Source organism: Pannonibacter sp. CBAS1226 (assembly GCF_055685825.1).
In genome coordinates this window covers 54,449-167,931 of record NZ_JBVOUO010000004.1, presented here as the reverse complement: position 1 = coordinate 167,931, position 113,483 = coordinate 54,449, and the positions used below count along the sequence as shown (strand labels likewise).

The 113,483-nt window shown below is 63.3% G+C and carries 101 protein-coding genes, 1 tRNA gene, 3 pseudogenes and 2 riboswitches (1 of these 107 cut by a window edge); of the genes and pseudogenes, 56 read left to right on the top strand and 49 right to left on the bottom strand.

The window, feature by feature from the left end:
• The 5 genes from rpsA to AC0CMF_RS13395 form a co-directional block, all read left to right on the top strand.
• A protein-coding gene (gene rpsA, locus AC0CMF_RS13415) for a 30S ribosomal protein S1 (protein WP_026355521.1) crosses the window boundary here: on the top strand, nt 1–407 show its end. 1,291 nt of this gene lie to the left of the window's left edge; 407 of the gene's 1,698 nt are visible here — the last part of the coding sequence; the start codon falls outside the window, past its left edge; it ends in the stop codon at nt 405–407.
• Nucleotides 408–564: 157 nt separating this feature from the next.
• Nucleotides 565–999 (top strand): HIT domain-containing protein, encoded by a 435-nt coding sequence (locus AC0CMF_RS13410; RefSeq protein WP_374629799.1) that lies wholly within the window; start codon nt 565–567, stop codon nt 997–999.
• A 30-nt stretch (nt 1,000–1,029) separates the two neighbouring features.
• Nucleotides 1,030–1,986, top strand: a complete 957-nt coding sequence (nudC, locus tag AC0CMF_RS13405) for an NAD(+) diphosphatase (RefSeq protein WP_374629798.1) — start codon at nt 1,030–1,032, stop codon at nt 1,984–1,986.
• Nucleotides 1,983–2,573: a histidine phosphatase family protein gene (locus AC0CMF_RS13400; RefSeq protein WP_374629797.1), complete on the top strand. Its 591-nt coding sequence runs from the start codon at nt 1,983–1,985 to the stop codon at nt 2,571–2,573. The genes nudC and AC0CMF_RS13400 overlap by 4 nt, the downstream gene beginning before the upstream one ends.
• A gap of 100 nt (nt 2,574–2,673) precedes the next feature.
• Nucleotides 2,674–3,885, top strand: a complete 1,212-nt coding sequence (locus tag AC0CMF_RS13395) for a lytic murein transglycosylase (protein WP_374629796.1) — start codon at nt 2,674–2,676, stop codon at nt 3,883–3,885.
• A gap of 15 nt (nt 3,886–3,900) precedes the next feature.
• On the opposite strand, the gene AC0CMF_RS13390 is transcribed toward AC0CMF_RS13395, so the two are convergent.
• The 8 genes from AC0CMF_RS13390 to AC0CMF_RS13355 form a co-directional block, all read right to left on the bottom strand.
• The gene (locus AC0CMF_RS13390) at nt 3,901–5,955 is read right to left on the bottom strand and encodes a methyl-accepting chemotaxis protein (RefSeq protein ID WP_374629795.1); all 2,055 of its coding nucleotides are present in this window, start codon (nt 5,953–5,955) and stop codon (nt 3,901–3,903) included.
• 303 nt (nt 5,956–6,258) lie between these two features.
• A complete protein-coding gene (locus tag AC0CMF_RS13385; protein ID WP_374629794.1) occupies nt 6,259–7,890 on the bottom strand; it encodes an ABC transporter ATP-binding protein in 1,632 nt (543 codons plus the stop codon).
• A gap of 153 nt (nt 7,891–8,043) precedes the next feature.
• Nucleotides 8,044–8,283 carry a hypothetical protein gene (locus AC0CMF_RS13380; RefSeq protein WP_152967544.1) on the bottom strand — a complete coding sequence of 80 codons (240 nt, stop codon included), beginning with the start codon at nt 8,281–8,283 and terminating at the stop codon, nt 8,044–8,046.
• Nucleotides 8,284–8,309: 26 nt separating this feature from the next.
• Nucleotides 8,310–9,464 carry an ABC transporter permease gene (locus AC0CMF_RS13375; RefSeq protein ID WP_050473410.1) on the bottom strand — a complete coding sequence of 385 codons (1,155 nt, stop codon included), beginning with the start codon at nt 9,462–9,464 and terminating at the stop codon, nt 8,310–8,312.
• A gap of 3 nt (nt 9,465–9,467) precedes the next feature.
• Nucleotides 9,468–10,583, bottom strand: coding sequence for a microcin C ABC transporter permease YejB (locus tag AC0CMF_RS13370; protein ID WP_019963744.1), 1,116 nt, complete (start codon nt 10,581–10,583; stop codon nt 9,468–9,470).
• Between the two features lie 52 nt (nt 10,584–10,635).
• Complete coding sequence (locus AC0CMF_RS13365; protein WP_374629793.1) at nt 10,636–12,570, bottom strand: extracellular solute-binding protein; 1,935 nt, start codon at nt 12,568–12,570, stop codon at nt 10,636–10,638.
• Complete coding sequence (locus AC0CMF_RS13360; protein ID WP_374629792.1) at nt 12,567–14,447, bottom strand: ABC transporter substrate-binding protein; 1,881 nt, start codon at nt 14,445–14,447, stop codon at nt 12,567–12,569. The genes AC0CMF_RS13365 and AC0CMF_RS13360 overlap by 4 nt, the downstream gene beginning before the upstream one ends.
• Nucleotides 14,448–14,722: 275 nt before the next feature.
• Complete coding sequence (locus AC0CMF_RS13355) at nt 14,723–15,268, bottom strand: c-type cytochrome (protein ID WP_050473413.1); 546 nt, start codon at nt 15,266–15,268, stop codon at nt 14,723–14,725.
• A gap of 198 nt (nt 15,269–15,466) precedes the next feature.
• Here AC0CMF_RS13355 and AC0CMF_RS13350 point away from each other — a divergent pair, with 198 nt between their 5' ends.
• The 3 genes from AC0CMF_RS13350 to AC0CMF_RS13340 all read left to right on the top strand — a co-directional run bounded on the left by AC0CMF_RS13350 (nt 15,467) and on the right by AC0CMF_RS13340 (nt 18,228).
• Nucleotides 15,467–16,201 (top strand): 3-deoxy-manno-octulosonate cytidylyltransferase, encoded by a 735-nt coding sequence (locus AC0CMF_RS13350; protein ID WP_050473414.1) that lies wholly within the window; start codon nt 15,467–15,469, stop codon nt 16,199–16,201.
• 77 nt (nt 16,202–16,278) lie between these two features.
• Nucleotides 16,279–17,169 carry a prephenate dehydratase gene (locus tag AC0CMF_RS13345; RefSeq protein ID WP_050473415.1) on the top strand — a complete coding sequence of 297 codons (891 nt, stop codon included), beginning with the start codon at nt 16,279–16,281 and terminating at the stop codon, nt 17,167–17,169.
• 57 nt (nt 17,170–17,226) lie between these two features.
• Nucleotides 17,227–18,228: an adenosine kinase gene (locus tag AC0CMF_RS13340; protein WP_472481937.1), complete on the top strand. Its 1,002-nt coding sequence runs from the start codon at nt 17,227–17,229 to the stop codon at nt 18,226–18,228.
• A 167-nt stretch (nt 18,229–18,395) separates the two neighbouring features.
• On the opposite strand, the gene AC0CMF_RS13335 is transcribed toward AC0CMF_RS13340, so the two are convergent.
• The 4 genes and pseudogenes from AC0CMF_RS13335 to AC0CMF_RS13320 all read right to left on the bottom strand — a co-directional run bounded on the left by AC0CMF_RS13335 (nt 18,396) and on the right by AC0CMF_RS13320 (nt 22,592).
• On the bottom strand, nt 18,396–20,063 hold the full coding sequence (locus AC0CMF_RS13335) for a methyl-accepting chemotaxis protein (protein WP_472481935.1): 1,668 nt from the start codon (nt 20,061–20,063) through the stop codon (nt 18,396–18,398).
• 372 nt (nt 20,064–20,435) lie between these two features.
• Nucleotides 20,436–21,308 (bottom strand): amidohydrolase family protein, encoded by an 873-nt coding sequence (locus AC0CMF_RS13330; RefSeq protein WP_094462760.1) that lies wholly within the window; start codon nt 21,306–21,308, stop codon nt 20,436–20,438.
• Nucleotides 21,305–21,583 (bottom strand): annotated as a pseudogene (locus tag AC0CMF_RS13325) (MarR family winged helix-turn-helix transcriptional regulator); the annotation flags it as partial. The gene AC0CMF_RS13330 and the pseudogene AC0CMF_RS13325, both read right to left, overlap by 4 nt.
• 214 nt (nt 21,584–21,797) lie before the next feature.
• Complete coding sequence (locus tag AC0CMF_RS13320) at nt 21,798–22,592, bottom strand: crotonase/enoyl-CoA hydratase family protein (RefSeq protein WP_472481933.1); 795 nt, start codon at nt 22,590–22,592, stop codon at nt 21,798–21,800.
• A 135-nt stretch (nt 22,593–22,727) separates the two neighbouring features.
• On the opposite strand from AC0CMF_RS13320, the gene AC0CMF_RS13315 reads away from it, so the two are divergent.
• From AC0CMF_RS13315 to AC0CMF_RS13305, 3 genes are read left to right on the top strand one after another with little or no spacing between them, the layout of a single operon-like run.
• Nucleotides 22,728–24,581, top strand: coding sequence for a feruloyl-CoA synthase (locus AC0CMF_RS13315; RefSeq protein ID WP_472481931.1), 1,854 nt, complete (start codon nt 22,728–22,730; stop codon nt 24,579–24,581).
• The gene (locus AC0CMF_RS13310; RefSeq protein WP_472481929.1) at nt 24,578–25,339 is read left to right on the top strand and encodes an SDR family NAD(P)-dependent oxidoreductase; all 762 of its coding nucleotides are present in this window, start codon (nt 24,578–24,580) and stop codon (nt 25,337–25,339) included. Before AC0CMF_RS13315 ends, AC0CMF_RS13310 begins: the two co-directional genes overlap by 4 nt.
• A 5-nt stretch (nt 25,340–25,344) precedes the next feature.
• Nucleotides 25,345–26,910, top strand: a complete 1,566-nt coding sequence (locus AC0CMF_RS13305; protein WP_472481927.1) for an acyl-CoA dehydrogenase family protein — start codon at nt 25,345–25,347, stop codon at nt 26,908–26,910.
• Between the two features lie 139 nt (nt 26,911–27,049).
• Here the strand turns inward: AC0CMF_RS13305 and AC0CMF_RS13300 are convergent, their stop codons facing one another.
• The 16 genes and pseudogenes from AC0CMF_RS13300 to AC0CMF_RS13225 form a co-directional block, all read right to left on the bottom strand.
• Nucleotides 27,050–27,751: a helix-turn-helix domain-containing protein gene (locus AC0CMF_RS13300; protein ID WP_472481925.1), complete on the bottom strand. Its 702-nt coding sequence runs from the start codon at nt 27,749–27,751 to the stop codon at nt 27,050–27,052.
• Nucleotides 27,752–27,819: 68 nt separating this feature from the next.
• A complete protein-coding gene (locus tag AC0CMF_RS13295) occupies nt 27,820–28,218 on the bottom strand; it encodes a hypothetical protein (RefSeq protein ID WP_472481923.1) in 399 nt (132 codons plus the stop codon).
• An 88-nt stretch (nt 28,219–28,306) separates the two neighbouring features.
• Nucleotides 28,307–29,203, bottom strand: a complete 897-nt coding sequence (locus tag AC0CMF_RS13290) for a flagellin (RefSeq protein ID WP_472481921.1) — start codon at nt 29,201–29,203, stop codon at nt 28,307–28,309.
• Nucleotides 29,204–29,325: 122 nt separating this feature from the next.
• Complete coding sequence (gene flgK, locus AC0CMF_RS13285; RefSeq protein ID WP_472481919.1) at nt 29,326–30,693, bottom strand: flagellar hook-associated protein FlgK; 1,368 nt, start codon at nt 30,691–30,693, stop codon at nt 29,326–29,328.
• An 11-nt stretch (nt 30,694–30,704) separates the two neighbouring features.
• A complete protein-coding gene (locus AC0CMF_RS13280) occupies nt 30,705–31,160 on the bottom strand; it encodes a hypothetical protein (RefSeq protein WP_472481917.1) in 456 nt (151 codons plus the stop codon).
• 16 nt (nt 31,161–31,176) lie between these two features.
• The gene (locus tag AC0CMF_RS13275) at nt 31,177–31,452 is read right to left on the bottom strand and encodes a hypothetical protein (RefSeq protein ID WP_186391554.1); all 276 of its coding nucleotides are present in this window, start codon (nt 31,450–31,452) and stop codon (nt 31,177–31,179) included.
• Nucleotides 31,452–32,702 (bottom strand): flagellar hook protein FlgE, encoded by a 1,251-nt coding sequence (gene flgE / locus AC0CMF_RS13270; RefSeq protein WP_472481915.1) that lies wholly within the window; start codon nt 32,700–32,702, stop codon nt 31,452–31,454. The genes AC0CMF_RS13275 and flgE overlap by 1 nt, the downstream gene beginning before the upstream one ends.
• A gap of 15 nt (nt 32,703–32,717) precedes the next feature.
• Nucleotides 32,718–33,152 (bottom strand): flagellar hook assembly protein FlgD, encoded by a 435-nt coding sequence (locus AC0CMF_RS13265; RefSeq protein WP_472482042.1) that lies wholly within the window; start codon nt 33,150–33,152, stop codon nt 32,718–32,720.
• Nucleotides 33,153–33,164: 12 nt separating this feature from the next.
• Nucleotides 33,165–33,383: pseudogene (locus AC0CMF_RS13260) on the bottom strand (flagellar hook capping FlgD N-terminal domain-containing protein); the annotation flags it as partial.
• 503 nt (nt 33,384–33,886) lie between these two features.
• A complete protein-coding gene (locus AC0CMF_RS13255; protein ID WP_472481913.1) occupies nt 33,887–34,231 on the bottom strand; it encodes a hypothetical protein in 345 nt (114 codons plus the stop codon).
• A gap of 118 nt (nt 34,232–34,349) precedes the next feature.
• The gene (locus tag AC0CMF_RS13250) at nt 34,350–34,742 is read right to left on the bottom strand and encodes a flagellar export chaperone FliS (protein ID WP_050473437.1); all 393 of its coding nucleotides are present in this window, start codon (nt 34,740–34,742) and stop codon (nt 34,350–34,352) included.
• A 3-nt stretch (nt 34,743–34,745) separates the two neighbouring features.
• On the bottom strand, nt 34,746–36,428 hold the full coding sequence (gene fliD, locus AC0CMF_RS13245; protein WP_472481911.1) for a flagellar filament capping protein FliD: 1,683 nt from the start codon (nt 36,426–36,428) through the stop codon (nt 34,746–34,748).
• 98 nt (nt 36,429–36,526) lie between these two features.
• A complete protein-coding gene (locus AC0CMF_RS13240) occupies nt 36,527–37,279 on the bottom strand; it encodes a flagellin (protein ID WP_472482040.1) in 753 nt (250 codons plus the stop codon).
• A gap of 47 nt (nt 37,280–37,326) precedes the next feature.
• A pseudogene (locus AC0CMF_RS13235) lies at nt 37,327–37,756 on the bottom strand (flagellin); the annotation flags it as partial.
• A 136-nt stretch (nt 37,757–37,892) separates the two neighbouring features.
• Nucleotides 37,893–38,471 carry an RNA polymerase sigma factor gene (locus AC0CMF_RS13230; protein ID WP_244274513.1) on the bottom strand — a complete coding sequence of 193 codons (579 nt, stop codon included), beginning with the start codon at nt 38,469–38,471 and terminating at the stop codon, nt 37,893–37,895.
• A gap of 328 nt (nt 38,472–38,799) precedes the next feature.
• Nucleotides 38,800–39,375, bottom strand: coding sequence for a TetR/AcrR family transcriptional regulator (locus AC0CMF_RS13225; protein WP_472481909.1), 576 nt, complete (start codon nt 39,373–39,375; stop codon nt 38,800–38,802).
• A gap of 266 nt (nt 39,376–39,641) precedes the next feature.
• Here AC0CMF_RS13225 and AC0CMF_RS13220 point away from each other — a divergent pair, with 266 nt between their 5' ends.
• The 3 genes from AC0CMF_RS13220 to AC0CMF_RS13210 all read left to right on the top strand — a co-directional run bounded on the left by AC0CMF_RS13220 (nt 39,642) and on the right by AC0CMF_RS13210 (nt 44,426).
• Complete coding sequence (locus AC0CMF_RS13220; RefSeq protein WP_374629785.1) at nt 39,642–41,159, top strand: efflux transporter outer membrane subunit; 1,518 nt, start codon at nt 39,642–39,644, stop codon at nt 41,157–41,159.
• A 66-nt stretch (nt 41,160–41,225) separates the two neighbouring features.
• Nucleotides 41,226–42,449: an efflux RND transporter periplasmic adaptor subunit gene (locus AC0CMF_RS13215; RefSeq protein WP_374629784.1), complete on the top strand. Its 1,224-nt coding sequence runs from the start codon at nt 41,226–41,228 to the stop codon at nt 42,447–42,449.
• 12 nt (nt 42,450–42,461) lie between these two features.
• Nucleotides 42,462–44,426, top strand: coding sequence for a MacB family efflux pump subunit (locus tag AC0CMF_RS13210; RefSeq protein WP_374629783.1), 1,965 nt, complete (start codon nt 42,462–42,464; stop codon nt 44,424–44,426).
• Nucleotides 44,427–44,430: 4 nt separating this feature from the next.
• Here the strand turns inward: AC0CMF_RS13210 and AC0CMF_RS13205 are convergent, their stop codons facing one another.
• Nucleotides 44,431–45,087, bottom strand: coding sequence for an alpha-ketoglutarate-dependent dioxygenase AlkB family protein (locus AC0CMF_RS13205; protein ID WP_472481906.1), 657 nt, complete (start codon nt 45,085–45,087; stop codon nt 44,431–44,433).
• Between the two features lie 352 nt (nt 45,088–45,439).
• On the opposite strand from AC0CMF_RS13205, the gene dnaK reads away from it, so the two are divergent.
• From dnaK to nrdF, 39 genes are all read left to right on the top strand, one after another.
• Nucleotides 45,440–47,344 (top strand): molecular chaperone DnaK, encoded by a 1,905-nt coding sequence (dnaK, locus tag AC0CMF_RS13200; protein ID WP_050473450.1) that lies wholly within the window; start codon nt 45,440–45,442, stop codon nt 47,342–47,344.
• Nucleotides 47,345–47,586: 242 nt separating this feature from the next.
• Nucleotides 47,587–48,723 carry a molecular chaperone DnaJ gene (gene dnaJ / locus AC0CMF_RS13195; protein ID WP_050473452.1) on the top strand — a complete coding sequence of 379 codons (1,137 nt, stop codon included), beginning with the start codon at nt 47,587–47,589 and terminating at the stop codon, nt 48,721–48,723.
• Nucleotides 48,724–48,827: 104 nt separating this feature from the next.
• Complete coding sequence (locus AC0CMF_RS13190; protein WP_374630032.1) at nt 48,828–49,439, top strand: class I SAM-dependent methyltransferase; 612 nt, start codon at nt 48,828–48,830, stop codon at nt 49,437–49,439.
• A gap of 153 nt (nt 49,440–49,592) precedes the next feature.
• Nucleotides 49,593–50,174, top strand: a complete 582-nt coding sequence (locus AC0CMF_RS13185; RefSeq protein ID WP_374630031.1) for an NADPH-dependent FMN reductase — start codon at nt 49,593–49,595, stop codon at nt 50,172–50,174.
• 163 nt (nt 50,175–50,337) lie between these two features.
• On the top strand, nt 50,338–50,898 hold the full coding sequence (gene hslV, locus AC0CMF_RS13180; RefSeq protein WP_374630030.1) for an ATP-dependent protease subunit HslV: 561 nt from the start codon (nt 50,338–50,340) through the stop codon (nt 50,896–50,898).
• Between the two features lie 27 nt (nt 50,899–50,925).
• The gene (locus AC0CMF_RS13175; protein WP_374630029.1) at nt 50,926–52,017 is read left to right on the top strand and encodes a hypothetical protein; all 1,092 of its coding nucleotides are present in this window, start codon (nt 50,926–50,928) and stop codon (nt 52,015–52,017) included.
• Nucleotides 52,018–52,041: 24 nt separating this feature from the next.
• Entirely contained in the window at nt 52,042–53,346 is a 1,305-nt protein-coding gene (hslU, locus tag AC0CMF_RS13170; RefSeq protein WP_050473459.1) for an ATP-dependent protease ATPase subunit HslU, read from the top strand.
• A 93-nt stretch (nt 53,347–53,439) separates the two neighbouring features.
• Entirely contained in the window at nt 53,440–53,934 is a 495-nt protein-coding gene (locus AC0CMF_RS13165) for a universal stress protein (RefSeq protein ID WP_019963771.1), read from the top strand.
• A gap of 166 nt (nt 53,935–54,100) precedes the next feature.
• Entirely contained in the window at nt 54,101–54,664 is a 564-nt protein-coding gene (locus AC0CMF_RS13160) for a NifU family protein (RefSeq protein ID WP_050473461.1), read from the top strand.
• 146 nt (nt 54,665–54,810) lie between these two features.
• Complete coding sequence (gene tsaB, locus AC0CMF_RS13155) at nt 54,811–55,491, top strand: tRNA (adenosine(37)-N6)-threonylcarbamoyltransferase complex dimerization subunit type 1 TsaB (protein WP_058898250.1); 681 nt, start codon at nt 54,811–54,813, stop codon at nt 55,489–55,491.
• Complete coding sequence (gene rimI, locus AC0CMF_RS13150) at nt 55,488–55,976, top strand: ribosomal protein S18-alanine N-acetyltransferase (RefSeq protein WP_050473464.1); 489 nt, start codon at nt 55,488–55,490, stop codon at nt 55,974–55,976. The genes tsaB and rimI overlap by 4 nt, the downstream gene beginning before the upstream one ends.
• 41 nt (nt 55,977–56,017) lie before the next feature.
• Entirely contained in the window at nt 56,018–56,470 is a 453-nt protein-coding gene (locus AC0CMF_RS13145) for a Fur family transcriptional regulator (RefSeq protein ID WP_050473465.1), read from the top strand.
• Nucleotides 56,457–57,293 carry a lyso-ornithine lipid O-acyltransferase gene (gene olsA / locus AC0CMF_RS13140; RefSeq protein WP_058898249.1) on the top strand — a complete coding sequence of 279 codons (837 nt, stop codon included), beginning with the start codon at nt 56,457–56,459 and terminating at the stop codon, nt 57,291–57,293. The genes AC0CMF_RS13145 and olsA overlap by 14 nt, the downstream gene beginning before the upstream one ends.
• Before the next feature lie 309 nt (nt 57,294–57,602).
• Nucleotides 57,603–59,003, top strand: a complete 1,401-nt coding sequence (gene miaB / locus AC0CMF_RS13135) for a tRNA (N6-isopentenyl adenosine(37)-C2)-methylthiotransferase MiaB (RefSeq protein ID WP_167665887.1) — start codon at nt 57,603–57,605, stop codon at nt 59,001–59,003.
• 55 nt (nt 59,004–59,058) lie between these two features.
• Nucleotides 59,059–60,087, top strand: a complete 1,029-nt coding sequence (locus tag AC0CMF_RS13130) for a PhoH family protein (protein WP_050473467.1) — start codon at nt 59,059–59,061, stop codon at nt 60,085–60,087.
• Between the two features lie 5 nt (nt 60,088–60,092).
• Nucleotides 60,093–60,635, top strand: coding sequence for an rRNA maturation RNase YbeY (gene ybeY, locus AC0CMF_RS13125; RefSeq protein WP_082675879.1), 543 nt, complete (start codon nt 60,093–60,095; stop codon nt 60,633–60,635).
• Between the two features lie 41 nt (nt 60,636–60,676).
• The gene (locus tag AC0CMF_RS13120; protein ID WP_374630028.1) at nt 60,677–61,795 is read left to right on the top strand and encodes a transporter associated domain-containing protein; all 1,119 of its coding nucleotides are present in this window, start codon (nt 60,677–60,679) and stop codon (nt 61,793–61,795) included.
• A 151-nt stretch (nt 61,796–61,946) separates the two neighbouring features.
• On the top strand, nt 61,947–63,563 hold the full coding sequence (gene lnt / locus AC0CMF_RS13115; protein WP_472481900.1) for an apolipoprotein N-acyltransferase: 1,617 nt from the start codon (nt 61,947–61,949) through the stop codon (nt 63,561–63,563).
• A gap of 205 nt (nt 63,564–63,768) precedes the next feature.
• Nucleotides 63,769–64,176, top strand: a complete 408-nt coding sequence (locus tag AC0CMF_RS13110; RefSeq protein ID WP_019963782.1) for a helix-turn-helix domain-containing protein — start codon at nt 63,769–63,771, stop codon at nt 64,174–64,176.
• A 221-nt stretch (nt 64,177–64,397) separates the two neighbouring features.
• Nucleotides 64,398–65,570 (top strand): methionine adenosyltransferase, encoded by a 1,173-nt coding sequence (metK, locus tag AC0CMF_RS13105; protein WP_050473470.1) that lies wholly within the window; start codon nt 64,398–64,400, stop codon nt 65,568–65,570.
• 111 nt (nt 65,571–65,681) lie between these two features.
• Complete coding sequence (trmB, locus tag AC0CMF_RS13100; RefSeq protein WP_050473471.1) at nt 65,682–66,368, top strand: tRNA (guanosine(46)-N7)-methyltransferase TrmB; 687 nt, start codon at nt 65,682–65,684, stop codon at nt 66,366–66,368.
• A 230-nt stretch (nt 66,369–66,598) separates the two neighbouring features.
• Nucleotides 66,599–67,270 (top strand): ribosome maturation factor RimP, encoded by a 672-nt coding sequence (rimP, locus tag AC0CMF_RS13095; RefSeq protein WP_082205983.1) that lies wholly within the window; start codon nt 66,599–66,601, stop codon nt 67,268–67,270.
• Between the two features lie 68 nt (nt 67,271–67,338).
• Nucleotides 67,339–68,964 carry a transcription termination factor NusA gene (nusA, locus tag AC0CMF_RS13090; RefSeq protein WP_058898246.1) on the top strand — a complete coding sequence of 542 codons (1,626 nt, stop codon included), beginning with the start codon at nt 67,339–67,341 and terminating at the stop codon, nt 68,962–68,964.
• Nucleotides 68,965–69,105: 141 nt separating this feature from the next.
• On the top strand, nt 69,106–69,768 hold the full coding sequence (locus tag AC0CMF_RS13085) for an RNA-binding protein (protein ID WP_472481897.1): 663 nt from the start codon (nt 69,106–69,108) through the stop codon (nt 69,766–69,768).
• 8 nt (nt 69,769–69,776) lie between these two features.
• A complete protein-coding gene (infB, locus tag AC0CMF_RS13080; RefSeq protein WP_374630026.1) occupies nt 69,777–72,515 on the top strand; it encodes a translation initiation factor IF-2 in 2,739 nt (912 codons plus the stop codon).
• A 154-nt stretch (nt 72,516–72,669) separates the two neighbouring features.
• Nucleotides 72,670–73,098: a 30S ribosome-binding factor RbfA gene (gene rbfA, locus AC0CMF_RS13075; protein ID WP_374630025.1), complete on the top strand. Its 429-nt coding sequence runs from the start codon at nt 72,670–72,672 to the stop codon at nt 73,096–73,098.
• Between the two features lie 40 nt (nt 73,099–73,138).
• Entirely contained in the window at nt 73,139–74,074 is a 936-nt protein-coding gene (gene truB, locus AC0CMF_RS13070; RefSeq protein WP_374630024.1) for a tRNA pseudouridine(55) synthase TruB, read from the top strand.
• 219 nt (nt 74,075–74,293) lie between these two features.
• The gene (gene rpsO, locus AC0CMF_RS13065) at nt 74,294–74,563 is read left to right on the top strand and encodes a 30S ribosomal protein S15 (protein WP_050473478.1); all 270 of its coding nucleotides are present in this window, start codon (nt 74,294–74,296) and stop codon (nt 74,561–74,563) included.
• Nucleotides 74,564–74,791: 228 nt separating this feature from the next.
• Nucleotides 74,792–76,918, top strand: coding sequence for a polyribonucleotide nucleotidyltransferase (gene pnp, locus AC0CMF_RS13060; RefSeq protein ID WP_058898243.1), 2,127 nt, complete (start codon nt 74,792–74,794; stop codon nt 76,916–76,918).
• Between the two features lie 272 nt (nt 76,919–77,190).
• On the top strand, nt 77,191–77,994 hold the full coding sequence (dapB, locus tag AC0CMF_RS13055; RefSeq protein ID WP_058900563.1) for a 4-hydroxy-tetrahydrodipicolinate reductase: 804 nt from the start codon (nt 77,191–77,193) through the stop codon (nt 77,992–77,994).
• A 31-nt stretch (nt 77,995–78,025) separates the two neighbouring features.
• The gene (locus AC0CMF_RS13050) at nt 78,026–78,646 is read left to right on the top strand and encodes a 2,3-bisphosphoglycerate-dependent phosphoglycerate mutase (protein WP_019963794.1); all 621 of its coding nucleotides are present in this window, start codon (nt 78,026–78,028) and stop codon (nt 78,644–78,646) included.
• Nucleotides 78,647–78,740: 94 nt separating this feature from the next.
• A riboswitch (cobalamin riboswitch) is annotated at nt 78,741–78,986 on the top strand.
• 256 nt (nt 78,987–79,242) lie between these two features.
• Nucleotides 79,243–80,205, top strand: a complete 963-nt coding sequence (locus AC0CMF_RS13045; protein WP_374630034.1) for an ABC transporter substrate-binding protein — start codon at nt 79,243–79,245, stop codon at nt 80,203–80,205.
• Nucleotides 80,205–81,230 (top strand): FecCD family ABC transporter permease, encoded by a 1,026-nt coding sequence (locus AC0CMF_RS13040; protein ID WP_374630023.1) that lies wholly within the window; start codon nt 80,205–80,207, stop codon nt 81,228–81,230. The genes AC0CMF_RS13045 and AC0CMF_RS13040 overlap by 1 nt, the downstream gene beginning before the upstream one ends.
• Complete coding sequence (locus AC0CMF_RS13035; RefSeq protein ID WP_374630022.1) at nt 81,227–82,030, top strand: ABC transporter ATP-binding protein; 804 nt, start codon at nt 81,227–81,229, stop codon at nt 82,028–82,030. Before AC0CMF_RS13040 ends, AC0CMF_RS13035 begins: the two co-directional genes overlap by 4 nt.
• Nucleotides 82,027–82,488 carry a pseudoazurin gene (locus AC0CMF_RS13030; protein ID WP_374630021.1) on the top strand — a complete coding sequence of 154 codons (462 nt, stop codon included), beginning with the start codon at nt 82,027–82,029 and terminating at the stop codon, nt 82,486–82,488. The genes AC0CMF_RS13035 and AC0CMF_RS13030 overlap by 4 nt, the downstream gene beginning before the upstream one ends.
• A gap of 71 nt (nt 82,489–82,559) precedes the next feature.
• Nucleotides 82,560–82,774, top strand: a riboswitch (cobalamin riboswitch).
• 290 nt (nt 82,775–83,064) lie between these two features.
• Entirely contained in the window at nt 83,065–83,286 is a 222-nt protein-coding gene (gene nrdH, locus AC0CMF_RS13025; RefSeq protein ID WP_019963799.1) for a glutaredoxin-like protein NrdH, read from the top strand.
• A 22-nt stretch (nt 83,287–83,308) separates the two neighbouring features.
• Nucleotides 83,309–83,707 carry a class Ib ribonucleoside-diphosphate reductase assembly flavoprotein NrdI gene (gene nrdI / locus AC0CMF_RS13020; protein WP_094462737.1) on the top strand — a complete coding sequence of 133 codons (399 nt, stop codon included), beginning with the start codon at nt 83,309–83,311 and terminating at the stop codon, nt 83,705–83,707.
• Complete coding sequence (gene nrdE, locus AC0CMF_RS13015; protein ID WP_058900561.1) at nt 83,701–85,905, top strand: class 1b ribonucleoside-diphosphate reductase subunit alpha; 2,205 nt, start codon at nt 83,701–83,703, stop codon at nt 85,903–85,905. The genes nrdI and nrdE overlap by 7 nt, the downstream gene beginning before the upstream one ends.
• 130 nt (nt 85,906–86,035) lie before the next feature.
• Nucleotides 86,036–87,010 (top strand): class 1b ribonucleoside-diphosphate reductase subunit beta, encoded by a 975-nt coding sequence (gene nrdF, locus AC0CMF_RS13010; protein ID WP_058898239.1) that lies wholly within the window; start codon nt 86,036–86,038, stop codon nt 87,008–87,010.
• An 82-nt stretch (nt 87,011–87,092) separates the two neighbouring features.
• Here nrdF and cobM read toward each other — a convergent pair whose 3' ends face one another.
• The gene (gene cobM, locus AC0CMF_RS13005) at nt 87,093–87,857 is read right to left on the bottom strand and encodes a precorrin-4 C(11)-methyltransferase (protein WP_058898238.1); all 765 of its coding nucleotides are present in this window, start codon (nt 87,855–87,857) and stop codon (nt 87,093–87,095) included.
• Nucleotides 87,857–89,128 carry a bifunctional cobalt-precorrin-7 (C(5))-methyltransferase/cobalt-precorrin-6B (C(15))-methyltransferase gene (locus AC0CMF_RS13000; protein ID WP_058898237.1) on the bottom strand — a complete coding sequence of 424 codons (1,272 nt, stop codon included), beginning with the start codon at nt 89,126–89,128 and terminating at the stop codon, nt 87,857–87,859. The genes cobM and AC0CMF_RS13000 overlap by 1 nt, the downstream gene beginning before the upstream one ends.
• Here AC0CMF_RS13000 and AC0CMF_RS12995 point away from each other — a divergent pair.
• Nucleotides 89,127–89,891: a cobalt-precorrin-6A reductase gene (locus AC0CMF_RS12995; RefSeq protein ID WP_058898236.1), complete on the top strand. Its 765-nt coding sequence runs from the start codon at nt 89,127–89,129 to the stop codon at nt 89,889–89,891. The two genes, AC0CMF_RS13000 and AC0CMF_RS12995, sit on opposite strands and share 2 nt — an antisense overlap.
• On the opposite strand, the gene AC0CMF_RS12990 is transcribed toward AC0CMF_RS12995, so the two are convergent.
• The 9 genes from AC0CMF_RS12990 to AC0CMF_RS12950 form a co-directional block, all read right to left on the bottom strand.
• Nucleotides 89,855–90,619, bottom strand: coding sequence for a precorrin-3B C(17)-methyltransferase (locus AC0CMF_RS12990; RefSeq protein WP_374630020.1), 765 nt, complete (start codon nt 90,617–90,619; stop codon nt 89,855–89,857). The two genes, AC0CMF_RS12995 and AC0CMF_RS12990, sit on opposite strands and share 37 nt — an antisense overlap.
• Complete coding sequence (locus AC0CMF_RS12985; RefSeq protein ID WP_050473488.1) at nt 90,616–91,359, bottom strand: precorrin-2 C(20)-methyltransferase; 744 nt, start codon at nt 91,357–91,359, stop codon at nt 90,616–90,618. The genes AC0CMF_RS12990 and AC0CMF_RS12985 overlap by 4 nt, the downstream gene beginning before the upstream one ends.
• The gene (locus AC0CMF_RS12980) at nt 91,356–91,988 is read right to left on the bottom strand and encodes a precorrin-8X methylmutase (RefSeq protein ID WP_122519006.1); all 633 of its coding nucleotides are present in this window, start codon (nt 91,986–91,988) and stop codon (nt 91,356–91,358) included. Before AC0CMF_RS12980 ends, AC0CMF_RS12985 begins: the two co-directional genes overlap by 4 nt.
• A complete protein-coding gene (gene cobG / locus AC0CMF_RS12975; protein WP_374630019.1) occupies nt 91,985–93,358 on the bottom strand; it encodes a precorrin-3B synthase in 1,374 nt (457 codons plus the stop codon). The genes AC0CMF_RS12980 and cobG overlap by 4 nt, the downstream gene beginning before the upstream one ends.
• Nucleotides 93,355–94,167, bottom strand: coding sequence for a precorrin-6A synthase (deacetylating) (gene cobF / locus AC0CMF_RS12970; protein ID WP_472481889.1), 813 nt, complete (start codon nt 94,165–94,167; stop codon nt 93,355–93,357). The genes cobG and cobF overlap by 4 nt, the downstream gene beginning before the upstream one ends.
• 241 nt (nt 94,168–94,408) lie before the next feature.
• Nucleotides 94,409–96,058 (bottom strand): GMC family oxidoreductase, encoded by a 1,650-nt coding sequence (locus AC0CMF_RS12965; RefSeq protein WP_374630017.1) that lies wholly within the window; start codon nt 96,056–96,058, stop codon nt 94,409–94,411.
• A gap of 12 nt (nt 96,059–96,070) precedes the next feature.
• Nucleotides 96,071–97,510: an aldehyde dehydrogenase family protein gene (locus AC0CMF_RS12960; RefSeq protein WP_374630016.1), complete on the bottom strand. Its 1,440-nt coding sequence runs from the start codon at nt 97,508–97,510 to the stop codon at nt 96,071–96,073.
• A gap of 124 nt (nt 97,511–97,634) precedes the next feature.
• On the bottom strand, nt 97,635–98,567 hold the full coding sequence (locus tag AC0CMF_RS12955; protein ID WP_050473493.1) for a helix-turn-helix domain-containing protein: 933 nt from the start codon (nt 98,565–98,567) through the stop codon (nt 97,635–97,637).
• A gap of 194 nt (nt 98,568–98,761) precedes the next feature.
• On the bottom strand, nt 98,762–100,966 hold the full coding sequence (locus tag AC0CMF_RS12950) for an EAL domain-containing protein (protein ID WP_374630015.1): 2,205 nt from the start codon (nt 100,964–100,966) through the stop codon (nt 98,762–98,764).
• A gap of 411 nt (nt 100,967–101,377) precedes the next feature.
• Here AC0CMF_RS12950 and AC0CMF_RS12945 point away from each other — a divergent pair, with 411 nt between their 5' ends.
• Nucleotides 101,378–101,785, top strand: a complete 408-nt coding sequence (locus AC0CMF_RS12945) for a septal ring lytic transglycosylase RlpA family protein (protein WP_050473496.1) — start codon at nt 101,378–101,380, stop codon at nt 101,783–101,785.
• A 313-nt stretch (nt 101,786–102,098) separates the two neighbouring features.
• On the opposite strand, the gene AC0CMF_RS12940 is transcribed toward AC0CMF_RS12945, so the two are convergent.
• Nucleotides 102,099–103,730, bottom strand: a complete 1,632-nt coding sequence (locus AC0CMF_RS12940) for a cryptochrome/photolyase family protein (protein ID WP_374630014.1) — start codon at nt 103,728–103,730, stop codon at nt 102,099–102,101.
• Between the two features lie 569 nt (nt 103,731–104,299).
• Here AC0CMF_RS12940 and AC0CMF_RS12935 point away from each other — a divergent pair.
• A tRNA-Arg gene (locus tag AC0CMF_RS12935) sits at nt 104,300–104,376 on the top strand.
• Nucleotides 104,377–104,387: 11 nt separating this feature from the next.
• Here AC0CMF_RS12935 and AC0CMF_RS12930 read toward each other — a convergent pair.
• The 8 genes from AC0CMF_RS12930 to AC0CMF_RS12895 form a co-directional block, all read right to left on the bottom strand.
• Nucleotides 104,388–105,299, bottom strand: a complete 912-nt coding sequence (locus AC0CMF_RS12930) for a LysR family transcriptional regulator (protein ID WP_472481885.1) — start codon at nt 105,297–105,299, stop codon at nt 104,388–104,390.
• A gap of 101 nt (nt 105,300–105,400) precedes the next feature.
• Nucleotides 105,401–105,832, bottom strand: coding sequence for a DUF488 domain-containing protein (locus AC0CMF_RS12925; RefSeq protein WP_472481883.1), 432 nt, complete (start codon nt 105,830–105,832; stop codon nt 105,401–105,403).
• A gap of 165 nt (nt 105,833–105,997) precedes the next feature.
• Nucleotides 105,998–107,974, bottom strand: a complete 1,977-nt coding sequence (uvrB, locus tag AC0CMF_RS12920; RefSeq protein WP_472481881.1) for an excinuclease ABC subunit UvrB — start codon at nt 107,972–107,974, stop codon at nt 105,998–106,000.
• 154 nt (nt 107,975–108,128) lie between these two features.
• Nucleotides 108,129–109,451, bottom strand: a complete 1,323-nt coding sequence (locus AC0CMF_RS12915) for a DUF3422 domain-containing protein (RefSeq protein ID WP_472481880.1) — start codon at nt 109,449–109,451, stop codon at nt 108,129–108,131.
• Nucleotides 109,444–110,778, bottom strand: a complete 1,335-nt coding sequence (locus AC0CMF_RS12910; protein WP_472481879.1) for an NAD(P)/FAD-dependent oxidoreductase — start codon at nt 110,776–110,778, stop codon at nt 109,444–109,446. Before AC0CMF_RS12910 ends, AC0CMF_RS12915 begins: the two co-directional genes overlap by 8 nt.
• Nucleotides 110,779–110,798: 20 nt before the next feature.
• Complete coding sequence (gene fghA / locus AC0CMF_RS12905) at nt 110,799–111,629, bottom strand: S-formylglutathione hydrolase (RefSeq protein WP_472481878.1); 831 nt, start codon at nt 111,627–111,629, stop codon at nt 110,799–110,801.
• A 141-nt stretch (nt 111,630–111,770) separates the two neighbouring features.
• Nucleotides 111,771–112,169 carry a VOC family protein gene (locus AC0CMF_RS12900; protein WP_472481877.1) on the bottom strand — a complete coding sequence of 133 codons (399 nt, stop codon included), beginning with the start codon at nt 112,167–112,169 and terminating at the stop codon, nt 111,771–111,773.
• A gap of 51 nt (nt 112,170–112,220) precedes the next feature.
• Nucleotides 112,221–113,330, bottom strand: a complete 1,110-nt coding sequence (locus AC0CMF_RS12895) for an S-(hydroxymethyl)glutathione dehydrogenase/class III alcohol dehydrogenase (RefSeq protein WP_472481876.1) — start codon at nt 113,328–113,330, stop codon at nt 112,221–112,223.
• Nucleotides 113,331–113,483 lie beyond the last annotated feature (153 nt).

The window sequence follows — 113,483 nt, the reverse complement described above, 5'->3', positions numbered from 1 at the left end:
AGAAGGAGCGTATCTCGCTCGGCATCAAGCAGCTCGGCGGTGATCCGTTCGAAGCTGGCGCCGCTGGCGAACTGCGCAAGAACGCCATCGTCTCCTGTGAAGTCATCGAAGTGAAGGATGGCGGTCTGGAAGTGAAGGTTGCGGACAGCGATCTGACCTCCTTCGTCCGCCGCGCCGATCTGGCCCGCGACCGCGACGGCCAGCGCCCCGAGCGTTTCTCGGTTGGCGACAAGTTCGACGCCCGCATCACCCAGTTCGACAAGAAGACCCGCCGCATCTCCGTCTCCATCAAGGCGCTCGAAATCGCCGAGGAGAAGGAAGCCGTGGCACAGTACGGTTCTTCCGACACGGGTGCCTCGCTCGGCGACATCCTGAGCGCCGCTCTGAAGGCCCGCGACGAGGATTGATCCCCGTCCGGTCACCTGACCTGAAACTGGAACGCCCCGGCCAAAAGCCGGGGCGTTTCGTTTGTGCGGGGGGCCTCTCTCGCCAAGACGGAACGGCGCGTGTAGTCTGCCGCCTCTGCCCCGGATGCCGGGGCGCTGGAAGGACGCCGGGACGCTCATGATCCGCTTTGACCTCAATCCCCGCCTTGAAGGCGACAGCCTGCACGTGACCGATCTGCCGCTGTGCGCGGTGCGGCTGATGAAGGATGCCAATTACCCCTGGGTGCTGCTGGTGCCGCGCCACAGCGACCTGATCGAGATCATCGACCTTTCCGCAGACGACCGGCTGCAGCTGATGCGCGAGATTGCCCGTGTCAGCAAGGCTCTGCGCGCCATCACGGCCTGCGAAAAGCTGAATGTCGGCGCCCTTGGCAACATGGTCTCCCAGCTCCATCTGCACATCATTGCCAGATTCCACGAGGACCCGGCCTGGCCCGGCCCGGTGTGGGGTGCCGTTCCGGCAAAGCCCTATGAGCTGGGCGTGGCGGAAGATCTGATCAACCGTCTGCGCGCTGAACTGGACACTGGACAGAACACTGGGCCGGAAGCCTGAGCCGAAGCATTTCCGAGGGAGACTGAACCGATGGCATCTGACGCTGTGGCCCTGGCGAACACGCTGGCCGGCATGAGCTTTACCGTGAACCCGCTGGACCGCTGTTCGGAGCTGCGCGGCAAGACGGAGTGGCTCATCGAACAGATGACCCGGCCCGATGCCCGTTTCGTAGCCTCCACGGCAGGAAAGCTGGTGTTGACCCGTGACGGTGGCACGCCCTCGATCCGCCATGGCCGGGCGAGCGCCGACCGGCTGGGCTTTGATCCGGCGGAGGCCATCCTGCTTGGTCTGGAAGGGGATGAGCGCCGTCCGCTGTTCACCTTCGCCTGCACCGGCACGGACGAGGAACTGGAACAGCGGCCGGATCTCGAAGTCATCGATCTGCGCAGCCTGGCCGTCCGCGCCGATCTGCCGGAGGCCGATCTGGGCGCGCTGGCGCAGACGCGTGCACTTGTGCACTGGCACATGAGCCACCGTTTCTGCTCGCGCTGCGGCCAGAAAAGCGTGATGGCGGAGGCCGGTTACCGGCGCGACTGCCCGGCCTGCGGCGCCATGCATTTCCCGCGTACGGACCCGGTGGTGATCATGCTCATCACCCATCACGACAAGGTGCTGCTGGGCCGCCCGCCGCGCCTTGCCGAAGGCATCTTCACCGTTCTGGCCGGTTTCATGGAGCCGGGCGAGACCATTGAAGACGCGGTGCGGCGCGAGACTTACGAGGAATCGCGCATCCGTGTCGGTGATGTCTCCATCGTGCTGAACCAGCCATGGCCCTTCCCCGCCAACCTGATGCTGGGCTGCACGGGCGAGGCGCTGACGGATGAAATTGCCTTCGAGCAGGACGAGCTGGAGGCCTGCCGCTGGTGTGACCGGGCAGAAGTCCGCCAGATGATGGCCGGCACCCATCCGCTCGGCCACCGCACCCCGCCGCCGATTTCCATCGCCCATCCGCTGATCGCGGGCTGGCTGGCGGAGGAAAGCGCATGACGGAGAGCGGCCGTTTCTGCGTCTATCTCACCCATCCGGAAGTGCGGATAGATCCGGCCGTGCCCGTGCCGGAGTGGGGTCTTTCAGACACCGGGCGTCAACGCGCCGAACGGGCCGCAGCCCTTCCCTGGGCCGCCGGGATCCGCCATGTGGTGTCGAGCGGCGAGCGCAAGGCCATCGAAACGGCCGAACTCTTCGCCGCCGCCCGCGGGCTTTCCGTCACCATTGTCGAGGCCAGCCACGAGAATGACCGCTCCGCCACGGGTTTTCTGCCGCCGGCGGAGTTTGAAGACGTGGCCAACGCCTTTTTCGCAGAACCCGAGGTCAGCGTGCGCGGCTGGGAGCGGGCGATTGATGCCCAGACCCGGATCGTCGCGGCCGTCCGCTCTGTGCTTGCAGCAACTCCGGAGACAGACCCCGTGCTTTTCTGCGGCCATGGTGCCGTGGGCACGCTGCTGAAGTGCCACCTGCTCGGCCAGCCCATATCCCGCATCCATGACCAGCGCTCCGGCGGCAACTGGTATGCCTTTGACCCGCAGGATCTCGACCGGCGCAAGGCCTCAGGCCTCGGGTGGACCGCGCTCTGACGGGCATCCGTGATGCCCCGCTCTGGCCGTGTCTTGCGCGGTCTGGCCGAATCAGCGGCTTCGGGCGACACTGAAGCCCCTTGATCAAACCGGATTGCCCATGCGCCCCCTGCGACTTGCCGCCCTTGCCGCCAGCCTGATTGCCATCTGCGCCGCCCTCAGCCCGGTACAGGCAGCCTATGAGGCCGAGTTCCGCGCCTTCCTGGCCGGCAAGGTGGCGCCTGCCGCCCGCGCCGCCGGCGTGCCGCAGGCCGTGATCGACCGGGAACTCTCCGGCCTGACGCCGGATGAAAAGCTGCCCGGTCTCAGCCGCCCGGACCGGCCGGAAGCCCCGCCTGCCGTCAATTTCCAGGCCGAGTTCAAGGCCCCCGGCGGCTACTTCCAGGACAAGCAGTTCCGCGCATTGGCCGGCCCCGGCCGCAGCCTGATGCAGAAACATGGCGCCACCCTGAAAGCCGTGGAAGCGCGCTATGGCGTTCCGGCAAGGATCATCGTGGCGATCTGGGGCCGGGAGACCGGCTATGGCGCGGCGAAAATCCCGCATGACGGCCTGCGCGTGGTGGCGACGCGTGCCTTCATGGGCGAGCGCCGGGAGTTCTTTCTGGGTGAGACGGTGGCCGCGCTGCAGATCCTTGCCGATGGTCATATCACCCGCGCTGAACTGAAAAGCTCCTGGGGCGGGGCCATGGGCCAGCCGCAGTTCCTGCCCTCGTCCTTCCTGAAATATGCCGTCGATTTCGATGGCGACGGCCGCCGCGACATCTGGCGCTCCGTGCCCGATACGCTGGCCTCCATCGCCAATTATCTCAGCCAGCATGGCTGGGAGCGCGGCCGCGACTGGGGCTATGAGGTGGTCCTGCCGCCGTCCGTCTCCTGCTCCCGCGAGGGGCCGGACCAGCAGCAGGCGATCTCCCGCTTTGTCCGCGAGGGCGTCACCCGGGTGCGCGGGCGCGAGTTTCCCAAGGCCGAACTCGGCAAGCCCGCCAATATCCTGATGCCCGCCGGGCGCCATGGCCCGGCCTTTCTGGCAACCGGCAATTTCTATGTGCTGAAGGCCTATAACGAGAGCGACGTCTACGCCCTCTTCGTCGGACACCTCGCCGACCGCTACGGCCGCGACGAGGGCTTTGCCGCGAACTGGGACCCGACGCCGCACATGTCACGCGGCGCCGTGCGCGACCTGCAGCTGAAGATGCAGAAGGCAGGCTATGACGTGGGCAAGCCCGACGGCCTCATCGGCTTCAAGACCCGCCGCTCCCTCGGGCTGATGCAGGAAAAGGCCGGCCGCAGGGCGACATGCTGGCTGGAGTGAGAGAGGCGGCCTCCCTCACCCTGCCGCCTTACGTCCCTCGCTCGTCTCGTCGAGACGCTTGAGGAAGGCGATGCGGTTCATGACCTGAGCCGAGCCCTGCTGATGCATCTGGCTGATTTCGGTCAGATCGTGCAGCGAGCGCTCGATGTTGCCGGCCTGGGCGAAAACCTCATCCACCCGCAGGACGATGTGCTTGTAGCGTTCGCCCTCCCGGGCGAACTGATCACGGGTGGCATCGATGATCCCGCCCAGTTCCCCCAGAGACACTTCGATATCTCCAATGGCCTTCTGGGTGTGGCCGAGCGATGCCTTGGTGTCATTGGCAAGCTTCTTCACTTCCCCTGCCACCACGCTGAAGCCTTTGCCTGCTTCTCCCGCACGGGCCGCCTCGATGGTGGCGTTGAGGGCGAGAAGGTTGGTCTGGGCGGTGATATTGTCGATGATGCCCAGCACCTGGCGCAGGGAATTGAGCGATTCAGCCACGCTGCCGAACTTGCTGGCCAACTGCGCCGAGTTATCCTCCCCCGCACCCTCTGCGGACCCGCTGTCGCCCGCCATGGCACCGCGGATGTTGTTGATGACGTTGCCGACTTCCGACACCTCGGTCACGACATTCTCGATCCGGCTCGAGGCCCCCAGATAATGGGCGATATCATCCACCACCTGCGAGCGAAGCATGTTCAGCACCTGCACCTGATTGAGGCGGCGGCGGGTGAAATACTCGACAAAGCTGGCGTAGTGGATGGGGAAGTTGTCGATGAACTCGTCCTTCCAGGCAGTTCCGTCGTTTTCAAAAAAGACGAGAGCAACCAGCGTCTGGTTGATGTTGACGCCCAGAAGCTCGCCGAATGTCGAAAACCCTGCGACCGGCGCTGGCCAGAGCCCCGTGGCATTGCGCAGCTCCGGGCCATTGGACAGGCGCCGCAGAATGCAGTCATTCATCATCACCGCCACCGGCTTCGGCTTGCCGGACAGGAACTGGCCGATGTCCCGGCGAGTCTGCTCGATGAAGCCGGTTGCTTCCAGAAGGTAGAGAGCATCACCCGGCGCGATATCGCAGTAGAAGGTGATGATTTCGTTCTGAAGATCGATGCCGGAGATCGAGCGGACGAACACCTCACCGCCGATTTCAACGCCGCAGGTGCGGTTCTGCAGCGCCTTTTCCAGCCCGTCCGGACTGACACCGAGAGCATGCGACAGGGCGCTGACAAGGGAAATGGTCTGGCCTGAGGCCGGGTCCATCACCGCGCTCACCGTGCGCCGGTCCATGTCCGCATCCACAACGACAAAGCGGGTCTGCGTCTTGCGGAAATTGTGGCTGCGCATCACGCCGTAGCGGTAGGCTTCGGCGACCTTGATGAAGACGACGACAGCATGGTTCTCCAGCACGCGCTTTCCGTCAAAAAGCCGCGTGGTCTTGAAGTCCAGCGTGCCGCCGGCCGAGCCGCCGATGAAGCAGCAGGGAAACCGCCGGGTGCGGTAGACAGCTTCCATGAAGTAGTTTTCGGAAAGCGACAGGCCATCGATGAAGGTCAGCGCGAAGGCAGATCTGGCCTCCAGCGGGAAAGAGGGCCGCACGCTTTCCAGGCCTGACATGATGCGCTGAATCCGGTTCTCCCGGTCCATCGGCCTTTGTCCGCCGCGAAGGTCCTCGCTGTGCAGCGGCACGGCAAAGACCTCGGCCTTTTCCACGAGAGCACCGCCGAACACCTGCAGCACGACAGAGCGCCAGTTGCCCGAGGCACTGCAGTAAACGCCCTCGCCCGCTTCGGCGCACAATTCACCTGCGGTGGTGGTGCCGATGACCATGGCCCCTTCCGTAAGACGCTGCAGCCGGCTCATCACGGTCTGGAAATCCACATTCGGCGAGACATAGGCCAGCACCAGACGGGGCGCAGAGCCGTTGATGTGAAGATCTGCGGCAGCGAGGCCGGACAGGCTGTCATCCGTCCGGATGGTGCGCACGGGCGGGGCGGCGTGCTCCTCCTGCACAGCCGTTGCATCCGTCTTGGGCACGGACAGGTTCTGCTCTGCTGTTGCTGCCGCCGGCCTGCGCTTCATCCCGAACATGCAGTTCTCTCCCCCGAACTCAGACTTATTCCCAAAAGGAAACAGAGCCCAACTCTCAGGGACAGCGCATAACGAAACGTAAACTTGAGCCATCAACCCCGGCTAAAGGGAAGTATTTTGGTTCAGAAAACCTGAAGCCGGGAAGAAACCTCATAAAATTCCCTTGGGTAAATATAAATACCTAGGTCAAAATACTGATTCGCCTCAAGGTTCCGAGAGGCTGACGAATCAAGCCTTGAAGAGGCTCGGATGCCGCACGGGCTTGACCAAACCCCGATGAGCCAGGCTCATTGGAGCCCGGTATCACTCACTCACCACTCCTGCATCGGCCGTTTCCAGATTGAAGGCGGCGGACATGAGGGCGCGGGTGTAGCCTGAGGCCGGATTCGTAAAGACCTGCGTCGCCGGGCCTGCCTCCACCACCTTGCCATGACGCATGACGATGACGTCATTGGCCAGCGCCCGCACCACCTTGAGATCGTGCGAGATGAACAGATAGGCCAGGTCGCGCCGCTTCTGCAGATCACGCAGGAGATCCACCACCTGCGCCTGCACGCTCATGTCGAGGGCAGACGTCGGCTCGTCCAGCATGACGAACTTCGGCTCCAGCACGAGGGCACGGGCGATGGAGATCCGCTGGCGCTGACCGCCCGAGAATTCATGCGGGTAACGGAAACGGGAGGCAGCATCCAGCCCCACTTCCTCCAGCGCCTTGGCAACGATCCGGTCCCGCTCTGCCTCGCTCAGGCGCGGCTGATGCACCTGCAGTCCCTCGCCGACGATATCGGCGACGGACATGCGCGGACTGAGCGCGCCGAAGGGGTCCTGAAACACGATCTGCATGTCGCGCCGCAGCGGGCGCATGTCATCCCAGGACAGGCCGGAGATGGTCTTGTCCTTGAAACGGATGGCGCCCTGCGAGGAAATCATGCGCAGAATGGCAAGACCCAGTGTCGTCTTGCCGGAGCCGCTTTCGCCGACGATGCCCAGCGTCTGCCCCTCGCGCAGGGTGAGGTCAATGCCGTCCACCGCCTTCACGTGCCCCACGGTGCGGCGCAGCAGACCACGGCGGATGGGGAACCACACCTTCAGGTCCTTTGTTTCCACCACCACCGGGCGGCTCAGGTCCTCGGCGGGCGGCTCGCCCTTGGGCTCGGCAGCCAGCAGATGGCGGGTATAGGTGTGCTGGGGATTGCGGAACACCTCCTCCACCGGCCCCTGCTCGACAATCTCGCCCTTCGTCATGACGCAGACCCGGTCAGCGATCTTGCGCACGATGCCAAGGTCATGGGTGATGAACAGCATGGCCATGCCGCGCGCCGTCTGAAGGTCCTTCAGGAGCTTCAGGATCTGCGCCTGCACGGTCACGTCGAGCGCCGTGGTCGGCTCGTCGGCGATCAAGAGCTCCGGCTCGTTGGCCAGCGTCATGGCGATCATGACACGCTGGCGCTGGCCGCCGGAAAGCTGGTGCGGATAGGAGCCAAGCCGGGTTTCCGGCTCGGGAATGCCCACTTGCGTCAGCAGTTCCAGCACCCGCGCCCGTGCGGCCTTGCCGCCCATGCCGCGATGGACCTTGAGGATTTCCTCAATCTGCCGCTCCACCGTATGCAGCGGGTTGAGCGAGGTCATCGGCTCCTGGAAGATCATGGAAATGTCGTTGCCGCGAAGCTTGCGCATTTCCTCTTCGCTGGCCGACACAAGCTCCTTGCCCTTGAAATGGATCGTGCCGCCCGGATGGGACGCGGACGGATAGTTCAGAAGCTTGAGGATCGACATGGCCGTCACCGACTTGCCCGATCCGCTTTCCCCCACCAGCGCCAGCGTTTCGCCGGGCCGCAGATCGAAGCTCACCTTGTTGACCGCAAGACTGGTTGCCCCGCCTTGCGTGAAGGCGGTGCAGAGATCCTTGACGGAAAGAAGCGGCGTGTCGGTCATTGGGTCAGGCACCTTAGGTTCTCAACATCGTCAGAGCGGCCTCATCAAGGCCAAGCTTCTGCAATGGGGCAGGCGGCGTCAGGCGCCGGTCCAGAGACATGAAATATGTTGCATTGGCTGAAAGAGCCGCCGCCAGATGAAGCCTATCCGGCATCAGCTCTGCCGCCCCCATCCGTCACGCTCGGCATCAAGGGCCTCCAGAAGAGCCCTGGAAGACCGCCGAACCCCGGCAGGAACCTGCGCAAAAAGTGCCTCCAGACTATGGCCAGCCTGCTGATGCTCAAGACCTGGCCCTTCTACAGTCACCTGCACGCGCGTACCAGCAGGAAGGCCTGCGCGCAGGTCTTCTGGCAGGTTCTCGACCGGGTACCCTGTCTTGACGATCCTGTTCATGGCCAAGCTCCTTTGGCGCAAGTCTATCACACAAAACTCTTGCGCGGATCGAAGGCGTCGCGCACCGCCTCGCCGATGAAGATCAGCAGGCTGAGCATGAGCGAGATGACGAAGAAGCCGGTGATGGCGATCCAGGGGGCCTGAAGGTTGTTCTTGCCCTGCGCCAGCATTTCGCCCAGCGAGGCGGAACCGGGCGGCAGGCCGAAGCCGAGGAAATCCAGCGCCGTCAGCGTCGAGATCGAGCCGTTGAGAATGAAGGGCATGAAGGTCAGCGTCGCCACCATGGCGTTGGGCAGAAGGTGCCGCCACATGATCGTGCGGTTGGACACGCCGAGCGCACGGGCTGCGGCGATATATTCGAAGTTCCGCCCGCGCAGGAATTCCGCCCGTACGACGCCCACGAGCGACACCCATGAGAAGGCAAGCAGGATGAAGAACAAGGTCCAGAAGCCGGGTATCAGCACGGAGGAGATAATCAGGATGAGATAGAGCGTCGGGATGGCGCTCCAGATCTCGATGAAACGCTGGAACAGAAGATCCACCCAGCCGCCATAAAAGCCCTGCACCGCGCCCGCGCCGATGCCGATGCCGGAAGAGGCAATGGTGAGCACGAGACCGAAGATCACCGAAATGCGGAAACCGTAGACGAGGCGGGCGAGGATATCGCGGCCCTGATCATCGGTGCCGAGCCAGTTCCAGTTGCCCATGGTGCAGCCGGGATCTTCCGCACCCAGCGGATAGCGGGCACAGCGCTGCTCCTTGTCCATCATCCAGGAGGGCGGAGCCGGGGCCGGCACCGGAATGTCGCGGTTGACCGTCCGGTAGGAATAGCGCACCGGCGGCCAGATCATCCAGCCATTGGCGCTGATCTCGTCCTGAATGAAGGGGTCGCGGTAATCGGTGACGGCGAGAAAGCCGCCGAACTTCTCTTCCGGATAGTCGACCAGAACCGGTGCCAGCAGCTCGCCCTTGTAGGAGACGAGCACCGGCTTGTCGTTGACCAGAACCTCTGCAATGAGCGACAGGCCGAATAGCACGAGGAAGATCCAGAGCGACCAGTAGCCGCGCCGGTTGGCCCGGAAGTTGGCAAGGCGGCGCCGGTTGATCGGCGACAGGGAGAAGCGGCCGCGCGGGGCAGGCGCTGCCACGGGAGAGGCGGATGCCGTGCTGGTGCTGTCCATGGCTCAGACCTCCCGGCTTTCAAAGTCGATCCGGGGATCGATCCAGGTGTAGGTGAGATCGGAGAGGAGGTTCACCAGAAGCCCCATGAGCGAGAAGATGTAGAGCGTCGCAAAGACCACCGCATAGTCCCGGTTGATGACCGATTCAAAGCCGAGCAGCCCCAGACCATCGAGGGAGAAGATGGTTTCGATCAGCAGCGATCCGGCAAAGAAGGACGAGATGAAGGCGCCGGGGAAGCCCGCCACCACGATCAGCATGGCATTGCGGAACACATGGCCATAGAGCACCTGGCGCTCTGTCAGGCCCTTGGAACGGGCGGTGATCACGTATTGCTTGCGGATTTCGTCGAGGAACGAGTTCTTGGTGAGCAGGGTCGTCGTGGCAAAGGCGGAGAGCACCATGGCGGCCAGCGGCAGGGTCATGTGCCAGAAGTAATCCGCGATCTTGCCGAAGAGCGACAGTTGCTCCCAGTTGTCGGAGGTGAGGCCGCGCAAGGGGAACCAGTCATAGAAGGAGCCGCCTGCAAACAGCACGATCAGCAGCACGGCAAAGAGGAAGCTGGGGATCGCATAGGCGACGATGATCACCCCTGACGTCCAGATATCGAAGCGCGAGCCGTCCTTCACCGCCTTGCGGATGCCGAGCGGAATGGAAATCGTGTAGGAAATCAGCGTCATCCAGATGCCGAGCGACATGGAAACCGGCAGTTTTTCCTTGATCAGGTCGATGATGCGGATGTCGCGGAAGTAGCTCTCGCCGAAATCGAAGCGGGCATAATTCCACAGCATGGTGAGGAACCGCTCCAGCGGCGGCTTGTCGAAGCCGAACTGCGCCTCGAGCTGCTTGATAAAATCGGGATCCAGCCCCTGTGCACCGCGGTACTTGGAGCTGACGCTGTCGCCGGCGGTGGCCTGCGCCTGTCCGCCCGCTCCGCCGAAGTCGCCGCCGCCACCGCCGCTGATGCGCGATGTGGCCGAAACGTCGGTGCCCGAAAGCTGGGCAATGACCCGCTCCACCGGACCGCCGGGAGCAAACTGAATGATGACGAAATTGATCGCCATGATCCCCACAAGCGTCGGGATCATGAGGAGCAAGCGGCGGAGAATATAGGCGCCCATGTGTCTGGTCTTGTGCCCTTGTGCCGGAATGGATGCGAGGCGTCAGTGCCTCTCAGCCCCCCATGCCAATCTTCTTTGCCTTTTCGGTGTCAAACCACCAGGTCGATTCCACCGGAAACTCATAATACGGCGGCTCATCGGGATAGCCGAACACATCCCAGATTGCCACCGTGTGAACAGGCTTGAACCAGTGCGGCACCCAGTAATGCCCGGCCCGCAGAACCCGGTCGAGCGCCCGCGCGGCGATGTACATCTCCTCGCGGGTGGCTGCGCCGATGGCCTTTTCAAGCAGCGCATCGATGACCGGACTGCTGATACCGGCCAGATTGTAGCTGCCATTGGTCGTGGCGGCCCGGCTGCCCCAGAAATTGCGGACCGATTCGCCCAGCGTCGGCGACAGCGAAAACCGGCGGCTCGTCATCTCGAAGTCGAAGCTGTTCAGCCGCGACTCATACTGCGCCGGATCGACGATGCGTGATGTTGCTGCGATGCCGAGGCGGCGCAAGTTGGTGATGAAGGGCTGGACGACACGGTCAAAGCTGGAGGAATTGTCGAGGAATTCGATGGTGAAGGGCCTGCCATCCGCATCCAGCAGCGTGCCGCCATCCCGCTTCAGCCCGGCTTCGGCCAGAAGGCCGGCGGCACGGCGCAGCAGGTTGCGGTCATTGCCAGACGCATCGGAGACCGGCGCCACGACGGCTTCCTCAAAAACGGCTTCCGGCAGATCAGCGCGGAAAGGCTCCAGCAGCGCCAGTTCCTCCGCCGAAGGCGTGCCTTCGGCCATCATCTCCGTCTTCTGGAAGAAGGACTGGGTGCGGGTATAGGCGCCGTGGAAGAGGTTCTGGTTCGACCATTCGAAGTCGAAGGCAAAACCAATCGCCTCACGCACGCGCGGATCGGCAAATTTCGGCAGGCGGGTGTTGAAGAACCAGCCCTGTGCCCCGCTGGGCCGGTTGTCGGGAAATTCCTTCTTCACCACCCGGCCGTCCTGCACGGCTGGGAAGTTGTATTCGGTCGCCCAGGTTCTGGCGGTAAATTCCTCCTGGAAGGTCATCACGCCCTTCTTGAAGGCCTCGAAGGCCACCTGGCGCTCGCGGAAGAATTCAAGCCGGATCACGTCGAAATTGCCCTGCCCCACGTTGACGGGCAGATCCTTGGCCCACCACCCTTTGACCCGCTCATATTCGATGAAGCGGCCAACTTCGTAGCGGCCCACCTTGTAGGGGCCGGACGACAGGGGCGGGGTCAGCGTCGATTGGGTGAAGTCATAAGCCGTGTAGTAGCGCTTGGAGAAGACCGGCAGCCCGGCCACGATCAGCGGCAGCTGGCGGCTGTGATTGCCGGAGAGAATCACCTCCACCCGCGACACATCCAGTGCATTGGCGGTGGTAAACTCCTGCAGCATCTGGACGAGCAGCGGATGGCCCTTCTCCTTCAGCAGATTGAAGGAGAAAGCCACATCTTCCGCTGTCAGGCGCGATCCGTCGTGGAACACGGCTTCGGGCCGCAGATGGAAGACATAGCGGTTGCCGTCATCGAGAATCTCCACGCCCGACGCGAGCAAGCCATAGACCGCATCCGGCTCGTCCAGCGCCCGGGTCATCAGCGTGTCGAAGCACATTTCCATGCGCGGCGGCGCATCGCCCCTCAGAATGAAGGTATTGAAGGTATTGAAGGTCTGCGGGTTCTGGTTGAAGGCCCAGCTCGGCGCCGTGAAGACGAGCCGCCCGCCCTTCGGCGCCTCCCGGTTCACATAATCAAAGGCGGTGAAGTCCGGCGCATATTTCAGGTCACCGAAGACCGACAAGCCATGGCGCAGATCCGGCCTTGCCGCCGCTTCCGCTGCTGCAGTGGCCGCAGCATCAGCCGCCGCAGGACTTGTCCCTTGCGCCAAGGCTGACGCCCCCCAGGGCAGGACACCGAGCGCGGACGCCGAGGCGCCCAGCTTGAGGATGGAGCGGCGGGAAAGGGTGTCAGACCGGCTCATCGCGCGCCTCCCGTCTTGGCTGCCAGGCCGGCGTCATACCACCAGATCGTTGGGAACCCGTAGGTGAACTCCGGCATGTTGTCCGGATGGCCGAAGCGGTTCCAGCGGGCCGTTCGGTCCACGTCAGCGTAGAATTGCGGGATCACGTAGTGGTTCCAGAGCAGCACCCGGTCCAGCGCCCGTGTGGCGGCCACAAGCTCTTCGCGGTCCTTGGCGAAAATGACCCTGTCGATCAGCTTGTCGACGGCCGGGTTCCGGATGCCGGCGTAATTCTGCGAATTCTCGCGGTCAGCCGATTCCGAGCCCCACATGTTGCGCTGCTCGTTGCCCGGTGACAGGGACTGGCCCCAAACCAGCGTCGTCATCTCGAAATCGCGGCTGTTCACGCGGTTGATGTACTGGGGCATGTCAACGACCCGCAAGGTCATCGTGATGCCGATGTCCCGCAGATTCTGCTGATAGGGCAGCAGCGTGCGCTCCGCGCCCTGGTCGAAATAGAGCATCTCAAAGGAGAGCGGAGTGCCCTGTGCATCCACCATCCTGCCGTTCTGAAGGCTGTAGCCTGCCTCGCGCAGCAGTTTCACCGCCTCGCGCAGGTTGGCACGCGCCTTTTCAGAAGAGCCCCCGACCGGGTTGACATAGGGCGTGGTGAAGACCTCCGGCGGCACCTCATCGCGCACGGTTTCCAGAATCTCCAGCTCCTTGCCCTCGGGCAGGCCCTTGGCTTCCAGTTCATCGGTACCGGCGAAATAGGAGTTGATCCGCTTGTTCAGCCCGCCGGAGATGATGGTGTTGCTGGTTTCGAAGTCATAGGCGTAGTTCAGCGCCAGGCGGACGCGCGGATCCTGGAACTTCTTCAGCCGCAGGTTCGGCACGAAGGCCTGCATCCGGCCCGAACCGTGGTCGATGAACTCCTCTTTCACCACGCGGCCATCGCGCGCAGCCGGAAAGTCATAGTTCTTCAGCCAGGCGCTGGCGCTGTTCTCCAGGTGAAAGTCGTACTGGCCGCCCTTGAAAGCCTCGAAGGCAACCGTGCGGTCGAGGAAGGAAATGTAGCGGACTTCATCGAAATTGTTGGTACCTACCCGGATCGGCAGGTCTTCCCCCCAATAATCCTGGACGCGCTCATAAACGACTTCGCGGTTGGCGACGAAGCTCTTCATCCGGTAAGGACCCGAGGCAAGCGGCGGCTCCAGTGTGGTGCGGGAAATGTCGCGCTTGTTGCCTCGCGCGTCCGTGCCTTCCCACCAGTGTTTCGGCAAGACGAGGATCTGGCCGACCGTGTGCGGCAGTTCGCGGTTGCCGGCAGAGGCAAAGCTGAAGCGGATGACGCCGCCCGGCAGCTCCTCCACCTTGCTCACGTCCTTGTAGTAGAATTTCTGCTGCGGGCTGAGTTCGATCGCCTTTTCAAAGGACCAGATCACATCCTGCGCCGTGATGGGCGTGCCGTCCTGCCAGCGGGCCTTGGGGTTGAGCCGGTACTCGACCCAGGAATAATCGTCAGGATAGCGCATGGCTTCGGCAATGACGCCATACATCGAGCTGATGTCATACTCGTCGAGCGAGGATTCCATCAGGCTTTCGTAGATGAGACCAAGGCCCGGCGCGAGATTGCCGCGCGGGGCGAGCACGTTGAAATTGTCGAAGCCGCCGATGGAAGACAGTTTGACCGTACCGCCCTTGGGGGCATCCGGATTGACATAGTTGAAGTGGGTGGCATCCGCCCCGTAGCGCGGTTCACCGGTGAGTGCCGTGGCATGGCGCCATTGCGGCTCCTCTGCAGCCCTTGCCTGCCCCCCGCTCATTTGCCAGCAAGCCATGGTCATGACTGCCGCTGTCATCAATGCACGGAAGGAAGCCTTGCGGGCTAGCGTCATCAACTGTTCTCCTGTCCAGCGGTCCGCCGGCCAGCCGCCCATGATGGATACAGCCTGCCGCGGGCTCAAATCAGCCGCAACCGCCGCTATAGTAAAAGGCGATGTGCCGTGCCGTCACCGGGTAAAACGGGAGATGACAGAAATTTAACCGGCAGTGCCCGCCGGACACGGAAGCGCAAGTCCGGGGAACCGGAAATCCGCGCAAACAAAAACCGCGCAAACAAAAACCGCGCCCTGGGGGGACGCGGTTCCTGCGTTTTCTGTGCCGTGCAGCTTTACTGCGGCAGCGGAGCCGGATTGTCCGACAGGCTGTTCAGGTAAACCAGCATGGAAGCGCGCTCCTCTGCACGCTTGAGACCGGCAAAGCCCATGGCCGTGCCAGGCATGTGGCCGCGCGGGTTCTCGATGAAGGCATCCAGTTCTTCGATGGTCCAGGCGGTATGGGTTTCGCCATAGGCCTTCATCGCGGCGGAATAGGCAAAGCCCTCATGCGCACCCGGCGCACGGCCGACGATGTCCCACAGATCCGGACCGACCTTGTTCGGGCCGCCCTTTTCAAAGCTGTGGCAGGCAACGCACTTTCTGGCGGCCCTTTCGCCATCAGAAAGCGATGCAGCGGCCAGCAACTGCGGCAGCGGAACAGCTTCCGCGGCAGCCGGTGCAGCCGCACCTTCACCTGCCTCTGCCACCTCGATTTCGTACCCAGGCTTCTCCGGCACCTTGGTCTCAAAAATCACATCAGAGACGATGCCCACGCCCATCGTCAGAAGAAGCACCATCAAAACCGCTCCCGCGGCCTTGTTCAGCTCGAAGGAATCCATCAGGTCTGGCTCCAGATTAACGCGTCCATGGCCCGCACCCCCAGAGGCGGAACCATAATCTGCTCCATGAATTTGGGCTGGAAACTACAAATTTTTTGACGCCGCTGTCCATAGGTATAAAAGTCCCGGCACAAGGAAATTGGGCCTTCTACGCATTAAGACGCAGAAGTGGGGGCCCGGCAGCACCCGGAGCAAGGCGTGACATCGGCACTTGTTATTATACCCTCGCGTCTGGCAGCGACTCGTTTGCCGGAAAAACCCCTTGCAGACATAGCTGGCAAACCCATGATCGTCCGGGTTCTGGAGCAGGCTCTGGCGGTGGATATCGGCCCGGTAGCGGTTGCCTGCGATGACAGGCGCATCTTCGAGGCCGTCAGCGATCACGGCGGCCACGCCGTCATGACCAGTCCCGATCACCAGTCCGGCTCGGACCGCATCCAGGAAGCGGCGAACATTCTCGATCCGGAGCGCAAGTTCGATGTGGTGCTGAATCTGCAGGGGGATGTGCCGCTGATTGCCCCGGAAGCGGCCCGCGCCGCCTTCCTGCCGCTGGCCGATCCCTCCGTGGACATCGGTACCATCATGACCGAGATCCGCACCGAAGAGGGCCGCAACAACCCGGCCTTCGTGAAGGCCGTGGTGACACCGGTGGACGGCGAGCGCTTCCGCGCCCTCTATTTCACCCGCGCCACCGCCCCCACCGGCCCCGGCCCGCTCTACCAGCACATCGGCGTCTATGCCTACCGGCGCAGCGCACTGGACCGGTTCGTCTCCCTGCCGCCCTCCGGCCTTGAGCTGCGGGAAAAGCTGGAGCAGTTGCGCGCGCTGGAAGACGGCATGCGAATCGATGTGTGCCTGACGCCGACCGTCCCCATCGACGTGAACACACCGGAGGATCTCGATCACGTGCGCAAGCTGTTCGAGGGGCGCTAAGCCCCTCTTCCGGCCTTGCCCTCCGGGCACTTCCTCTTTAATCGCAGAGAGCCTCAAACAGCAGAAAGCGGACGTCCATGTCTGACCGCAAGAAAATCGTGTTTCAGGGCGAGACCGGTGCCAATTCGCACATGGCCTGCCACAGCGTTTATCCGGATTACCAGGCCATCCCTTGCGCGACGTTCGAGGACTGCTTTACGGCCATGGAATCGGGTGAGGCCGATTTCGGCATGATCCCGGTGGAGAATTCCATCGCGGGCCGCGTGGCCGACATCCATTACCTGCTGCCGCGTTCCAGCCTGCATATCATCGGCGAATATTTCATGCCGATCCGCTTCCAGCTGATGGCGCTGAAGGGCGCGACGCTGGACGGGCTGAAGAGCGTGCAGAGCCATGTGATGGCCCTTGGCCAGTGCCGCAACATCATCCGCGAACTGGGCCTGAAAGCCATTGTCGGCGCAGACACCGCAGGCTCCGCCCGCCAGATCGCGGAGAGCGGCGACCTGACGGCCTCGGCCCTTGCCCCGGAAATGGCGGCGGATGTCTATGGCCTCGATATCCTGAGGCGCAATGTGGAGGATGCGGAGCACAACACGACGCGCTTCCTCATTCTCTCGCGCAGCCCGGCGCGTGCGGCCAACAACGGCCAGCCGGTGATCACCACCTTCATCTTCCGCGTCCGCAACGTGCCGGCCGCGCTTTACAAGGCGCTCGGCGGCTTTGCCACGAACGGTGTGAACATGACCAAGCTGGAATCCTACCAGCTGGAAGGCCAGTTCTTCGCCTCCATGTTCTATGCCGATATCGAGGGCCATCCGGATGATCCGTCCGTGGCGCTGGCGCTGGAAGAGCTTGCCTTCTACTGCGCCGAACTGAAGATCCTCGGCGTCTACCGGGCCAGCCCCTTCCGCGAGAAGATCCGCGAGCCCGAGGCCAACCGCGCCCTGCGCCCGACCCCTTCCGTCTGATCTCCAATCCTTCCGGCCGCGCACCGTCTGCGCGGCCCGGCAACTGTGGACTGCCATATGACCAAACCGGCCTTTGATGCCCTGTGCATCGGCAATGCGATCTGCGACGTCTTCGCCCATGTGGAGGAAGATTTCCTCGTGCGGGAGAACCTTGTGAAGGGCTCCATGCGCCTTATCGATACGGCGGAAGCCCTGCGCATTTACGAGCGCATGGGCCAGACCGTGCTGATCTCGGGCGGCAGCGCGGGCAACACGGCGGCAGGCATTGCGTCGCTCGGCGGCAAGCCGGCTTATCTCGGCAAGGTGGCCAATGACGTTCTGGGCGCCAGCTACGCCCATGACATGAAGGGCACAGGCGTGCATTTCGAGACGGCCCCGCTGGTGGACAGCGTGCCGACGGCCCGCTCCATGATCCTGATCACGCCGGATGGCGAGCGCACCATGAACACCTATCTGGGGGCCTGTGTCGAGCTGTCGCCGGCAGACGTGGACCCGGCGGTCGTCGGCGCCTCGGCCGTCACCTACATGGAAGGCTATCTGTGGGATCCCCCCGCTGCCAAGGAGGCCTTCCTGCAGGCTGCCCGGATCGCCCATGAAAATGGCCGGCTGGTCGCCATCTCCCTGTCCGATTCCTTCTGTGTCGACCGCTACCGCAGCGAGTTCCAGGGACTGCTGCGCGACGGCGTGGTGGATCTGATGTTTGCCAACGAGCACGAGCTGAAGGCACTCTACCAGACCGCCGACATCGATACGGCCATCCGCGCCGCAGCCGAGAGCTGCAAGCTGACCGCCCTGACCCGCGGCGAGGATGGCGCCATGGCGATCACCCGCGAGGAAACCGTGCACGTGCGCGCCAACGAGGTGAGCGAGGTCGCCGACCTGACCGGCGCGGGCGATCTCTTCGCCTCCGGCTTCCTCTATGGCCTTGCCCATGATTTCGATCTGGCCACCTCCGCCAGCCTCGGCTGCCTGTGCGCCTCTGAAGTCATTGCCCACGTGGGCGCCCGCCCGCAGAAGAGCCTCAAGTCCCTCGCCACGGACAGCGGCTTCACACTCTGAAGCCAGAGCTCGTTGATACCGGGGCGCGTTCCGGGCTGCACAATGGAAAAACCCTCCGGCGGGTGAACCGCCGGAGGGTTTTTCATGTCACATGCAGGCCTGTTTCATGCCAGAGCTTTCAAGGCCAGGACTTTCGAGGCCAGAGCTTTCGAGGCCGCAGGGGGATCTCACGCCGCGCGGATATCGGCGAAGAAGGTCTCCACCTTGCCCTTCAGCGTTTCGGACTGGCGTGCCAGCTCCTGTGAGGAGGTGAGAACCTGCGATGCGCCCGCCCCCGTGTGAGTTGCCGCCTGCGTAACGGCAACAATGTTGGACGACACCTGCTGCGTGCCTGTGGCAGCTTCCGTGATGTTGCGGACAATCTCGCGCGTCGCCGCGCTCTGCTGCTCCACGGCGGCCGCAACGGCAGAAGACGATTCCGAAATCCGCTGGATGATGTCGCCAATCGAGCGGATTGCGGCGGCGACACGGCCCGTGGCGCCCTGCATGCCGGTGATCTGGGCATCAATCTCTTCGGTGGCCTTCGCGGTCTGGCTGGCCAGCGATTTCACTTCCGTGGCGACGACGGCAAAGCCCTTGCCCGCCTCTCCGGCCCGCGCCGCCTCGATGGTTGCGTTGAGTGCCAGCAGATTGGTCTGGCCGGCAATGTCGTTGATCAGTTCCACAACGCTGCCGATCTTCTCGGCGGAGGCCACCAGCCCCTCCACCATCGTCTCGGTCTCATTGGCGGCCTTCAGGGCCTTGCCCGCCACATCTGCCGATGACTGCACCCGGTTGGCGATTTCCGCGATGGATGCATCCAGCTCTTCCGACGCCCCGGCGACAGTCTGCACATTGGCCGACGCCTGCTCCGAGGCCGCGCTGACCGTTGTGGCGCTCTGGGCACTTTCTTCTGCCGAAGCAGACAGAGACGCAGCCGTTGCCTCAAGTTCGGAAGAGGCGGCGGCGACGGTGCGCAGGATCAGGCTCACATCGCTGTCAAAGCCATTGATCACCTGCTCGATGGCCATCGCCCGGCGCTCGGCGACGGCACGCTGTTCCGCCTGTTCAGCTTCCAGACGGCGGCGCTCCAGGCCATTGTCCTTGAACACCTGCACGGCAGCTGCCATGGAGCCGATCTCGTCCTTGCGGGTGAGATAGGGCACATCGGCTTCCAGATTGCCCTCAGCCAGCTGGCGCATGGCGCCCTGCATGCCAGTCAGAGGCCGCGTCACACCCGTAACCACGGTGTATCCGGCGAAAGCGATGACAAGAATGGATGCGGCGGCAATGACGATCATGATCGTCTTGGACTGGATGCGGTCTTTCACCGCTTCCGCGTAAACCTGCTGTGCCATCTGGATCTGCAGGTTCATCAGCCGCGCAATCGGTTCGCCGACCGGATCAACCGCAGGATAAAGCTCATTCAGCACAAAGGCGTCGAGAGCCCCCGCGTCCTGTGCCTGCAGAATGCCCGCCAGCTTGTTGATGGCAGGCTCTGCGCGGGACTTGGTAGAGACAACCTCGGCAGCCAGCCTTTTTTCCTCAGACCCCATGGAAGTTGAGCTATAGGCCATCCACTGAGCCTCGATTATGGCCAGCGCCTCCTTCACCTGGGCTTCGCCGTCGGCCCAGGGCATGTATCCTGACCGGACCTTGTGCGCTGTATCCTTGATGTTGACCGCATACATGTCCGAGACGGTCTTGAGCTGTTCCATGGGAACAACCCGGCCTTCAACGATAGATTCGGTTCTGTCGGATGCATCCTGCAACGCAATCCAGCCTTCGAGGCTTGTTGCAAACAGCGCCAGCGCCAGAAGGCACAGCGAAAGAAAAAGCTTGATGCGAATGGTCATCGCGAACTCCCAAACATGGACATTCGCTCACGCTAACGTTCATTCCTTAATTGAAAATTTCAGTAAAATTCTAATAACGCCCCATTTACCAATATTTATTTTCTTCTATAAGTAATAGTGACAATTTATACGCATTTACTGGTTGATTTTTTATCAGATTCAACTTCCCGACGAGCGGCTAAACTGAAACCATATAGTGCAATAAAGGGTTATTACACTGTCTCATCGATGTTTTCCAGACAGATAATACCATCGAGCAAAACTCCATTCATATTATTTTCCAGTTTTCGAATATTTTGAACTCCACATGAAAAACCCGCCTGGCAAGGCCAGACGGGCAGGGACAGCTATCTGAGAGGGAATGCGAAGCGTTCAGAGCTTCAGAAGGCGCCTTGCGTTTTCCTTGAGTATCAGCGGGCGCACGTCGTCGCGGATGTCGATCTGCTCGAAATCGGCGAGCCAGCGGTCCGGCGTGATGGCCGGCCAGTCGGAGCCGAACAGCATCTTGTGCTTCAAGAGGCTGTTTGCATATTTCACGAGGATCGGCGGGAAGTATTTCGGCGACCAGCCGGACATGTCGATGTAGACATTCGGCTTGTGGGTTGCCACCGACAGGGCCTCTTCCTGCCAGGGGAAGGACGGGTGCGCCAGCACGATGGGCATGTCGGGGAAATCCACCGCCACGTCATCAAGATACATCGGGTTGGAATATTTCAGCCGCATGCCCATGCCGCCGCGCATGCCGGCACCCACACCCGTCTGGCCGGTGTGGAACAGGGTGATCGCCCCTTCCTCGGCAATGGCCTCATAGAGCACATAGGCCGAGCGGTCGTTGGGATAAAAGCCCTGCATGGTGGGGTGGAACTTGAAACCCCGCACGCCGAAATCGCGCACCAGACGGCGTGCTTCGCGCGCACCGGCCTTGCCCTTGGCCGGATCGATGGAGGCGAAGGGGATGAGGATGTCGCTGTTTTCGGCTGCGATCCGGGCCACTTCCTCGTTATCATAGCGGCGGAAGCCGGTTTCGCGCTCCGCATCGACGGGAAAGATCACCGCGCCGATCTTGCGCTCGCGGAAATAGTCCGCCGTCTCCTGCACCGTGGGCAGGTGATTGTGCGACACCGGATTGCGGAAATACTTGGCCATGCCGGCCTGAAACTCGTCATAGCCGTCATCGCGCGGGCCGCAGCAGGGCTCTTCCGCGTGGGTGTGAAAGTCGATGGCAATCAGATCGTCGATGTTCATGTGGGCCTCCCTTCAATCCCGATGAACTTGCGCAACAGATGCACCAGTTGATCGCGCTCCTCCGCGGCCAGATTGGCGCCAATTCTTTCCTCGTGGCGGAAGAACCAGCGGCTCGTCCGCTCCACCAGATCCTCGCCCTCCGCCGTCAGCGTCAGTTCCACCGCCCGGCGGTCCTCGTCCGGCACCCGGCGGGAGACAAGCCCCTGATCCTCGAAGGCGCGGATGAGTTTGGTCATATGCGCCCGCTTGATCATCAGCCGGTTGCCCAGCGCGCTCTGGCGGATGCCCGGATTGCAGGAGATGACCCACAGCACGGAGAATTCGCCCGGCTTCATCACCAGTTCGGCATCATCGGCGAAGAACTGCTCGTAGACCTTGAGCTGCGCCATGCGCAGCAGGAAGCCGACGGCGCCATCCAGCTTGCCGATTTCCACCTCACCCTGTTTCGGGCAGATCACGTCCGCATCCATGGCCATGATGGCATCTCCTTCAGGCAGCGCCCGGAGCCTTCAGCCGCGCGGCGCGCTTCTCGAGGAAGGCGCGCAGGCGCTCTTCGGCTTCCGGGCTCGTGGCCGTGAAGGATGCAATAAAGGATTCGACGAAAAGTCCATCCTCCTTTGCCATGTCCTGAATGCGCGGCAGCGCATTGATGACGGCATAGTTGGACAGTTCCGCATTGCTGGCGGCGGCTTGCGCCAGTTCGGTGGCCTTGGCCAGAGCCTCACCCTCACCCACCACATATTGCGCAAGGTTCCAGGCTTCGGCGCTGGAAGCGGGCACGACGCGGCCCGTGAGCATCATGTCGGTCATGCGGGCAACGCCTGTCAGCCGCGCCACGCGCACCGAGCCGCCGCCGCCGACGAAGATGCCGCGCTGACCTTCCGGCAGGGCGAAGAAAGTGGTCGCATCGGCAACACGGATATGGGTGGAAGCGGCAAGCTCGAGGCCGCCGCCGACGACAGCGCCATGCAGGGCCGAAACCCAGGGAATGGTGCCATGCTCGATGCCGCCAAACACTGCATGCCAGCGGCGGGAGTTGCGCACGCCCTCGATCGGCGAACGCTCCACATGCTCGGCCAGATCCAGCCCGGCGCAGAAGTGGCTGCCATAGCCGAAGAGCACGGCGGCCTTGGCCTCGCGCTCGGCGCGGGCAATGGCCAGGGCCAGCGCCTCGACCACCCGGTCACTGATGGCATTGCGCTTCTCAGCCCGGTTGAGGCCGACATGGGCGACATTGCCCTTCAGTTCGTAGGTGACGATGTCCCCGGTGACGGTGCTGTCCATGGCGTTACTCCCGCTGCCCATCTTCGTGTGCATGATTTTGATTGTTTACAGATGGATTGTTTCCTTGTAAACAAATTTCAGGAGGGGCCATCCGGCCTAAAAGTTTGTTCACGTGATTGACGTCTGGGAGGAGTCATGACCGCAGGAGCTATGGTCCGGAAGGAATTCTGGACGCCGGAACTTGCATGGGAAACCCGGGCCGACGGCTCGATCGTCATCTGGCGCGAGGATGCGCTGGGGGCCTATGCCAGCAAGATCAACGAACGGCTTGTTCACTGGGCGCAAGCAGCCCCGGACCGCACCTGGATGGCGGCCCGTGAAGGCGATGGCTGGAAGCGCATTTCCTATGCGCAGGCCCTGACCCAGGTGCGCAGCCTTGCGCAGGCCTTTCTCGACCACGGGCTTTCCGTTGACCGGCCTGTTGCGATCCTCGCCGAAAACTCGCTCGAACATGCGTTGATGGCGCTCAGCGCCCAGCATGTGGGCATACCTTCGGCAGCCATCTCCCCCAATTACGTGACGCTGGCCACCGACTTCGGCAAGCTGACCGAAATCGCGCAGCAGATCACGCCGGGCCTTGCCTTCGTGGAAGACGGCATGCGCTTCCGGGCAGCGGTCGATGCGGCTTTCGGCACCGAATGCGTGCTGGTCGCCGCCCGCAATCTGCCCGCAGACCGGCCCAACAGCTTCCTTTTCGAAGACCTGCTGAAGACAGAAGCCACGGCAGCGGTTGATGCCGCATTCGATGCGGTGGGGCCGGACACGGTGGCGAAGTTCCTCTTCACCTCCGGCACCACAGGTTCGCCCAAGGCGGTGATCCAGACCCAGCGGATGCTGTGCTCCAATCAGGAAATGATCCGCGACTGCTACCAGTTCCTGAAGGACGAGCCGCCGGTCATCGTTGACTGGGCGCCGTGGAACCACGTGGCGGCGGGCAGCAAGATCTTCAATATGGCGCTCTACAACGGCGGCACCTTCTACATCGACAATGGCCGCCCCTCGCCCCAGCACATCGGCGAGACGCTGCGCAATCTCAAGGACGTCTCCCCGACCTGGTATTTCAATGTGCCGGCCGGTTACGAGATGCTGGTGCATGCCTTCGAGGCCGATCCGGAGCTGGCGCGGAACTTCTTCAAGAACCTGAAGCTGATGATGTATGCGGGCGCCGGAATGGCGCAGCACACATGGGACTCCTTGCGCGAAATCTCGCAAGGCATTCTCGGCCACAGCGTGCTGCTGAGCACCGGCCTTGGCGCCACGGAGACAAGCCCCTTCTCGCTCTTCTGCACCACGCAGGAGGAAAAGGCCGGCAATGTCGGCATCCCGGCGCAGGGCATCACCATGAAGCTGATCCCGGTGGAGGACAAATACGAGTTGCGGCTGAAGGGCCCGAACGTAACACCCGGCTACTGGCGCAACCCCGAACTGACGGCAGCGGCCTTTGACGAGGAAGGTTTCTACCGCATCGGTGACGCGCTGAAGTTCGCCGAGGAAGGCGATCCCACCCGTGGCTTCTTCTTCGACGGGCGCATTGCCGAGAACTTCAAGCTGCAGACCGGCACCTGGGTGGCTGTCGGCCCCTTGCGGGCGCAACTGGTCGATCAGTTCGCCGGCTTGATCCGCGATGCGGTGATCACCGGCGAGAACGAGGCGGAACTCGGCGCCCTGGTGCTGCTCTCCCTGCCGGCCGCGCGGAAGCTGATCGATGGCGGTGAAAGCCTTGATGATGCAGCGGTCCAGGCCCATCCGGCTGTGCAGGCAGCACTTGCCGCCCGGCTCTACCGGCACCAGAAGCAGGCGACGGGCTCGGCCAGCCGCGTCATGCGCCTTGCGGTGCTGATGGACCCGCCACGCCTCGACAAGGGCGAGATCACCGAAAAGGGCTCGCTCAACCAGCGCGCCCTGCGCAGCCACCGGCACGAGCAGATCGCAGCGCTTTATGCAGGCGGCGCGGACGTCATTCTGGCAAGGGAAGAGGCAGCAGCATGAAGATTTCAGGTTCCAGCGCACTCGTCACCGGTGGCGGCTCGGGGCTGGGCGAGGCCACTGCCCGGCTGCTGGCCGCTGAAGGGGCCATCGTGCATGTGTTCGACCGGGACGCAGCGGGTGCTGAGCGCGTGGCCGCAGAGATTGGCGGCGTTGCCATCGCCGGGGACGTGACCAGCGAGGCGGACGCCAGCGCCGCGCTCGACACAGCAGCAGCTGCCGGAAATGGCCTGCGCATTCTCGTCAATTGCGCCGGGATCGGCACCGCCGCCCGACTTCTGGGCCGCGACGGGCCGATGCCGCTCGATGCCTTCGAACGGGTGATCCGCGTCAATCTGGTCGGCACCTTCAACATGATGCGCCTTGCCGCAGCCCGCATCGCCGAAACAGCGGAGCTTGAGGGGCTCGGCCGGGGCGTGATCGTCAACACCGCCTCGGTGGCCGCTTTCGAGGGCCAGATCGGCCAGATCGCCTATTCGGCCTCCAAGGGCGGCATCGTCTCCATGGCCCTGCCCGCAGCACGTGAGCTGGCCCGTTTCGGCATCCGCGTCAACACCATCGCGCCGGGCCTGTTCCGCACGCCCTTGCTCGCGGGCCTGCCGCAGGAAGCGCAGGACAGCCTCGCCGCTGCCATTCCCGGCCCGGCGCGTCTGGGCACGCCGGAGGAGTTTGCCGATACGGTCCGCTATCTCGTGGCCAATTCTTACGTCAATGGCGAGGTCATCCGGCTGGACGGTGCCCTGCGCATGCAGCCGCGCTGACCGCCATGGAAGGCTTTCGCGCGCAGGCGGACCGCACCGCCAGACTGTTGCAGGCAACCCCCGGCTGGCTGGCCGTTCAGGCGCTCCTGCCCGATTATGACAGCGAAACGGTGGAGGCGGTCCTGCGGGAGGCTGCTGCCTTCGCTGTAACCGAACTTGCCCCGCTTAATGCCGTCTCCGACCGGCAGGGCTGCCGCATCGTCGAAGGCCGGGTGAAGACCCCCGCCGGTTTCGCGCAGGCCTACCGCCGCTATGCGGAAGCCGGATGGCTCGGCATGGATCTGCCGGAGGCTCATGGCGGACAGGGCCTGCCGCTGACGCTTCAGGCCGCCTGCCTGCCCCTGTTCGAGCGCGGCTGCGTTTCCATGATGATGGCGGCCGGCTCCTCCCGGGCCGCCTGCCATCTGCTCGCCGCGGTTGCCGAACCGGCGCTGGCGGAGGAATGGATTTCCCAGCTTCTGGCCGGTGAATGGACCGCCACGATCTGCATTTCCGAGCCTGATGCCGGGTCCGATGTGGGCCGCATCCGCACCACGGCGGCTCAAGGCAGCGATGGCCTGTGGCAGATCAATGGCGTCAAGAGCTGGATTTCCTTCGGCGATCACGACCTTGCCGCGCGCATCGGCCATTGCCTGCTTGCCCGCACCGGCAAGACGGCGGGCACTGCCGGGCTCAGCCTCTTCCTCGTGCCCGACCGGATGGACGGCAAGGCCAACGGCATCACCGTGCAGCGGATCGAGGAGAAGATGGGCCTGCATGGCTCGCCCACCTGTATCCTCGGCTTTGATGGCGCGCGCGGCTGGCTGCTGGGCGAGGAGGGGCGAGGACTGCATGCCCTGTTCCACATGATCGAACTGATGCGCCTGCAGACCGGCTGCCAGGGCCTCGGCCTTGCCTCCGCCTCCGCAGATATTGCGGAAGCCTACGCGCAGGACCGCAAGCAGGGCGGACCCGCGGACCGCCCGCCCGTGCCGATCGCGCAGCATCCCGATGTCCGCCGCCAGCTCTCGCTTCTGCGCCGCCAGACGGAGGTCGCCCGCGCCGCCATTCTGGAAAGCGCCGCACGCATGGATCTGGCCCGGCTCTCGCCGGATGAAAAGCTGCGGGCAGACATGCGCGATTTCAGCGCCTTCATGCTGCCGATGATCAAGACCTTCGGTGCGGAAGCGGGCTTTGACGTGTCCAACCGCGCCATTCAGGTGATGGGAGCGGCAGGCTACACGAAGGAATGGCCGGTCGAACAGCATCTGCGCGACAGCCGGGTGATGACCATCTACGAAGGCACCACCGGCATTCAGGCCATAGACTTCCTGACCCGCCGCCTGTGGCGCGATCAGGGCCGTGGCCTTACCGTGTTCGAGCGGCTGATGCGCGAAGGCATTGCCACTGCTTCGGCGGACCGGCCGGCGGAGGCCGCCGAGGCTGAAGCGGCCCTTGCCGTCTTCCTCGCCATGGCGGCGGAGCTGAGCGCCCTGCAGGGCGAGCCGGAGGCGGCGCTTTACCGGGCCGAAGACTACATGCGCTGCGCCTGGGCAGCTGTCACCGCATGGATGGCGCTCCGGCTGGACTGATACCAGCCGGAAGCACGGCACCGGGTTCCAGTTCGCTTATACCAAGGCTTTCGATGCTGGCGCATCACGCCTTGAAAAGGCTCAAGCGCCGCACGGGCTTGACCAATGCTCGACAAGTCAAGCTTATCGAGCATTGGTATTACTCCGCCGCAACGCTGAACGCGGCTTGCGGCGGAACAGTGCCCATGGCCAGCGCCCTCAGCGCGGGCAGATCATGCACGGTCACATCGCCCTGCACATTCAGCGAAATATAGCCATCGCGGCGCAGGCGGCTGATGCAGCGGCTGACGGTTTCCAGTGTCAGCCCCAGCCAGTCGGCCAGATCCTGCCGCGTCAGATACATGGGAAAGCGCAGCACGGCGGCTTCCTCTCCCACCTTGGCGAATTGGCGGCACAGGTCCACCAGCGCCGAAGCCACCTTTTCCGTGGCCGTCTTGCGCCCCAGCAGCATGGCATGAGCCTGCGCCCGGCGCAGCAGCAGACGGACGGCGGCGTTCAACTCGCCCTCCATGCGCCGCTGGCCGGCGGCCACCAGTTCCAGACGGGCCGGGGCCATGGCTTCGGCGCCGCATTGCTGCACATCCGAAAGGCCGCGCCCGAACATCTTGCCAGGCCCCAGCACATCAAGGATCTGCCGCCGCCCGTCGGGCAGGCGCTGATAAAGCGCAATGCAGCCCTCAAGGATGCGGAAGGTTTCACTCCGGTTGACACCGGGCAGGAAGATGCTGGCACGGGCGGCAACCGTGGCGATCTTGCGGCCATTCTCGCTCATCAGCGGGTCAATGAGAAAATCAATCGGAACGGCAGTTTGCGTGCCGCGGCGCGGGGATAGCATTTCCATCTGAAGACATCCGGTCTGACGCCAGCGGGGCTGGCGGAACAGGGACAGGCCGGAAAGGCCCGGCCGGTTTAGATCAGGATGTTTGCAGGGGGTGCCCTGGAGCCGCGGCTGCCCGGCGGCACGCCGGAGGCAGGCACCTGCGGCAGATAGAGACCCCAGCTGCCCTGTTGTGCGAAGGACAGGGCCTCACCGGTGCCCGGTGCAGGCTCGGGCAGAACCACGGCGGCCGAAAGACGGCAGGCCTCGCACCCTTCGGAGCCGGAATGATGCGGCGTGCCATCCTTTCCGGTGGGGGTGAGGCACAGCACCGGCAGGCTGCCATCCGGCAGGCGGAACGCTTCCAGTTCCTCCAGCTGGCTGGCGGAAAGGGCAAAGGCAGGCGGCTGATGGGCAAAGCCAAGCAACAGAAAACCCATGGCGCAAAGAATGCGCAGCAGGTTCGCCGTGTGTTGCCGTCCTTGGTGCATCAGGGATCTCCGGATCCCATATCTAATGCCAAAGCGGCACCCGTTCAATCATGCCCGGCGCTGACGGCCTGCAATGGCCAGCGGCGCATCAGCGCAGGTAATCCAGCAGCGAGAAGTTCGAAAGCTTGCCAATGATCGAATAGCTCGCCTGCAGCTGGGTCTCCATGGTGGCAATCTCGGCGGCAAGGGCAACCACATCAACCGATTTCTTGCTGTTGATCGTCTCGCTGATTGCCGTGATGTAGTCCTCTTCCCGGGTGATGGCCGTCTCCAGCGAAGCCGCCTTGATGGACAGCGTACTCTGGACAGCAATGACCTTGTCCTGGGCGGAGACAAGGGCCTCGGAAATCTCGGGCAGACCGGCAACCGTGAGATCTGCCGCATTGGCCAGATAGGACAGCACGCGCAGAGTTTCCTCGAAAGCGGCATTGTCCCCCGTCACACCATAGGAAAGCTCACGGTCTGCCGAGATGCGAACGCTCTGGATGACGCTGTCACCGCTGTAGTAGCTGGTATCCGCAGTGTCCAGGTCCGTCACCACATAGGAGCCTGTATCGACGGGCGCCGACGATGTCATGCCTCCGCCAAAGAGATAGCGGCCTTCATACCGGGTGTTCAGCAGGCTGGATATATCTTCGAGATAACTTGCGGCGAGGGCCTGGAGATCGCTGAGCTGATCTTCCGTGATGACGCCGTTCACCGAGCTTCTGATGCTCGTCAGAATGTCGCTGATGCCGCCAACGGCTGAATACATCATTTCCACGCGGGAGAGGGCCGTCTGGGCAGAAGACAGATAGCTCTGCGCGCGGGTCAGGGAAACTTCCAGGTCCACGACTGACCCGGCATCGGCTCCGAGCCCGCCATAGGTGGAGGAAACCAGCCCCGATGCCTCCTGAACCTGCTTCTCGGCCAGCCGGGACTGGGTCTGCATGGCAAGGGAGAGAAGCTTGCTCGAATGTGCGAATGTCGCAACGCGTCCGACCATTACCAAACTCCCTTTTTACACCAAGACGCGGATAGACTGACGCATCACGCCTCGAAACTACTGCACTTCGCCCTGACGCGGCCGGCTCTCGATAAGACAAAACTGCCTCGATCTGACCGTGATCACTTCACTGCGGCCAGAAGGTCTTCATACATCTGCTTGAGCACCGTCAGGATCTGGGCGGCCGCGGAATACAGCTGCTCCAGTTCCGATGCCCGTGCCGTTTCTTCATCAATGTTCACGCCGTAGAGCGAAGACATCGTGTCCGAAATTTGCGTCAGGGTGGCGGTCGCTGCCGACAGGCGCGTCTGGGCCGTCGTCGCATCTGAAACCACGACAGACAGAATGCGGTTGGCATAGCTGGTGAAGTCATAGTCGCCCGCACCGATGCGGCTGGTCGCACCAAAACTGCCCCCTCCGGTCAGGGCATCCAGCAGGGCTTCCGCCGTCTCGCTTGACCCGGATTTGTCCGCCAGTGACCCCGGATCTGCCAGAAGGCTTGCGTTGACCGAAATGGTGGAACCATCCGTTCCTGACAAAAGGTCCGGATAGGCGCTGTTGAGCGAGGAAATCAGCGCTCCGGCCAGTTCGTCAAGCATGTCCTGGGCATCAGTCAGGGTCTCGTCGCGCAAGGTGATCAGCGCGCCAAGTGCCCCTTCCGAGAGCTGGCTGGTGATATCCTTGCCATCGACCGAAATCCCCGACAGACCGGAGCCCGATCCGTCATAGGAAACACTTGCCCCCACGGACGAGGAGGCCGTGAACTCCAGCAGATGCGCAGAACCATCCACAAGGACCTGGCCCTGCTTGGTATAGACCTTCAGCGTCCCGTCGCTGGACGTGAAACTGGTCACCTCCAGATATTGCGAGAGCTCGATCAGCGCCTGATTGCGCTTGTCTTCCAGATCGGAAGTCGACGCTCCCTGGGATTTCGCCGTGGCAATCGCTTTGTTGAGCTCGTGGATTGTGGTTATGGCGTCATTTGCGGCGGAGACGGACGCCGCGATCTGCTGGTCCGCGGATGTTCGCAGTTCCTGAACGCTGGAACTGAGGCTGCGGATCTGGCTGGCCAGTTCGTCCAGCGATGAGACCACAGCCGCAGACAGCGTCGAACTCTCGGGGGTATCCGTCAACGAGGACAGCGCGCTCTCAAGGTTTGAGATCTGATTGGAGAGCGACGTGCCCGTATCCGAACTGGATGACGTGTTGCCCAGTGCCGATTGCAGACGGTCCATATAGTCGGCCGTCACGGACGCCCCGCCCGCGGCTGAGGTTGCTGCTGACAGGTCTGCCAGCAGAAAACGGTCAACCGCCGAACTGGCCGCGGAGACCGTGACCCCGCCACTTGATGTGGTGCTGGTCGAGACGGTCTTTCGGGTGTAGCCATCCGTGTCAGCATTGGCAATGTTGCTGGAGGTGACGGCTATCTGCACCTGGGCTGCGGCCAGTGCGCTGGATGCGATCTTGCCTGCTGCGGATAGCGTCGTCATTGCTGCCTCCGTCAGATTTCCCGTGGCTGGTGGATCGAAAGCGGCATGTTTCCACGGCGCTGCTGATACCGGCCGCGGCTGCCATAGGCGATGGGCTGCAGCTGCTCTTCGCAGATGGCACGCATGATCGCATCCACCCGGCGGCGGCTGACCGCAAGAGCCCGCTGCAACAGCCGGGTGTTTTCCTCCAGGAGAGGCTCCAGATCACTGATGCGCTGCATGAGCCGTGCCGAGAGTTCGGCGGACGCGCCGTGCAGGATGACCTGCTGCGTGCTGACGGCACGGAACCAGCGCTCGAACTCGACTGCAAGCTCCTGCTTGCTGATACCGGTGTCTTCCAGAGAAACAGGAAGTCCCCCTGCAAGCCTTGCATTTTCTGTTGAGGTCCGGCTGATCAGTTCCTCCGTCAGGTCCAGCATCCGCCGGACAGCCGCCTCGGGGGCAATTCCTTCTCTCATAGCTGACACCCGAACCTCCTGAGAATTATCTTGATCTGGCCATGGCCGCGCCGCAGCGCATGTAGGCCGATGCCGATGAACTGGCCTGGGTGAGCCGGGACAACTCGCTGGCGGCGGCGTCCCGGCCCGCTTTGAGCTGCTCGAGCAGACGTTTCAGCTCGTCCTGCAGCACGAGGGCATTCAGCCTTGCGTGGCTGTCTCCCGCTTTCAGAGCGGCGGCGGCTGCTTCCGCTTCGGCCTGAAGGCGGCGGAGCTGGCCGAACAGGCGCTGACCGTCATCCTGTCCGGGCGTGTCAGTCATCAGCGGACGGCCTGCAGCAGCGAGTCGAACATGCTGTTGGAGGTCGAGATGATCTGGGAGGCCGCAGAATAGGCCTGCTGCGCGGTCAGCATGCGGCTGAACTCGGTGCTGGTATCCGTCGTGCTCGCTTCAAGATAGCCGCCGTTGATGGACCCCGCTCCACTCGTCCCCGCAATCTGCAGCGTGCTGTTGCCCGATGTCGGTGACCGGGAATACATGCCGTCGCTGTTGAGCGTCAGCCCATTCGAGTTGGTGAAGGTCGCGACCGGGATCTTGTAGATCGTGCGCTCGTCACCGTTGTCATAGGACGCAATCACGGATCCGTCCGAGGTGATCGAAACGCCTGTCAGCGAACCATAGGGCAGCCCGTCATTCGTGATCTTGTCGAGCTTGAGGTAGGGATCGCTGGAACCGGAGGCATATTGCGTCAGGCCATTGGCGAGACCGGAGGTCCCGAGATCCAGAGTGACCTCGGTGTCGGCGGCCCCCGTCGTCCAACCGGTCACGGAAAGCGTGGCCGGGGACGGGTTCGTCGAGGCGAGCGTGCCATCACTGTTGAAGGTAATCTCGATCGCGTCCGTCGACACGGTGCCACTGGTGGTGCCGTTCAGCGTCGGATCGTCGAACGCCATCTCCCAGGTGTTTTCTCCGGTCTTTGTCCAGGTCACGCTCATGTTGTGCGTGGAGCCCAGGCTGTCATAGATTTCGACCGTGGTAGAGAAGGTGTCTCCCTCGACCGCATCCGCCGGCAGGTTCGCCTGAATGCCGACCGCAGTGGTAGCACCAACCGAACTCTGAATGGCGTCGATGTCGATCGGAACGAGCGAGGCTTCACTGGTTCCGCCGATGATGTTGCCATCAGCATCCGTCTGCCAGCCCATCAGATAATAGCCGTTGTTGACCAGATAGCCGTTCTGGTCGACTTCGAACTCACCGTTACGGGTGTAGTAGGTCTGCCCGCCCGTGACCGACGAGGAGACGACGAAGAAGCCGCTCCCGTCGATGGCGAGGTTTGTGCTCGTGCCCGTTGCTGTCAGCAGGCCCTGATCGGAGACGGACGCACGTGTCGAGGCCGTTACGCCGCCGCTCGTCGAGGTGCTGGAGCCCGCGATCAGGTTCGAGAAACTCGTCGAACTCGCCTTGTAGGCCGTGGTCGAGGAGTTCGCCAGGTTCGAGGAGATGTTGGATAGCGCCTGGCTCTGTGCCGCAAGCGCGGAAATGGCGGAATTCAGGGAACCCATCAGGCTCATGACGTCACCTCACTCTCAACCAATACTGATGACATTGCTGACGAGAACGGATGCTCCGCCGATCTTCAGGACGGAGCTTGTGCCGCTCGTATCGACACCGGTAACCGTGCCCTTGACCGTGGTCGTGCCGTCGATCTCGCTGCCGCTGGAGTCCTTGGCCGAGATGGAGATCGTGTAGACACCGCCATCCTCGAGCTGCGTGCCGCTCGTGGTCGTGCCGTCCCAGGTGAAGCTGTGCGAACCCGCTTCCGTCCCGCCTTCCCCGCTCCAGACCTTCGTGCCGCTCTCGTCGTAGATCGAGATCGTGACGCTCTCCGCACTCTGGTCGAGTGTGTAACCCCAGGTCGCCGACCCGTCGGTCAGGGTGTTCGTGTTGCCATAGGCCTCGACCGTCTGACCCAGGTAGCCGAGACCGGAGCTTGAAATCACTGAGGCGACGTTTGCGGACAACGAAGTCAGCTGCTCGCTGATTGCCGTCTGCGTGTCGAAGCTGGCGTAGGACACCATCCGGTCCAGGTAGGTGTCCGTATCCGTCGGATCGAGCGGATTCTGGTTCTGAAGCTGCTGAAGCATCAGACTAAGAAAATCGGCACTCGTAAGTCCGAGAGAATTACTGGAGCTGCTGCTCGACGTTGTGGTCGAACTGGCAGAGCTATAACTGTTCAGAGTTGAGATGCTCATGGCAGCCCCGCGATGTTTTTCTCGTCATCGACCGGTGCCTGCATGAAAACATGCATAGAACGCCCCCGATCACTTCTCAAACGGAGGTGAGATCGAAATCAGGCGCTGTATTTGAAAATAAATACTAGGAATAATTTGCCTATATTTGACGTAGGCAAGATTTACCGGGCAATACAAACTCTCGAAGAGTATGTTTCAAGCCGTCCCGGATACGCCGCGGCACTGACACCGCAGCACAAGATTGCAGCCGGGCGCGCGTCAGGTAATCGCCAGAACCTGCAAGCCGCTTGGGGGGAAGTCAGCTGCCGGCCCGTTGCGCGCCGGCCCGGTCATCCGCTCCGGTTTCTTCCGGCCACACTGCATGGGCTTGCCCAAATCCCGATGAGACAAGCGCATCGGGATCTGGCACAAGGCGCAGCAAACGCATCTGGAAATATCCGGAAAAGAAAGCGACAAGTTACCCGGGACAGTCCTCTGTCCGGCCGGCACGCAAACCGCTTGTGTCAGGCGAAGCGGACCTGGCGGGGAGAGGCCCTGTCCGGTCCGGATGTCTTGCCCTTCTCGCTGCCATGCCCGGCCGTCACGGAGGGACGGTCAGAACAGGTCTGCGCTGCAGCTGCCGCGATCCGGGCCGCAAGTCCGGCAGGGGCCTTGATTCCGCTGGGGGAATCAAGCGCAAACAGCGACCGCAAGCGTTTCATTTCCTCAAGCCGTCCGCGAGCCTCTGCGCTTTCCACCAGAAGACCGGCAGCCGCCTCCGGATATGGCCAGTCACGGATGTCCTCGCCATACCGGTCAAGGCAATCGCGGAAAGCATCTTCGGTCATCTTCTGGCTTGGCGAGGTCATGATCCAGCCTTCTGGGAAAACTGAAGATACGTTAACGCGGTTTGCGGAAACTGTCCAGCAAAGCTGCCGCAGCAGCATTTTGCCGGATTGCGCAGAAGTGTTTCTATCTAGATAAAAATTACGAGCCTCGAGGCTGCATTCCGGGAATTGAAGCAAAGGCATTGCGAAGTTCGACAAGGCCGTTGAACAATTTCTGCAGCCGCTCGACAGCGTCGGGTTTGCCAAGAGTGGCGTTCAACGCGAAGATATTGCGCGTATATGTATCGCAGAGCTGCTGCCCCACAGTGCCCCCCTGCTCAAGATCAAGGTTCTGGCGCAGGCCACGCAGAATATCGACAGTGCGCTGTACGCGCGCACGGCCCATTTCATATTCCTTGAGCTCGAGGAAATGCTGCGCCTGAACGATGGCATTGAGGGCTTCATCGTAAAGCATCACGACGGCAACGATGGGAGAAACCGCAGTTGCTGCCTGGCGGTAGGCGGAGATGGCGCGCGACATGGCGTAGGACATTTTTTAGTTGTCTCCCGAGTTGAGGAGGGCCTCAAGATACAAAAGTGTGGAATTCGCCGCTTCGATCGCTGCCTGATAGGAGGCGTAGCGATTGGTCAGATTGGTCCTGTAGGTTTCAGCCCGGCTCCGGATGTCAGCCGCCCGGGTGCTGTAATCCTCGTTCTTCTCTGTCAGGTTATCGATCAGCCCGGACACGAGACCGCTGGATGAATTGGAATAGAGATCGACTGAATTATAGAGCTTCTCGACGATGCCAGACGAAGTCTGGATGGTGACGGTCTGGCTGGTGGAACCGGTAAAAACCAGCGTCATGCCTTCATAGATCGTCCCTTCTCCCCCCTTGATACGCGTGTCAGAGATCGTGAAGAGGCTGCTGTCACCATTGACGCTGACGCCGGTCAGGTTGCCGTCGCTGTCGACCTGGATATCCAGTGTCAGTTCGGAGGGCATGCTGCTGTTGCGGCTGAGCAGCACGAGATCTTCCGAAGACGACTCGAACTGGAACATCATAATGTTTTCCAAAGCTTCCAGATCGTTGAGCAGCACCGAGTTGAGCGTCGTCTCGTTGAGGACGAGATAATTCGAGGTGTCATAGCTGAGGCCGAGCAGCGCCATGGATGAACTGTCGATCATCGTGGACAGTGCGGAGGCAACGGCATTGTTGGCACTGCGCAGGGTACTGTCGCCGAACAGGGTCGCATCGGCCGAGGCGCCGCCTGAGGAGGACACAGCCTGCTGGGTCAGCGCCCACTCGCGATACGCATTATAGGCGTCCACCAGGGCGACAATCGCGTCCTTGATGGAGGTCAGATCGTTGGCGATCTCCACCGAGATGGTGGCATCAGACCCCGTCGTCTGGTAGATCGTGAAGGAAATGCCATCCAGCACATCGTCAATCGTGTTTGTCGAACGGGTGATCTCGATCCCGTCGAGCGAGATAATCGCCTGCTTGGCGGCCTGAATCTCGCTGGCGAAGGCGCCGTCACTGTCTGTAAGCCCGAGAGCCTGGCCGATATCATCTCCCGAAATGCTTTCCAGCGAGATTTCCTTGCCCGTCTCCGTTCCGGATAGAACCAGCCGGTATGTGCTTTCCGTCACCTTGACGACAGAGGCCTGGACACCGGTCGTCGCGCTCTCAGCATTGATTGCACTCGCAATCTCGGAAAGCGACATATCCTCGGTGACGGTGATCTCGACGCTTTCCATGCCTTCAATGCCAATGGAGAAAGTGCCCGAAAGCTCCAGATCGCTGCTGCGGCTGGAAAAGTCGCTGCTGGCAACTTTCTGTGTGGTCGCCAGTTGCAGGATCTGCAGATCATAGGTGCCGGTCTGCGCCCCGTTATCGGCGGTAATCACAACGGCAGAAGAGGCTGTGACACTGCTGCTCGACGAGGTCAGATAGGCTTCACGCAGGGAAAAGACATCATCTTTCGTGATGATCGAATTGGTCGTGCCGCGCATCGCATTGGCCGCCGAAGTGATGGCCTGAAGAAGGCTCTGCATCTCCTCATAGGCCGCAATCTTCACTTCATTTGCAGCGATCTTCACGTCAATCGCGTCAGCCGGAGCCGTCTTTGCGGCAACCGCAACCTCGACCAGCGCACTCCAGTCAATATCCGTCGATGACGAATAGGTATAGGACGACGCGGTTGTTGTGGTCGAAGTGGTGCTGGAGACCGTTGCCATGACTGCCGCCTTCTGCTGCGCTGCCCCTGGCGGGCAGGCCGGGGTCTGAGGCAGCCCGCCTCCAGGGCGGGCTGCCTGTCATCCTGAGGTGAAGCCGGTTACTGCAGCAGCTTCAGCAGGTTTTCCGGCATCTGGTTGGCCTGGGACGCGGCAGCAACGGCGGCCTGCACCATCACGGAGGTGGCCGACAGCTTGGACTGCTCGGAAGCGATATCCACATCGGCGATGGCCGACTGGGCAGCGTCCAGGTTCTCGATGCTGGTGGCGATCTGCGAACTGCGGAACTCGAAGCGCGACATGATCGCACCCATTTCAGCGCGGGCATTCGACACCGTGTTGATGGCAGCATCCAGCGCGTCCAGAGCCGCTTCCGCACCGGTCTGCGTCGAGATGTCGAGCGTGTCGACCTCAAGGGCAGAACTGGTCAGGATGCTGAGCTTCAGCGTGATGGTGTCCGACGAATCCGAGCCGACGATGATCTTGGAACCGCTGGTATCTGCTTCGACTGCGGCGGTGCCGGTTGCCGTAAATGTGCCGGAACCATCATCCGTCAGGCCGAGGGTCGTCAGGTCAGCCGCCGTCAGTCCGGTGTTTGCGCCGCCGGCGGTGACGTTGGAGACGGAGATCGTGCTGGTTGCACCCTTCGTCTTGTCCGTCAGGACCAGAGCGCCGGTGTCGGCATCCGCCGAAGCTGTCACGCCGGTCTTGCTGGTCTGAGCATTGATCGCGGTGATCAGGTCGTCGATGGTGATTTCGCCGGCGGTGGTGGCGCCAACAGTCAGCTCGATGGACGTGCCCTTGAGATCAAAACTCAGCGTATCGCCATCATCACCGGTAATGCTGGCCGTCAATGTGGTGGTGGCAGTCGCCGCGGTCGCGGCCGTCTCGATGTCCTTGGTGAAGTCACTGGTGCCGTCGAGCAGGCTCTGGCCGTTGTAACGGGTGCTCGAGGCGATGCCGTCGATTTCGTCCTGCAGTTCGGCGAACTCGGCCTGAATGTAGGCGCGCTCGGTATCGGTCACGGTACCGGAGGCGGACTGCGAGGCCAGCACCTTCATACGCTGCAGGATGTCGCTGACGTTCGAGGCGGCACCATCAGCCGTCTGCAGGATCGAGATGCCGTGCGAGGCGTTGGTCGAGGCCTGCTCGAGAGCGGCAACGTCCGACTTGATCTTGGTGGAGATCGCCAAGCCCGCTGCGTCATCGGAGGCCTTGGTGATCCGCGAGCCGCTGGCCAGCTTGGCCAGAGAGTCAGACTGGCTGGCCGAGTTGGAGTTCAGATAGCGAACAGCCGTGTTCGCTGCGGTGTTTGTCGTGATAACGGGCATGGACTACTCCTGATATCCTTGAATCCACGCCAAGTATTCGGGCGCGGTACGGACGCATGTCCTTGCGTCTGCCCATTTCAACGAACGAAGCTGCCAATTTCAGGCGCAGGAAAGAGCCTGCCGTCAGAGTTTTTCGTTAATCATTTGTAAACGAGGCAAGGATCTCCCCGGCACGATTACGCAAAAGATGGCGCAATTTCTGACGTCCCCGCTTCAGAAGAGACTCCACGGCGAAGACGGATGTTTCCATGATTTCCGCAATCTCGGCGTTGGACAGGTTCTCGTGATAGGAGAAGACAAGGGCAATCCGCTGAGGATCGGGCAGTTGCCCCATCGCCGCGCTCAACAGGAATGCGGCCTCCTCCTGCATCATCGCCTGGACCTGATCCGTGGCACGGTCGGCGATCTCGGGTGCAGCTTCCATGGCCTCGGTGCGCGGGCGGCGAAGCTGGTCGATGCAGCGGTTGGTGACAACGCGGAACAGCCAGGTGGAGAACCGCGCCTTGCCGGGCTGCCATTCCCCCCGCCTTGTCCAGACCTGCATGAAAGCATCCTGAACCACGTCTTCGGCATCCGTGGGATTGCGCAGGATGCGAATGGCGACTGCGTAAGCCTTGTCGACATGACGTTCCACAAGAATGCGGAAAGCTTCATCGCTCCCGAGACCGATGGCATGGAGCAGTGCATCATCCGACGCATCCTGCAGGCGCGTCAAAGGATCCCTGTCATGCGCGCCTGTTGCCACTGCCGTCTGTCCAGCATCTCCGGGCCCTACCCCAGCCCGGGAAAGTGTTGCGAAGCCCATGCCCATACCCTCGGCTGCACCAGTCATGCGCGAACAAGGAATGCTGCGCTCCAGCCTATAACGGGGCAGGCTTTCCGATCAGGCACGGAAAAAGTACAAAAGCTCAATTTTTTCAAATACTTAGTGAGAATTTTTTGCCTATCTGCCCGGCAGTTTTTGCCGGGTATGCCGGCGAGAACAAAAAATGGGTGACCCGCCAAGGACTTGCGGAAGCCTGCCGGGCTGCAGGAATTGCCCCTCATGCGGTTTCCTTCCGGCCTATACCTTGCAAAAAAATCCGGATGCAGAGCGCCAGATGCTGTTTTCGCAGTGCGTGGTCGCGGAAAGGCTCCGCCTGTCCGCCGTGCGGCTTGAGAATACCCAGAACCATGTCGAGGAAGATCTTGGCGGTCAGCATCGGATCCTCAACCGCCAGTTCACCGGCGGCGGTCCGCTCTTCCAGCCAACTGGCCAGCAGCACCTGGGCCGCACGGCCGCCATGCTCGCGCATCAAGGGGTTCAGATCCGGATTGCGCGGCAATTCATGCATCATCATGTGCATGAAGTTGAACCGGTCGAGATCGCTCTCTGCGTCGAGGTCCAGCCGGACGATGGCGGCCAGCGCCTGTTCCGGCGCCAGATGGCTGTAGTCGCCGGGCAGGGCAAGCAGCGAGAAACGGTGCGAGGTGACGACGGCCGCAAATAGGCTGGCCTTGGAGGGAAACAGCTCATAGACGGTGCGCTTGGATATGCGGCAAGCCTTGGCCACCTGCTCCATCGTCGTGCCGCCGTAGCCTTGAGCAGAAAACAGCGGCACCGCGGCCCGCACGATCATCTGCACCTGCACATTCCGGGGTGCCCCTGGCGGGCGGCCACGCTTGCGGACGGCTGGCGGGAGCCCGTCAGGCAAGTGTTGCGATGCAGGTTCCGGAAGCTCCCCCGTCACGCTGCCATTGCATAGCAGATCAGGGTGCGCAGCATTCCCCATCCTTACCATTTTCCGTCCATGTTACAAATAATGACACTTGGTCCCATTGACGAAGCATCGTCGAAAATTTAGGTACCATTGCGTTTCTTAATTCGACCACGGCGGTCCTGTCCATGCGTTCCGTGATTTCGTTAAAATTATCTTCCTCTTTGTTTCCAGACAGAAACAAAAGGCGCAAAATAGCACTCCCATTGCTTCTGAGTGTTTCTGCACTCCTTGCGGGATGTGCCGTTGGTCCGGACTACGCCAGCCCCCGGATGACCTTGTCCGGGGCCTACAGCAATTCCGCCGGAAAGGATCAGAACCAGCGGGCTGAACTGGCGCGCTGGTGGGAGCGCCTGGGCGATCCGGTTCTGAACCAGCTGGTCGAAACCGCGATCCGGCAGAACCTTGATGTCGCCACGGCCAAGGCAAAGGTGCGGGAAGCACGGGCGTCATATGCCAAGGATGCGGGCGGGCTTCTGCCCTCTGCCAATGGCTCCGGCAGCGCCAGCCGCTCCCGCTCTTCCGGTGACGCGCCGAAGATGAGCAATCTCTTCCAGGCCGGCGTTGATGCCAGCTGGGAGGTGGATCTGTTTGGCGCCAATGCCCGGACTGCAGAAGCCTCGCGTTATGGCCTGGACGCTGCAGAGGAAGATTTGCGCGCCACGATGGTTACGCTCATAGGCGACATCACCACCTATTACGCGCAGGCCCGCGCCTACCAGGCCCGCATTGCCCTGGCGCGGCGCACCGCAAGCTCCCAGACCGAAACCGTCCGGCTGACGCAGTCCAGGTTCGACGCCGGCGCCGTATCGGCAGCGGATGTTGCCAACGCCACCGGACAGGCTTCGACGACCGAGGCGAATATCCCGAGCCTGCAGATATCCTATGCCGAATCCCTGCACCGGCTGGGCGTGCTGACGGGCGGGGAGCCTGCCTCTCTAGCCAGCGTCATGACCAAGACCCGCCCTATTCCCCGGCCGAAGCTGCCGCTTCCCGTGGGCGTACCCGCAGATCTTCTCAACTCCCGGCCTGACCTGAAGGTGCTGGAGCGCAAGCTGGCGCAAGCCACAGCCTCCATTGGCGCTGCGGAAGCTGCACGCTATCCGGCCATCAGCCTGACGGGCAACATCAGCACCTCAGCGGCCAAGACCGGGGATCTGGCGAAGAATTCCTCCATCAGCTGGTCCTTCGGCCCCACCCTCAGTGTGCCCCTGTTCAACGGCGGCTCGCTGGCTGCTGCCGTGGATGTCGCCAGAGCCCAGCGCGATGCAAGCTTCCTGGCCTACCGCAAGGGCATTCTGGAGGCGCTGGAGGAAGTCGAAAACGCACTGGTCAGCCTCAGCCGGCAGCGCCAGCGCACGGGCAAGCTTGTCACGGCGGCCAATGCCTACCGGCAGGCCGCAGATATTGCCCGGTCTCAGTACCAGGGCGGTTCCAGCAGCTTCCTGGATGTGCTCGACGCGGAGCGTTCGCTCTACAGTGCCGAAGATACCCTGATCACGAGCCAGCTTGCGATCGTGACCGCCTATATCAGTCTCAACCGCAGTCTTGGCGGGGGATGGGACGGTGCAGTTGACACAGCAACGCCAGCCGTCGTGGACGTCCGGACGGGCCCGCACCTGCGCAAGCTGGCAAAAGACAACTGATGCAGCGCCGGGCGCAAACCATGTGCTGCGCTCCAGCCCTGCCCTGTGATGAAAGCAGTGTTCACGATGAACGCAACCAAACCGAGGAAGAAGGCGCGCTGGCTCTTCACGGCCGCCGTGCTGGCCGCTGCTGCGGGCGGCATCTACTACGCCCGTACCTCCATGCAGGCAGATACCGGGCCCACGGTCATGACCGCCCCCGTCCGCAAGGGCACCATTGAGGAAACCGTGCTGGCGACCGGCATTCTGAAGCCGGCGAAGCTTGTGGCCGTCGGCGCACAGGCTTCTGGCCGCATCACCTCGCTGAAGGTGTCCCTTGGACAGGAATTGAAGGCCGGTGACCTCGTTGCCGAGATCGACGCCACGACCCAGACCAACAACCTGCGCACCTCGGAGGCAGCTCTGGCCAATGTGGAAGCGCAGCGGGTGGAGAAGGAGGCATCACTCAGGCTTGCCAACATCTCGCTGGAGCGCCAGCAGAAACTCCTCGCACAGAATGCCACCTCCAGGGCGGATTTCGATACGGCCGATTCGGAGGTGAAAACCATCGAGGCGCAGATCAAGGCGCTGGATGCGCAGATCATCGAGGCGCAGGTGGCCGTTGAAACCGCCAAGGCAAACCTTGGCTACACCCGCATCACCGCGCCGATGGACGGCACGGTTCTGGCCATCGTCAACCAGCAGGGCCAGACCGTGAATGCCACGCAGTCGGCCCCGACGATCATCATCATGGGCCAATTGGACGTGATGACGGTCAGGGCCGAGATATCCGAAGCAGACGTGGTGAAGGTGAAGCCGGGGGCAGAAGTCTATTTCAACGTTCTGGGCGCGCCGGACACGAAATATCAGGCGCATCTTGAGTCCATCGAGCCCGCGCCGGAATCGATCACCAGCGACAGTTCCGTCAGCGGCTCGTCCACATCGTCCTCGTCCAGTTCCACCAGTACCGAAGCCATCTATTACAACGGCATATTCAACGTACCCAATCCAGACGGTCTGCTGCGCACCTACATGACGGCAGAAGTGACCATCGTGCTGGGCAAGGCGGAAAACGTGCCCGTGATCCCGGCAACCGCGCTGGGTGCCCGCAATGCGGATGGCAGCTACAGCGTTCAGGTCATGGGCGGCACCGGTACCATTGAGACGCGGCAGGTGAAAACGGGCCTCAATGACAAGATCACTGCCGAGATCATATCCGGCCTTGCCGAAGGGGAACGCGTGGTGACGGGCACGCTGGATGCCAGCGCCGTCTCAACCTTCACCCCTGGCGGCCCGCCAATGGGAATGTGAGGCCAGAAGATCATGCCGGAACCTCTGATCAGCCTCAAGGGCCTCACCCGCACCTTTCCTGCCGGGGACGGCGTGGTCGCAGTTCTCAAGGGGATCGACCTTGAGATCCGCAAGGGAGAGTTCGTCTCCATCATCGGCCAGTCCGGTTCGGGCAAGTCGACCTTGATGAACATTCTCGGCTGCCTCGATACCCCCAGCGGCGGCAGCTATCGCATTGACGGGCGTGAAACAGCCGATCTTCAGCCCGATGATCTGGCAGCTCTGAGGCGTGAAAAATTCGGCTTCATCTTCCAGCGCTACAATCTGCTGGCGGAGCTGACGGCGCTTGGCAATGTGGAGGTGCCTGCCGTTTATGCCGGGCTTACCCCGGCGGACCGGCGGCGGCGGGCAGCCGATATTCTGGAGCGGCTGGGCCTTGGCGACCGGATGGAGCACCGCCCGCCGCAGCTTTCGGGCGGGCAGCAGCAGCGCGTCTCCATCGCCCGTGCCCTGATGAACGGCGGCGACATCATCCTCGCCGACGAGCCGACGGGAGCGCTGGACTCCCGCAGCGGACAGGACGTCCTGGACATCCTGCGTGAACTGCATGCCGAGGGGAAGACGGTCATCATCGTCACCCATGACGCCAATGTGGCGGCCCTGGCCGAGCGCACCATCGAGATCCGCGATGGCGAGATCGTTGCCGATTACAGGCAGGACAAGCAGGCCGGTACGGCCGCCGTTTCCGCAGCCCCGCAGGAGGCGCCGCGCCGTTCGGTCCGGGGACTGACAGCCTGGGCGGACCGCTTCCGGGAGGCGTTCCAGATGGCGCTTCTGTCCATGAAGGCGCACAAGCTGCGCACCTTCCTGACCATGCTGGGCATCATCATCGGCATTGCCTCCGTGGTGAGTGTCGTGGCGCTTGGCGCCGGGACACGGGAGAAGGTGCTTGCCAACATCGCCAGCCTCGGCACCAGCACGCTGGAAATCTTCCCCGGCAAGGACTTCGGCGATGCGCGCTCCGGCAAGGTGACGACGCTGGTGATTTCCGACGCCAAGGAACTCGCCAGGCAGCCCTACCTGCGCGCCGTGACCCCGACCGTCTCGACCAGCGTCACCCTGCGCTATGGCTCGAAGGAGGCCTCCGCCCTCGTCAACGGGGTCAATTCCGCCTATTTCGATGCCAAGGGCACCAAGATTGCCACGGGCCAGTTTTTCGATGCACGCAGCGAGCACAGTCTTGATGCTGTCGCCGTCATCGACGAGAACACCCGCAAGACCCTGTTTGCCAATGAACCGGACGGGGCTGTCGGCAAGGTTCTGCTGATCAACAACGTGCCCGCCCGCATCGTCGGCGTGGCTCAGGCGCAGCAGGGCGGCTTCGGCGGCAGCCAGAATCTGTCGGTCTATCTGCCCTATACCACCGTGCAGGCGCGCCTGACGGGCAGCAGTACCCTGCGCAGCATCACCGTGCGGGTGGAAGACGACGTGGACATGAAGCTGGCCGAGCAGATGGTCACCGCCTTCCTGACCCAGCGCCATGGCATGAAGGACTTTTTCATCCTCAACACCGATGACATCCGCCAGTCGATCACCAGCACCACGGCGACGCTGACGCTGCTGATCGCCGCCATTGCGGTGATCTCGCTGATTGTCGGCGGCATCGGGGTGATGAACATCATGCTGGTGACCGTCTCCGAGCGCGTGTCGGAAATCGGCGTGCGCATGGCTGTCGGGGCGCGGCGGTCCGATATCCTGCAGCAGTTCCTCATCGAGGCGGTCACGGTCTGCATCATCGGCGGGCTGGCGGGCATCGCTACGGCCCTGAGTTTCGGCGCGCTCTTCCCGCTGTTCACCAGCGACTTTTCGCTGATCTTCTCCAATGCCTCGATTGCCTATGCCTTCGGGATCTCAACCCTGATCGGCATCGTCTTCGGCTTCCTCCCCGCCCGCAACGCCTCTCGCCTCGACCCCGTGGCGGCGCTGAGCCGGCTTTGAGCCGTCAGGCGGGTTTGGTCACCCGGCGGAGTGTCAGGTTGATGCGTCCGCCGTTTTTCAGAAGGGTGAAGGTGCCCGGATAGATCCGGCCGATGCCGTGGAAGGCGAGCCGGGACGGGCCCTCCAGAAGGAGCACATCGCCCGAATTCAGCCGGAACGAGCGGGTCGGGTCCTTGCGGGTGAGGCCGCCGATGCGGAAGAGGGCCGAATCGCCCAGCGAGACGGACAGAACCGGCGCCTCGAAGGTTTCCTCGTCCCGGTCCTGATGCAGGCCCATCCGGGCGGTCCCGTCATAGAAATTGATCAGGCAGGCTTCAGGTTCCGGGGCATCCGGGGCAAGCGTATGCCAGAGCTCCTTCAGCACATCCGGCAGGGGCGGCCAGGGCTTTCCCGTCACCGGATGCAGAGGCTGGTAGCGGTAGCCGCGAATGTCCGACACCCAGCCAAGCGGGCCGCAATTGCTCATGCGCACGGAAAAGGGCTTGCCGGTTTTCGGCATCACCGGACGGAACAGCGGCGCCTCGGCGACGATGGCCCGCAGTTGCTCCGCCAGATCTGCCTGTGCGGTGCCATCCAGATGGCCGGGCAGGAAACGCACCCCCTCCGGCAGCGGGCCTCGTCTCTTCTGGGCACTTTCCGGTGCAGCGTTGTCCAAAGTCATTCCACAGTCTCCGGCAGCCAAAGAACGCAAGTCCGCAAGGCATGTAGCGATCCTTGCGCTGATAAGGGCTTTTGCACAGCAAGATCAGGCAGGCAGACGCCTTGCAGCAAGCCTGTCTCCCGCCTATATAGCGGTCAAGCTCAGTGCTGACAGGCGGAACAACCTGCTGACAGCCCCGGACAAGGCCAAGGGTCAAAACTCGTGATCAGGGCCTCAGGGATCAAAAGGGGCTTGGGCCAGTGCTCCCATGGCGGAGCATCAGGCCTTAAGCGCGCCGGCATCACTGATTGTGAAAGGGAGCCGGATTGACGCCGATACGGGTTTTTCCGGTTTGCTAGAAAGAGAGGAAGAAATGGCAAAGGTCATCGGTATCGACCTCGGCACGACGAATTCGTGCGTCGCCGTCATGGACGGCAAGGATGCAAAGGTGATCGAGAACTCGGAAGGCGCACGTACCACGCCCTCCATGGTCGCCTTCTCGGACGACAATGAGCGCCTCGTCGGCCAGCCGGCCAAGCGCCAGGCCGTCACCAACCCCACCAACACGCTCTTCGCAGTGAAGCGCCTCATCGGCCGCCGCTTCGATGATCCGACCGTGGCGAAGGACAAGGGCCTCGTGCCCTATGACATCGTCAAGGCGGACAATGGCGATGCGTGGGTTTCGGCCAACGGGCAGAAATACTCGCCCTCCCAGATTTCCGCCTTCATCCTGCAGAAGATGAAGGAAACCGCCGAGAGCTATCTCGGCGAGACCGTGACCCAGGCAGTCATCACCGTTCCGGCCTATTTCAACGACGCCCAGCGTCAGGCCACCAAGGATGCGGGCAAGATCGCCGGTCTCGAAGTCCTGCGCATCATCAACGAGCCGACCGCGGCCGCGCTCGCCTATGGCCTCGACAAGAACGATGGCAAGACCATCGCTGTCTATGACCTTGGCGGCGGCACCTTCGACGTGTCGGTTCTGGAAATCGGCGACGGCGTCTTCGAAGTGAAGTCGACGAACGGCGACACGTTCCTCGGCGGTGAAGACTTCGACATGCGTCTGGTCGATTACCTCGCAGCCGAGTTCAAAAAGGATCAGGGCATCGACCTGAAGAACGACAAGCTGGCCCTGCAGCGCCTCAAGGAAGCTGCGGAAAAGGCCAAGATCGAGCTGTCGTCCTCGTCGCAGACCGAAATCAACCTGCCCTTCATCACGGCTGATGCGTCCGGTCCCAAGCACCTGACCATGAAGCTGACGCGCGCCAAGTTCGAGAGCCTCGTCGAGGATCTGGTCCAGCGCACGATCGAGCCGTGCAAGGCAGCCCTGAAGGACGCCGGCCTCGTCGCCGGCCAGATCGATGAAGTGGTTCTCGTCGGCGGCATGACCCGCATGCCGAAGATCCAGGAAGTCGTGAAGACCTTCTTCGGCAAGGAGCCGCACAAGGGCGTGAACCCGGACGAAGTGGTGGCCATGGGCGCTGCCATCCAGGCCGGCGTGCTGCAGGGCGACGTCAAGGACGTGCTGCTGCTCGACGTGACCCCGCTGTCGCTCGGCATCGAGACGCTCGGCGGCGTGTTCACCCGTCTGATCGACCGCAACACCACGATCCCCACGAAGAAGAGCCAGACCTTCTCCACCGCCGAGGACAACCAGACCGCCGTGACGATCCGGGTGTTCCAGGGCGAGCGCGAGATGGCGGCCGACAACAAGATGCTCGGCCAGTTCGATCTCGTCGGCCTGCCGCCCGCCCCGCGCGGCGTGCCGCAGATTGAGGTTGCCTTCGACATCGACGCCAACGGCATCGTCAACGTGTCGGCCAAGGACAAGGGCACCGGCAAGGAGCAGCAGATCCGCATCCAGGCCTCCGGCGGCCTCAGCGACGCCGACATCGAGAAGATGGTCAAGGACGCCGAAGCCCATGCGGACGAGGACAAGAAGCGCCGCGAGCTGGTGGAAGCCCGCAACCAGGGTGAATCCCTGATGCATTCCACCGAGAAGTCCCTCAAGGACTATGGCGACAAGGTCTCTGCGGACGACAAGGCTTCGATCGAAAGCGCGATTGCCGCCCTGAAGACGGCTCTGACCACGGAAGACGTGGCGGACATCCAGTCCAAGACCCAGGCTTTGGCCGAGGTTTCCATGAAGCTGGGTGAAGCCATGTACAAGGCCTCGCAGGCGGAAGCAGAAGGCGGCGAAGACGCCGGTGCTTCCTCCGCGCAGGATGACGACGTGGTCGACGCCGACTTCGAGGAAGTCAAGGACGACAAGAAGTAAGTCACTGGCACGGCGCGGTTTCCTTATGGATCCGCGCCGTTCCGGCTTTCCAGCGGCAGCTGGCGGCGACCGGACCTGTCCGGCAGGCCGCCGGCGGTTGCAATGCAGGGCGTGATGCCTGCACCGTTTTTCCCCGATGATGCGCATGACGCGTGGCGGAGAACCTGTCTGAGGCCTGACGGATGGCCGGACAGAGGCGGATGGCAGGCCCCCTCAGGCAGATACCCAGCGGGCAGCAATTCATGGCGAAGCGCGACTTTTATGAAATCCTCGGCGTTGCGCGCGATGCGGACGAGAAGGTGCTGAAAAGCGCCTACCGGAAGCTTGCGATGCAGTTTCATCCGGACCGCAATCCGGGCGATGCCTCGGCCGAGGCCAGCTTCAAGGAAGTCAACGAAGCTTACGACATCCTGAAGGACGGCCAGAAGCGGGCTGCCTATGACCGTTATGGCCATGCCGCCTTTGAGAATGGCGGATTTGGCGGCGGCGGTGCCGGATTTGGCGGCGGCGGCGACTTCGCCTCCACCATGTCCGACATCTTTGAGGAATTCTTCGGCATGGGCGGCGGGCGCCGCTCGTCCGGCGGGCGCGAACGCGGCGCGGACCTGCGCTACAATCTGGAAATCACGCTGGAAGAGGCCTTCACGGGCAAGACCGTGGAGATCGAGGTGCCGACCTCCGTCACGTGCCAGCCCTGCAGCGGCTCCGGCGCCAAGCCCGGCTCCAGCCCCACCACCTGCCGCACTTGCGGCGGTTCGGGGCGCGTGCGGGCGGCACAGGGCTTCTTCACGCTGGAGCGCACCTGCCCGAGCTGTCAGGGGCGCGGCCAGGTCATCTCCGATCCCTGCCCGCATTGCTCCGGCGTTGGCCGGGTGACGCAGGAGCGCACCCTCTCGGTCAACATTCCGGCAGGCATCGAGGATGGCACGCGCATCCGTCTTGCCGGCGAGGGCGAAGCGGGCCTGCGCGGCGGGCCGTCGGGCGATCTCTATATCTTCCTGTCGCTGAGGCCGCATGAGTTCTTCCAGCGCGACGGGGCGGATCTTTATTGCCGCGTGCCCATTTCCATGACGACGGCTGCCCTTGGCGGCCAGTTCGACGTGCCCACCGTCGAGGGCGGCACGACACGGGTCAAGGTGCCGGAGGGGACGCAGAACGGCCGCCAGTTCCGCCTCAAGGGCAAGGGCATGCCGGTGATGCGCACCACGCAGCATGGTGACATGTATATTCAGGTCACGGTGGAAACACCGACGAACCTGACCAAACGCCAGCGCGAATTGCTGGCCGAATTCGAAAAAGAAAGCTCTGGTGAGAACAATCCGGAGAGCACCGGTTTCTTTGCCCGCGTCAAGGATTTCCTCGACAACCTGGGCAATTGACCGCCGCTTTCAGTCAGGGCCCCGGAGGCTGACTGCCGCCAGGGGCCTTGAAATGGCCACTGTTGCCCGGCTAGATGTTTTTACCAATCTGACCGGAGGACATTATGGCGGCATTCAGGACGCTCGACGCTAAGCCCTTGAAGAAAAAGCTCAAGGACGAATTCCGCTTCTTCCGGAACTGGCTCGACAGCCCTCTGACGCTTGGTGCCATCTCTCCGTCCGGTCCCGAACTTGCCCGCCGGATTGCCTCCCTCGTGCCGGTCCGGCCTGATGGGCGCTATCTGGAGCTTGGTCCCGGAACCGGCGTGGTGACACAGGCCATCTTTGACCGCGGCATAACCCAGCCGCAGCTGACCGCGCTGGAATACACCAGCGAATTCTGCCGCATGCTGCGCGACCGCTTTCCCCGCATGACGACCATCCAGGGCGATGCCTATGCGCTGCGCGAGACGCTGGAAACGGCTATCCCTGTACAGAATGGCATGTTCGCCGGGATTGTCTCCGGCCTGCCGCTGTTCACCCAGCCGGTGGAAAAGAGAAAGGCGCTGATCCTGGATGCGCTCGATCTGTGCGAGCCGGGCGCGCCCTATATCCAGTTTTCTTACGCAATGGTACCGCCGGTGAAGCCGGAGCCGGGCGTTCTCAACCTCGACAAGACCGGCTGGATTTTTGCCAACCTGCCGCCGGCCCGCGTCTGGGTCTACCGCAAGCCGTAATCAGGCTCGCCGGCCGCTGGTGAACAGCCTGCCTTTGTGCTTGCGCTGCGGGTCCCTGCGATGGCAGGCTGCGCGAAATTTCTGTCGCCGACTGATCATGCCCCTTCTTCCCGGGGGTGTTGCGGCTGCGGTGCGGCACCATGAGGAGACAGTATGCGTCATCCGAAGATTCTGGTTTTTTCAGGCTCCATCAGGGGCGGCTCGCTCAACACGCGCCTTGCAGGCCTTGCCGCCAAGCGGCTGGCCCTGGCCGATGCGGAAGTGACGCGCATCTCGCTCGCCGACTACCAGATGCCGCTCTATGACGGCGATCTGGAACAGGAAAAAGGCCCGCCGGAGGCCGCCCGCAAGCTCAAACGCCTGATGCAGGAGCAGCACGGCATCTTCATCGCCTGCCCGGAATACAATGCCGGGATCACGCCGCTTCTGAAGAACACACTGGACTGGATCAGCCGTGTGGGCGATCCGGGAGACGTGCCGGGCGCTGCCTTCAAGAACAGGGTGTTTTGCCTCGGCGCCGCCTCGCCCAGCACACTGGGCGGCATCCGCGGGCTCATGGGCACGCGCACCGTTCTGGAAGTGGGCCTTGGTGCGCTGGTTCTGCCCGAGATGGCCATGGTGCCGGATGCAGGCTCTGCCTTTGATCCGCAAGGCAATCTCGTCAACGAGAAGGCATCGCGCGCCCTGGATGCCGCCGTGCAGCGGCTGATCCGCGAAACCCGCGCCCTCGTCTGACCCGGCTTCGCCGCCACGCGCTTTTCACCGGCCGGTCAGGTCCGTGAAAGCCTGCCGCTTGGCGGATGGGGTTTTCCCTCCTAAATAGAAGACAACGCTGGCGGCCCTGCGGCCGCCTTTCTTTTGGCGATGCAAGCCAATCATCTGCAGGATCGGACAAGGCATGAGTTCAGAACACGGCATGGGCACCTGGCACGGCACCACCATTCTCATGGTGCGCAAGGGCGGCAAGGTGGTGATTGCCGGTGACGGGCAGGTCTCGCTGGGCCAGACCGTCATCAAGAACACCGCGCGCAAGGTGCGCCCTCTGGCCAAGGGCACCGTCATCGGCGGTTTTGCCGGGGCGACGGCGGACGCCTTCACCCTGTTCGAGCGGCTGGAAGCCAAGCTGGAACAGTATCCGGGCCAGCTGATGCGCGCCTGCGTGGAACTGGCCAAGGACTGGCGCACCGACCGCTATCTGCGCCGCCTCGAAGCCATGATGCTGGTGGCCGACAAGGATGTGTCGCTGGTGCTGACCGGCACGGGCGACGTGCTGGAGCCGGAAGGCGGCGTCATGGGCATCGGATCGGGCGGCAACTACGCACTCGCCGCCGCCCGTGCGCTGGTGGAAACGGACTTTGACGCGGAGGCCATCGCCCGCAAGGCCATGGCCATCGCGGCAGACATCTGCGTCTACACCAACGGCAATCTGACGATTGAAAGCCTCGACAGCGCCAGCTGATCCCGCCCCTTCACCGGATACCCACAGATGACCAACGAGGCCTTCACACGGGAGGATCTGCAAGGCGCGGTGCGTGCCGGCATCCTCTCGCCGCCGCAGCTCGAAGCGCTCTCCACCTATCTGGAGGGATTGCGCCAGCCCGCCATCTCCAGCGTGGATGCCGAGGAACTGCGCTTCGTGCGCGGCTTCCATGACATCTTCATTTCCATCGGCCTTCTGACCCTGCTGTTCGGCCTGTTTTTCTTTCTGACCTTCTCCCGCAACTGGGGCCTGAACTTCTCCGTTCAGGCACTGGCCATCTGGGGGCTGTCAGAGGTTTTCGCCCGGCGCATGCGCCTTGCCCTGCCTTCCTTCATCCTGTCGATCCTGTTCCTGCCTGCAACCCTGCTGGCGGTGATTTTCGTTGCGGCGCAGTTTGCGGGAGGATCATCTTCGGATGCATCACAGAAGTTCCAGACCGCGCTGGATGCACTCCCCGGTTCCGCGCTCGTGCTGCTGACCGTGGCTGCAACGGCCATCGCCGCGCTGCATTACTGGCGCTTCCGCGTCCCGGTGGGCGTGTCGGTCATCTGTGCAGGGGTGATCTGCAGCCTGCTGGCAACGGTACATGCCATTGATGAGACCTTCGTCGGCAACTATCTGCCGTGGATCAGCCTCGGCGCCGGTCTTGCCGCCTTCACTGTCGCCATGCGCTTTGACAGCCGTGACCTGACACGGCGCACGGCCAACAGCGACAAGGCCTTCTGGCTGCATTTTCTGGCAGCTCCCCTGCTGGTGCATTCGACGCAGCTCCTCCTGCTGTCCGGCCTGGACAGTTCGGGCGCAGGCGACATCCTGCAGGCGGTGGTGATGCTGTCGCTGGTGCTGATGCTGGCCTTTGTCGCCGTGCTGGTGGACCGTCGGGCGATCCTCGTCTCGGGCCTCGGCTACTTTGGTGTGGCCGTCAGCATGCTGCTGTGGAGCGCGGAAGTTTCCAACATGGCCGGCACGTCCATCACGCTGCTGGTGCTGGGCAGCTTCATCCTGCTGCTGGGCTCCGCCTGGGTGCCCGTGCGGCGGCGGCTGGTTGCGTCTTTCACCGGCACGCGCCTGATGCGTTACGTGCCTGCCGCCCAATGATCCTGATGACTGAAAGCTGACACGATGACCAATTTTTCACCCCGGGAAATCGTCTCCGAGCTCGATCGCTACATCGTCGGGCAGAAGGATGCCAAGCGCGCCGTGGCCATTGCCCTGCGCAACCGCTGGCGCCGCCAGCAGCTGGAAAGCCCGATGCGCGAGGAGGTTCTGCCGAAGAACATTCTCATGATCGGGCCCACGGGCGTCGGCAAGACCGAGATTGCCCGCCGTCTCGCCCGCCTCGCCAATGCGCCCTTCGTCAAGGTGGAAGCGACCAAGTTCACCGAGGTCGGCTATGTCGGCCGCGATGTGGAGCAGATCGTCCGTGACCTTGTAGAGGCCGGCATCACGCTGGTGCGCGAACTGCGCCGCGAGGAGGTGAAGGCCAAGGCCCATGTGCTGGCCGAAGAGCGGGTGCTGGATGCGCTCGTCGGCAGCAGTGCCAGCCCGGCCACCCGTGACAGCTTCCGCAAGAAGCTGCGCGAGGGCGATCTTGATGACAAGGAAATCGAGATCCAGGTCCGCGCCCAGCCGCAGATGCCCAGCTTCGAGCTGCCCGGCATGCCCGGCGCCAGCGTCGGCGTGATGAACATCTCCGATATTCTCGGCAAGGCGCTTGGCGGCCAGACCAAGCCGCGCCGCGTGACGGTGAAGGAATCGCACGACATCCTCATCACCGAGGAGTCCGACAAGCTGCTGGACGAGGAAAAGGTCGTGCGCGAGGCCATCAGCCTCGTGGAGAATTCCGGCATCGTCTTCCTCGACGAGATCGACAAGATCTGCGCCCGCGATGGCCGCACCGGCGGGGATGTGTCGCGCGAGGGCGTGCAGCGCGACCTGCTGCCGCTGATCGAGGGCACGGTGGTGTCCACCAAGCACGGACCGGTGAAGACCGACCACATCCTCTTCATCGCCTCCGGCGCCTTCCATGTGGCCAAGCCTTCGGACCTTTTGCCCGAGCTGCAGGGCCGCCTGCCGATCCGCGTCGAGCTGAAGGCGCTGACGCAGGAGGATTTCCGCGCCATCCTGACCGAGCCGGAAGCCAGCCTCATCAAGCAATATGTGGCGCTTCTGGGCACCGAAGGGGTGGAATTGAGCTTTGCCGATGACGCGATTGACGAGATCGCCACCATCGCCGTCGATCTCAATTCCAGCGTCGAAAACATCGGCGCCCGGCGCCTGCAGACCGTGATGGAGCGCATTCTGGACGAGGTGTCCTACACCGCGCCGGACCAGTCCGGCAGCAAGGTGGAGATCACGGCGGACTTCGTGCGCAGCAACATCGGCGAGCTGGCCAAGAATGTCGACCTGTCCCGCTTCATTCTCTGAGGCCGCAGCGATGCATCACAACTTTTGCGTCATGCACAGGCACGGCCATTTGCCGCGCTTGCAGGCGGACGGGCCAGATGGCAGCATGCGGCCATGGTAGCGATCCGCAAAAGCTTTGAAGAAGGGCACAGGCGCAAGTTTCTGGTGGTCGTGGACGACACACCGGAATGCGACCGTGCCATCATTTACGCCGCAAAACGCGCCGCCCGCACGGGCGGCGTGGTCACCCTGCTCTTCGTCATTGCCCCCGGCGATTTCCAGCACTGGCTGGGCGTCGAGGACATCATGCGCGCCGAGGCGCAGGAGGAGGCGGAGAAAACCCTCGCCAGGGCCGCTGGCCGGGCCCGGGCTGTCGCCCGCACCGAGCCGGAGCTGGTCATCCGCGAGGGCAACAAGTCTGACGAGATCGTCAAGTTGATCGAGTCCGACGACGACATCGCCATTCTGGTGCTGGCGGCCGGCATGAGTTCGGAAGGCCCCGGACCGCTGGTCACCTCAATCGCCGGCAAGGCGGCCGGCAATTTCCCGATCCCCGTCACCATCGTGCCGGGCAATCTGGGTGATGACGAGATCGCCGCCCTTGCATGAGGGCGGACGAAGCGCCAATTCTTCTGCCGGACGCGCGCGGATGTGCTTGACCTGTGGTCAAACGCACCTAAGTAGTTTATAAAGATTCCAATCTGGGGCGCGTCCGGCAAGCCGTTACCGCCAGTCGAAGAGACCTTGCCCCGACGATCGACTGAGGATCAGACCCATGTTCATCCAGACCGAGGCAACCCCGAATCCCTCGACCCTGAAGTTCCTGCCCGGCCGTGTCGTGCTGCCGGAAGGCACGCATGATTTCCGCTCGGCCCATGACGCTGCCGCCTCGCCACTGGCGCAGCGCCTGTTCGACGTGCCGGGCGTTTCGGCCGTGTTCTTCGGCCATGACTTCATCACCGTGACCAAGGACGACACCGACTGGCAGCACATGAAGCCGGCCATCCTGGGCGCGATCATGGAGCAGTTCATGTCCGGCCAGCCCGTGATGCAGATGGGCGGCAATACGGATGACGGCGTGGACGGCGAGGAGTTCTTCGACGCCGCCGACGAAGAGACCGTCACCGTGATCAAGGACCTGATCGAGACCCGCGTGCGCCCGGCTGTGGCACAGGACGGCGGCGACATCACCTTCAAGGGCTTCAAGGAAGGTATCGTCTACCTCTCCATGCGCGGCGCCTGCGCCGGCTGCCCTTCCTCCACCGCGACACTGAAGCACGGCATCCAGAACCTGCTGCGGCATTTCGTGCCCGAGGTCGAGGAAGTCCGCGCTCTGTAAGCCGGTTCACCGAAAGCTGCTCTCGACAAGCGGGGTTCGGACCACTACAGCAATCCGGATGCAGCAGCCGCTGCATCCGGATTTTCTTTAAGCCGCACCCCAGTCCGGTGCCGCTCCAGTAAGCCTTGCGGAGGCCGGGACAGCCGATGACCCGACTGCTTGCCATCGATACGGCCCAAGCCAATTGCGCGGTTGCCGTGCTAACGCTGACAGACGGCGGCGAAACGCTGGTGTCCCGCAGCGAGGCCATCGGCCGGGGCCATGCGGAAGCCTTGATGCCGATGATCGAGGCGGTGATGGGCGAAGCGGGCGTCACCTTTGCGGATATTGACCGGATCGCCGTCACCTGCGGTCCCGGCAGCTTTACCGGGCTGCGGGTCGGCCTGTCCGTTGCCCGCGGCTTTGCGCTGGTGCGGCAGATCCCGGCCATCGGCATTTCCGTTCTCGACGGCCTTGCCGCCGAGGCCCGGGCAGAGGCGGAAGGCCGGCCTGTTCTGGCCGTGCTGGAAGCCCGCGAAGACGAAATCTACGTAGCCTTTTATGATGAAACCGGTCATCCGGCTGGCGAGCCGGAGGTAGCCTTGCGGCACGATCTGGCCGCCCGCATCACGCCGGACATGGTGCTGACCGGTTCGGCAGCGCCCGCCCTTGCGCAGGCCTGCGGCCTTGCCGGGGTGAAGGTGCATGGCGCGGCCAGCGTGCCGGATATTGCCACGGTGGCGCGGCTGGGAGCGGCGGCACAGGCCAGCGGCCTGCCGCCGGTGCCGCTTTACCTGCGCCCGCCGGATGCCAAGCCGCAGCTCAAAGGGAGGATCGAGCGGATATGAGTTTCTGGTGGTTCTGGTCTGCCCCGCCCGTGATTGAGCCCGTCGAAGACGAGGATCTGCCGCGCCTTGCGGATATTCACGCCAAATCCTTTGCCCATGGCTGGGATGAAGACGAACTGGCCCGCCTGCGTTCGCAGGATGGTGTTCTGATGCTGCTTGCCCGCCGCGCCAGCCCCTATGGCACGCGTGCGCCTGTCGGTTTCGTCATCATGCGCCAGGTGGCCGATGAAGCGGAAGTGCTGACGCTGGCTGTCGATCCGCGCCAGCGCGGGCGCGGCGTTGCCCGCAGGCTGATGCAGGAAGCGATGTTCCGCCTTTATGGCGAGCGCTGCGCCAGTGTCTTTCTGGAGGTGGATGCCGCCAATGAAGCCGCCCTGCATCTTTACCGGAGCCTCCGGTTCCAGCAGGTGGGCGAGCGCAAGGGCTATTACCGGCAGAGCGAGAAAGACGGGACTGCGCTTGTCATGCGCGCCGATCTTGGCTAATCGCTCAAGACAGGGTTCAACGCGGAAGGAAGGGGTCAGGCATGTCCGGTGACCGGCAAAACTCGCTTGCCGATCAGTGCATCGCCAAAGGCATGCGCATGACGGAGCAGCGCCGCATCATCGCTTCCGTGATCGAGGAGGCGACGGACCATCCGGATGTGGAGGAACTCTACCGCCGTGCTTCCGCGCTCGATGCCCGCATTTCCATCTCCACCGTCTACCGCACCGTGAAGCTGTTCGAGGATGCCGGCATCATCGAACGGCACGATTTCCGCGACGGGCGCTCACGCTATGAGACCGTGCCGGACGAGCATCACGATCATCTGATCGACCTGCGCAACGGCACGGTGATCGAGTTCCGCAGCGAGGAAATCGAGGCGCTGCAGGAGTTGATTGCCAAGCGGCTCGGCTACCGGCTGGTGGACCACCGGCTGGAGCTTTACTGCGTGCCGCTGGCGCCCAAGGCCCCGGAGGGCGGCGATGCAGCAGAGTAAGGCGGTCTGCGTCATCTTTCTGCTGACAATCGTCTCCCTGATCCTCATTCCGCTGCAGTGGCTGGCGATGAAAGCCGGTCATCCGGTGCAGCGGCAGCTGCCGTATCTGTGGCACCGCATTGCCACAAGGCTTGTCGGCATCCGCATCACGCAGAAGGGCAAGCCCGCCACCCACCGGCCGCTGCTGATCGTCGCCAATCATGCGTCCTGGGTGGACATCACCGTTCTGGGCGCCGTGATGCCGCTGTCCTTCATCGCCAAGTCGGAGGTCGAGGGCTGGCCCATCCTCGGGCTTTTCGCCAAGCTTCAGCGCACGGTTTTCGTCAACCGCACCCGCCGGACCGAGACGGGGGCTGTCGCCAGCCAGATTGCCGGACGCATGGCCAGCGGCGATGCCATGGTGCTGTTTGCCGAAGGCACATCCAACGACGGCAACCGGGTTCTGCCTTTCCGCTCGGCCCTTCTGGGCGCAGCCACAAAGGCGCTGGAAAATGGCGCGCCGGTTGAGGTGCAGCCGCTGTCCATCGTCTATGCCCGCCAGCACGGCATTCCGCTGGACCGGCGCACCCGTGCGCGCATTGCCTGGTATGGCGACATGGAGCTGGGCGGCCACCTGTGGGGCGTGTTCTGCAATGGCGCCATCGATGTGGAGCTGACCTGGGGCGAGCCGGTTGAAGTGAGCCCCGGAACCGACCGCAAGGCCCTGACCGCGCGCCTTCACGCCGATGTGGAGCGCATGACCATTACCGGGCTGACGGGCCGCGAGCCGCTGGATCCGGAGGCCGGTGAGGCTGAAGTTCCGGCCAGCGAAGCAACACAATGACGCCTCGCCTATTCTCAACGGCGGTAAAAGCGGCTAAAGCTGGCGGAAATCGAGGGCGGCCTCTCCTGTGACGGCAAACCGTCACATGGCCCCTGTATATCTGATCTGCGCGAGCCCGCGTGATGGCATTGACCGTCCGGGCGCCGTGAGGAGCTCATGACCCAGCGTTCCAGTGAACTGCATCCGGCCAGCCCGGCCCAATCCCCTTCCACGGCCCATTCCCACACCAATGGCAGCCAGACGGCGGGCGGCGAAGGCTCTGACGAGGCTGTGGTCAGCCGGCGGGCGGAAGGCAGTGATCAGGACGGCATGAAGAAGGTCTTCGTGCGCACCTATGGCTGCCAGATGAATGTCTATGACAGCGACCGCATGGCCGACGTGCTGGGCCCGCAGGGCTACCGCACCACGGACAGCATGGATGACGCGGATCTGGTGATCCTCAACACCTGCCACATCCGCGAGAAGGCTGCCGAGAAGGTCTATTCCGAGCTTGGCCGCATCCGCAAGCTGAAGGACGAGCGCGGCCCCGGCGGCAAGCCACTGATGGTCGGCGTTGCCGGCTGCGTGGCGCAGGCGGAGGGGCAGGAAATCGCCCGCCGCGCGCCGGTGGTGGACATGGTCTTCGGCCCGCAGAGCTATCACCGGCTGCCGGATCTGATCGCCCGCGCCTCGCGCGGGGAAAGCGTGGTCGAAACCGAATTCGAGATCGAGGACAAGTTCGAGCACCTGTCGAAGGAAGCGGCAAAGCCGGGCCTGAAGCGGGCGCCTTCTGCATTCCTGACCGTGCAGGAAGGCTGCGACAAGTTCTGCACCTTCTGCGTCGTGCCCTATACGCGCGGCTCGGAAGTGTCGCGCCCGCTGGCCCAGATCCTGCGCGAGGCGGAACAGATGGCCGCACAGGGCGTGCGCGAGGTGACGCTGCTGGGCCAGAACGTCAACGCCTGGCATGGCGATGGCCCGGACGGAAAGCCCCTCGGCCTTGGCTATCTGCTGCGGCGCCTTTCCGAGATTCCGGGGCTCGACCGGCTGCGTTACACCACCAGCCATCCGCGTGACATGGATGACGAGCTGATCGCCGCGCACCGGGACCTCAAGGAACTGATGCCCTATCTGCATCTGCCGGTGCAGTCGGGCTCCGACCGGATTCTGGCGGCGATGAACCGCCGCCATACGCGCGAGGATTATTTCCGCCTGATCGACAGCATCCGCGAAGCGGCGCCGGGTCTGGCGCTTTCGGGTGATTTCATCGTCGGCTTCCCCGGCGAGACGGATCAGGACTTTGCGGACACGCTGGATCTGGTGCGGCGCGTGGAATATGCCGCCTGCTTCTCCTTCAAATACAGCCAGCGCCCCGGCACGCCGGGGGCAACCATGGCAGATCAGGTGCCGGAGGACGTGAAGACCGCCCGGCTGCTCGAGCTGCAGGGGCTGCTCGCCGATCAGCAGCGCGCCTTCAACCGGTCCCGCGTCGGCATGCGGATGGACGTGCTGTTCGAGAAGGTTGGGCGCATGCCCGGCCAGATCACCGGCAAGTCCCCCTGGCTGCAGCCGGTGCAGGTGGACGGGCCGCAGGATCTGATCGGCACAATCCAAACCGTGGAAATTTACGACACGGGCTCCAATTCGCTGTTCGGGCGGCTGATTGCAGGGCACACTGATGCTCAGCTCAGTTCCACGAGCCCTGCCAAGGAGGCGGCCATTGACGCGTGACAGCCAGACAACGCTTCGTAAGCCCTCTGACCGGGGAGCAGTCCCCGCCTCTGACATGACCCACATTGTCCTTGCGTTCGAAGACAACAGGCTGATTGGTGACCTTTTCGGCCAGTTTGACCAGAACCTCGCCCTGATCGAGCAGCGCCTTGGCGTCGATGCCATCGCCCGCGGCAATCAGGTGACGCTGAAGGGCAAGCACCGCCAGTGCGTGCAGGCACGCCACGCCCTCGAATCACTTTACCAGCGCCTGCAGCAGGGCCACGAAATCCACCCGGCCGACGTGGAAGGCGCGCTGCGCATGGCGGTGGCCGCCGATGCCCAGCTGCCGCTGCCGACGCTGGAGCCGCGCTCGCGCCTTTCCTTCGCGCAGATCTCGACCCGCAAGAAGACCGTTGTCGCCCGCACGGCAGCACAGGACGCCTATATCCGCTCCATGGACCGCGCCGATCTGATTTTCGGCACCGGCCCTGCCGGTACGGGCAAGACCTTCCTTGCGGTGGCCTATGCCGCTGCCCTGATCGAGCGCGGTGATGCCTCGCGGCTGATCCTCTCCCGCCCGGCCGTGGAAGCGGGCGAGCGCCTCGGCTTCCTGCCGGGTGACATGAAGGAGAAGGTCGATCCCTATCTGCGCCCGCTCTATGACGCGCTCTACGAGATGATGCCGCCGGAAAAGGTCGATCGCGGCCTGCAGTCCGGCATGATCGAAGTGGCGCCGCTCGCCTTCATGCGCGGGCGCACGCTCTCCAATGCCGTCGTGCTGCTGGATGAGGCGCAGAACACCACGACGATGCAGATGAAGATGTTCCTCACCCGTCTGGGCGAGAACTCCAAGATGATCGTCACCGGCGACCCCAGCCAGATCGACTTGCCCATGGGCCAGAAGTCGGGCCTGCGCGAGGCGCTGGAACTGCTGCCGGACATCGAGGGTGTTGCCCACGTGCAGTTCACCGATGTGGACGTGGTGCGCCACGAGCTGGTGGCCCGCATCGTGCGTGCCTATGACGACGCCAGCCGCGAAGAGCTGCAGGAGCGGGAGCGCCGGCATGCCCTGCGCGCTGCCGCCGCGCAGCAGCAGGAGTAAGCCCTGTGGCCCCTGCCTCTGCGGCCGCCAGCGGCCTGCCGGAAGATTTCCTGCTGGACCTCAGCATCGAATGTGATGGCTGGCCGGAAGAAGACGAACTGGAGGCCCTGAGCCTGCGCGCTGCGGAAGCCGCCTTCCGTATTGGCGGGCTCAAGGCCATGCCCGGCTCCGAACTGTCGCTCCTTTTCGTCGATGATGCGCGCATCCGCGAGCTCAACGCCGAGTGGCGGAACAAGGACAAGGCCACGAATGTTCTCTCCTTCCCGGGCGGGGAAGAGATGAACGGGCTTTACGGCCCTCTGCTTGGTGATATCGTATTCGCGCTGGAAACAGTCTCGAAGGAGGCTGAAGAGCAGGCTATTTCGTTTCAGGATCATTTTTTGCATCTTGTAGTGCACGGACTCCTTCACCTTTTCGGGTATGATCACCAGATGGAGGCCGAAGCCGAAGAGATGGAAGATCTGGAGCGGCGGATCCTTGCCAGCATGGGCATTGCCGACCCTTATGCGGATGCGCCGCTTGTGGCGGACGACCCGCAGGAGCCCTGACCCCGCAAGGGTGACAGCAGGGACAACGAACGAATGGACAGATGACAGTTTCTGACAGTGGCAGTATCGCAACGCCTGCGGCCAGTCCGGCTTCCGTGCCGGTTCAGGAAGACGGCGCCGACCCACGACTATCCGGGCCCCGAAAACCGGGGCCTCTGGCCCGGATTGCCGGGCGCCTGGCACGGCTGCGGCGCAGCAGCGCGTCGAGCCTGCGGGAAAATCTCCAGGATGAACTGGCCCGCGAACTGGTTGAAGGCGGGGATACGGCGTTTTCGCCGGAAGAGCGGCTGCTGCTCGGCAACATCCTTCGCCTACGCGAGCTGCGCGTCGATGACGTGATGGTCCCCCGCGCGGATATCGAGGCGGTGGATGACAGCGTGACGCTGGGCCGCCTCATGGAGGTGTTCCGCGAGAATGGCCACTCCCGCATGCCAATCTATCATGAGAGCCTTGATGACCCGCGCGGCATGGTTCACATCAAGGACCTCATGGCCTTCATCGCCCGTCTTGCCACGCCGTCGTCCGAGGCCGGGGCCGCAAAAGACACCGATTTGCCAGCGAAGAATTCCGCCCTCGATCTGACCTCGGTCGATCTGACGCTGACGCTCGCCGAAACCGGGCTGCTGCGGCCGCTTCTGTTTGTGCCTCCCTCCATGCCGGCAACCGACCTGATGGCCAAGATGCAGGCGAGCCGCGTGCAGATGGCGCTGGTCATCGATGAATACGGTGGCACGGATGGCCTCGTCTCGCTGGAGGATATCGTCGAGACAGTCGTCGGCGATATCGAGGACGAGCACGACGAGGACGAAGAGGCAATGCTTCAGCCGGCCGGGGACGGCGTCTGGATTGCCGATCCCCGCATTCCGCTGGAAGAACTGTCCGAACAGCTGGGCACCGACTTCAACGCTGGGGAAATGGCCGAGGAAGTGGACACGCTGGGCGGCCTGCTGTTCACCCTGCTCGGCCGGGTGCCGGTGCGCGGCGAGCTGATCGCCCCCAAGGAGGTCACCGGCTACGAATTCGAGGTGCTGGATGCGGACCCGCGCCGGATCAAGCGCCTCAGAGTGCGCAAGCGCCGGGTGGAAGTTCGCACGGGCGACCAGCGGCGGCGGCCCAAGCGCGACGATAAGACAGCAGGCACGGAGCCTCCGGCCACGTAAATGCCAAGGCTTTGAAACGCCGGCTCATGATGCCTTCAGGTTGCCCGGGCGCCGCGCGGGCTTGCCAGCTCAAAGGCTGCTCCCGGAGGCTTGACCTGCGCTCTGACGCCTCCCACATGCTGCAGGCCGTAAGCGGCGGAGAAATATGACAATGCCCTTCCTGCCAGACCTGATACGGCGCGCCGCCAGCCCCTTCCTTCTGGCGCACGGCAAGAGACGGTGGCTTCTGGCCTTTGCCGCAGGCGCAGCGTCGGTTCTGGCCCTGCCGCCGTTCAACATTCTCCCCGTGCTCTTTGTCACCCTGCCGGCTCTCGTGTGGCTGATCGACGGTGCGGCGGGCGCAAAGGACAGCGTTCCCCCCGGACGGCGGATGCGGGCCGGCTTTGCCATTGGCTGGTGCTTCGGCTTTGGCTATTTCCTTGCCGGCCTGTGGTGGATCGGCAGCGCCTTTCTGGTGGAAGCCGAGCAATATGCCTGGATGCTGCCCTTTGCCATTGCGGGTCTTCCGGCCGGGCTGGCGCTGTTTCAAGCAGCGGCCATTGCACTGGCCACCCGCTTCTGGCCCGAACATGCGGGCCGCATGCTGCTGCTTGCGGGGCTTCTGGCCATTTCGGACTGGCTCCGCGGCCATATCCTGACCGGATTTCCCTGGAACAGCTTTGGCTACAGTGTGTCCGGCAGCCTCGCCCTGTCCCAGAGCGCCAGTCTCATCGGCATCTACGGGCTGAGCGCCCTTGTCATCGCCTGTGCAACCGCACCGGCGGCCCTTGCCGATACCGGGCGCCGCAACTGGCTGCCGCTGGGCCTGAGCCTGGCACTGCTCGCCGGGCTGTGGGGCTGGGGCACGGCAAGGCTTGCAGAACCAGCCGTGCTGGCGCAGCCTCCGGCCGTCATCCGCATAATACAACCCAATATCGCGCAAAAAGAGAAATGGCTTCCCGAGAATAAAGTTTCGATTTTCAGAAGCTATCTTGGGTTGAGCCGATCTGCCAGAAATGATGAAATGGCCGACGCCACGCGCACGGTCTTTGTCTGGCCCGAATCTGCATTTCCTTTTCTTCTGACAAGTTCTCCTGAAGCTTTATCCGAGATAGATTCTCTTCTGGAGCCGCATCAGACACTTGTTACAGGCGCAATCCGCGCCGAAAGAGGACCTGACGAAACAAAATATTACAACAGCATCTACGTCATTGGCGATGGCAGCGAGATTCTGGATGCCTATGACAAGGTGCGGCTCGTGCCCTTCGGAGAGTATCTCCCCCTGTCGGAGCTGCTCGAACGGCTGGGTATCCGCAAGCTGGTCAATGCCCCTGGCGCCTTCACCGCCGGCTACGCACCCCGCGTCATGGCGACGGGCGGACTGCCCCCCTTTCTGCCCCTGATCTGCTACGAGGCGATCTTTCCGCAAATGGCGTCAGAGGCCGGAAACCGGCCGGAGTGGCTGCTCAATGTCACCAATGATGCCTGGTTCGGCGATACGGCAGGACCCTATCAGCATCTGGCGCAAGCCCGGTTCCGGGCCATTGAGCAGGGATTACCCCTTGTCAGATCTGCCAATACAGGTATATCAGCTTTTGTCGATCCATATGGCCGGGTAACAGGGTCCCTTGCCCTCAACCGGTCCGGCGTGATTGACGCACACCTCACCGCACCGTTGCCGGCAACGCTTTATGCCCGGTATGGCGATGCGGGACTGGCCGGACTCCTGATCATTTTTACTACATTTTTTACTTTAGCGAGCCTCAACCTGCCTTCGCGTCATAATTGATATTGAATGAGAGAGTCCGTCAGCATAGTGTAGTACAACCGCAGCTTCCGGAGGAGCAGTGGAAACCGCGAAACAGAGGACCGGCAGTGGGTGGTCCGGTCCGCACCCGAAGCGCCAGGATGGCAGCTCAACGTGTGTTTCGTGTTCTTGAAAACCCGCGTGCACCTTCTGGCCGGAGGACACGCTGAACCGAAAGATGAGGGCAATGCCCAGCAAGAAAGCACCTAACCCGATCGACGTGCATGTCGGCAGCCGCGTCCGTCTGCGCCGCATGATGCTTGGCATGAGCCAGGAGAAGCTCGGTGAGAGCCTCGGCATCACGTTCCAGCAGATCCAGAAATACGAAAAAGGCACCAACCGCATCGGTGCCTCGCGCCTGCAGCACATCTCGACCGTGCTCAAGGTGCCGGTTGCCTTCTTCTTCGAGGACGCCCCCGGTTCGCCGGACGACTTCGAAGGCTTTGGCGAGTCGCAGCCGACCTCCTATGTGGTCGACTTCCTCTCCTCCTCCGAAGGCCTGTCCCTGAACAAGGCCTTTGTGCGGATCGAGGACCCCAAGGTGCGCCGCAAGATCGTCGATCTGGTCCGCGCGCTTGCCGGCGACGAGGCCTGACACAAAGCTTTGAAGATGCTGCTACATCTTACCTCGAAAATGCTGAGACAGCATAAGGGTTTGATTACGCTCCGGTGATATAGGCTCACCGGGATGCAGCGTCAGATGATCTTCAACGGCGAGGGAACTTGACGCTCGCTGGCCAATCTGCTTCATCACTTGACTTGGCGGCGGAGAAATTCCGCCGCCATGTTCATATTTTCCCAGAAGGACGTTCGGCTATGGCCCGTCAGGACTATCTCTTCACCTCCGAGTCCGTCTCGGAAGGTCATCCCGACAAGGTGTGCGACCGCATTTCCGATGCCGTCGTTGACGCTTACCTGCGTGAAATGCCCGAGGCACGCGTTGCCTGCGAGACCCTTGCAACCACGAACCGCATCGTGATTGCCGGTGAAACCCGTGGCCCTGCGACCATCACCAAGGATTACGTGGCCCATCTGGCGCGTCTGGCCGTCAAGGATATCGGCTACGCCCAGGAAGGCTTCCACTGGGAAAACTGCGACATCTCCGTGTACCTGCACGCCCAGTCCGCCCATATCGCTCAGGGCGTTGACGCCGGCGACAACAAGGACGAAGGCGCAGGCGACCAGGGCATCATGTTCGGCTATGCCTGCCGCGAGACGCCGGAGCTGATGCCCGCGCCGATCTACTACTCCCACAAGATTCTCCGCCTGCTCGCCGAAGCCCGCAAGTCGGGCCGCGAGCCAGTGCTGGGGCCTGATGCCAAGAGCCAGGTGACCGTCCGCTACAAGGGCGGCGTTCCGGTTGGCGTCAGCTCCATCGTGCTGTCGACCCAGCATCTCGATGCCACGCTCACCTCGCGCGATGTGCGCACCATCGTCGAGCCCTACATCCGCAGCGCCCTGCCGGATGGCTGGATCGACGAGCAGACCGCATGGCACGTGAACCCGACCGGCGCCTTCGTCATCGGCGGTCCGGACGGCGACTGCGGCCTGACCGGCCGCAAGATCATCGTGGACACCTACGGCGGTGCAGCGCCCCATGGCGGCGGCGCCTTCTCCGGCAAGGACCCGACCAAGGTGGACCGTTCGGCCGCCTATGCCGCGCGCTACCTCGCCAAGAACGTCGTGGCCGCCGACCTTGCCGACCGCTGCACCATCCAGCTGTCCTACGCCATCGGCGTGTCCGAGCCGCTGTCGGTCTATGTCGACCTGCATGGCACCGGCCGCTGCGATGAAGCCAGACTCGAAAAGGGCCTGCGCGACATCATGAGCCTCACCCCGCGCGGCATCCGCCAGCACCTGAAGCTCAATGCCCCGATCTATGAGCGCACCGCCGCTTACGGCCACTTCGGCCGTGCGCCGGAAGCCGATGGCGGCTTCTCCTGGGAAGCCACCGATCTGGTGGGCGCGCTCAAGGGCTTTGCCGGCTGAGGCAGCCCGTCTTCATGAACCGGAGCGCCGGCTGCCCGATGGCGGCCGGCGTTTCCTATCCGGGGGCGCGTTTCCTGAAGCGCCCAGCCATTCGTTTGACCGCATGGACCCATGACTGATTTCTACGACGGTTCCTTCTATGGACGGCGCAAGGGCAAGCCGCTGACGCCGCGCCAGAGCACGCTGATGGAAACGGACATGCCGCGCCTGCGGCTGGATCCGTCCGTTCCCGCGCCTGCGGATCTTGCCAGCCTGTTTGAAGCGCCCGTGCGCGAAGTCTGGCTGGAAGTGGGCTTCGGCGGCGGCGAGCATCTGCTGCACCGGGCCCGCGAGAATCCGGATGTCGGCATCATCGGTATCGAACCTTTCAGCACTTCCATGGGCAAGGCGCTGGTCGAGGTGGTGGATGGCGGGCTGAAGAATGTCCGCCTTTATGACGACGATGCGGTGCAGATCCTTGACTGGCTGCCGGAGGCAAGCCTGTCCCTTGCCTATCAGCTCTATCCGGACCCCTGGCACAAGAAGCGCCACTGGAAGCGCCGGTTCATCAGCCCGAAGAACCTCGACCGCTACGCCCGCGCCCTGCGTCCGGGATCGCAATTCCGCTTTGCCAGCGACATCGACACCTATGTGGACTGGACCCTGCGCCACACCCGTGACCACGAAGCCTTTGAATGGACGGCCGAAACGGCTGATGACTGGCGCCAGCCCTGGGCCGGCTGGCCGGGCACGCGCTATGAGGCCAAGGCGCTCAGGGAAGGCCGCGTGCCGCGCTATCTGACCTTCCTGCGGCGCTGAGCCCGCAGAAGGAGCATCTGCCGGAGGGCGGCATCCGGGCTTTGCCCTTGCTTTTCCGGCAGACTTGCGTATAAAGGCACCATTCATCTTCTCTAGCGGCTCGATCGGAGCAGTATGAGAGTGGGCCCCGCGAAGGACCCGCTCTTTTTTGTTTAGGCCGGTCGTGATGCTGGCGGAATGGACAGCCGGGAGATCCCGGCGCCGGACCGCCCCCGGACAGGAGACACGCATTGAGTTTGCAAGAGCCCCGTATCGTCATCGAAGACGGCCTTGATGCCCGCGTTGCCGCCATCGTGGAACCGGTGATCGCCGACCTTGGCTACCGGCTGGTGCGCGTGAAGATCAGCGCCGCAAACGGCTGCACCCTGCAGATCATGGCCGAGCGGCCCGACGGCACGATGACCGTGGATGACTGCGAAGAAATCAGCCGCGCCGTTTCGCCCGCCCTCGACGTGGACGATCCGATCAACCGCGCCTATCATCTGGAAGTCTCCTCGCCAGGCATCGACCGCCCGCTGGTGCGCGAGAGCGATTTCGTCCGCTGGTCCGGCCACGAGGCGAAGGTCGAAATGTCGGTGCCGCAGGATGGCCGCAAGCGTTTCCGCGGCGTCATCACCGGCGTTGAAGGCGGGGCTGCCGTGCTGCGTCTTTCCGACGCGCCGGAAGGCACGCCGAACCCGGTTCTGCTGCCGCTTGGCGAGATCGGCGAAGCCCGGCTGGTGCTGACCGACGATCTGATCCGCGCCGCGCTCAAGGCCGAAAAGGCTGCCCTTGCCGCCCGCGGCATCGATGCCGATGACCTTGACGACGAGGACACGGAATTCGAATACGAGCACGATAACGACGACGACGAAGATGATGACGGGGACGGCTCCGGCTCCTCCGGAGACCGGGCCAACTGAGGCCTGCCCCTTTTCAACGCTTTGAGACAAGCGCGCGGAGAACAGGCGCGCAAGAGGAGTGAACGAGAATGGCTATCAGCGCGAACCGGCTGGAACTGCTCCAGATCGCCGATGCGGTTGCCCGGGAAAAGACGATTGACCGGGGCATCGTGATCGCTGCCATGGAGGACGCCATCCAGAAGGCGGCCCGTTCCCGTTACGGCACCGAGACGGAAGTGCGCGCAGAGATCAATCCGAAGACCGGTGAGATCCGTCTGCAGCGCCTGCTCCAGGTGGTCGAGACGGTGGAGAATTTCTCCACCGAGATCGCGCTCGAGGATGCCAAGCAGCGCAACCCGGAAGCCACGATCGGCGACTATATCGCCGAGCCGCTGCCGCCGCTCGACTTCGGCCGCATTGCCGCCCAGTCCGCCAAGCAGGTGATCGTGCAGAAAGTGCGCGAGGCCGAGCGTGACCGTCAGTTCGACGAGTTCAAGGACCGTATCGGCGAAGTGGTCAACGGCACGGTCAAGCGCGCCGAATATGGCAACGTCATCGTCGACCTTGGCCGCGGTGAAGGCATCGTCCGCCGTGACGAGCTGATCCCGCGCGAACTGTTCCGCACCGGTGACCGCATCCGTGCCTATATCTACGACGTGCGCCGCGAACAGCGCGGCCCGCAGATCTTCCTGTCGCGCACCCATCCGCAATTCATGGCGAAACTCTTTGCGCAGGAGGTCCCGGAGATCTATGATGGCGTCATCGAGATCAAGGCCGTGGCCCGTGACCCGGGTTCGCGTGCCAAGATCGCCGTCATTTCCAAGGACAGCTCCATCGACCCGGTCGGCGCCTGCGTCGGCATGCGCGGTTCGCGTGTTCAGGCCGTTGTGGGCGAGCTTCAGGGCGAGAAGATCGACATCATTCCGTGGAACCCGGATGAGGCGACCTTCATCGTCAACGCCCTGCAGCCGGCGGAAGTCGCCAAGGTCGTGGTGGACGAGGATGCCGAGCGCATCGAGGTCGTGGTGCCGGACGAGCAGCTGTCGCTGGCCATTGGCCGCCGCGGCCAGAACGTGCGCCTGGCTTCGCAGCTGACCGGCTGGGCCATCGACATCATGACCGAGCAGGAAGAAAGCGAGCGGCGCCAGAAGGAATTCCAGGAGCGCTCCACCCTGTTCATGGAATGCCTCAACGTGGACGAGATGGTTGGCCAGCTGCTGGCGACCGAAGGCTTCACGTCGGTTGAGGAAGTGGCCTATGTCGATCTCGAGGAAATCTCGATGATCGAAGGCTTCGATGATGACACCGCCGAGGAAATCCAGGCCCGTGCCCGTGATTACCTCGCCGAGCTGGAAGCCAAGCAGGACGAGGAGCGCCGCGCTCTGGGTGTTGCCGACGAGCTGCGCCAGATCGATGGCCTGACCACCGCGATGCTGGTTGCCCTGGGCAAGGAAGGCATCAAGACGATCGAGGATCTGGCGGGTTGCGCCGCCGATGATCTGGTAGGCTGGACCGAGCGCAAGGACGGCGAGACCAAGCGTTTCGACGGCGCCCTGTCGTCCTTCGCGGTGTCGCGCACCGATGCCGAGGGCATGGTCATGGCTGCACGCCTTGCGGCAGGCTGGATCACCGAGGAAGAGCTTGCGGCCCACATGGGCACCTTCGAGGAAGAGGCGGAAGACGGCGAAGAAGAAGACGCCGGCGAGACCGCCTGACGCAAAAGGCTTCCGGGGCGGTTTCGCCGGGAAGCGCATCCGCAGGACGGGCAGGGGCACAGCGCCGGCGCCCGCCTTGCGGGATGAACGGGAACCAGAACCTGCCTGCGGCCTTGTGTGAGGCGCAGGCGGGCGGAAGGAATGGAGGCCCACCGGGTGCCGAGGAAGAACGAGCCGCTGGAACGGCAATGTGCGCTCTCGCGGGCGGTCTTGCCGGTTTCGGAGCTGATGCGCTTCGTTCTGGACCCGGAAGGGCAGGTCGTGCCGGACCTCAAGCGCCAGTTGCCAGGCCGCGGGGTCTGGATCACGGCAAAGCGTGAGGCCGTCGAGACGGCCGTGAAAAAGCGTGTCTTTGCCAAGGCCTTCAAGGCAGAGGTGAAGGCGGAGCCCGGACTGGCGGATCTTATCGATACGCTGCTCGTCAAGGGCGCGCTGTCCGCACTGTCCCTGTGCCGCAAGGCCGGGGAACTGGTGACCGGGTTTTCCAAGGTCGAGGCCGCGTTGCGGCGCGATCCGGTGATCGCCCTCATTCATGCCTCGGATGCATCCGGGGACGGGATTCGAAAGCTCGCGGCAGCCGCTGCGAGCCAGACAGAGCTGGCAAGCGGCCGTCCGGTCGTCCGTTTGTTCGATTCGACTCAATTGGATTTGGCATTGGGTCGCACTAATGTGATACATGCTGCACTGCTCGCTGGCCGGGCGAGCGAAGGCTTCCTTGAACGTGTGCGTCAACTGGAGGCTTTCCGGGCAGGTTCCGTCACGTATGAACGCTGTGGCGCGGACAGTGCGGTAGCGCAGGACTGAAGGCAAATATGAACGATACGAAGAATCCAGGCGACAAGACGATCAACGTCGAGCGGAAGACCCTCGGCCTCAAGCGGGGCGGCGTCGAACAGGGAACTGTTCGCCAGAGCTTCTCCCATGGCCGGTCGAAGGCTGTCGTCGTGGAAAAGAAGAAACGCCGGGTGGTGGTTCCCGGCCAGGAAGGGCGCCCCGAGGGCGAGGCCCCGGCAGCAGCATCTGCGCCGGCCGAGCGTCCGCGTGAGGCAGCTCCTGCCCCCGCACAGGCCCAGTCCCCGGCGCCCCAGCGCCAGCAGCAGCCCCAGAATCAGAACCAGGGCGGCGACCGCAATCAGCAGCAGCGCCGTGGGCCGCAGCAGCAGAACCGCGGCCAGCAGCAGCGCCCCGGTGGCGGTGCCGTGCTCCGCTCCCTGACCCAGGAAGAGGCAGCCGCCCGTGCCGCCGCCCTCAAGCTTGCGCAGCAGCGCGAGATCGAGGAGCGCAAGCGCGCCGAAGAGGAAGCCATCCGCCGGGCCGAGGAAGAGGCGGTCCGCCGCGTTGAGGAAGAAGCCCGCCGCAAGGTCGAGGAAGAAGAGCGCGCACGCCGCGAGGCCGAAGAGGCCGAGCGCCGCGCAGCCGAGCCGGAAGTTCAGCCTGAGCCGGTGAAGCCGGCGGCTGCAGCGCCCGCTCCCGCTGCCCGTGCTGAAGCCCCTGCCGCGCGCAAGCCCGAAGCAACGGCTGCCCCCGAGCGTCCGCGCCCGGCCGCCGGCCGCACTGCCGAGGAAGAAGCCGAGGAAGAGCGCAAGAACGGCCTCAGAACCGTCAAGCGCCCGAAGGCTCCGGCAGCTCCGGTTGCCAAGCGCAGCACCGGCGATGACCGCCGCCGTTCCAAGCTGACCATTTCTGCCGCGACCGGCGGGTCGGACGAGCAGCGTTCGCGCTCGCTTGCCTCCCTGCGCCGCCGCCGTGAAAAGGAAAAGCGTGGCGGCATGCAGGCTGTGCGCGAGAAGATCTCGCGTGAAGTCATCCTGCCGGAAGTCATCACCATCCAGGAACTCGCCAACCGTATGGCCGAGCGTTCCGTGGACGTGATCAAGCTGCTGATGAAGCAGGGCCAGATGCTGAAGATCAACGACGTGATCGACGCAGACACGGCCGAACTGATCGCTTCCGAACTGGGCCACACGGTCAAGCGCGTCTCCGAAGCGGACGTGGAGGACGGCCTGTTCTCCGCAGCCGACGAGGAAGGCACGCTGATCTCGCGTCCGCCGGTCGTCACGATCATGGGTCACGTTGACCACGGCAAGACCTCGCTGCTGGATGCGATCCGCAATTCCAAGGTGGTGACGGGCGAAGCCGGTGGCATCACCCAGCACATCGGCGCCTATCAGGTCGAGAAGAATGGTCAGAAGATCACCTTCATCGATACGCCGGGCCACGCCGCCTTCACGCAGATGCGTGCCCGTGGCGCCAAGGCGACCGATATCGTCGTGCTGGTGGTGGCTGCCGATGACGGCGTCATGCCGCAGACCAAGGAAGCGATTTCGCATGCCAAGGCTGCCGGTGTGCCGATCATCGTTGCCATCAACAAGATCGACAAGCCGGCCGCTGACCCGAACCGCGTGCGCACCGAACTGCTCCATGACGAGATCGTCGTGGAATCCATGGGCGGTGACACCATCGACGTGGAAGTTTCGGCCAAGACCGGCCTGAACCTCGACCGCCTGCTGGAAATGATCCTGCTGCAGTCGGAAGTTCTGGAACTGCGCGCCAACCCGGAGCGCACCGCCGAAGGTCTCGTCATCGAAGCCCAGCTCGACAAGGGCCGTGGTCCGGTGGCGACCGTTCTGGTGCAGAAGGGCACCCTGCGCGTTGGTGACATTCTTGTCGCCGGCGGCGAGTGGGGCAAGGTCCGCGCCATGCTGGACGAGGACGGCAACCAGGTGAAGGAGGCAGGTCCCTCCAAGCCGGTCGAAATCCTCGGCTTCCAGGGCACGCCGGACGCCGGTGACCAGGTCGCCGTGGTCGAGAACGAGGCCCGTGCCCGCGAGATCGTGGACTACCGTCAGCGTCAGAAGCGCGAGAAGCTGTCCGTGCTGAAGGCCGGTTCGCGCGGCTCGCTGGAGCAGATGATGAGCCGTCTGCAGAGCGGCGGCCGCAAGGACTTCCCGCTGGTGGTCAAGGCGGACGTGCAGGGTTCGGCGGAAGCCATCGCCCATGCGCTGGAGAAGCTCGGCAACGACGAAGTCGGCGCCCGCATCCTCCTGTCCGGCGTTGGCGGCATCACCGAGAGCGACGTCACGCTGGCGACCGCCTCGAATGCCTCGATCATCGCGTTCAACGTGCGCGCCAACAAGCAGGCCCGTGAAGCGGCCGAGCGTGAAGGCATCGAGATCCGCTACTACAACATCATCTACGACCTCGTGGATGACGTGAAGGCGGCGATGTCCGGCATGCTGGCACCCGAGCGGCGCGAAACCTTCATCGGTTATGCCGAGATCCGCGAGATCTTCGACATCACCAAGGTGGGCAAGGTGGCAGGCTGCCTTGTCACGGAAGGTATCGTCGAGCGCGGCGCCGAAGTCCGTCTCATCCGCGACAACGTCGTGGTGCACGAAGGTAAGCTGGGCACGCTCAAGCGCTTCAAGGATGACGTCAAGTCTGTCGAATCCGGTCAGGAATGCGGCATGAACTTCGTCAACTTCCAGGACATGCGCGTCGGCGATGTCATCGAGTGCTTCCGCGTCGAGCAGATCGCCCGCACGCTGTAAGGCAAGCGCCAGGCCCGGCGGCATCCGCCGGGCATCGAGCCAGATGAAATGCTGGCAGGATTGCACGCCGGCGCGAGGAGCTTCCTTTGCGCCGGCGGTTTGTTTTCGCAGGGCACCGGCCGTCCCCGGTGGGCCTGTTTGAGTGGATGACCCAATGGCCAGAACATCAGGAGAGGGCGCCGGCATGCCCTCGCAGCGCCAGCTTCGCGTCGGCGAAATCGTGCGCAAGGAACTGTCGGAAATCCTTACCCGCGGCCAGCTGTCCGACCCGGACCTGGACGGGGTGATCATCACCATCCCGGAAGTGCGGATGACGCCGGATCTGCGTTTGGCCACCTGCCTGATCATGCCGCTGGGCGGCCAGAACGGCGACAAGGTGGTGAAGGCGCTGAACCGCAGCGCCAAGTACTTCCGCGGCCAGGTGTCCCGCCGCATGACCATGAAATTCATGCCGGACCTGCGCTTTATCCTCGACACCCGCTTTGACGATGACGACCGCATTGGCGCGCTGCTGCACACACCCGATGTGAAGCGCGACATTGCAGACGGCGATGACGAAGACGGTGATGAGCGCGTGGATTGAACCGCGCCCTTGGGTCCATCCGGAATTTCAGGAAACAAACATGTCCCGTCCGCAGAAGCAGCGCCGCCCGCGCAACGCCATTGACGGCTGGCTGGTGCTCGACAAGCCCTATGGCCTGACCTCCAATGACGCCCTGTCGCGCCTGAAGCGCATCCTGCATCCGGAAAAGGTGGGCCATGCCGGCACGCTGGACCCGCGTGCCTCCGGTTGCCTGCCGATTGCCTTTGGCGAAGCGACCAAGACCGTGCCCATGGTGATGAACGGGCGCAAGATCTACCGCTTTGAAGTCACCTGGGGCGCGGAAACCAATACGGATGACACCGAAGGCGAGGTCATCGCCACCTCGGATCTGCGCCCGGATGCTGCCGCGATCGGCGCCGTGCTGCCGGAATTCACCGGCACCATCCTGCAGGTGCCGCCGAAATTCTCGGCCATCAAGGTGGACGGCGAGCGCGCCTATGATCTTGCCCGCGACGGCGAGGACGTGGAGCTGGAAGCCCGGCCCATCGACGTGCACCGCCTGACGCTGGTGGACATGCCGGACGCGGACCGCGCCGTCTTCGAGGCAGAATGCGGCAAGGGCACCTATGTCCGGGCTCTGGCGCGCGACCTTGGCCGCCGCCTTGGCACCTGCGGCCATGTCACCGAGCTGCGCCGCCTGCTCGTCGGGCCTTTTGGCGAGGCGGACATGGTGACGCTGGAGGAGCTGAGCGAAGCTGCCGAAGAGGCGGAAGGCAATGTGGAGGCCCTGATGGACTTCCTGCTGCCGGTGCGAGAGGCGCTGGAGGACCTGCCGGAAGTGCCGGTCAGCAGCGACGATGCCGCCCGCATCCGCCAGGGCATGGCAGTGCTGCTGCGCGGGCGCAATGCGCCGCTGTCCTGCGATCTGGCCTTCGCCAGCCATGGCGGCACGCCGGTGGCGCTCGGCTTCATCGACAAGGGCCGGTTCCAGCCTTCGCGCATTCTTCACCTTTAGGAACGGCGGGGCGCGGCCTTTCAAGATTCTTCTGGAATTTGCAGGCCGTCTCCGTCATATTCCCGCGCAATCGGGCCAATGATGGCCCCGATCCCTTCTGCCCGACCTTTGCTGGACGACATCCCGGCCCTGGCTGAACGGCAGGAGCGGCACACGGCGGCCACGCGCCGCCAATATATAGCTGGCCCGGCCAGCTTCATCCCATGAAAGGACATACCGATGTCGATCACTGCAGAGCGCAAGGCGCAGCTCATCAAGGAATATGGCATCAAGGAAGGTGACACCGGTTCTCCGGAAGTGCAGGTCGCCGTTCTGACCGAACGGATCAACAACCTGACCGAACACTTCAAGGGGCACGGCAAGGACAACCATTCCCGCCGTGGCCTGCTGAAGATGGTGGCCCTGCGCCGTTCCCTGCTCGACTACCTGAACCGCAAGGACGAAGGGCGTTACAAGACGCTGATCGGCCGCCTCGGGATCCGTCGCTAAGGATAACAAGGAAACGCGGTGGGTGGATTTGCCCGCCGCGTTTGCTTATAGGAAGTCTCATGACAGTCATGGGGCAGGATCGCCGGATGCTCTCCCGGAAGTGCCAAGGGGCACGGGAAGCGTCTTGCCGTCTTGCCCATGATCTGTCCCCGGTAACCGGCCCATCCGGGGCCAGCCGGAAACCGCCCGCATGCCAAGGGGCTGCGGACGCATATGTAAGGACATTGCATGTTCAATATTCATCGTGTTGAAGTCGACTGGGCAGGCCGCCCGCTCGTGCTCGAGACCGGCAAGGTTGCCCGTCAGGCTGACGGCGCCGTGATGGCCACCTATGGCGAGACCAAGGTGCTGGCCACTGTCGTGTCCGCCAAGGAGCCGAAGCCCGGTCAGGACTTCTTCCCGCTCACCGTCAACTACCAGGAAAAGGCCTTCGCGGCCGGCAAGATCCCGGGTGGCTACTTCAAGCGTGAAGGCCGTCCGTCCGAGCACGAGACCCTGACCTCGCGCCTGATCGACCGCCCGATCCGTCCGCTCTTCGCCGACGGCTACAAGAACGACACCCAGGTGATCGTGACCGTCCTGTCGCATGACATGGAAAACGCCCCGGACATCCTCGCCATGGTCGCAGCCTCCGCTGCCCTGACCCTGTCGGGCGTTCCGTTCATGGGCCCGATCGGCGGCGCCCGCGTCGGCTACATCAATGGCGAATACGTGCTGAACCCGGCCGTTGACACCATGGCCGATTCGCTGCTCGACCTCGTCGTCGCCGGCACCAATGACGCCGTTCTGATGGTGGAATCCGAAGCCAAGGAACTGAACGAAGACATCATGCTCGGCGCTGTGATGTTCGGTCACCGCGGTTTCCAGACCGTGATCGACGCCATCATCAAGCTGGCCGAGACCGCAGCCAAGGAGCCGCGCGCTCTCAACCTGCCGGATCACTCCGAGCTCTATGGCAAGATCAAGGGCATCGCTGCCGCCGATCTGACCGCTGCCTACAAGATCACCTCCAAGACCGAGCGCAAGAATGCCGTTGACGCGGCCAAGGCCAAGGTCGTGGAAGCCGTCATCACCAACGGCGGCGACGCAGCTCCGGCTGGCACCGTTGTCGGCGAGCTGTTCAAGAAGCTGGAAGCCGAGATCGTTCGCGGCGCCATCATCGAGACCGGCCACCGCATCGACGGCCGCGACCTGAAGACCGTCCGTCCGATCGTCTCGGAAGTCGGCATTCTGTCGCGTGCACACGGCTCGGCCCTGTTCACCCGTGGTGAAACCCAGGCCATGGTCGTTGCCACCCTCGGCACCGGCGAAGACGAGCAGTTCGTTGACGCGCTGGAAGGCACCTACAAGCAGCACTTCATGCTGCACTACAACTTCCCGCCCTATTCCGTGGGCGAGACGGGCCGCATGGGCTCGCCGGGCCGCCGTGAAATCGGCCATGGCAAGCTGGCATGGCGCGCCATCCACCCGATGCTGCCGAACCACCACGAGTTCCCCTACACCCTGCGCGTCGTCTCCGAGATCACCGAGTCCAACGGCTCGTCCTCGATGGCAACCGTCTGCGGCACCTCGCTGGCGCTGATGGATGCAGGCGTTCCGCTGAAGGCTCCGGTGGCCGGTATCGCCATGGGTCTCATCAAGGAAGGCGACAAGTTCGCCGTTCTGTCCGACATTCTCGGCGATGAAGACCACCTCGGCGACATGGACTTCAAGGTGGCCGGCACCTCCAACGGCGTCACCTCGCTGCAGATGGACATCAAGATCGACGGCATCACCGAAGAGATCATGAAGGTCGCTCTGGATCAGGCCCGCGATGGCCGCATCCACATCCTCGGCGAAATGTCCAACGCGATCACCGAAGCCCGTTCGGAACTCGGCGAACATGCGCCGCGCATCGAAGTGCTGAAGATCCCAGTCGACAAGATCCGTGAAGTCATCGGTTCGGGCGGCAAGGTCATCCGCGAGATCGTGGAAAAGACCGGCGCCAAGATCAACATCGAGGACGATGGCACCGTCAAGGTGGCTTCCTCCGACGGCAAGGCGATCAAGGCTGCGATCAACTGGATCAACTCCATCGCCGCTGAGCCGGAAATCGGCATGATCTACGAAGGCACGGTCGTGAAGTGCGTCGATTTCGGCGCCTTCGTGAACTTCTTCGGTGCCAAGGACGGCCTCGTCCACATCTCCCAGCTCGCCCCGCAGAAGGTCGCCAAGGTCACTGACGTGATCAAGGAAGGCGACAAGGTGTGGGTCAAGCTCATGGGCTTCGACGAGCGCGGCAAGGTCCGCCTGTCCATGAAGGTTGTCGATCAGGCAACCGGCAAGGAAATCGAGAAGGAAAAGGAAGCGGAGTAATCCGTTTTCACATCCTGAAAGACATGGGACCCGGGCCGCAAGCCCGGGTCTTTTCTTTTGCTCAGCGGCGCCAGGCAGGTTTGACCTGCGCTGCCGCTGCGTCCCTTACGGCCTGCGGCACCCTCGCGTCCCTCCCGCGTGTGCGGACAAGGCACCCCGGGCACGAATGCACGTGGCCCGGGCACACAGCTTCACCGCCACAAACCCTTTCGCGCGCCCCTCCCGCCTGATATATCGGGCCGGAAACAAATTCAGGAACACACATGAGCCAGATGCGTCTTGTCGTCGTCGGGGCTGCCGGCCGGATGGGCCAGGCCCTTGTGCGCGCCATCACCGCCATGGAAGGCAGCGTGCTTGCTGCCGCCATCGAACGGGAAGGCTCACCGGCCCTCGGCAAAGATGCTGGCGAGCTCGCCGGTCTCGGGCCCCTCGGCGTCAGGATCACGGATGATCCGCTGACCGCCTTTGCGGCCGCCGAAGGCGTGCTGGATTTCACCGCTCCCAAGGCCAGCCTGCATTTTGCCGAACTCGCCGCCCAGGCGCGCATCGTGCACGTCATCGGCACCACCGGCTGGACGGATGAGGACCTGCCGAAGCTGGAGGCTGCCGCCCGCCATGCCCGGCTCGTCAAGTCCGGCAACATGAGCCTTGGCGTCAACCTGCTGGCGGCGCTGGTGAAGAAGGCCGCCGCAGCCCTTGGCCCCGATTACGATCTGGAAATCGTCGAGATGCACCACCGCCACAAGGTGGATGCCCCCTCCGGCACGGCGCTGCTGCTGGGCGAGGCTGCAGCCGAAGGGCGCGGCATCGGCCTGGCGGAGCATTCGGTGCGGGTGCGCGACGGGCATACCGGACCGCGGGAGGCCGGCACCATCGGCTTTGCCACCCTGCGCGGCGGCTCTGTCGTCGGCGACCACACCATCATCCTCGCCGGTGAGGGTGAGCGGGTCGAACTGACCCACAAGGCGGAAGACCGCCAGATCTTTGCCCGTGGTGCAGTCAGGGCGGCCCTGTGGGCGCGCGACCGCAAGCCGGGCCTTTACTCCATGGCCGACGTGCTCGGCCTCAACGACTGACATACCTTCAGAAATTCAAGGAGATCGGTGCATGGAACGTCTCTTGGTGCTCGTCCGCCACGGCCAGAGCGAATGGAACCTCAAGAACCTCTTCACCGGCTGGAAGGACCCGGACCTGACCGAGCAGGGCATCGGTGAAGCCAAGGCCGCCGGCGGCAAGCTGCGCGACATGAAGCTGAAGTTCGACGTCGCCTTCACCTCGGACCTGACCCGCGCGCAGCACACGCTGAAGCTCATCCTTGCCGAACTCGGCCAGGACGGTCTGGAGACGATCCGCGATCAGGCCCTGAACGAGCGCGACTACGGCGACATCACCGGCATGAACAAGGATGAAGCCCGCGAGAAGTTCGGCGAGGAGCAGGTGCACATCTGGCGCCGCTCCTTCGACGTGCCCCCTCCGGGCGGCGAAAGCCTGAAGATGACGGCCGAGCGCGTTCTGCCCTACTACCGCGCCGAGATCCTGCCGCGCGTCATGGAAGGCACCCGCGTGATCGTTGCCGCCCATGGCAACTCCCTGCGCGCGCTGATCATGGAGCTGGAAAAGCTGACGCCGGAACAGATCCTCAAGCGCGAACTGGGCACCGGCGCACCGGTCGTCTACCGTCTGGATGAAGACGGCCAGGTGGTCAGCGTCGAGGATCTGGCAGACTGATCCGCAGAGCACATCCGGAAAGGCGCTCCCGCAAGGGGCGCCTTTTTTTGTTGGCACCGCCGCACAGCTGCAGCTTGACGGTTCGCCTTCCGGAAAATACTACTTCTGCGACGGTTTCTGGCAGTGAGAGCTGCCGGGATTAAAAGGGAACACGGTACGGACGACCCAATCAGGGGCCAAATCCGTGGCTGCCCCCGCAACTGTAAGCAGATGCCGGTCATTCTTGCGGCGCTTCCTCGGAAGCGCCGGGTCACTGCGCCAGTCCTCAACTGGTGCGGGAAGGCAAATGACCGGCCTGAAATCTGTGAGCCAGGAGACCTGCCGTCATGTGAAATCCAGATGCTTGAGCGGGGATGCTCAAGGAGGATCAAAATGACGGTATTCCTGCCTCAGGCCTTCGGGCCTGCAAGACGTTTTGCTGCCCTTTCCTCCGGGGGGCATGCGCTTCCCTGCCTTCCCGGTCCTGCGCTGGCTCCAGCCGCTTCAGCGGACTGCTGTCTGGTCCGCGCGGAGCTTGAGCATTTCAAGGCGTGATGCAGCCGCATTGCGGCGCCTTGACATGACATCTGCCCAAAGGAAGGAAACCTCCCGTGCTTCTGCGCAATTTTGCTGCCGCCGCAGGCCTTGCTGCCTGCGCATCTTTCGCCTTGTCTGGTGCCGCTCACGCCGGAAAGACCCAGTATCCGCTGACGCTGGAGAACTGCGGCAAGGAACTGACCTTCACCAGGGCGCCGGAGCGCACCGTCTCCGTGGGCCAGAGTACCACCGAGATTCTCTATCTGCTGGGACAGGCGGACAAGATCACCGGGACAGCCCTTTGGATCGGCCCGGTTATTGAGGGCTATGAGGAGGTCAACGCCACGGTGCCGCGTCTTGCAGACAATGCGCCGAGCTTTGAAAGTGTGACGGGAGCCCGGCCGGAGCTGGTGACCACCCAGTTTCAGTGGCAGATCGGCCCGCAGGGCGTCGTCGCCACTGTGGAACAGCTCGAGGAACTGGGGATCGCCGTCTACACATCGCCGGCCGACTGCATCGGCAAGGACAATTCTGCCGGTGATGACGGGCTGCGCAAGGCCAGCTTCTCCATGGACCTGATCTACCAGGAGATCGACGACCTCGCCCGCATCTTCGATGTCGAGGACAGGGGCGCTGCCCTGATCGCAGAGCTGAAGGAGCGGGAGGAGGCCGCGCGCCGGAAGATCGGAGCCGTCAATGGCGAAGTCTCGGCGGTCTTCTGGTTCTCGAGTGCCGATCTGGCGATCGACCCTTACGTGGCGGGCCAGAAGGGCGCACCCGGCTACATGACCGCAAGCCTCGGCCTGAAGAATGTGATCGAGAGCGACGAAGAGTGGCCGACCGTCGGCTGGGAGACGATTGCCCGGTCCAACCCCACCGTGATCGTCGCCGGCAAGATGGACCGCCGCCGGTTCCCCGCCGATGACGTGGAGCTGAAGCAGAAGTTCCTCAAGGAGGATCCGGTCACCAGCCTGATGCCAGCGGTCAAGGAAGGCCGGATCATCGTCATGGATGCGCTGGCCGGCTTCGGCCTCGCCAAGTGATGACGCTTCCTTTCCACGCCGGAAAATGGGGAGGCGGTGCGCTTGGCGCCGCCTCTCTCATTGCAGCTCTTGCCGCCGGGGCTGCCATTGGCGAGACCTCCATCCCGGTTGATACCGTCTTCCAGACGGCCGCCAACCGGCTCTGGGCAGCCGGCTATGTCCTTGATCCGATCGACGAAGGGGTGATCTGGAACTACCGGGTCGCCCGTGCCGTGGCTGCTGCGGCCTGCGGGGCATCCCTGGCCTTGTGCGGGGCAATCCTTCAGTCGCTGCTGCGCAATGCCCTGGCCGACCCCTACATCCTCGGCATCTCGGCAGGGGCCTCCACCGGTGCGGTCAGCGTTGCCATTCTCGGGCTCGGGGGCGGGCTGCTGTCGCTTCCCCTCGGGGCTTTTGCCGGTGCGCTCACGGCCTTCGGCCTGGTCAGCTTGCTGGCCGTCCTCGCCGGGCGCAGCAGTGCCGCCGTGATTCTGGCCGGTATCACCTGTTCGCAGCTCTTCAACGCGGTCACCTCCTTCATCGTCACCAAGTCGGCGACGGCCGATCAGGCACGCGGCATCATGTTCTGGCTGCTCGGCAACCTGTCGGGCGTGCGCTGGCCGGATGCCGGGCTGGCCGTGCCGGTGGCCCTGGCCGGTTTCCTCGTCTGCCTGCTGCATGCAAGGCATCTGGACGCCTTTGCCTTCGGAACCAACGCCGCCGCATCTGCCGGGGTTCCGGTGCGCCGGGTCTACATCATCCTGATCGCCACGGCGGCCATCATGACCGCCGTCATGGTCAGCATAGCCGGGTCGATCGGCTTCGTCGGACTGGTCATTCCCCATGCAGCCCGGCTGCTGGTTGGCGTCCGGCATGGGCTGCTGCTGCCGGTTTCGGCCTGGCTCGGTGCGGTCTTCATGATCTTTGCCGACATTCTGTCGCGGATCCTGATCCCCGGTCAGGTGCTGCCCATCGGCGTGATGACCGCCCTTGCCGGAGCGCCTGCCTTTGCCCTTCTCCTGATCCACAGGCCAGTGACACGATGATGCTGACAGCTCATGACCTGACATGGCGCGCGCAAGGCCGCCTCATCAACGACAAGGTCAGCCTTGATCTCGCAGAAGGCGAGTTTCTGGGCATCGCCGGACCCAACGGCTCGGGGAAATCGACCCTTCTGTCCATGCTCTCCGGGCTGCGCAAGCCCGCATCCGGACATGTGGCCGTCATGGGCACGCCCATGACGGATCTGTCCCGGCGTGACATTGCACGCCGGATTGCCGTAGTCGAACAGCAAGCGGAGACCAGCGAGCGGCTGACCGCGCGCCAGGTCGTGGAACTTGGCCGCACCCCGCATCTCAGCATTCTGCGGCAATGGTCCGGCGAGGACGATGCCATCGTCTCGGACGCAATCGCGGCGGCCGGCATGCAGGATTTCGAGACACGGGAATGGCTGACCCTCTCCGGCGGGGAAAAGCAGCGGCTGCAGATCGCCCGTGCCCTGGCACAGCAGCCGACGATCCTCATTCTGGATGAACCCACCAATCACCTCGACATCGAACACCAGATCGGCCTGCTGGATCTTGTCAGCTCGCAGGGGCTCAGCGTCATTGCCGCGCTGCATGACCTCAATCACGCGGCCATGTTCTGCGACCGGCTGATCGTGATGGACGCTGGCCGGATCGCTGCGCAGGGCCGTCCCGGCGGCATTCTCACCCCAGATCTTCTGGCCAGGGTCTTCAAGGTCGAGGCCACGGTGGAAACAGGACCGGAGGGCGAGTGCCATATCCGGTATGCCCGGCCATCCAGCCGCCGCCGCAAACACCCGCTTCAAGGAGCCGCAGCATGATGATGCGCAGCCTCGCCCGCACCCTTTTCCTCAGCTTTGTTTCTGCCCAGTCCCTGCTCGTGGCAAGCACCGCCGCAACCCGCGCCGGAACTGTCGACGTCCAGATGCTGAACCGGGGCGCCCATGGCACCATGGTGTTCGAGCCCGATTTCGTGCAGATCGCGCCGGGCGATACGGTGACCTTCCGGGTTGGCCACAAGAGCCACAATGCCGCTTCCATTGCCATAATGGTGCCCGAGGGCTTCGCCGGTTTCACCGGCAAGATCAACGAGGAGATTTCCATCACCTTTGATCAACCGGGGCTCTATGGCATCAAATGCTCGCCGCACTATACCATGGGTATGGTGATGGTGATTCGGGTTGGCGATGCCGCCCGGCCCGAGGGCTTCCCGGATCCAAGCGTTCCCCCCGCCTCCCTCAAGCGCTTTGCCGAGATTTTGGCTCGCTCCGGCCTCTGAGCCAGATAACTACATGTTGTGGGTATCCTGTGTCGGCTCACATAGGGATTGATAAAAATCGAATCTGCGCTATGTTGAGTCCTGTTCAGGGTTCTCCGGTGGAAACGCCGACGAGCTAAGACGGGAACAGGGTGAAACCGGCGCAAATCCGGCAATTCCCAGGCTGCCCCCGCAACTGTGAACGGTGAGCGTTCGTCCCATTCTGCCACTTGGCCGCAAGGCTTGGGAAGGCGGGGCGGCGTGATGACCCGTGAGCCAGGAGACCTGCCTTGAGCGTAACGTCCACCGGCGGGGTGCCGGAGGGGTGTGGTCAGTTCATGTCCGGCTTTGCCGGGCTGTCCGCTCCCTCTGGTCCGTGCCATCTGCTTCGGCAGCAGTGCTTCGGGGTGCAGGCATGATGAAGAGAGCCGTTTTCGAGTTTCCGCCCGGGTAGTCACCTGCGGCCCTTTTTCCTCCGCTCCACCGGATTGCTCCGGGTGCCGCAGCGCGGGAATTGTCCTTGAGTTTTTATCTGCCTCCGGCTGCGCAGAAGCGTGGCCGAACCCTTTGTCACGTCCGTCATATGAGGATCGACCGATGACCGTCACCGTCTACAGCAAGCCCGCCTGCGTCCAGTGCAATGCCACCACCCGCGCCCTGGAGCGCAAGGGCATCGACTACACGCTGGTGGACATTTCCGAAGACACGGCGGCCTATGACTACGTGACCGGCCTTGGCTACCGTCAGGTGCCGGTGGTTGTCGCCGGTGAAAACCACTGGGCCGGTTTCCGTCCGGACCTGATCGGCGGCCTCGGCTGAACCACTGAAGGGCGCGTGCACCATGGGCAGGCTCGTCTATTTTTCCAGCACGTCGGAAAACACCCGCCGCTTCGTCGAGAAGCTCGGGACTGACGCCATCCGCCTGCCCGTGGACGCCAGCGCGCCCGTGCCCCTCGTGAGCGAGCCCTTCGTGCTGGTGACGCCGACCTATGGCGGCGGCACGGCGAAGGGCGCGGTGCCGAAACCGGTGATCCGCTTTCTCAACGAGGAGCAGAACCGCAAGCTCATCCGCGGCGTCATCGCAGCGGGCAACACCAATTTCGGCGAAGGCTATGCCATCGCCGGCAACATCATTTCCGCCAAGTGCAACGTGCCGTTCCTCTACAGGTTCGAGCTTCTGGGCACGGCGGAGGATGTCGAGAACGTCACCCTCGGACTGGAACGGTTTTGGACATGCTAGACACGGATTCCCCGCAGGACGCGGGCGCAAAGACCCACTCCGCAGCCGTTGCCCCGGCTTCCGGCGGCAGCAATGCCCGCCAGTCCACGGCGCTGGACTATCACGCGCTGAACGCGATGCTGAACCTCTATGATGATGAGGGAAAGATCCAGTTCGAGAAGGACCGCGAGGCCGCGCGCCAGTATTTCCTCTCGCACGTGAACCAGAACACGGTCTTCTTCCATAACCTCAAGGAGAAGCTCGATTATCTGGTCACCGAAGGCTACTACGAGCCCGAGGTTCTGGAACAGTATTCCTTTGCCTTTGTGCGCGATCTGTTCGACGCTGCCTATGCAAAGAAGTTCCGCTTTCCGACCTTCCTTGGCGCCTTCAAGTATTACACGTCCTATACGCTGAAGACATTTGACGGTAAGCGCTATCTGGAGCGTTACGAGGACCGCGTCTGCATGGTGGCGCTGGCGCTGGCGCGCGGCGACGAAGCCCTGGCCATGGCGATGATGGAAGAGATCATCACCGGCCGCTTCCAGCCGGCAACGCCGACCTTCCTCAACGCGGGCAAGAAGAGCCGTGGCGAGCTGGTGTCCTGCTTCCTGCTGCGCATCGAAGACAACATGGAGTCCATCGGCCGGTCGATCAACTCGGCGCTGCAGCTGTCCAAGCGCGGCGGCGGCGTGGCCCTGTGCCTGACGAACCTGCGCGAATCGGGTGCGCCCATCAAGCACATCGAGAACCAGTCTTCCGGCGTCATCCCGGTGATGAAGCTGCTGGAAGACAGCTTCTCCTATGCCAACCAGCTGGGGGCCCGTCAGGGCGCAGGCGCGGTGTATCTGAACGCCCACCACCCGGACATCATGCGCTTCCTCGACACCAAGCGCGAGAATGCGGACGAGAAGATCCGCATCAAGACCCTGTCGCTGGGTGTCGTCGTGCCGGACATCACCTTCGAGCTCGCCCGCAACAACGAGGACATGTACCTGTTCTCGCCCTATGACGTGGAGCGGGTCTATGGCGTGCCCTTCTCCGAGATTTCGGTGACGGAAAAGTACCGCGAGATGGTCGAGGACGCGCGCATCCGCAAGTCCAAGATCAAGGCCCGCGAGTTCTTCCAGATCATCGCCGAGATCCAGTTCGAGAGCGGCTATCCCTACCTCATGTTCGAGGACACGGTGAACCGCGCCAATCCGATTGCCGGCCGCATTTCCATGAGCAACCTGTGCTCGGAAATCCTGCAGGTGAGCGAGGCCAGCCTCTATGAGGAGGACCTGTCCTATTCGCACCTCGGCAAGGACATCTCCTGCAATCTCGGTTCGCTGAACATCGCCAAGACGATGGATTCGGATGATTTCGGCCGCACGGTCGAAACCTCCATCCGCGCCCTGACGGCGGTTGCCGAGATGAGCAACATCACCTCCGTGCCCTCCATCGCCCGTGGCAATGCGGAGAGCCATGCCATCGGCCTTGGCCAGATGAACCTGCACGGCTACCTCGCCCGCGAGCGCATCTTCTATGGCTCGGAAGAAGGCATCGACTTCACCAACATCTACTTCTACGCCGTGACCTATCATGCGGTCCGCGCGTCGAACCGTCTGGCTGTCGAAAAGGGCCGCAGCTTCAAGGGCTTCGAGAAGTCCAAGTATGCTTCGGGCGAATATTTCGACAAGTACACGGATCAGGTCTGGGCACCGAAGACGGAGCGCGTGGCGCAGCTTTTCGCTGATGCCGGGATCCATATCCCGACGCAGGACGACTGGCGCGCCCTCAAGGCCGAGGTGATGGCAGGCGGGCTCTATAACCAGAACCTGCAGGCCGTGCCGCCCACCGGCTCGATCTCCTACATCAACCACTCGACCTCCTCGATCCACCCGATCGTGTCGAAGATCGAGATCCGCAAGGAAGGCAAGATCGGCCGCGTCTATTATCCAGCGCCCTACATGTCGAACGAGAACCTCGACTATTATCAGGATGCCTACGAGATCGGGCCGGAGAAGATCATCGACACCTATGCCGCGGCCACCCAGCACGTGGATCAGGGCCTGTCGCTGACGCTGTTCTTCCGCGACACGGCCACGACCCGCGACATCAACCGGGCACAGATCTACGCCTGGAAGAAGGGCATCAAGACCATCTATTACATCCGCCTGCGCCAGATGGCTCTGGACGGCACGCAGGTTCAGGGCTGCGTGTCCTGCACTCTCTAATACCAAGGCTCTGAGATGCTAACGCATCAAGCCTTGAAAATGCTCAAGCGCCGCAAGGGCTTAACCAATGCTCGATAAGTCAAGCTCATCGAGCATTGGTGTAAGCTGTCTGGCCCGTGGAGAAAGCATCATGAACATGCACATCAAGCCCGCCTCCCGCGTGCGCGCCATCAACTGGAACCGCATCGAAGACGACAAGGATCTGGAAGTCTGGAACCGCCTGACCGGCAATTTCTGGCTGCCCGAGAAAGTTCCGCTGTCCAACGACATCCAGTCCTGGGCCACCCTGCGCCCGGAAGAGCAGCGCCTGACCATCCGCGTCTTCACCGGCCTCACCCTGCTCGACACCATCCAGAACGGTGTCGGCGCGGTGACGCTGATGGAAGATGCCGTCACCCAGCATGAGGAGGCGGTTCTGTCGAACATCTCCTTCATGGAAGCGGTGCATGCGCGCTCCTATTCCTCCATCTTCTCCACCTTGTGCCTGACGCCGGACGTGGACGAGGCCTACCGCTGGTCGGAGGAGAACGAGTTCCTGCAGCGCAAATCCGCGCTGATCATGGAGCAATACGGGAGCGGCGATCCGCTGAAGAAGAAGATTGCCTCGGTCTTCCTCGAAAGCTTCCTGTTCTACTCGGGCTTCTATCTGCCGATGTACTGGTCGAGCCGCGCCAGGCTGACCAACACCGCGGACCTTATCCGTCTCATCATTCGTGACGAGGCCGTGCATGGCTATTACATCGGCTACAAGTTCCAGCGCGCGCTGGACCGGGAGCCGGAAGCCCGCCGCCAGGAGATCAAGGACTTCGCCTTTGACCTGCTGCTGGAGCTTTACGACAACGAGACCCGCTACACCGAAGAGCTTTACGACGGTGCGGGCCTGACCGAGGACGTGAAGAAGTTCCTGCATTACAACGCCAACAAGGCGCTGATGAATCTGGGCTATGAGGCCCTGTTCCCGGCGGAGGCCTGCAAGGTGAACCCGGCGATCCTCTCGGCCCTCTCGCCAAATGCCGACGAGAACCACGACTTCTTCTCCGGCTCCGGCTCGTCCTATGTCATCGGCAAGGCCGTGGCGACGGAAGACGAAGACTGGGATTTCTGAGCCCCGGCCAGAGCCAGCCTGATTTCAGGGCCTTACGCTTGCGCGTGAGGCCCTGTTCTTTTTCACGCGGCGGCTTGCTGCGTCACAAGCCTTCCCGGCCCCTGAAGCGGCGCTGATAGGCTGGATCGTAGAGCGCGCTTTCGCGGAATTCCTTGGCGCCAAGCCCATGGCCCACAAAGATCAGCGCCGTGCGCTCGATGGGGTTCTCCGCCACTTTTGCGCAGATATCCGCCAGCGTGCCGGAGACGATCCGTTCATCCGGCCAGGACGCCTTGACGACAATGGCAACCGGGCAATCTGCGCCATAGAGCGGGGTCAGCTCCGCCACCACCCTGTCAAGCGCATGGATGGCGAGGTGGATCGCCAGTGTCGCGCCAGTGGCGCCAAACCGGTCCAGCGTTTCCCCCTCCGGCATGGGTGATGCCCGGCCAGACACGCGGGTGAGGACAAGGCTCTGGGCCTCCGCCGGGATCGTCAGCTCGCGCCCGAGCGCCGACGCCGCCGCCGCAAAGGCAGGCACGCCCGGCGTCATCGTATAGCCGATGTCCAGCCGGTCCAGCCGCCGGATCTGCTCGGCCACCGCGCTCCAGACCGACAGGTCGCCTGAGTGCAAGCGGGCAACATCCTGCCCGTTTTGAGAGGCGCGCACGAACTCGGCCTCGATCTCGTCCAGCGACAGCGGCGCCGTGTCGATGATCCGCGCACCTTCCGGGCAGAAAGCCAGAAGCTCTTCCGAGACGAGAGACCCGGCATAAAGGCAGACCGGGCAGCTTTCGATCAGGCTGCGGCCCCGGACGGTGATCAGATCAGCCGCGCCCGGGCCTGCACCGATAAAATGGACCTTCATCATTCTTCCTCTTTGATTGGGTCTGCAGCCGCACCCGGCTTCGTCCAGCTCCATTGGGTAACGGGCATGGCCGGCCGCCAGCCGTGCATCGAGCCGATGGGTGAGGCGCGGGCGATTTCAATGCGCGTCAGCGAGCCGCCGTTGCGGGCATGCAGGGCAAGAAGCACGGCTTCCATCTCTGTCGTGACCGCATTGGCCACAAGCCGGCCGCCGGGCTTCAGCCGTTCGATGACCGTTTCCATGACGCCGGGGTTCGTGCCGCCACCGCCAACGAACACGGCATCAGGCGCAGGCAGATCCGTCAGCGCTGCTGGCGCCTCGCCCTCGATGACCAGCAGGCCGGGCACGCCGAAGCTTGCGGCATTGCGGCGGATGCGGGCCGCGCGTTCGCCATCGCTTTCAATGGCAATGGCCCTGAGTGAAGCATCAGCCAGCATCCATTCGATGCTGACTGAACCGGAACCCCCGCCAACATCCCACAGGAGTTCCCCGCGCCGGGGGGCAAGGGCGGACAGGGTCAGCGCCCTGACCTCGCGCTTGGTGATCTGGCCATCATGCTCGAACAGGCTGTCATCCAGCCCCGGTGCATAGGGCAGCACCCGCGCACCAGAACCTGCCAGCACCTCGATGGCGCAGACATTCAGCGCATGGAAATCCTGAGGCGCAAACGCCTCTGCCGTCTGGTGGCTAATGCGCTCCCTTTCCCCGCCCAGCGCCTCCAGCACATGGATGTGCGAGGCGCCGAAGCCATCCCCGCTCAGAAGGTGTGCAATGGCGGCAGGTCCGTGCTCATCCGAGGTCAGCGCAATTATGCGGGCGCCGGGATGGAGATGCGGACGGATCAGCTCTACGGGGCGGCCATGCACGGATACACAGACCGTCTCCGCCAGAGCCCAGCCAAGGCGTGAGGCGGCAAGGCTGAAGGACGACGGGTGCGGAATGACCCGCATTTCGCCGGCCGGTATCCGCCGCGCCAGTGTCGCGCCTGCACCATAAAGAAACGGATCACCTGAAGCCAGCACAACCACCGCCCGCCCGCGTTCGGCGGCAACGGCCTCCACCGAGCGCTCGAACGGGCTGAGCCAGGGGCGGGCTTCGCCGGTGATCGCCGCCCCGGCCAGATCGAGATGCCGGACACCGCCGAAGACCACTTCTGCCGCTGCGAGCGCTGCCTTGGCAGCCTCGCCAATGCCCGCTAAACCATCCTCACCGATGCCGATGATGGTCAGCCACGGGCGCACGGCAGATGAAAGAAGGTCAGGCTTGGGCATGAGACATATCCTCATTCTGGCAGGCACGGCAGACGCGCGGGCACTGGCGGAACGGCTCGTGCAGCACCCCGGTCTGACGGTCACCCTGTCGCTTGCGGGCCGCACGCTGGATCCTGCCGACCTGCCCGCGCCGGTGCGCTCCGGCGGGTTTGGCGGCGCGGAGGGGCTTGCCGCCTATCTGCGGCAGGAGAATATCAGCCTGCTCATCGATGCCACCCATCCTTTCGCCCGGCGCATGACGGCCAATGCGGTGGAAGCAAGCCAGCAGACCGGAATACCGCTGCTGAAGCTGGAGCGGCCCGCCTGGACGGCGCAGCCGGGGGACAACTGGACCCCGTTCCGCACGATCCGGGAGGCGGTGGAAGCCCTCGGCGCCGTGCCGCGCCGCGTCTTTCTCGCAACGGGGCGGCAGAGGGCTTCGGCCATCGAGGCCGCGCCGCAGCACCACTACCTGATCCGCAGCGTCGATCCCGTCGATCCGCCGCCTGCCGTGCCCTATGCCCGGAACATTCTGGCGCGCGGTCCCTTCACGGTGGAGACGGAGCTGGATCTTCTGACCGGCCAGGGCATCGACGTCATCATCTGCAAGAACAGCGGCGGCGAAGCGACCTATGCCAAGCTGGAGGCCGCCCGCCGCCTCGGCCTTCCGGTGATGATGATCGAACGCAGTGCTCATGAGGCGCCCCTCAGTGCCGGCAGTGCCGATGAAGCCATGACCCTGATCAGTCACTGGCTTGAAGATGCTGCAAAGCGCGGCGTGTAGACGAGATCCGGCAGGCCCTCACGCGGCACCCGCCGTGTCTCCGCCGAGCCGATGATGATGCAGGTGGCCATATCCGCCATTCCGGCCTGGGCCTCCGAGAGCGGGGCCACCACGATCCGCTCATCCGGGCGCCCCGCAGCCCGGCCGAAGATGACCAGCGTCTGAGCAGGCAGCACGTCGCGCAGCAGCTCGAAGGCCCGGTCCAGCTGCCAGGGCCGGGCCTTGCTGACCGGATTGTAGAAGGCCATGACGAACCCCGCTTCGGCAGCAAGGCGCAGCCGCTTTTCAATCAGCGGCCATGGCTTCAGGTTGTCGGACAGGGAAATGGCACAGAAATCATGGCCAAGCGGCGCGCCAATCCGGGCAGCAACCGCGAGCATGGCCGTGATGCCCGGCACGATGACGAGATCAACCTGCTTCCAGTTGTCCGGCCCATGCTCGATGGCCTCGCACACGGCAGCCGCCATGGCAAAGACGCCCGGATCACCGCCAGAGACCATACAGACCCGCTCGCCCCTCGCGGCTCTCTCCAGCGCATCGCGGGCACGGGCCAGCTCTTCCCGGTTGTCCGAGGCGATCCGCATCTGATCCGGCCGCAGGGTGAGCCGCTCCAGATAGGGCAGATAGCCGAGGAAGGCGGTTGAATCATCAACGGCAGCCTGGGCTTCCGGCGTCATCTGCAAGGGGTTGCCCGGACCGGTGCCGATCACATAGAGGCGCCCGCTCATCGCAGCCCGCTCCAGCCCGGCACGAGCACCAATGAGAAATAGGGCGCCGCGTCATCCGGCTTGGCAGCCAGACGCACCACCTTTTCCGCCGCCATGGTGCCGCGTTCCACGTAGATCGCGTCCTCAAGGCGCCCGCAAGCCGCCAGCGCCCGCCGGACCTTCGGCAGGTTGCGGCCGATCTTCATGATCACCGCCGCCTCCGTATCGGCAAGCCGACGCTGCAACTCCGCTTCTGCCATGGTGCCCGGCAGCACGGACAGAACGTCGTCCCCTTGCGCAATGGGAACGCCGGTGCGCGACCAGCAGCCGGACATCGCGGTGATGCCGGGAATGACTTCGACGGCAAACCGGTCCGCCAGCCGCACATGCATATGCATGTAGGAGCCGTAGAACATCGGATCGCCTTCGGACAGGACCGCGACCGTCCGCCCGGCATTCAGATGCGCGGCAATGGCCTCGGCAGACTCCTCGTAGAAGGCTTCAAGGCATGTGGTGTAGGCCGCCTCATGCTTGTCGATTTCGGTGGTGACCGGATAGTAGAGCGGCAGCTCCTCCACGCCCGGCCGGATCATGCTGTCCGCGATGCGCCGGCCATTGCCGGTGCGCCCGGCCTTGGCGAACCAGGCAATCACATCCGCCTCACCCAATATGCGCACGGCCTTGACGGTCATCAGCTCCGGATCACCCGGCCCGGTTCCCACGCCGTAAAGGCGGCCGGGGGCAGCGTTCTGCGCACTCATAGGCCGGGCCTCGCCAGAGCATTGACTGCGGCAGCGGTCATTGCGCTTCCGCCCAGCCGTCCGTGCACCGTGGCAAAGGGCACGCCCCAGGGGTTATCCGCCAGGGCGTCCTTGGACTCCGCCGCGCCGACAAATCCCACCGGCATGCCGATGATGGCTGCGGGCTTCGGCGCGCCATCGCGCAGCAGCTCCAGCAAGTAGAACAGCGCCGTCGGGGCATTGCCGATGGCAACGACCGAACCGCCGAGCCTGTCCAGCCAGAGCCGCATGGCCGCCGCCGAGCGGGTGTTGCCGATCTCAGCCGCCATCTCCGGCGTGCGCGAGTCGCGCAAGGTGCAGATGACCTCATTGTTGGCCGGCAGGCGGGCCGCGGTGACCCCGCGCGCGACCATTTCCGCATCACAGAACACCGGCGCGCCCGAAAGCAGCGCCTGGCGGGCCGCAGACACGAAATCCGGTGAGAAGCTGAAATGCGCGGCGGCCTCGACCAGGCCGCAGGCATGAATCATCCGGACGGCAACATCCGCTTCAGCCACGGAGAACCGCGACAGGTCCGCCTCTGCACGGATGATGGCGAAGGACTGCTCGTAGATGGCCGTCCCGTCCTTGATATAGTCGTAATGCATCATGCCCTTTCTGCCCCGGCCATGGCGAGGATGGCGGCTCCGCTTGCGCCGAGCACGTGCTGCGCTGTTTGCCCCGGTTGGCGGTTCAGTTCAATCCCGCGCTGCAGGCGGGGCAGAACTGTTTCCAGCCTCTGCGGAGAAAGCTGCAGGTCCGGCCGGCTGTCCGCCCGTCCGCCCAGCACGATGGCTGCGCCCTGCTCCGTGCCGGTGACCGTCAGCGCCGCCGCCTGCGGATGGGCGCAGCCCTTGGAACAGCCGGAAACATGAACGTGGCAGGAGCCATCGAGCACACCCGGTTCTGCGGCCGAAGCGGCGCTGATGAGACATTCTGCCAGCTGGCGGGTGTTGATCCTTGCTGCCGCACAAAAGCCGGTGCCGGGACAGGCGGAAATGAAATGCGCCGGATCAGACGGCGATGTGATGAGCCCTTGCGCCGCGGCAAGGGCTGCGGCGGCTTCCACCGTCTCTTCCGTCAGCCCCAGCACCAGCAGCGCGTGATCCGGCGCAAGCCGGATTTCCGTGGCGCCGAGGCGCTGAAGCCCGGCCATCAGTGCTTCCAGCTCATCCGCGTGGATGCGGCCATAGGCGAGCCGGAGCGCCAGAACGAGGAGAGCGCCGCTGCGGATCACACCGGCCGGCCTGACCGGCGCGGGCAAGCCTGCCTCAGGACCTGCGCCGTCCTCGCTCCCCTCAATATCAGGGGCAATATCCCGCCCGCGTGCGTGGCCGCCGCGCTGCGACAGGGCGCGCAGCAGATCCATCACCCGGGCCGCTGCAGCTTCCTCCGGCAAAAGGGCAACGGGCTTTGCCGATCCGGCATCGCCCGCCAGTGCAAGGCGCCAGAGCACGCCGCCCTCTGCCTTCACCGCATCGAGCCGGATGTCCGCGCTGGCCGTGGACAGGTTGAAACAGCCGCCGCCATTGACCGTAATTGCCAGTTTCGGCGCAAGGGCGAGCGGCGGAACATGGCCGGCAATGCCCTGCCGGATCGCTTCGACAAGCTCTGTGGCATCCGCCGTTTCAGATGGATCAAGCCCGGACAGGGGCGGAACCTCGATGGCCGTGCCCGTGCGAGTCACGATGCCGGCGGCCTGCAGCCCTTCGGCCAGCGGAGCGGCGCTCTCAGCCGTCAGGCCGCGAATCTGCAGATTGCCGCGCGCGGTCACTTCCAGAAGGCCATTGCCGGTGCGGCGGGCAAGCCCTGCCATCGTCATCCATCCGGCCGGGCTGAGGCCGGGCGCCTGCGGACGCAGCCGCACGAGAAGGCCATCACCCGTGGCCATGGGCGCGGCCAGCGACGGGCACGCCCCCCGCCGGACAGGAACGCGGGGGGCCTCAGCGGCGGCCAGAGCCGGTGTCTTCAGCGCGCTCATGCCGCATCCTCCCGGTTCAGGGGGACGGTTTCATCCTGCGCCGTCAGACCGGATGCCGGGCGGCGGATGAGATAGGTGTCCATGATCCAGCCATGCTTTGCCCTTGCGGCCTGCCGCAGGCGGGAAATCTCCGCCGCCACGTCTCCCAGCCGGCCCGAGACGAGAATTTCCATCTCCGTGCCCAGATAGGCGCCCCAGAATATCTGCGCGTCCGGCTCACCGGCGCCCTCATAGGCCTGAACCCCGTCGAGCATCACGGCCACATCCGCAGAACCTGTGGTCCAGCCCTGCGCCAGCCGGCGGCCGGTGGTGATCTCCACCGGCTGGCCGATGCGGTTGAGCGGAATCCTGTGCCTTGCGCACAGCACCTGCAGGCTGCTGATGCCGGGAATGACGTCATAGTCGAAGGCAATCCGCCCGCGGTCGCGCAGGTGCTCCATGATGCGGATGGTGCTGTCATAGAGCATGGGATCGCCCCAGACGAGCACGCCTGCGGTCCCTTCCGGGCCAATCTCTTCGGCCAGAAGCTGCTCGTAGATTTCGGCAATCGCCAGATGCCAGTCGTCCACGGCCGCCGGATAGTTGCTGTCCTTGCGGCGGACGGGCATGTCGAAATGCACGAGTTTCGGGTCTTTGCGAGTGATGTAGCGGCCGCAGATCTGTTCGCGCAGCCGGACGAGGAAGTCCTTTTCCCCGCCTTTCCTCGGCAGAAAAAGCGCGTCGCAGCTGTTCAGCGCATTGATCGCTTCCATGGTCAAATGCTCGGGATTGCCTGCGCCAATCCCGATGACCCGAACCCGTCTCGTCATCATTCCCCCGTGCGCCCTGCGCTCCCGGTCCGCGTCCCTGTATGGGTCCCGCGGGAAGTCATTGCGGCGCAGGAACTGGCCCGCGCCCTGAGCCGCGACATTAGCCTGCCCCCGCCGCGAAGGCCAGCCGCAAGACCTGCGGCAGTTTCCTCCTTTTGGCCAACAGGCTTGCCGGGAACAAGAAACCCCGGCCACAGTCTCCTGCAGCCGGGGCGCGAGGCATGCCTTTCAGGCTGCGGGATCAGGCATCCGCCTTGATCATGTCGGCAGCCTTTTCGGCGATCATGATGACCGGCGCATTGGTGTTGCCGGTGGGCACATCGGGCATGATCGAAGCATCGGCGATGCGAAGGCCGTCAATCCCGCGCACGCGCAACTGCGCATCCACGACCGACAGCTCATCCTCGCCCATCTTGCAGGTGCCGCACTGGTGGTGATAGGTCACCAGCGCCGAGCGGGCATAGTCTGCCAGCGCCTCATCCGACTGCGCCTCCGGCCCCGGATAGATTTCCCGCTTCACCCAGGCCTTCATCGACGGCTGTTCCGCCACCTCGCGCAGCAGGCGGATGCAATGGACAAGGGCGTCCACATCTTCCTGAGCGGAGAGAAGGTTCGGGTCCAGCAGCAATTCCGCATCCGGATCGGCTGAGGAAAGCTGCAGCGTACCGCGCGAAACCGGCCGCACACCACCGGCGTTGAAGGTAAAACCGTTGCTGACCGAGGCATCCTGCCCTTCCACATAGGTGGGCACGTGGAAGCCGAGCGGCTGCAGATCCGGCTCCGGCAGATCGGGCTTCGTCTTGGCGAAGAGCTGCACATGCAGCACGGTCATCCCCGGATCCTGCGGCGGCGGCACAGGCTGGGACGCTTCCCAGATGACCGGCAGCAGCGTGTGGTCATGCAGGTTCTCGCCCACGCCGGGCAGGTCGAGCTTCACCTCGATGCCCATCTCTTCCAGATGCGCCTTCGGGCCGATGCCGGAGAGCATGAGCATGCGCGGGCTTTCGATGGCCCCGCCCGTCAGCACCACTTCCTTGGCCGCCTTGACCGTATGGGTCTGGCTGTCCTGCATGTAGGTGACGCCGGTGGCGCGGCCGTTCTCGATCTCCACCTTCAGCACGCGGGCATTGGTGATGAGCGTCAGATTCGGCCGCTCCAGCGCCGGGCGCAGGAAGGCAACGGCGGTGGACTGGCGCTTGCCGTCCTTGATGTTGAGGTGGCAGTAGCCCGCCCCCATCTGGCTTTCGCCATTGCAGTCCGGATTGTCCGCGTGCCCGGCCTCGATGGCCGCATCGCGCATGGCCTTGCAGACCGGGTGCGGGGTGATCTTCGAGCGCACATGCAGCGGGCCGCCCTTGGCGTGATAGGCCGAGGCCTCGCCATCGTAATCCTCGGACTTGAGGAAATAGGGCAGCACGTCCTTCCAGGCCCAGCCCTCGTTGCCGAAGGAGGCCCAGCGGTCATAGTCGGTGGGCGCGCCGCGCACATAGATCATGCCGTTGAGCGAGGACGATCCGCCCAGCGTCTTGCCGCGCGGCCAGTCGATCCGCCGTCCGTTCGCATGTTTCTGCGGCACGGTGCGGTAGGCCCAGTCATATTCCGAACGCCACAGCTCGATCAGCCGGACAGGGGTGGAGATGGCTTCACTGTTGTCGGGGCCGCCCGCCTCGATCAGCAGCACCTTCGCCCCCGATTCGCTGAGCCTTGCGGCGAGCACGCAGCCCGCGCTGCCTGCCCCGCAGATGATGTAGTCAAAGCTGCCGTCCAGCGCTTCGGCGGTATTGATGGATGCGCCCGGCAAGCCGTTGGCCAGCACCAGCACACCGCTGGCGACGGCCACCTTGCCAATGAAACTGCGCCGGGTGAGCCCGTTGTTCATCTCTTTGGTCATGCCTGCCCCCCCTCAGAGAATCATCACCTGAATGTCCGTGTATTCGAGCAGCCCCTCCTGGCCGAACTCGACACCAAGGCCCGACATCTTCGTGCCGCCGAAGGGGGCGTTGGGCTGGATCATGCCGTGCTTGTTGATCCAGACGGTGCCGCATTCGAGCCGCGAGGCCACAGCTCGCGCCTTCTCCGGATCGGATGACCAGACCGAGCCGCCAAGGCCGGACGGGCTGTCATTGGCGGCGCGGATCGCCTCCTCCAGATCGGTGTAGCGGATGACCGGTAGCGCCGGGCCGAACTGCTCCTGATCAACCAGCGGATCCCCGTTCGACAGGCCGGTGATCACCGTCGGCGGGAAGAACAGGCCTTCGCCCGGAGCCCCGCCGGTGACGACAGTGCCCTTGGCCTTGGCGCTTTCCACCAGCGCTGCCACCTTGTCGAACTGCATCTTGTTGGCCACCGGCCCCATCACCGAGGTTTCCTCCAGGCCATTGCCGACCGGGATGTTGCGGATATAGGCGGCCAGCGCCTCGACCACCGCATCATGGATGCTGTCGTGCACATAGAGCCGCTTCAGCGCGGCGCAGGTCTGGCCCATGTTGATGAAGGCGCCCCAGAACAGGCCTTCGGCAATGGCCTGCGGATCGGCATCGGGCAGCACGATGCCCGCGTCATTGCCGCCCAGCTCCAGCGTCAGGCGCTTCATCGTGCCGGCGGCGGAGCGCATCACCTTCTGGCCGGTGGCCGTCGAACCGGTGAAGACCACCTTGCGGATGTCCGGATGGGCGGAAATGAGCCCGCCGAGGCTGGTGCCCTTGTCATCGCCCGTCACCACGTTGACGACACCGGCGGGGAGAACCTCGTTCATCAGTTCCACCATGCGCAGGGTGGAGAGCGGCGTGTAGGGCGAGGGCTTGCACACGACCGTGCAGCCGCTGCGGATGGCCGGAAGAATGTGCCAGACGGCAATGATCATCGGCCAGTTCCACGGCGTGATGGAACCGACGACGCCAACCGGCTTGCGGTGCATCTCGACGCGCCCGGCCTCGCCGTCCTGCAAAACTTCCACCGGCAGGGTCAGACCGGCCGTGTAGCGGCACCAGCCCGCAGCACCCTGCACCTCGAAACGGGAGCCGACACCGTTGAGCGGCTTGCCCTGTTCACGGGTGATGAGGCGCGAGAGTTCGTCCGCATGGGCTTCCAGCTTGTCTGCAATCGCATGGCAGGCGGCCACACGGTCCGCGTCCGGGCGTGCGGCCCAGCCCGGAAAGGCCGCCGCAGCTGCGGCAACGGCGGCATTCAGCTCCGCCTCGCCCGCATTGGGAGCAAAGCCGACGACCGCACCGGTGGCCGGATCATCAACCGCGAAGACAGTGTCCAGATTGACCTTCTGGCCATTGATGATGAGCGGATAGACGGGCGCGGATGCAGCGGCATCCGAAGCATGCAAGGTCATGTCAGTTCCCTCCTTCAGGATTATTATGAAGGAAGGTTAGGCGCGCCTGCCGGGTGCGGTCTTGGGCGCATGCGACAGATGCCTTGGTGTGAAGCGTCACAACAGAGACATCCGCCGCCCGTTTTCAGTGATGGCTGGCTGCCCCCGGTGCATGGCCGAAACGGCGGCGGTAGGCGCGGTAGAAATGCGACAGATCGCCAAAGCCCTGATCATAGGCAATATCGGCCACCGTGCGCTGCGGCTCGGCCATGAGGCGGCGCCGCGCTGCATCGAGCCGGATGGCGAGGATCTGTTCGCGCGGGCTGTCCCCGTGGCGGGCAAAGGCCCGCTGAAGCTGCCGGGGCGCAACCCCCAGAAGCGCGCAGAGGGTGCCGGCGCTGAAATCAGGATCACGGAAATTCTGCCGGATCAGCCGCAGCGCCTCGCCGAAAAGCCCCTCTCCCTGCACACCATGGTCCGCAGAGCCGCGGGCAAGATCATGCATGTAGCTGCCGAAGAGCGCGAACAAGGCCTCCTGCAGCGGCGTTGCCGCCTCTTCCCGGCTCTCGCACAAGCGGTTCAGCACCGCCTGCATGGCAATGGCGATGCTGTCCTCCCGGCGGATCGCAATTCCCCCGCCCGGCAGGCCCGGAATGCGGCGGATCAGGTCCTCCCGCGGCAGATGCACGGAGAGCTGTTCGCTGAAACCCTGCTCGAAGTTGAAGTGGCTTGGCCTTGCCGCATCCATCAGGAACATGTCGCCGGGACGCATGACCACATCCCCCTCCAGCTGGCGCATGCGGGCCGAACCCCGGTTCTGGATGGTCAGGACGAAGTGATCGAGATGATCCGTGCGGTAGGCCTGCCCGCTGCGCAGCACGCTGGCGCCCGCCACCGCCACATAGGCCAGCTCCAGCCCGTTCGACTGGCGCAAGGCCGTGCTGGCCTGAAAGGCCGGGCTGGCGGAATCCGTTCCACCCTCTGCTGCGCACACGTCAAAGCAGCCGCAGACCTTCGCGATCCCCTCCCGGAAGGCCCCGATGCCGGAAAAATCGTGTGCTGCGAAATGCTCCCTCATGGCGTGCCACGCCCCATCCGCATGTGAAGGTGGCTCCGGTCATTCCGGTCTGTGCCTTGCGCTTGCGGGCGGTTATCCGCCTCTACGCATTATTCCTGAGCCACCTTCATTGAGCCCTTGCGCAACCGCGCTGTCAAGCCGCTCCTGCGCAGAGCCCTGCGGCCCGGCTCTGCGCCGCGTCCCTGCGGGGCGCCTCACGCGGCTTTTTTCAGGAGGTCGGCGGCGCTGGTCCAGGGCTGCGGGGCGCCGAAATGAAAGCCCTGCGCGGTGAAGACGCCAAGCTCGGCGAGGCAAACGGCGGTGTCCTCATTCTCCACCGCTTCGGCGATGACCCTTGCCCCCAGCGAGGCGGCCACCAGCACGATGCCCTTGACCTGAACCCGCTGCACCCGGTCGCTCAGCAGGCTCGCCGTCATGCTGCCGTCGATCTTCAGCCACTTGAGGCCAAGGCCCTTCAGATGCGTGGTTCTCGGCCAGTTGCCGGCGAAATCGTCCAGAATGAGCGTCGCGCCATGGGCCTTGAGGATGGCGGCAAGCCGCGTCATGCCTGCGGTTTCGCGCGCGACCGCCAGCTCGGACACCTCAAAGGCCAGCCGTGTGGCGATGCCCCGGTTTCCAGCAAGAGCGCCATCCAGGAACTCCAGAAATCCGCCGTCGCCCAGCGCCTGCTCCGACAAGTTGATGGAGAATTGCCCGGCTGCGGCCCGTCCGCCCCGGCGCAGCCGCGCCAGCGCCAGTTCGACCACCCGCCGGTCGACCTGCGGCAGCAGGCCATGCCGTGCGGCGGCGGACAGCACGCCTTGCGGCTCCAGAAGGCCCAGCTCCTCATCGTCCACCCGCAGCAGCAATTCGGTCATCACCGTGCGGCCCGTGGCCGTGCAGCACACCGGCTGGGAAAAGAGCTGCAGGCGGTCAGCGGCCAGCGCCTGCTCGATCCGCTCCAGATTGGAGCGCGAGGCCTTGTAGGAGGCCAGAAGATGCTCATCAAAGCGGAACTGCAGCACCTTGCCCCCGCCCAGTGCCTTGCTGGAAATGCAGGCCTGATCGGCCCAGCGCAGCACATCCGCTGCCGAAGCATTGAGCGTACGGGCAAACTGCCGGTCCAGAACCGCAAAACCGATGCTGCCGCCGGTGCGGTAAACCGCGCCGTCCCAAGGGAAGTTGAGTTGGGCCAGAGAGGCTGCGATGGTGCCGGCAAAGCCATGGGCGCCATCCTCATCGGCGCTGAAGCGGATGATGGCAAACTCGTCTCCGCCGAGCCGCGCCACAAGCGCCGTTTCTCCGGCGATCTGACGGAGCTGGGCGGCGATACGCTCCAGCATGGCATCGCCTGCCATATGCCCGGCCCGGTCATTGATGATCTTGAACTGGTCAAGATCCACCACCAGCACCGTAATGCCGGCAGAGGCGCCCGCCCGCACCCGCGTCAACTCATCCTCAAGCGCCTGCTGAAAGGCACGCCGGTTGGCCAGACCCGTCAGCGGGTCCTCCATGGCGAGGCGCTCAAGCTCCCGTGTGCGCGCTTCCGGCTCGCGGCCTGCCCCGGCTCCGGCGGCGGTGCCCAAAAGCACCATCACCCCGTCGGCGCGGCCAACCCAGTCACGGCTGGGCGCAAAGGTCAGCACCAGATCCTTGAGCATTTCCGCCCCGCCTGACGTGCCGGCCTTGCGCTGGCACAGCTGCGCCAGCGCACCGGTCACCTGACCGGACGGCAGGGTGACATGGGTGCACTCGCCCTCCAGCGCGGCGGCAAAGGCCGGCTCCAGCGCCCGGCGGAAAAGCTCATGCCCGGCAAGCTCTGCCAGATGCATGCCGGTGAGGGCGCTCTCATCCATATCCTGAAGTGTGGCCAGCTGCGGGTCATGGTCGTCGACGGGGAGCACATCGGCCACCCGGCCATTGCGCCCCAGCATCAGCACCCGCCCGGCCAGCAGATGCGCCGCCTGCTGGGCAATGCGCATGCGCCGCTCGGCAGGACCAACAAATGCAAGCTCGCGCAACTCCAGAAACAGCAGCTGCGTCTGGCGCGGCGCAGCAGCGGTGCGCAAGGGGGTGCAGGTCAGCCGCATCGGCGCCCCGCGCCCCTCGTCAAAGGCAAACATGCCTTCGGCCATGGCGGGCTTGCCGCGAGCCGCCATCTCGATCAGAGGTCTCAGCCGGCGCAGGGCCGGCTCGTTGATCACAGCTTCAAGGGGACGCCCGGTCAGAAGCGCGCTGCTGCAGGCCAGCTCTTCCAGCAAGGCCTGATTGGCCAGCAGAAACCTTCCCCGCGCCGTGAGCAGGGCAGCCGGATGGCGCACGCTGTGCAGCAATGTTCCCGCCGCGCAGGCGAGATCAAGTTCCGTCAGCGGCCTGACATCTGCATGGGTCTGCGGAGAAATCGAGGTCTCTTCAGTCAAACCGTGTCCCTCAGCAAAAGGACCAGGCTTCCTGATCCTCTCTCCCCCCAAATCGATCTCCAGAAGTGGACCACCACCGCGCTGCGGGCAACCGGGACGCGGACAGTTTTCCCAATGGCGTTCCCCGTGACCTTAACAAACTGTTAACGCGCTGGCGAGGGTTTCCGCCGCACCCGGCCACGATGCGATCCGACGCAGCGTCACAATATGGCCCGATTGTATAGGCATCAGGCCGCCATCGACTTCCGGAGTCATCGAAGGTTTGGCTCCAGATGAACTGCTGACTATCCTGTGAGGGCTGGCTGTAGCCGCGTGCCCGTCCTGGCGGATTTACCATTCCGTTTCAGCCTTGTGCTGAACGCCGCCGCAGGAAGATCACCGGGGGATGAGACAATAGAGTCCGAATATGAAATGAAGACCAGCGCCTCGCGCGCGGTATACGCCAGGTCTTTGGCAGCATTGGCTTTTTCCATGGCAGCGGCCGCCTCTGCGACAGCTTCTGCCGCCACATCCGGCCAGTGCGGCATGGCATCCTGGTATGCAATGACCAGCAAGACCGCCAGCGGCGAGCGCGCCAATCCCAACATGCTGACAGCCGCCCACCGGTCCCTGCCCTTCGGCACCGTGGTCACGGTCATCAACCTGGACAACGGTAGGCAAGTAAAGGTCCGCATCAACGATCGCGGTCCCTTCATCCGGTCCCGCGTCATTGACGTGACCCGGCAGGCTGCGAACGAGCTGGGCTTCACCGGCAAGGGGACCGCCCGGGTCAAGGTCGTTGGTCCGCATGGTGAGCTTAAGGCCGGCAAGCACTGTTAATAATGCGGGTGCACAGGCGCCATTTTATCTTCCGCCGCAAGAGCGAAGCATTATTTATGAAGATCTCTGACATTAAGTAATGACAGCATCAGAGGCGAACGTTACATTTCGCCGTCGTGGTCGATGGGGCCATGTGCACAAAACTTGAGCCGCGCACCTTCGTCCGAAGGGCGCGGCTTTTTTCATCTGCTTCAGACTGCCCAGGAATTATGCAAAAGCTTCAATGCGCCTGGCTCAAGAGGGTCTGCTCAAGCCCCTGCGGCGCCTGAGCAATTTCTAGGCGTGAGGCGCCGGCCTCCCGCATGCCCCGGTGTTAAAGCGCCTTGAGAAAAGCGAAAGCCTGCCGGTGCAGATCGCGTTTGGCCTCTTCTCCCATCTTGTCGTAGGTGCGGAAGACCTGTGCCAGACGCGGATTGCCGCGCAGCTTTTCGCCATTGCGCACCAGAAAGTCCCAATAGAGCGCATTGAGCGGGCAGGCATCACGCCCCGTCCGCTGCTTCACGTCATACCGGCAGCTGCCGCAATAATCCGACATGCGGTTGATGTAGTTGCCGCCCGCCGCATAGGGCTTGGAGCCGAGCAGTCCGCCATCGGCAAACTGGCTCATGCCGATGGTGTTGGGCGCCTCCACCCACTCGAAAGCGTCGATGTAGACCGCCAGATACCATTCATGCACCTCGCGCGGGTTGATCCCAGCCAGCATGGCGAAATTGCCGGTCACCATCAGCCGCTGGATGTGATGGGCATAGGCTGTGTCGCGCGTCTGGGTGATGGCCTCGCGCAGACAGAGCATGTCCGTTTCGCCCGTCCAGTAGAAGGCCGGCAGGGGCCGGTGCGCTGCCAGCGCGTTTTCGTCCGTATAGCCGGGCATCTTCAGCCAGTAGAGGCCCCGCACATATTCGCGCCAGCCGATGATCTGGCGGATATAGCCTTCGGCCGAATTGAGCGGCACCCGCCCGGCCCGCCATTCGGCCTCCACCCGGCGGCAGACCTCCAGCGGATCGAGAAGCCCGGTGTTGAGATAGGGCGAGAGCACCGAATGATAGAGCCAGGCCTCGCCCTTGAGCATCGCGTCCTGATAGTCGCCGAAGCAAGGCAGCGCCTCGCGCAGGAACCACTCCAGCGCTGCTTGCGCGTCTTGCGCCGTCACGCCATAGGCAAAGCCCTCCAGCCGCCCGAAATTCTGCGCAAAGCGCTGAGCCACCAGCGCCAGCACCTCCTGCGTCACCGCATCGGGCACGGCCCGGAAGGGCCGCGGCAGAAACAGGCTGCCTTCCGCCGGCTTGCGGTTCTCCGCATCAAAGTTCCAGCGCCCCCCTGCCGGTTCGTCTCCCTCCATCAAAAGGCCGGTCTTGCGCCGCATCTCGCGGTAGAAATATTCCATGCGCAGCTGCTTGCGCCCTTCCGCCCAGGCGGCAAATTCATCCAGCGGGCAGAGGAAGCGGGTGTCCTCCAGCAGCACGGTTTCGCATCTGGTCAATGCGCCCCAGCCGCTCATGTCCTCCAGCACCCGCCATTCCCCGGGCTTTGTGGCGAGGGTCCTGCCGCAGCCATGGCGGGCAGCTGCCCGCTGCACCTCTCCGGCAAGGCTGCCCGTATTGTCCGGGTTCTCCAGCGTGATGTAGTCCACCCGCCAGCCGGCCTTGCGCAGAGCAATGGCAAAGTGGCGCATGGCCGAGAAGATGAAGGCGATCTTCTGCTTGTGATGACCAACATAGCTCGCCTCGCGCATCACCTCCGCCATCAGCACCACAGACCGCTCCCTGTCTGCGGCGGCAAGCGAGGGCAGGTTCAGCGACAGCTGGTCACCCAGCACGGGCACAAGCGTCTCCACCGGACCTGCCTGGACATGCGGTTCAGCAGCAAGGGCAGCGGCAAAGGCCGGAGCATCCGCAAAGGTAGAGTTACGGGCAGTTGCGGCGTCAGCTTCCGGCAGATGGGGCATGGGCAGCTCTTTTGTCCGGCAGGCCCTGCCGCCGCAGGGTGCCGGAGGGGGCATGGCGAGAGATCGGGCAAGCCCCCCTCCCTTTTCCACCTCTACGCAACCGGCGCAGCGCTGTATCACTGGTACGGGCGAAGAAACATCGCCGCATGGCCGGAAGATGGACACAAGCCTTTCCTTGCCGGCTTGACTGACGGGAGGAGCCCACCGCGCCGCCAACAGGGCCGCGTGCCGCAGGACAAGGGCGGCCTGAACCCGGCATATGCATGAGGCCGCAAGGTCTTGCCGGAACCTCGCAACTCTGCGCCTTCCTGCTATCCACGCGAGAGAACAGAAAAGCCGTTGCCGAGACGGTTTCATTCCTGTATCAGAACCGAACCGGCCGGTCCCAACCGGCGCCCGGTCAGCACCCGTAGCTCAGCTGGATAGAGCGCTGCCCTCCGAAGGCAGATGTCAAGTCCATTTGCGCTTGCGGCAACGCTAAAAAACGGAAGTAAAACAGTAACTTGCGAGTCTTGATTTTAGGGGTTAACACTCGCTCGAAAACCGCGTAAGCACTGCGTAAGCAGTAGGCACCCATAGCTCAGCTGGATAGAGCGCTACCCTCCGAAGGTAGAGGCCTCAGGTTCGAATCCTGATGGGTGCGCCACCCATTTTCCTTCAACTTGATTTTTGCTCCAGCTCGATCGCCATATTTCTGGCGATGCCGAGCAGATGCAGGGCTGCGCGTTTGGGATTGGTATCGAGCCAGACGGCGCTTATCGTGCCGATGCTGTCCGGTCCGACGATTGGCCGCCATACTGTGCCAGTGATATCGATGGCGTCGGCAAAGCTTTTCCCGGTGACGGTAAAGCCACTGCCAATCTGCACTTTCAGAACGATCGTGGCCTGACAGGCCTGACACTGTTCGATAACGGGTGCCCGTTCTCCGGCGGAGATGCGATCTGTAAGCCAAGGCTCGAGCAATGGACCGTCAGCGCCTTGCGGTACGAGCAGCCGGTCCCCAGCAAAATCGCTCCAAGTCAAGGTTTCCTTTCTGGCAAGGCGGTGATCGGCCGGCAGTAAAGCGACCAGGCCTTCACTCCAGATATCTTCACGCCGGCAGGGTCTAGTTTCATAGCCGCCGCACATAAAGGCTATGTCCAGATGGCGACGACGGATGGCGTTTGTATGGTTGCGGCATGAACCATCCTGAAGCGTGACGGCAATGCGCGGATAGCGCTTTTCGAACCGATCAATGAGACGGACAAGGAACTCGCGACCGAACGGTGTGCTGAGGCCGATGCGAAGTAGGTCGTTATGTTTTGTTTGCTGAGTGCCTTGGCTGAGCGCCGCCTCAAGCTCGCGATAATGTTCGCGCACGCCCTCGATCCAGTCCCGTCCGGCAGCGGTCAGTCTGACGCCGTTATTGTGGCGCTCAAACAAGAGCAGATCGAGGCGTTGTTCGATGGCGGCAATGTTTCTGCTAACGGTAGACTCCTGAACGCTCAGGGCGTGCGCGGTCTTCCGCATGCTACCCAGTTCGACGACCTTGAGTACATACTTCAAATGCCGCAGGGCAGCTTCGTTCATACAGCGAAATCCTCCCGCATGTGATTGAGACGGCGGCTGTCGGTCTGGCACCCTGTTGAACAGAGAGCAGGGCCTATCTCCTGCCGTCTTTTGTTCATGCTCTAGAGATGCACGATCTCAACGCTAGGCCATTTTGTTGCTAAGTGTTCTGCAACAAGTCGTCGGTGACAGTGGTGCGGCTTGTCCTCGCTGCACAACAGGCATCCACCTTCAATTTTCTCCTTGTCGATCATCTCGATCCGGCGTCGCGATATCAGATCCAGAAATCTTGCGGCATAACTGTTCCAGTCTCCCCCTCTTACCTTGTAATCTTCGAACATATCCTTCGTCGGTGCGAGTTCCGGCAGATGCTCATATTCCATTCCACACAGGGCTTCGGAAAAATATCTCAGGTCGTCACGCTTCGCGAAGCCTGATAACTGTGAAACATTATTGAGGCGAACATCGACAAGACGTTTGGCGCCAGAGTCTCTCAACCTCGTGAAGAAGTGCTGAGCCGATGACTTGGTGAACCCAATGGTGAATATTCTCATCGTCCTTATCTACCCGAGATCCCCAGCCTCACGGATCTGCGCTGCCGAAGCCCGCATTTGCGTCGGACGAACCATCGTTCCAGGAAAAATACCTCTTTGATCATGAATGAATGTACTTCAGCGGGTGGCCAGAACGCTTCAGGAACCGATCCACGTCTAATGTGATCATAGATAGATAAACTGGCCATATAGCTTGTCCAGGCGATGGCGAATCTCTTCCGCCAGTGCGTCGTCGCCGGTGTCGACGGCGGACAGCAGACGATGCTCCGCCTCGCCAATCCGATCACAAAGCTCCGAGAGGTTGGCACAGAACGCTTCCGAGTGAACTGAAGGTTCGGCCGCCGGAGATTGCTCGGAGGCGAGTTTTCGGATGGATGAAGAGGGGGTGACACCATGCTCTTCGTTAAAGGCAATCTGACGCTGCCTTCGATCGATTGTTTCATCCATTGCCTGTTTCATTGCCGGTGTCACCACATCAGCGTAAAGGATCGCCTTCCCGTTGACGTTCCTGGCGGCTCTGCCGATCATCTGAATCAGAGTCGGTGCCGTTCGTAGGAACCCTGCGCGATCTGCGTTGAGAATCGCGATCAAGGATGCCTCGGGAATATCCAGTCCCTCGCGCAAGAGACTTATGCCGATCAGGACGTCAAACTCGCCGGCGCGAAGGCCGTTTATGATCTCGATCCGGTCTTCCGTCTTAATATCGGAGTGCAGATACCGCGCCCGAACGCCCTTGCTTTCAAGGAAGGCATGAAGATTTTCCGTGGCGACCTTCGTGAGCGTCGTCACCAGCACCCGCTCGTTCCTGGCCGCACGCTCGGTAATCTCGCGCAGCAGATCGTTGATGTCTCCCTCGCAGGGACGGACTTCGACTTCAGGGTCCAGCAGGCCGGTGGGTCTCACGATCTGGTCAACGACGCGACCCTGCGAAATATTCAGCTCATATGCGGCAGGGGTTGCGGAAACGAAGATCGTCTGCGGCTTCATGGCCTCGAACTGCCTGAAGCTCAGAGGATGATTGTTCTTGGAGGACGGCAGACGGAAGCCGAACTCGATCAACGTGTCCTTGCGACTCTGATCGCCGCTATACATGGCCGAGATCTGCGGAATCATCACATGGGATTCATCGACGAACAGAAGGCCGTCCTTCGGGAGGTAGTCGAGCAAGGTGATCGGAGGAAGGGAGGGATCGCGGCCACTCAGATAGCAGGCGTAGTTTTCCATGCCCGAGCAGTATCCGACCTGCCGCAGCATTTCGGCGTCGTTCGTAATCCGCTCATATAGTCGTTCCGCTTCCACATGGCGGTTTTCGCTGTTCAACTGAGCGACACGCCTTTCCATCTCTTCAAGGATCGCCGTGGCGGCGGTTTCCACCTGGCTTGCCGAGGCTGCCAGAACCGTCTTCGGCGAGACAAGATAGTGAGCGATGCTCTCCAGTTGTCGTCCGGTAGCTGCGTCGATCCAGTCAAGGGTCTCGATAACGCCATTCGACAACCTGAGGCGAATGGCCTTGTATTCCGAATCCGCTGGAAAGACCTCGACCACATCGCCGGTAACGCGATAGGTTCCACGCTTCAGCTTGTGCTCGGTACGATCATACTGCAATCGGGCAAAGCCATGAAGAAGCTCGTTCAGGCTCAACCTCGCGCCCGGCGAGAGCGGAACCTGCAATGCCCGATAATCGTCGGGATCGCCCATTCCATAGATGGACGACACCGAAGCGACGACGATGGTGTCTCGACGCTCGATGAGCGATTTCGTCGTGGACAGACGCAGGCGCTCCAGATGGTCGTTGATCGCGGAATCTTTCGGGATGAACCGATCGCTGCCCGGCAGATATACTTCCGGCTGGAAGTAGTCATAGTATGAAACGAAATACTCCACCGCGTTCTCAGGAAAGAACTGCCTCATCTCGTCATAAAGCTGTGCGGTCAGCGTCTTGTTCGGTGCCAGGATCAGGGTGGGCCGCTTCAAGCGATGGATCACGTTCGCCATCGTGAAGGTCTTGCCCGATCCGGTGATCCCCTTCAGGGTCTGATGATGCGCCCCCTCTTCGATGCCTGAGATCAGCCGTGCGATGGCATCGGGCTGATCGCCCGAAGGGGTATATTGAGAGTGCAAAATGAACACGCCGGTAGACATTGGAAATCCTCCTGCCAAAATCAGGCTATGTTTAACGTGTGCTCGCTATTGCGGCCGCCAGGGCCGGAACAGTGCCTGGTGGCCGGGGCGAACCCCCGGCCTTTCGATGCAATCGCCCTGCACGCGCCCGTTACGCCAGAAGAAGCTTGTCGGGTCATATCTGATCCTTCGGGGGCGGGACTGCACGATCGCTGTGAGAATGCCTGATCTGCCGAACGGTCCACCAGATCGCAAGGACGACAACAGGAACCAGAAGGGTGAGCGCCAACTCGGGTGCCAAGACGTCGTGAAATCCTGGAATTCCCCTGATGAGATAGTAGAGCAGGCTGGTCACATAATAGGAGATCGCAGCGACAGACAGGCCTTCCACGGTCTGCTGAAGCCGCAGTTGCAGCCTGGCCCGATTGTTCATCGAGGCCAGCAGATCGCTGTTCTGGCGTTCGAGCTGCACATCGATCCAGGACCGCAGGAGCGTGGTGGCGCGCGCCAGCTTGTCGGACAAGCTGGCCTGCCGCTCCTCGATGGAACGGCAGGTCCGCATCGCGGGGGCAATCCTGCGATGCAAGAAGCTGCGCCAACGATAGCAACCGGGGACGAAAGTCTCGCCGAGTGCGGTTAGCCGTTCCTCGACGATTTCATAATAGGCGCGGCTGGCGCCGAAGCGGTAGAGGCTCGACGCCGTATCGGCCTCAAGCTCGGCCGACAGGTCCGTCAATCTGGAAAGCAACTCCTCGCTGTTGCGGCGTGCGGACGTGCGCATCTCATCCGTTATGGCGGTAAGACGCTTCTCGATGTCGCGGAGATGCGGTCCGCGCAGGCGGGTCAGCGGGATGCTGAGAAGGGCAAGCGTCCGATAGGTTTCGATTTCCAGAAGCCGCTGCGCCAGCGCGCCAAGCCGTATCGGCGTCAGTCCACGATCGAGGATGAGAATGCGCGTCAGACCGTCGCTATCCTGGCGAAAATCGGTGATGATATCGGCCATCCCCTCCTCGACAAGTGAGTGGCATCGGCTGATCGGATCGAAGCGATCTATGTATGTCGCGGTTTCGTCCGTCCACGCCACCACGTCCAGCCGTATACCGCACACGATCTGCCCAGGCGGCGCGAAGCCGTGTTTGAACGGATCCTCGCCCACCGGATTCCCGGTCTCAGGGTCAAGAGGTGCGCACCACAGGTAGGTGGAGAACTCAGCATGCTTTTCGCAATGCAGATCGCCCTGCTCGAATGTCAGGCCGTGAAGGGCAGTGCTCTGATCCGGCAGCGGCGCCCCAGTCCGCCGCGATATTTCCGCCAGCGTCTCGCGATCCTTCGTCATATTGCCTTCGTTCATGAAGGCGAGTTGCACCAGAGCACGCGGCGACTCGATTAGGAGATATGGGCGGGCATGAACCTCGTCGATGGCGACCTGCCTGTTTCCATAGGCTGGCATACCATAGACAGTCTGATCATCATGAGGAGCGCTGCCCTCTTCACTCATTTGACGGTCCTTCCTTGTCGCTCTTCTTTGCCGCTCCGTGACGATCGAAGTTGTTATAAGTAATCAGTCGGGAACCACGATATCCCATACCATGCGTCCACAACCAGCTTAGCGCAACACTAAGCCGGTTCTGCACTCCGATCAGGAAATAAATGTGAATGAGCTTCCACATCCACCATGCCAGGGTACCGCGCAGTTTGAAGCGTCCCATATCGACCACGGCAAGGCGGCTGCCGATCGTTGCCAGATTGCCCTGATGGCGGTAATGGAAGGGCGTTGAGACATTCACCCCCTTCAGGCGTTGGCGGATGAGCCGGGCTACATATTGCCCCTCCTGCTTGGCGGCCGGCGCAAGGCCGGGAACGAGCTTCCCATCGGCCCCCGTCGAGGCCGCGGTATCGCCGATCACGAAAATATCGGAACGACCTGGCACGGTCAGGTCCGGTCCGACGACCACGCGACCAGCGCGGTCGGCTTCGGCATCCAGCCAGCGCGCAGCCGGCGAAGCCTGCACGCCCGCCGCCCACAGGATCGTTCCGGCCGGGGTGGATTGGCCGTCGACCATGACGCCGTCGGCCGAGCATTCCGTGACCGGCGCGCCTAGCTTGACGTCGACGCCGAGCTTTTCGAGCGCCTGGCGGGTATAGGCCGATAGGTCTTCCGGGAAGGCTTGAAGGAGGCGCTGCCCCGCTTCGATCAGTACGACCCGCGTGGCGTTCGGGTTGATCGACCGGAAATCCCGCACAAGTGTCAGATGAGCGAGTTCCGCGATCGTGCCGGCAAGCTCCACGCCGCTCGGGCCGCCGCCTATGATGACGAAAGTTTGCAAGGCGGCCCGCCGGGCGGGATCGGTTTCGCGCTCGGCTTCCTCGAAAGCCAGCAGGACACGGCGACGGATGGTCGTCGCGTCTTCGAGCGATTTCAGGCCGGGGGCGAAAGGTCCCCATTCGTCATGCCCGAAATAGGAGTGCGTCGCCCCCGTCGCGATGACGAGCGTGTCGTAGAAGAGCGCCGAGCCGTCCTCCAGAATGACCCGCCGCCCGTCCGTATCGACATCCCGAACCTCGCCGAGCAAGGTGCGCACGTCCTTGCGCTTGCGAAACAGTGCGCGGATTGGCCATGCAATATCCGACGACGACAGCGAGGCACCTGCGACCTGATAGAGCAGCGGCTGGAAAAGGTGATGGTTGCGGCGGTCGACAAGGGTGACGTCGACACCGCTTCCGGCGAGCCTCTGTACGACTTCCAGTCCGCCGAAGCCGGCTCCCACGACCACCACATGATGGCGACCGGAGCCAGAGTCATGGCTGGATGCGATTTCGCGCATGGTCGAAGATGCCGGCGCGGTCATTGGGACAGCGCCGCGGCATGATGAGCGATATGATCGCCGATGAAGCTCGCGATGAAATAATAGCTATGGTCGTATCCGGCCCGCCGGTGGAGCGTCAGCGGATAGTCCGCAGCCTTGCACGCCGCCTCCAGCAAGTCGGGGCGAAGCTCGCGGTCAAGAAACTCGTCATCAAGCCCCTGATCGACCAGCAGCGGCAGGCGCTCGCGCGCCGTCTTGATGAGGTCGATGGCGTCATATTGCTTCCATGCGTCACGGTCGCCGCCAAGATAGGTCGCGAAGGCGCGCTGGCCCCATGGCACCTGACTTGGCGCTACGATAGGCGAGAAGGCCGATACGCTGCGATAGCGCCCGGGATTGCGCAACGCCGCGACGAGTGCGCCATGCCCGCCCATGGAATGTCCCGCTATCGCTCGCCGATCATCGGCCGGGAACACGCTTTCGATCAGCGCGGGTAATTCCTTGACGATATAATCATACATGCGGAAGTGCGCGGCCCATGGTTCTTGTGTCGCGTTGACGTAGAAGCCGGCCCCCAATCCCAGATCATAGGCGGGGTCGTCCGCGACGAACTCGCCGCGCGGACTGGTGTCCGGCGCGACGATCATGATCCCATGCTCGGCGGCGAAACGCTGCGCGCCCGCCTTGGTGATGAAGTTCTGCTCGTTGCAGGTCAGGCCGGACAGCCAATAGAGCACCGGCACGCTGCTCTCCTTCACCTGAGGAGGCAGATAGACGCCAACTTTCATCGAACAGCCCAGGCTGATCGACTCATGCTCGTAGACGTCCTGCCAACCGCCGAAGCTGGCGTGATGTTCGACACGTTCCATGTTTCTTTCCTTGCATCGACGGTTGGAGGGACGAACGAAGCCCTGTTGCTTTTGGCTGTTTGGGGCAAGGCGCGAGAGCGTCTTTCAGCGCCGGCGACAGCCAGTCATAGGGCGGCGAGTATCGCGCTCACCTTCCACGCTTTAGACAAAGCTGTATGAGCAGATCTTGTTGCCCGCGGGATCGCGCAGATAGGCCGCATAGGCACCCGGCAGGTGGCCGCGCGGGCCGGGCTGGCCCTCATCGGTGCCGCCAGCGGCGAGGCCAGCGGCGTGGAAAGCATCCACTTCGGCGGGAGTGGCAGCAGCAAAACCTACCGTCGCGCCATTGCTGGAGGGCGCTTCGCCATTGCCGGGGCGGGCAATGATGAAAGCCGGCTTGTCGCGACCGTACAGAACCCAACCGTTGCCGAAGGGGCCGAGATTGGTGATGCCGAGAGCGCCCAGAGCGGCATCGTAGAACGCGGCCGACTGGTCGATGTCGGCGGCGCCGAGGAAGACGTGCGAGAAGATGCCGTCACCCGAGATAACAGGACTGGTCATGTGGAATTTCCTTGATATCTGATGTTGATTGAAAAGAACGGGAGCGACGGATCAGTAGTGGATTACGGTGCGGATCGACTTGCCCTCGTGCATCAGGTCGAACGCCTCGTTGATCTCCTCCAGACCCATGGTGTGGGTGACGAAGGGCGCCAAATCGATTTCGCCCTTCATGGCGTCTTCGACCATGCCGGGAAGCTGGGTCCGTCCCTTGACGCCGCCAAAGGCCGATCCTTTCCAGACGCGGCCCGTGACGAGCTGGAACGGACGGGTGGAGATTTCCTGCCCGGCGCCGGCCACGCCGATGACGATCGACTGGCCCCATCCGCGGTGCGCAGCTTCGAGCGCGGCGCGCATTACATGGACGTTGCCGATGCACTCGAACGTGTGATCGACGCCCCAGCCCGTCATCTCGATCAGCACCTGCTGGATCGGCTTGTCATAGTCCTTGGGGTTGATGCACTCGGTCGCGCCGAACTGACGCGCAAGGTCGAACTTGGAGGGGTTGGTGTCGATGGCGATGATGCGACCCGCCTTTGCCTGACGCGCGCCCTGGACCGCTGCGAGACCGATACCGCCCAGGCCGAATACGGCAACCGAGTCTCCCGGCTGAACCTTGGCGGTGTTGTGGACCGCGCCGATGCCGGTGGTGACGCCGCAGCCGAGAAGGCAGACATGCTCGGGATTCGCCTCGGGATTGATCTTGGCGAGCGAGACTTCGGCGACGACCGTATATTCGCTGAACGTTGAGCAGCCCATATAGTGGTATAGGGGCTGGCCATTGTATGAAAAGCGCGTGGTGCCGTCAGGCATCAGGCCCTTACCTTGCGTTTCACGAACCGCTACGCAGAGATTGGTCTTGCCCGAAGTGCAGAACTCGCACTTGCCGCACTCGGCGGTGTAGAGCGGAATGACGTGATCGCCCGGCTTAACGCTGGTGACGCCTTCACCGACCTCGACGACGATGCCCGCGCCCTCGTGACCGAGAACGACCGGGAAAATGCCCTCCGGATCGTTTCCGGACAGCGTGAAGGCGTCGGTGTGGCATACGCCTGTATGCGTCACCTTGATCAGCACTTCGCCCTTACGGGGCGGCGCAACGTCGATCTCGACGATTTCGAGTGGCTTGCCTGCCTCGAAGGCAACAGCGGCGCGAGATTTCATCTTGGGACTCCCCTCGTTGGTTGAATCTGACTGCCGGTCGCAAGGCCCGTTCCGACATATCGGTTCGCGGGTCACGCATACTGGCTTGGGGTATGGATAATATACTCCATGCCAGTATGCAAGAGGGTGTCAAGATCAAGGATTGCCAGCGAG

Excerpts from the sequence above, each read along its gene's own strand:
- AC0CMF_RS13410 (WP_374629799.1), top strand. The coding sequence starts at position 565 with ATGATCCGCTTTGACCTCAATCCCCGCCTTGAAGGCGACAGCCTGCAC.
- nudC (WP_374629798.1), top strand. The coding sequence starts at position 1,030 with ATGGCATCTGACGCTGTGGCCCTGGCGAACACGCTGGCCGGCATGAGC.
- AC0CMF_RS13400 (WP_374629797.1), top strand. The coding sequence starts at position 1,983 with ATGACGGAGAGCGGCCGTTTCTGCGTCTATCTCACCCATCCGGAAGTG.
- AC0CMF_RS13395 (WP_374629796.1), top strand. The coding sequence starts at position 2,674 with ATGCGCCCCCTGCGACTTGCCGCCCTTGCCGCCAGCCTGATTGCCATC.
- AC0CMF_RS13390 (WP_374629795.1), bottom strand. The coding sequence starts at position 5,955 with ATGTTCGGGATGAAGCGCAGGCCGGCGGCAGCAACAGCAGAGCAGAAC.
- AC0CMF_RS13385 (WP_374629794.1), bottom strand. The coding sequence starts at position 7,890 with ATGACCGACACGCCGCTTCTTTCCGTCAAGGATCTCTGCACCGCCTTC.
- AC0CMF_RS13380 (WP_152967544.1), bottom strand. The coding sequence starts at position 8,283 with ATGAACAGGATCGTCAAGACAGGGTACCCGGTCGAGAACCTGCCAGAA.
- AC0CMF_RS13375 (WP_050473410.1), bottom strand. The coding sequence starts at position 9,464 with ATGGACAGCACCAGCACGGCATCCGCCTCTCCCGTGGCAGCGCCTGCC.
- AC0CMF_RS13370 (WP_019963744.1), bottom strand. The coding sequence starts at position 10,583 with ATGGGCGCCTATATTCTCCGCCGCTTGCTCCTCATGATCCCGACGCTT.
- AC0CMF_RS13365 (WP_374629793.1), bottom strand. The coding sequence starts at position 12,570 with ATGAGCCGGTCTGACACCCTTTCCCGCCGCTCCATCCTCAAGCTGGGC.
- AC0CMF_RS13360 (WP_374629792.1), bottom strand. The coding sequence starts at position 14,447 with ATGACGCTAGCCCGCAAGGCTTCCTTCCGTGCATTGATGACAGCGGCA.
- AC0CMF_RS13355 (WP_050473413.1), bottom strand. The coding sequence starts at position 15,268 with ATGGATTCCTTCGAGCTGAACAAGGCCGCGGGAGCGGTTTTGATGGTG.
- AC0CMF_RS13345 (WP_050473415.1), top strand. The coding sequence starts at position 16,279 with ATGTCTGACCGCAAGAAAATCGTGTTTCAGGGCGAGACCGGTGCCAAT.
- AC0CMF_RS13340 (WP_472481937.1), top strand. The coding sequence starts at position 17,227 with ATGACCAAACCGGCCTTTGATGCCCTGTGCATCGGCAATGCGATCTGC.
- AC0CMF_RS13335 (WP_472481935.1), bottom strand. The coding sequence starts at position 20,063 with ATGACCATTCGCATCAAGCTTTTTCTTTCGCTGTGCCTTCTGGCGCTG.
- AC0CMF_RS13330 (WP_094462760.1), bottom strand. The coding sequence starts at position 21,308 with ATGAACATCGACGATCTGATTGCCATCGACTTTCACACCCACGCGGAA.
- AC0CMF_RS13320 (WP_472481933.1), bottom strand. The coding sequence starts at position 22,592 with ATGGACAGCACCGTCACCGGGGACATCGTCACCTACGAACTGAAGGGC.
- AC0CMF_RS13315 (WP_472481931.1), top strand. The coding sequence starts at position 22,728 with ATGACCGCAGGAGCTATGGTCCGGAAGGAATTCTGGACGCCGGAACTT.
- AC0CMF_RS13310 (WP_472481929.1), top strand. The coding sequence starts at position 24,578 with ATGAAGATTTCAGGTTCCAGCGCACTCGTCACCGGTGGCGGCTCGGGG.
- AC0CMF_RS13305 (WP_472481927.1), top strand. The coding sequence starts at position 25,345 with ATGGAAGGCTTTCGCGCGCAGGCGGACCGCACCGCCAGACTGTTGCAG.
- AC0CMF_RS13300 (WP_472481925.1), bottom strand. The coding sequence starts at position 27,751 with ATGGAAATGCTATCCCCGCGCCGCGGCACGCAAACTGCCGTTCCGATT.
- AC0CMF_RS13295 (WP_472481923.1), bottom strand. The coding sequence starts at position 28,218 with ATGCACCAAGGACGGCAACACACGGCGAACCTGCTGCGCATTCTTTGC.
- AC0CMF_RS13290 (WP_472481921.1), bottom strand. The coding sequence starts at position 29,203 with ATGGTCGGACGCGTTGCGACATTCGCACATTCGAGCAAGCTTCTCTCC.
- flgK (WP_472481919.1), bottom strand. The coding sequence starts at position 30,693 with ATGACGACGCTATCCGCAGCAGGCAAGATCGCATCCAGCGCACTGGCC.
- AC0CMF_RS13275 (WP_186391554.1), bottom strand. The coding sequence starts at position 31,452 with ATGACTGACACGCCCGGACAGGATGACGGTCAGCGCCTGTTCGGCCAG.
- flgE (WP_472481915.1), bottom strand. The coding sequence starts at position 32,702 with ATGAGCCTGATGGGTTCCCTGAATTCCGCCATTTCCGCGCTTGCGGCA.
- AC0CMF_RS13255 (WP_472481913.1), bottom strand. The coding sequence starts at position 34,231 with ATGACCTCGCCAAGCCAGAAGATGACCGAAGATGCTTTCCGCGATTGC.
- AC0CMF_RS13250 (WP_050473437.1), bottom strand. The coding sequence starts at position 34,742 with ATGTCCTACGCCATGTCGCGCGCCATCTCCGCCTACCGCCAGGCAGCA.
- fliD (WP_472481911.1), bottom strand. The coding sequence starts at position 36,428 with ATGGCAACGGTCTCCAGCACCACTTCGACCACAACAACCGCGTCGTCC.
- AC0CMF_RS13225 (WP_472481909.1), bottom strand. The coding sequence starts at position 39,375 with ATGATCGTGCGGGCCGCGGTGCCGCTGTTTTCTGCTCAAGGCTACGGC.
- AC0CMF_RS13220 (WP_374629785.1), top strand. The coding sequence starts at position 39,642 with ATGCGTTCCGTGATTTCGTTAAAATTATCTTCCTCTTTGTTTCCAGAC.
- AC0CMF_RS13215 (WP_374629784.1), top strand. The coding sequence starts at position 41,226 with ATGAACGCAACCAAACCGAGGAAGAAGGCGCGCTGGCTCTTCACGGCC.
- AC0CMF_RS13210 (WP_374629783.1), top strand. The coding sequence starts at position 42,462 with ATGCCGGAACCTCTGATCAGCCTCAAGGGCCTCACCCGCACCTTTCCT.
- AC0CMF_RS13205 (WP_472481906.1), bottom strand. The coding sequence starts at position 45,087 with ATGACTTTGGACAACGCTGCACCGGAAAGTGCCCAGAAGAGACGAGGC.
- dnaK (WP_050473450.1), top strand. The coding sequence starts at position 45,440 with ATGGCAAAGGTCATCGGTATCGACCTCGGCACGACGAATTCGTGCGTC.
- dnaJ (WP_050473452.1), top strand. The coding sequence starts at position 47,587 with ATGGCGAAGCGCGACTTTTATGAAATCCTCGGCGTTGCGCGCGATGCG.
- AC0CMF_RS13190 (WP_374630032.1), top strand. The coding sequence starts at position 48,828 with ATGGCGGCATTCAGGACGCTCGACGCTAAGCCCTTGAAGAAAAAGCTC.
- AC0CMF_RS13185 (WP_374630031.1), top strand. The coding sequence starts at position 49,593 with ATGCGTCATCCGAAGATTCTGGTTTTTTCAGGCTCCATCAGGGGCGGC.
- hslV (WP_374630030.1), top strand. The coding sequence starts at position 50,338 with ATGAGTTCAGAACACGGCATGGGCACCTGGCACGGCACCACCATTCTC.
- AC0CMF_RS13175 (WP_374630029.1), top strand. The coding sequence starts at position 50,926 with ATGACCAACGAGGCCTTCACACGGGAGGATCTGCAAGGCGCGGTGCGT.
- hslU (WP_050473459.1), top strand. The coding sequence starts at position 52,042 with ATGACCAATTTTTCACCCCGGGAAATCGTCTCCGAGCTCGATCGCTAC.
- AC0CMF_RS13165 (WP_019963771.1), top strand. The coding sequence starts at position 53,440 with ATGGTAGCGATCCGCAAAAGCTTTGAAGAAGGGCACAGGCGCAAGTTT.
- AC0CMF_RS13160 (WP_050473461.1), top strand. The coding sequence starts at position 54,101 with ATGTTCATCCAGACCGAGGCAACCCCGAATCCCTCGACCCTGAAGTTC.
- tsaB (WP_058898250.1), top strand. The coding sequence starts at position 54,811 with ATGACCCGACTGCTTGCCATCGATACGGCCCAAGCCAATTGCGCGGTT.
- rimI (WP_050473464.1), top strand. The coding sequence starts at position 55,488 with ATGAGTTTCTGGTGGTTCTGGTCTGCCCCGCCCGTGATTGAGCCCGTC.
- AC0CMF_RS13145 (WP_050473465.1), top strand. The coding sequence starts at position 56,018 with ATGTCCGGTGACCGGCAAAACTCGCTTGCCGATCAGTGCATCGCCAAA.
- olsA (WP_058898249.1), top strand. The coding sequence starts at position 56,457 with ATGCAGCAGAGTAAGGCGGTCTGCGTCATCTTTCTGCTGACAATCGTC.
- miaB (WP_167665887.1), top strand. The coding sequence starts at position 57,603 with ATGAAGAAGGTCTTCGTGCGCACCTATGGCTGCCAGATGAATGTCTAT.
- AC0CMF_RS13130 (WP_050473467.1), top strand. The coding sequence starts at position 59,059 with ATGACCCACATTGTCCTTGCGTTCGAAGACAACAGGCTGATTGGTGAC.
- AC0CMF_RS13120 (WP_374630028.1), top strand. The coding sequence starts at position 60,677 with ATGACAGTTTCTGACAGTGGCAGTATCGCAACGCCTGCGGCCAGTCCG.
- lnt (WP_472481900.1), top strand. The coding sequence starts at position 61,947 with ATGCCCTTCCTGCCAGACCTGATACGGCGCGCCGCCAGCCCCTTCCTT.
- AC0CMF_RS13110 (WP_019963782.1), top strand. The coding sequence starts at position 63,769 with ATGCCCAGCAAGAAAGCACCTAACCCGATCGACGTGCATGTCGGCAGC.
- metK (WP_050473470.1), top strand. The coding sequence starts at position 64,398 with ATGGCCCGTCAGGACTATCTCTTCACCTCCGAGTCCGTCTCGGAAGGT.
- trmB (WP_050473471.1), top strand. The coding sequence starts at position 65,682 with ATGACTGATTTCTACGACGGTTCCTTCTATGGACGGCGCAAGGGCAAG.
- nusA (WP_058898246.1), top strand. The coding sequence starts at position 67,339 with ATGGCTATCAGCGCGAACCGGCTGGAACTGCTCCAGATCGCCGATGCG.
- AC0CMF_RS13085 (WP_472481897.1), top strand. The coding sequence starts at position 69,106 with ATGGAGGCCCACCGGGTGCCGAGGAAGAACGAGCCGCTGGAACGGCAA.
- infB (WP_374630026.1), top strand. The coding sequence starts at position 69,777 with ATGAACGATACGAAGAATCCAGGCGACAAGACGATCAACGTCGAGCGG.
- rbfA (WP_374630025.1), top strand. The coding sequence starts at position 72,670 with ATGGCCAGAACATCAGGAGAGGGCGCCGGCATGCCCTCGCAGCGCCAG.
- truB (WP_374630024.1), top strand. The coding sequence starts at position 73,139 with ATGTCCCGTCCGCAGAAGCAGCGCCGCCCGCGCAACGCCATTGACGGC.
- rpsO (WP_050473478.1), top strand. The coding sequence starts at position 74,294 with ATGTCGATCACTGCAGAGCGCAAGGCGCAGCTCATCAAGGAATATGGC.
- pnp (WP_058898243.1), top strand. The coding sequence starts at position 74,792 with ATGTTCAATATTCATCGTGTTGAAGTCGACTGGGCAGGCCGCCCGCTC.
- dapB (WP_058900563.1), top strand. The coding sequence starts at position 77,191 with ATGCGTCTTGTCGTCGTCGGGGCTGCCGGCCGGATGGGCCAGGCCCTT.
- AC0CMF_RS13050 (WP_019963794.1), top strand. The coding sequence starts at position 78,026 with ATGGAACGTCTCTTGGTGCTCGTCCGCCACGGCCAGAGCGAATGGAAC.
- AC0CMF_RS13040 (WP_374630023.1), top strand. The coding sequence starts at position 80,205 with ATGACGCTTCCTTTCCACGCCGGAAAATGGGGAGGCGGTGCGCTTGGC.
- AC0CMF_RS13035 (WP_374630022.1), top strand. The coding sequence starts at position 81,227 with ATGATGCTGACAGCTCATGACCTGACATGGCGCGCGCAAGGCCGCCTC.
- AC0CMF_RS13030 (WP_374630021.1), top strand. The coding sequence starts at position 82,027 with ATGATGATGCGCAGCCTCGCCCGCACCCTTTTCCTCAGCTTTGTTTCT.
- nrdH (WP_019963799.1), top strand. The coding sequence starts at position 83,065 with ATGACCGTCACCGTCTACAGCAAGCCCGCCTGCGTCCAGTGCAATGCC.
- nrdI (WP_094462737.1), top strand. The coding sequence starts at position 83,309 with ATGGGCAGGCTCGTCTATTTTTCCAGCACGTCGGAAAACACCCGCCGC.
- nrdE (WP_058900561.1), top strand. The coding sequence starts at position 83,701 with ATGCTAGACACGGATTCCCCGCAGGACGCGGGCGCAAAGACCCACTCC.
- nrdF (WP_058898239.1), top strand. The coding sequence starts at position 86,036 with ATGAACATGCACATCAAGCCCGCCTCCCGCGTGCGCGCCATCAACTGG.
- cobM (WP_058898238.1), bottom strand. The coding sequence starts at position 87,857 with ATGAAGGTCCATTTTATCGGTGCAGGCCCGGGCGCGGCTGATCTGATC.
- AC0CMF_RS12995 (WP_058898236.1), top strand. The coding sequence starts at position 89,127 with ATGAGACATATCCTCATTCTGGCAGGCACGGCAGACGCGCGGGCACTG.
- AC0CMF_RS13000 (WP_058898237.1), bottom strand. The coding sequence starts at position 89,128 with ATGCCCAAGCCTGACCTTCTTTCATCTGCCGTGCGCCCGTGGCTGACC.
- AC0CMF_RS12990 (WP_374630020.1), bottom strand. The coding sequence starts at position 90,619 with ATGAGCGGGCGCCTCTATGTGATCGGCACCGGTCCGGGCAACCCCTTG.
- AC0CMF_RS12985 (WP_050473488.1), bottom strand. The coding sequence starts at position 91,359 with ATGAGTGCGCAGAACGCTGCCCCCGGCCGCCTTTACGGCGTGGGAACC.
- AC0CMF_RS12980 (WP_122519006.1), bottom strand. The coding sequence starts at position 91,988 with ATGATGCATTACGACTATATCAAGGACGGGACGGCCATCTACGAGCAG.
- cobG (WP_374630019.1), bottom strand. The coding sequence starts at position 93,358 with ATGAGCGCGCTGAAGACACCGGCTCTGGCCGCCGCTGAGGCCCCCCGC.
- cobF (WP_472481889.1), bottom strand. The coding sequence starts at position 94,167 with ATGACGAGACGGGTTCGGGTCATCGGGATTGGCGCAGGCAATCCCGAG.
- AC0CMF_RS12965 (WP_374630017.1), bottom strand. The coding sequence starts at position 96,058 with ATGACCAAAGAGATGAACAACGGGCTCACCCGGCGCAGTTTCATTGGC.
- AC0CMF_RS12960 (WP_374630016.1), bottom strand. The coding sequence starts at position 97,510 with ATGACCTTGCATGCTTCGGATGCCGCTGCATCCGCGCCCGTCTATCCG.
- AC0CMF_RS12955 (WP_050473493.1), bottom strand. The coding sequence starts at position 98,567 with ATGAGGGAGCATTTCGCAGCACACGATTTTTCCGGCATCGGGGCCTTC.
- AC0CMF_RS12945 (WP_050473496.1), top strand. The coding sequence starts at position 101,378 with ATGAAGACCAGCGCCTCGCGCGCGGTATACGCCAGGTCTTTGGCAGCA.
- AC0CMF_RS12940 (WP_374630014.1), bottom strand. The coding sequence starts at position 103,730 with ATGCCCCATCTGCCGGAAGCTGACGCCGCAACTGCCCGTAACTCTACC.
- AC0CMF_RS12930 (WP_472481885.1), bottom strand. The coding sequence starts at position 105,299 with ATGAACGAAGCTGCCCTGCGGCATTTGAAGTATGTACTCAAGGTCGTC.
- AC0CMF_RS12925 (WP_472481883.1), bottom strand. The coding sequence starts at position 105,832 with ATGAGAATATTCACCATTGGGTTCACCAAGTCATCGGCTCAGCACTTC.
- uvrB (WP_472481881.1), bottom strand. The coding sequence starts at position 107,974 with ATGTCTACCGGCGTGTTCATTTTGCACTCTCAATATACCCCTTCGGGC.
- AC0CMF_RS12915 (WP_472481880.1), bottom strand. The coding sequence starts at position 109,451 with ATGAGTGAAGAGGGCAGCGCTCCTCATGATGATCAGACTGTCTATGGT.
- AC0CMF_RS12910 (WP_472481879.1), bottom strand. The coding sequence starts at position 110,778 with ATGCGCGAAATCGCATCCAGCCATGACTCTGGCTCCGGTCGCCATCAT.
- fghA (WP_472481878.1), bottom strand. The coding sequence starts at position 111,629 with ATGGAACGTGTCGAACATCACGCCAGCTTCGGCGGTTGGCAGGACGTC.
- AC0CMF_RS12900 (WP_472481877.1), bottom strand. The coding sequence starts at position 112,169 with ATGACCAGTCCTGTTATCTCGGGTGACGGCATCTTCTCGCACGTCTTC.
- AC0CMF_RS12895 (WP_472481876.1), bottom strand. The coding sequence starts at position 113,330 with ATGAAATCTCGCGCCGCTGTTGCCTTCGAGGCAGGCAAGCCACTCGAA.